Raw genomic sequence first — 115343 nt, 5'->3', positions numbered from 1 at the left:
GGCACGAAAATCAAACCACACCACATCCCCCGCGCGGCGCTTGGCAGTGATTTCGCGCGCTTCGATGTGGAGCACTGGGTCTTCGTCCGGGCCGGTGGCGAGGCGGTTGAAGGCGTCGTTCATCTCGGCATCGGCCTGCTCGCCCAAGGGCGAGTGGTACAGCTTGACCATCTCCAGCGTGCGGCGGCGGTAGTCGGTGCCGTTGTCCACATTCAAAACCTGCATGCGCTGGTTCAGCAAAGCAATCGCGGGCAAGATGCGGTCGCGGTGTAAGCCGTCGGGGTACAGGCCATCGGGTTCGAAGTTGGAGGTGGTGACAAAGCCCACGCCGTTGTCAAAGAGCGCTACCAGCAAGCGGTGCAAGATCATGGCGTCGGTGATGTCGGCCACATGAAACTCATCGAAGCAAATCAACTGGTAACGCTTGGCCATGCGTTTGCCCAATTCGTCCAATGGATTAACGGTGCCCTGGATCACGGTAAGTTCTCGGTGCACCTCGCGCATGAACTCGTGAAAGTGCAAACGGGTTTTGCGCTCAATCGGCACAGCCGCAAAAAAGCAGTCCATCAAAAAGCTCTTGCCGCGTCCCACCCCGCCAAACATGTAGACCCCCTTGGGGATCTCCGGGCGGCTCAGGAATTTACCCAACAGGCCCGAGCGCTTGGACTTGTAAGCCGCCCACTCGCTGGCGCAGCGCTCCAGCGCCTCAATCGCCCGCAATTGCGCGGGGTCGCTTTGATAGCCCCGTTTTTGGAGTTCTTCTTCGTAAACTGCACGAACGGACATGGGTGGCTTGCTCTTCAATTCAATAACAAAACCCGGGACCAGGCCCGGGTTTTCAGGGATGCGGAACTTTAACCCAACTCACCCGAAACCGCAGTTCCGGGGGTGTCAAAGACTCAGAAGTTCAGCGTGCGCTTGTCCACCGCCAAAGCAGCCTCTTTGGTCGACTCGCTCAAAGACGGGTGGGCGTGGCAGATGCGGGCAATGTCTTCTGCGCTGGCGCGGAATTCCATGGCCACCACAGCCTCGGCGATCAGCTCGGAAGCTTGTGGGCCCACGATGTGCACGCCCAAAATTTCGTCGGTGGTCGCATCGGCCAGCATTTTCACCATGCCGGTCGTGTCGCCCAAGGCGCGGGCACGGCCGTTGGCCAAGAACGGGAACGAGCCCGCCTTGTACGCCACGCCATCGGCTTTGAGCTGCTGCTCGGTGCGGCCCACCCACGCAATTTCGGGGCTGGTGTAGATGACCCAAGGGATGGTGTTGAAGTTGACATGACCGTGTTGGCCCGCAATGCGCTCGGCCACAGCAACGCCCTCTTCCTCGGCTTTGTGCGCCAGCATGGGGCCGCGCACCACGTCACCCACCGCCCACACGCCGGGCAGGTTGGTTTTGCAATCCGCGTCCACCACAATCGCGCCGCGCTCGTCCAACTGCAGGCCCACGGCTTCGGTGTTCAGACCGATGGTGTTGGGCACGCGGCCGATCGAGATGATCAGCTTGTCGGCGTCCAGCACCACGGCTTCGCCCTTGGCGTTGGTGTAGTTGACGGTGACGCCCTTCTTGCCGTTGACGATTTCGCCAACCTTCACGCCCAGCTCAATCTTCAGGCCTTGTTTGTCAAACGCCTTTTTGGCTTCCTTGGCGATTTGTTCGTCCACAGCCCCGAGGAATGTGGGCAGACCTTCGAGGATGGTCACGTCAGCGCCGAGACGACGCCAAACCGAGCCCATCTCCAAACCGATCACGCCAGATCCGATCAAGGCCAGCTTCTTGGGCACAGCACCCACGCGCAAAGCGCCATCGTTCGACAACACGTTGACTTCGTCAAACGGTGTGCCGGGCAACGCACGGGCGTTGGAGCCGGTGGCGATGATGATGTTTTTGCCGGTGATCACCTCTTCCGTCTTGCCTGCCACCTTGATCTCGTAGCCGCCTTCAGACTTGCTCGCAAAGCTGCCGCGACCGTGGAAGAACGTGACCTTGTTTTTCTTCAGCAGGTACAAGATGCCATCGTTGTTTTGCTTCACAACGTTGTCCTTGCGGGCAATCATCTTGGCCACGTCCATCTTCACGCCCGTGGCGCTGATGCCGTGCTCGGCAAAGTGGTGGTTGGCGTGGTCAAAATGCTCGCTGGACTGCAGCAAAGCTTTAGAGGGAATGCAACCCACGTTGGTACAGGTGCCGCCGGGGGCTGGGCCACCGGTTGCGTTTTTCCACTCGTCGATACAGGCGACTTGGAAACCGAGTTGGGCAGCGCGGATGGCTGCGATGTAGCCACCGGGGCCACCGCCGATGACAACGACGTCGAATTGTTTGCTCATGGGAAATGCCTTCTGGATGAAAAACGCCCCCTGGGCAGGGGGCATTCAAAACAAGGGGTTTTAGATGTCGAACAGGAGGCGTGCTGGGTCTTCCAGCGCTTCCTTCATGGCGACCAAGCCCAAGACAGCTTCGCGGCCGTCGATGATGCGGTGGTCGTAGGACATGGCGAAGTAGTTCATCGGGCGAACCACGACTTGGCCGTTTTCCACCATGGCGCGGTCTTTGGTCGCGTGCACGCCCAAAATGGCCGACTGGGGTGGGTTGATGATGGGTGTGGACATCATCGAGCCGAAGGTGCCGCCGTTGGAGATCGAGAAAGTGCCGCCGGTCATTTCTTCCAGGCCCAGCTTGCCGTCACGCGCTTTCACGCCAAACTCGGCAATTTTCTTTTCGATGTCGGCAAAGCTCATCTGGTCGGCGTTGCGCAGAATCGGCACCACCAAACCACGGGGCGAGCCCACCGCGATGCCGATGTCGAAGTAGCCGTGGTACACGATGTCGTTGCCGTCCACCGAGGCGTTGAGCACAGGGAACTTTTTCAGGGCGTGCACAGCGGCTTTGACAAAGAAGCTCATGAAGCCCAGCTTGCAGCCGTGCTCCTTCTCGAAGCGCTCTTGCATGCGCTTGCGCATCTCCATGACGGGGGCCATGTTGATTTCGTTGAACGTTGTCAGGATGGCGTTGGTCGACTGCGATTGCAGCAAACGCTCGGCCACGCGGGCACGCAGACGCGTCATGGGCACGCGCTGCTCTGGGCGCTCGCCCAAGTCTGGGGCAGCAGCTGCCACCTGGGGCAGAGACTTGGTGGGCACGCCGGTCGGGATCACGGCGGCGGTGGACTTGACACCACCGGCCACAGCCGCCAGCACATCACCTTTGGTGACGCGACCGTCTTTGCCCGTACCAGGCACCGAGCCAGAGGCCAGGCTGTTGTCGGCCATCAGCTTGGCTGCGGCGGGCATGGCCACACCGGCCATGCTGGTGCTGGCAGCAGCAGGCGCTGCGGCCGGAGCCGATGCTGCAGCTGGAGCAGCGGCAGCAGCAGCAGGTGCAGCGGCAGCAACTTTGCCGTCGGTGTCGATGCGGGCAATCAGCTGCTCGGCGGCCACGGTGGCGCCATCGCCCTGGATGATTTCAGACAAAACACCTGCCGAAGGTGCGGGCACTTCCAGCACGACTTTGTCGGTTTCGATCTCGATCAGGATTTCGTCAGCTGCAACGGTGTCGCCGACTTTCTTTTTCCACTGCAGCATGGTGGCTTCAGCCACGGACTCGGACAGTTGGGGAACTTTGACTTCTACGATAGCCATTTTGAATTCTCTTTAAGGTTGTAACGCGAGGTTGTTTGGGTCGATCACTTGGTCAGCACGAAGCCCTTGAGCTTCGCAAACGCCGCTTCGATCAGGGCTTTTTGCTGGTCCTGGTGCAGGTGGGAGTAACCCACCGCTGGCGACGCAGAGGCGGCGCGACCGGCATAACCGAGCTTTTGGCCATCCTGCATGTTTTCGTGGATGTTGTGCTGGATGAAGAACCAGGCACCCTGGTTCTGTGGCTCGTCCTGGCACCACACGATGTCGGTGGCATGGGGGTACTTCTTCAACTCGGCTGCAAAGGCCTTGTGTGGGAAGGGGTAGAGCTGTTCGACGCGGATGATGGCCACATCGTCGACACCCTTGGCCTCGCGGTGCTTGACCAGGTCGTAGTACACCTTGCCTGAGCAAGCCACCACGCGCTTGACCTTGTCGGCCTTGATGGCTTTGGTCTCACCGATCACGGTCTGGAAGCTGCCCTTGGTGAACTCGGACACGGGTGAAGTCGCATCCTTGTTGCGCAACAGCGACTTGGGTGTGAAGATGACCAGGGGTTTGCGCAGGTCACGCACCATTTGACGACGCAGCACATGGAAGATCTGGCTGGCCGTGGTGGGTTGCACCAGTTGCATGTTGGTGTCGGCTGCCAACTGCATGAAGCGCTCCACGCGGGCTGAACTGTGCTCAGGCCCTTGGCCTTCGTAGCCATGCGGCAGCATCAAAGTCAGGCCGTTCACACGACCCCATTTGACTTCACCCGAGGCAATGAACTGATCGATGACCACCTGAGCGCCGTTGGCGAAGTCGCCGAACTGCGCTTCCCAGATCACCAACGTATTGGGATCGTTCGAGGCGTAGCCGTACTCAAAACCGAGCACAGCCTCTTCGGACAGGATCGAATCGATGACGACAAACGGCGCCTGCTTGTCCGAGACGTTTTGCAAGGCCACATAGGTGCCGGTGTCCCACTTTTCGCGCTTTTGGTCATGGATGACCGCATGACGGTGTGTGAAGGTGCCACGGCCACTGTCTTCGCCCGACAAGCGCACAGGGTAACCACTGGCCACCAAAGAGGCAAAAGCCATGTGCTCGCCCATGCCCCAGTCCACCGGAATGTCGCCACGGCCCATGGCGGCGCGGTCGTCGTACACCTTTTTGACCAGCTGGTGCGGTGTGACCGACTCAGGGATGGTGGTGATCTTTTCGGCCAGACGCTTCCAGTCTGCCAAAGGAATCGAGGTGTCCCCCGCATCGGTCCACTTCTTGCCCATGAAGGGCGCCCAGTCCACGGTGAACTTGGTTTTGAAGTTGGTCAACACGGGTTCGGTCGTGTTTTTGCCAGCGTCCAAGGCAGCGCGGTAGGCCTTGGCCATGTCATCGCCCAAGGTATCACCCAAGCCCTGAGCGGCCAGCTTGTCGGCAAACAACTTGCGGGTGCCTGGGTGCGTGCCAATTTTCTTGTACATCAGTGGCTGGGTCAGCGCAGGGGTGTCTTGCTCGTTGTGTCCCAATTTACGGAAACAGACCACATCCAGCACCACGTCTTTTTGGAACGTCATGCGGTATTCCAAAGCCAGCTGGGTGGCCAACACCACCGCCTCTGGGTCATCTCCGTTGACGTGCAACACAGGGGCCTCGACCATTTTGACGATGTCGGTGCAGAACACGCTCGAGCGCATGTCGCGCGGGTCAGAGGTGGTGAAACCGATCTGGTTGTTGATGATGATGTGCACCGTGCCGCCAGTGGAGTAACCACGGGTTTGGGCCAAAGCAAAGGTTTCCTGGTTGACACCTTGACCGCCGAAAGCGGAGTCACCGTGCACCAGCACGGGCAAGACTTGCTTGCCCAGCGGATCGTCACGGCGGTCCATGCGGGCGCGCACAGAGCCCTCGACCACGGGGTTGACGATTTCCAGGTGCGAAGGGTTGAAGGCCAGCGACAGGTGGACGGGGCCACCAGCGGTGTTCACGTCCGAGCTGAAGCCTTGGTGGTATTTCACGTCACCAGCAGGCAGGTCTTCAGGGGCGGTGTGGTCGAACTCGGCAAACAGGTCCGCAGGCAGCTTGCCCATGGTGTTGACCAGCACGTTCAGACGGCCGCGGTGGGCCATGCCGATCACAACTTCCTGCACGCCTTGCGCACCGGCTTGCTGGATCAGCTCGTCCATCGCCGCGATGAAACTCTCGCCGCCTTCGAGCGAAAAACGCTTTTGGCCCACGTATTTGGTGTGGAGGTAGCGCTCCAGGCCTTCGGCCGCGGTCAGGCGGTCGAGGATCTGTTTTTTCTTCTCGGCCGTGAAATTGGGCTTGCTGCGGATGCTTTCGAGCTTTTGTTGCCACCAGCGCTTTTCAGCCTGCTCGGTGGTGTACATGTACTCAGCGCCCAGGGTGCCGCAATAGGTTTCGCGCAGCGCATTGAGCAGCTCGCGCAAGGACATGCGGTTCTTGCCGAAGAAGGTGTTGCTGGTGTCGAACACGATTTCGTGGTCGGCATCGGTGAAGCCAAAGAAAGCGGGGTCGAGGTCAGGAATATTGGGGCGCTCGGTGCGCTTGAGCGGGTCCAGATCGGCCCAACGCTGGCCCACGTTGCGGTAAGCGGCAATCAGCTGCTGAACGGCGGTGCGCTTGCGGCCCATTTCGGCATCGGCACTGGCCATGACGACTTTGGTGCCGCCGGACTTGGCGCGCTCGGCAAACGCATTGATGACGGGCAGATGCGGCACGTCTTTGGCATTGGTGCCATCAACGGCGGGGACGTGCTGGAGGGCGTCAAAGTAGTCGCGCCATGAATCGGGGACGCTGCCTGGATTGGCCAGGTAGTTTTCGTACATCTCTTCGACGTAGGGTGTATTGCCCCCGAAGAGATGGGTATTGCCTGAGTAGGCAGAGTAGACGGAATTTGTCTCGCTCATATTTCGCTGACCTCCGTTTCCCTCTGGGAAACATAAGTTGGTTGATTTTTACCTTCCGCGACACGGCTGAACCGGTTGGCGGATGCGACTGTGGCAGGGGAAGGGCCTGAGTACAGCGCGCATTGTGCCACGCCTTGTCCGATACCAAACTTACACCCGCACCAACAAGGTGTGCACGAGGTTTTTGGGGCAAAAAAAGACCCCGACAATGCGGGGTCCAGAATCGTCAGCCCTTGATCTGATCCACGATCTGCTGCAAAGCAGCCGGATCGTCCATGGTGGTCAGGTCGCCCGGATCGCGCCCTTCGGCCACAGCCTGAATCGCCCGGCGCAGCAACTTGCCGCTGCGCGTCTTGGGCAAGGCCGAGACAAAGAACACACGCGATGGACGGGCCACAGCGCCGAGTTGGCTGTCCACCACCTTCATGACTTCGCCTTCGAGCTTCAGGCGTGCCGCCGCATCGGTCAGGCCAGAAGTGTCTTTGGCGATGGCAAACGCCATGGCCACCTGCCCTTTGAGCTGGTCGGCCACACCGACCACCGCCACTTCGGCGATGTTGGGGTGGCTGGAGATGCTTTCTTCGATCTCGCGGGTGCCCAAACGGTGACCGGCGACGTTGATCACGTCGTCCGTACGGCCCAAAATGAAGTAGTACCCGTCTTCGTCGCGCACCGCCCAGTCGAAGGTGCTGTAGACCAGCTTGTTGGGCACGGTTTTCCAGTAAGTTTTGACGAAACGGTCGTCGTCGCCCCAGATGGTTTGCAGGTTGCCGGGGGGCAATGGGCCTTCAATGGTCAAAACGCCCTTCTGGTTGGCGCCGGTGAGTTCTTCACCGGTTTGATCGTCGACCAGCTTGACGTTGTAGCCGTAAATGGCTTTGCCAGGCGAGCCAAATTTGCTGGGCGCTTTTTCCACGCCGTTGCAGATGCTCAAAATCGGCCAGCCGGTCTCGGTCTGCCAGTAGTTGTCGATGATGGCTTTGCCGTTGAGGCCTTCAGAAATCCATTTGGCGGTGGGCTCGTCCAAGGGCTCACCCGCCAGGAACAGCGCCTGCAGGCTGGACAGATCGTATTTGGTGAGCAGTGCCGGGTCTTGCTTTTTGAGCACACGGATGGCCGTGGGCGCGCTGAACATGACCTGGACTTTGTACTTCTCGACCAGGCTCCACCAAATGCCGCCGTCGGGGCGAATCGGCAGACCTTCGTACAGGATGGTGGCCATGCCGCCGATCAGCGGGCCGTAGATGATGTAGCTGTGGCCCACCACCCAGCCGATGTCGCTGGTGCAGAAGAATGTGCCACCGGGCTTGCCCTCGAAAATATTGGGAATGCTGGCGGCCAGGGCCACGGTGTAGCCCCCGGTGTCGCGCTGCACGCCTTTGGGTTTGCCAGTGGTGCCCGAGGTGTAGAGGGTGTAGCTGGGATGGGTTGCATTGACCCACTCGCATGGCACCACCGCATCCATGTGTTTGGCGCGCTCGGTGGCGTAATCCACATCACGGCCAGCCACGGGGGTGAAGGCGGCAAGTTTTCGGTCCACCATGATGACGTTGGCGGGTTTGTGGGCCGACAACTCGATGGCTGCGTCCAAGAGCGGTTTGTAAGGCACGCCCTTGCCGCCACGCGAGCCCGCGTCGGCGCTGATGATGACTTTGGGCGAAGCGTCTTCGATGCGGGTGGCCAGTGAGTGAGAAGCAAAACCGCCAAACACCACCGAGTGGATGGCCCCAAGGCGCACGCAGGCGAGCATGGCAAACGCCGCTTCCGCGATCATGGGCATGTAAATCAGCACGCGGTCGCCTTTGACCACGCCCAGGTCTTGCAAGATGGCGGCCATGCGCTGCACTTCGGCGTGCAGCTCACGGTAGGTGTAGGTTTTTTCCTGATCGGTCTCGGTCGACACAAAAATCAGTGCAGGCTGATCGGCACGCTCGGCCAGGTGGCGGTCAACAGCGTTGTGGCAGAGGTTGGTTTGACCGCCCACGAACCACTTGGCAAAAGGCGGGTTGCTGTAGTCGCAGATTTGCTGGGGCTGGACTTTCCAGTCCACCAGTTTGGCCTGCTCAGCCCAGAATGCGTCGCGGTCATTGATCGAGCGCGCGTGAAAATCAGCAAATTTGCCCATGAAAAGTCTCCTGATGTCCCAACATGAAGAAAAAGCATTGGGGCACCCATCGGGTACCCGCCTCTTCTGAATTCATAATTATGAGCAAGGGACTTGCAACAAGCTGACTCTGTCGCACGCCGGACAGCACATCAACTTGTCCTTGGGTTTTGAAACCCGGGTGCAAGCTCCCGGGTCAGACGATCACTTGAACAAGCTTTGCATCAGCTTGAAATCGGGGTGCTCGGCCGTACGAATCCACTCAAACGCCACCATCTCGGCGGTCACCAGCTCGGCCCCTGCCCCGGCCAAGCGGTCGTAGGCCGCATCGCGGTTGCGCTCGGTGCGGGAACTGCAGGCATCGGTCACCACCCAGACCTCGAACTCGTCTTCCAGCAAATCGAGCGCGGTCTGCATCAGGCAAATGTGCGCCTCACACCCGGCCAACACGATGGTTTTGCGCTCTTCGGCACCAGGCTGGGGTTTTTGCAGGTGACGAGGCAGGCTGCGTGCGTTGCCTTTGGGGGCTTGGGGTGGTTCGGGTTGCAGCCATTCGCCCAGGCCCTCCTCCACGGCGCTGAACTGCATTTTGGCCAGCACCTGGCGGCAGTGACTGCGAATTTCCGGAGGCATTTCACCCAAGCGAGAAGGGTTTTGTTCGGTGCCCCAAGTGGGCACATTCAGGGCTTGGGCCAGCGTGGCCAAACGGGCGGCATTGGCCCACACCGCATCGGCGTCCAACATCACGGGCTTCAAGCGGGCCTGAAAATCCACCAACACCAGTTGGCTTTCGTCTGCATCGATCAACATAAGGGCTCCATTGAGAGTAGCCGCGATTGTCGCAGGCCAGCGTGGGTGCCAGCACGAAGGCATCCGTTATGCTCAGCGGCAATTGACTGACCTTGAAAAAAATGAAAACTCAAATTGACCACCTGGTGGTGATGGCTGCGTCTCTGGAAGCAGGCGTGCAGTGGTGCGAAGAGACCTTGGGCATCACCCCAGGCCCCGGCGGTGAACACGAAAAATACGGCACGCACAACCGCCTGTTCAAAATCGCCTCGCCCAAGTTTCCGCTGGCTTATTTTGAAATCATCGCCATCAACCCAGCGGCGGTGATCCCCAAACGCTCGCAAGTGCCCCGCTGGTTCGACATGGACAACAACACTTTGCAAAAAGCCATCGCCCAAGGCCCTCGGCTGATCCACTTTGTGACCAGCACCGACGATGTGAAAGCAGCGCGCCATGTGCTGCGCACGCAAGGCATTGAGCGCGGTCAAGTGGTGCATGCCAGCCGCAAGTCGGGCAAAGGCACCTTGAACTGGCAAATCACCGTTCGAGAAGACGGCGAACGGCTCTTCAATGGTTGCTTGCCCACCCTGATCCAGTGGGGCAAGCCCGACGCCACAGACCCGCTGCGCCTGCACCCTCGCAACAGCCTACCCCGCTCGGGCGTGACCCTGCAAAGTCTCACAGTGAGTCACCCCAGTGCGACCAAACTGCAAGCGGCCTACGAGTCCATTGGACTGGAAGGCATCGCCACTGATGCTGGCGAAGCCAATTTGGTGGCCACACTGCAAACCCCCAAAGGCCTGGTTCAATTGCAAAGCTTGGGAATCTGAGCCCGAACCCAGCATGGTGGCGCTGCTTTAGCGGCGTCCCGCGCCAGGCTTCGAAAAGTCGTTGTCGACCCAAGCCTGAGCCGTATGGCGGTTGAGCTTGAAGCCCGCCTCAACCTTCACCTCGGCCAGCGTTTCGTCAGCCTCATCCTGCGCGGTGAGCGTGGCGTAAGGGCTGTCCTCATCGGGCACGATGTCCAGCAGCACGGTCACCCGCCCGCTTGGGCCATTGACCACGACCGACTGGTGCAGCGTGGCGTGTAACTGCTGCTCACTGCGGCGCACAAACTCGCTGGCGGTTTTCACCAAAGTGATGAAGGCCGAGCCGTCCAACGGCTTGGGGTTCTTTTTGTCGCGCCCCATGGTCCACGGCCCCACCAACGCAGGCTCGCTCTCACCGTCTTTGTACATGGCCACGGCCCAACCGTCGTCGTCGTCGTTTTTGATGACCTGGGCAGTCCACTGCTCGTTTTGCCAGCGGCGGGGTTCTTGGACCAACGGCTGGTCTTGCGTGTCTGGGGTGTTGTCGTTCATCGTCTTCTTCAAATCAAGCGCTCATCATGCCTCATGGGCGCAGGTGCAAAGCCAGCAGCAGCACCTGGCTGGCGCCCTGCTCGCGCAAAAGGGCTGCCGCCACCGTGGCTGTCCAGCGACTGCGCACATCGGTGGTCACCAACAGCACCGGCCCGGCGGGCAAATCGGCATCGTGTGAAAAGCCAATGGCTGACTCCAGATGCGCCACCACAGGCGTAGAAGCCGCGTCGTCCGGCGCAGGCCCGCCCGTCCAGCTGAACACGTCGTGCAAAGGCAGACGGCCCTTTTGGGCCATGTGCTCGGCCAAGCGTCGGTTCGAAGCCATGTCGGGTGCAGGCATGGGCACCACACACACCGGGCGGGCGGACCAGCTTTTGGCCCAACGCCCGAGCAAGGCCAAGGCTCCCGCAAGGATTTCGGCAGGCACCACACCGGGCGCTGCGCTGCGCAGCGCCTGCAGCTCGGCCACCCAACCCGGGTCGTCGGCAAAAGCCACAGCGCGGCCCACATCAAAACCACGGATCGCGCCTTTGCGCCCCACACCTGAGGGCCAGCGCTTTCGCGGCTCGATGTCCACGTCCATGCCACGCAAGAAGTCACGCGCCGCGATCAGTTTGTCTTGGGAGGGGGCAAGGCCCGGAAACGGCAACTGCCCGGTGCACACCGAGCACCGGCCGCACGGCGCGGGCGATGGGTCATCCAAAGCGGTTTGCAAATACGCCATCAGGCAGCCCGCACCGTGCGCATACTGGCGCATGATGCCCGCCTCTTGCTGGCGCACTTGGGCCAGCGCCGACCATTTGGCCGTGTCGTGAACATAGGGCACGCCCGTAGCTCGCCAAGCGGTGCCGTCTTTGTCCACTACGCCCTCGACCGCCAAAATTTTGAGCAGCGCCTCCAGCCGCCCCCGGCGCACGCCGGTGTCGGCTTCGATCTCGATCAGGCTGCGAGCATCGCCACCCAAGCTTTGCAACACCTTGGCCGCCGTTTGCGGGTCAGGAATCGACGCCGTGGCAAAGTAATCCCAGATGCGCTCGTCTGCATCGGACGGCAGCAGCACCCCTTCGGCATGCGCCACCGCCCTGCCCGCCCGGCCCACCTGCTGGTAATAGGCCACCGGGGTTGAGGGCGAACCCACATGCACACAAAAACCCAAGTCGGGCTTGTCGTAACCCATGCCCAGAGCCGAGGTAGCCACCACCGCCTTGACCTGGTTGTGGCGCAAACGCTCTTCCACTTTGAGGCGCGTATCGGCGTCGGTCTGCCCGCTGTAGGCGTCCACCGCGTGGCCGCAGCTGCGCAAAAACGCCGTCAGCCGCTCGGCTTCTGCCACCGTCAGCACATACACGATGCCCGAGCCGGGCAACTGCTCCAGCGCATCGGCGATCCAGGCGTAGCGCTGCAAGGGAGACAAACCGGGCACCACCGACAGCGTGAGCGAGGTGCGGGCCAGCGTCCCGCGAAAGGTCACCGTGCCCGCGCCCAACTGCTTGCCAATGTCCAGTGTCACCCGCTCGTTGGCCGTGGCCGTGGTGGCCAGCACACTGGCCGTTGGCGTGGACAACAGCGCCCGCGCCAGCCGCTGGTAATCGGGCCTGAAATCAAAACCCCAATCGCTGATGCAATGCGCCTCGTCGATCACGATCAGGCCCACCCGAGCCAGCAACGCGCCCAGCCGCGCCGCAAAGCGTGGATTGCCCAACCGCTCGGGCGAAACCAGCAGCACATCGATGGCGTCGTCGTCCAGCCGCTGAAACACCTCGTCCCAATCGTCGAGGTTGGTCGAGTTGACCGTGGCGGCCTTGAGGCCCGCCCGCTCGGCCGCACTCACTTGGTCGCGCATGAGGGCCAAGAGCGGCGAGACCACCAGCGTGGGGCCAGCGCCGGTGCTGCGGATCGCGTGTGTGGCCGCCCAATACACCGCCGACTTGCCCCAACCGGTGGCCTGCACCACCAAAACACGCGATGCCGGCTGCAGCACAGCATGGACGGCATCGACCTGATCGGCGCGAGGCGAAGCACCTGACCCAGCCAGGCGGGCCAGGATGGTCTGCATGTGCTGTTCGGCGAAATTTCGATCTTGCCCCTGGGGGGTCTTGGGCATATTCATGGTTCCCTCCCTGTCGCCGTTAGAGGCTTTTTGAAAGACAAGTCCTTTTTGAGCCAATTGAACAAACAGCTTTTCGAACGATCCCCCATGCTGTTTGCGGATGATTTTTAGGACAGGATCACAAAAGATACGCTCATCAAATGCCCCGCCAGATTGGCGAACGCGAGGAGCTCACGCCTCGGACGGGTCCTGCGGCAAAGTGGCCAGCAAAGCCATGCCCAGCAGCATCACCCCAGCGGTCAACCACAGCGCACCCTTGAAGGTGCCAGTGGCCTGTGCCATGGCCCCTGCCACCACGGGCGCAATCACCTGCGCTGCGCCATAACTCAAGGTCAGGCGAGCCATGGCTTTGCCCGGATTTTGGGGTGCCCGTCGCCCGACCAGGGCCAGCGTCAGGCTCACAATGCCAATGAATGTGGCCCCATAACCCAAGGCACCTCCGAGCGCAGCCGCCAATGAGCCTGACAGTGCAGGCAAGATCACCGACACCGTTTGCAAGCCGAAGGCCAACAACAAGGCACGCGTGTCCCCCAAGCGGCGGGCCACCTTGTCCCAAAAAAACACAGCAGGCATGGCCGCCAAACCCACCAGGGCCCAGGCCAGAGCGCCCTGACCCGCCAAAGCCGGTTCGCGCTCAACAATGGCCACGGTGAAGGTGGCACTGATCACAAAGCCCCAGCCTGCGGCAAAGTAGCTGCCCGCCATGGTCAGCATCCAACGACGAGACACTGTGGGGGCGGCCTGTGTCGAAGCTGAAGCGGCTGGCGTGGGCGGCACCGGAGGCCGCCAAAGCCATGCGGGTATGAAAAACAGCAGGCCGATAGCGGCCATGGCCAACCACTGTGATGACCATTGCACCCAGACCTGCGTCACCCCCCAAGCACCCAGCGCCGACACCACAATGCCCAAGCCCAGGCCGATGAAATGCACGCCCAGCTCGGGTCGTCGGCCTTGCCGCATGAGCCAGCCCAACACGAGACCCGCCCCGAGCAGCATGCCTGTGGCGCCACACAAACCACCCAAAAAACGCCACAGCGCCCAGTTGGGCATCCAGGTTGACAGCGCCATACCCGCCACCGTCAAAAGCGAGAGCCACAGGCCCATGCTGTACAGCCGGTGACGCCACCGCACATCGTCAATCCAGGCGGCGGCCAAGGCCCCTGTGATGTAGCCCGCGTAATTGATGGCGGCCAATCCTCCGGCTGCGGCATCGGTCAAGCCGGTTTGCAACTGCAGTTGAGGCAACAAGGGGGTGAAGGCGAAGCGGGCCAATCCAATGGACAAGACAAGGCCGCAAATGCCACCCGTGATCACTTGCCAAGGGTTCAGGTGGGAAGTTGAAACTGAAGACATTGGCATTGACTGTAACTGCAAGCGTTTGACCGGACAGTCACCCTGGGGCCTGCCCACCCACAGGGCTCATTGACTCAATTTTGTCGATTATTTTCAAATTTTCAATAAATTCAATCAAAACATCCCCAATTGGGGATGTTCTGGGGAATTGTTTTTCTTGAAAATCAAACGATTTGCAAAGATTGATTTTGATACTTCAGAGCACCAATGCAGAACCTGGCCACACAGTAATTAAAGAAGTTGAAAAAATCACCAAGGCGAGCCCACGGCTTTGCCTGCGGGTCATCCACCGCAGACCGCCCGATACAACGAAGAAAGCCAACACACATGTCGACAGAAGCTGAAACACGCGAAACAGAGACCGCCGAGTTTTTGACCAGCTCACAGGCCGCCAAGCGTTTGGGTTTGTCGATGGCGACCATCCAGAAACTGGTCGACAACAATATCTTGCAAGCTTGGAAAACTTTTGGCGGACACCGACGCATTTCTCTGACCTCTGTGCTGAATTACCAGAGTGCGAACAACTTTTCGGAAGCTCCTCGGTTGCCCACCGACCGCCGCGCCAAGGTCATGATGGTGATCGACTCCCCAGAACTGACGAACCGTCTCAAAAAGGACGTGGCCCAGTGGCAACTGCCGCTTCAAATTTCGTTTCTGGAGTCCTTGACAGAAGCCTTGCTGGAGTTGTTGAACGAGAAGCATGATCTGCTGGTCATTCAAATGACCGAGACGCGCAAGCAACAAGAAAAGGCCTTGGACATTTTGCAAAAATTTGTGGGCTCCAGGCACACCGTGGGTCATACGCTGATCCTGACTGCGGAGGAGGATTTGCTGCCGCTTGCAAAGTCAAGCCACAACACGGTCAGTCTTCAGGTCCTCAACAAGGACTTGTCGCCCATGTGGCTGTCGGCCTATTTGTCAGGCTTTGTGGCGCAACGCCGCGCCTGACCTCAAAACACCCAAGCCATCGGGTAAGGCTCATGGTCGCAGCACCATGTGGTGCCCAACGGCTTGTGGCTGTTGTTGCAACGCCCGGTAGCCTCCTTGTGCCCACTGCAATGCCATGTCACGGCTGCGCGGATCAAAGGCATGGCCCGACTGGCCTGTCTGGTAAATGAAGACCGACTGAGCGGCCCCACTCATGTCGTACACCGCCCGCATAGAGGCCGCATGCCGGTTGGCAAATGGGGCTTGCTTGTCGTTGGCCCAATACTGGCCCACATTCACGGTGAACAAATCTCCCGCGCTCTCTACCCGCACATCGAACAAGGCATTCAGGTAAGGCACTTTGCCAAACGGCTTGTGGCTGCTGATGGCCGGATGCCATGCGCCCCAGCGCCAGAGCGAGACATCCCGCCCCTGGTTGACCGCGATGCGGTCGAGCGCACGCTCCAAGGCCGAGGTCACTTGCGCAGCGCAACCAGACGGGCCACACCAAAATGCGTCGGATCGGTCAAGGATGCCCTCCACGGCGGCCCTGAAATGGCGCTTGCCATACAGCGCTTGAAAACGCTCTGCCCCCAAATGCGGCGCCAACAAACCCCGTGTCAGTTCATCGGCCCAGACATTCAACACCAAAGCCGCTGCACTGTCGGTGCGCATCTGCCCATCAAAACCGGCCAACTGCTTCAATGCGGCAGGGGCCAATGGGTGTTGTGACGTGACCTGGCCCAGCTTGGCCAGCAAAGTCTTGCCCCCCAGAGACAGCACGTCGTTCTGGATGGCCTGCATGCTTTGAAGGCTGTGGCGGGGCGTTGCAGCCAGCAACTGCTCGATGCGCTCAAAGCGCTCGGGCGTGGTCCAGTCACCCCCTAAAAAATGGGCATACCCTGGTGGCAGGATGTTCTGGTTTGCGGTGGCGTGCCAGCCCTTTTTCTCAATCTGGGCAGCGTCCACAGCCGGGTTTTGTGCATAGGGCAACCAGCCGGTCCAGTCGTATTGCGCCAACCAGCCCGGTGATGGCGCCACGCCAAGGATGTCGTTTTGAGCCGAACGTGTGGGCACTTTGCCCACGGCTTTGTAGGCGACTTCACCCAACGTGTCGGCCATCACCACGCTTTGCATGGGGGCATGGTGCTCGGCAAAGGCTTCTTGCAGTTGCGGCACGGTTTGTGCCCAGTTGGCCTGCATGCCCGCTTCGATGGTTTTGTTGTCGGGCGCGAGCGCCGACCAGCGAAGGCTGACGGCATAACGGTTCGGGTCGATCAGGCCTTGGTATTGCGGCTGCACATCGCTGATGACTGGACCATGGCGAGTGCTGCGCACCTTGAGCGCGACATCCGGCTGACCTTTGACCCGGATGGTTTCGCTGCGCTCCGAGAAAGCGGCCCAACCATCGGGCGTGCGGTATTGACCGGGTCGGGCTGCGTCAAGCTGCTCCAGATACAAGTCCTGCACATCGGGCCCGGTGTTGGTGAAACCCCAGGCCACGCCCGTGGTGCGGCCCAGCACCACAAAGGGCAAGCCGGGCAAGGTGGCACCGATCACGTCGAGCGCGGGGTGTTTGTACCCGCCGGGCAACTCACCTGCCGGAGCTTTGAGGTGGGCGTAATACCAGATGGCTGGAGAACTCAGGGCCAGATGCGGGTCGTTGGCCAGCAGGGGCTTGCCCGACACGGTGCGGCTTCCGGGCACCACCCAGTTGTTGCTGCCTTTGCCTTCCAAAATGCCCATGTCGCGCACCCAGTCGGCCGACCATTGGGCCAATGGTGTCTGGACGGCAGACTCTGAGGCCGACTTGGCCGCCTTGGCCGAACCGGCAGCGTACACACCCAGTTGGGCATACAGAGCGGGCAGGTCCACTGCGGTGGCGGGTTTTTCGCCGGGGTAAGCGGGCAGCAGTTGCCACAGCTGTGCATGGTTCAAAACCTGACTGGCGGACAAACGGGCAAACTCCTGGCCCCAGTTGCCGCCCAAATCCAAGGCCATCATCAAAGCCCAACCCACGCTGTCCTCTGGCGACCAAACTTGGCCGCGGTTGTCCAGGACCGATGCGCCCAAAATTTTGAACTCGGGGGAAGGCTTGACCGCACCGCTTTGCCACGCGTTCTGAATGCCATCGCTGTAGGCTTGGAGTGCCGCTTGGGTGGCAGGCGACAAGCCTTGGAGTTGCTGCTTGGCCATGCCGATGATGCCCAGAGTGCGCATCAGCTTGTCGGTGTCTAAGGTGGCTTGGCCCAAAATTTCAGACAACTCACCGCGCATGACACGTCGGTTGAACGCCATTTGCCAGCCGCGCTCTTGGGCATGGACAAAGCCGATGGCTCGCCAAGCGTCCAAAGCGTTGCTGGCATTGATGTGGGTCACATCCGAAGCATCCCGGGTGATTTGAACCGCGCCGGACAAGCCTTGGAGTTGAGCCTCGCCATCGAGTTGCGGCATACCGCGCAACAATTGCACGCTGATGGCCCCACCTGCGGTCAAAAGAGCGGCCACAGCCGCCAACAGGATTCTTGCGATCCATTTCATGTTTGTCTCCATCTTCTTGAAAGCATCGGCTCTGCACGTCACTTCAGCGGCCCAAGGCCAGACAACACACTGGCCCGAACACGGCTGTTAAATATGACCCCAAACCATCAGCGCGTCACGCCCTTCGGTGACAAGGTCCACCTTGGCGCCTACGGGCAGCAGCACCTTGGTTTCGACATGCCCAAAAGGCAAGCCGGTGAGCACCGGGGACTTGATCTGGCCGCGCAGCCACTCAACCACCGTGGCCAACTTGAAGCCTTTGTCGTGGGCAGGCACCAACTTGTATTTGCTGAACTGGCCGATCAACACCGCTTTTTGCTGGGCCAAAACGCCAGCATGCAGCAGTTGCGTGAGCATGCGCTCAACCCGGTAAGGGTGCTCGCCCACGTCTTCGAGGAAAAGCACACCGCCCTTAATTTGCGGAAAGTACGGCGTGCCCAACAGCGAGGTCAGCACCGTGAGGTTGCCGCCCCACAGCGGCGCGTCTTTCACCAGCACGCGACGCTCGGCCTCGGCTTTGGGCGTTTGCCAGCCTGTACCCTCACCCTGCTCCAGCAACAGGTCGTCAAAGCAGGCTTGCATGATGTCGTCAGGCTCCTCTTCAGAGCCAAAGTCTTCACCCAGCGCCGGGCCTTGCCAGGAGATCCGGCCTGTCTTGGCGTAAACAGCTTGGCTGAAGGCCGTGAAATCGCTCAGACCCACAAACTGCATGCCGCCATCAATCGCTTTGGCGATCTGTTTGTAGGGCAGCGCGGGCAGGATGCGCGTGAGGCCGTAGCCACCGCGAGAGATGAGCGCCACGTTGGCCCCACTGGCTGCAGCGCGGGTGATGGCCGCAATGCGCGTGGCGTCGTCCCCAGCAAAGCGCATGTGGGTATCGAGGGCTGATTCGTCCACTTCCACCTCGTGGCCTTGGGCTTTGAGTCGTTTGATGCCACGGCGAAAAGCGGCTTTGTCGCGCACCGCGCTGGAAGGAGAAAAAATGTAGATGTGAGCCATGCGGGTGTTCTTAATCAGGGCTTGAAGTGTCGCACAGCGGCCTCGGCAATCGCCCTGCCCTGCTCCTGCACAAAATGGCCTGCATCGGACAGCAACATCGGCTCGGGGCAGCCCTTGATTTGACTTTGCAATTGGCGCATCACCGACTCGCCCAGCACCGGGTCTTGCTGGCCAATGGCCATGAAGCTCTGGCCTTGCCAGTCGTTGCGCCAAAAATCACACGCTTGCCGCGAGATGGCCGCACCGGGCGAATCGGAGAACTCCGGCACCATGGGCGGAAAGGCCCGAAGCGCGGCGCGAAAGCCTTTGTCCGGAAATGGCGCGTTGTAGGCCGCCGTCTCGGCAGGCGTCATGCCGGGGTTGCCGCGCTTGAACAACTTGCCCACATCGAACAGCGGCTGGCTTTGGCACCAGTCGCGCCAAGCCAAAAAGCCGTCGCTGAGCGGCTGCTCGCCCGTGGCCAAGGTGGTGTTCATGACGAGCAGGCCCTTGTATCGCTCGGACGCAGCCATAGGCAAAGTCAGCCCCAAAATGCCACCCCAGTCCTGCACCACCAGCACCACGCGCTGCAGATCGAGCCGCTCGATCAAATCCAGCAAAGACTGACGGTGCGTTTCAAACTGGTGAAACGAGTCCTTCTTGGGCTTGTCGCTCTTGCCAAAGCCGATCAAGTCGGGGGCCACCACCCGGTGCCCCGCTGCCAGCCAAACCGGGATCATCTTGCGGTACAGGTAACTCCAGGCCGGGTTGCCGTGCAGGCAAAGCCAGGTCAATGGGGCATTCGTGTCGCCCTCATCTAGGTAATGCATGCGCAGCCCGGCGATGCTGGGCAGGTCGTTCACGTAATGCGGCTGCCAGGGGTAGTCGGGCAAAGCTGCAAACGCGTCGTCGGGGGTGCGCAGGGCGTCTTCTCTGAGGGGCTGTGTGTTCATTCGCTTGGGCCTGAAAAAATCTTTGAGCAACTGGCCGCATTCTTCGGCCAGCACACCACCCGTGACTTGGGTTTGGTGGTTCAACTGCCTTTGGTCAAACAAGTTGAGCACCGAGCCCGCCACCCCGGTGCGTGGGTCGGTCGCACCAAACACCACGCGGTCCACCCGCGCATGCAGCATGGCCCCGCTGCACATGGCGCAGGGCTCCAGCGTCACATACAAGGTGCAGCCGTCGAGCCGGTAGTTTCCCGAGATGAGAGCGGCTTCGCGCAGTGCAACCACTTCGGCGTGCGCCGTCGGGTCGTGGCTGGCAATCGGGGCGTTGCGTCCTGTGGCAATCACCTGACCGTCTTTCACGACCACAGCACCCACAGGCACTTCGCCCGCTGCGGCGGCCTCTCGAGCCTGCTCCAGGGCCAAGCCCATCCAATGAGCGTCTTGGCTTGGTGTGTCCACGGTCACGCCACCATGCCCAGCCGCTGCATCCACTGCGCCAAGGCTTGCTCTTGTTCGCCGCCTTGGGCGTAGGCCGCGTGCATGGCCGCGTGCGATTCGGGGCGATGCTGGTTGATCTTGACCTTGGTTTTGAGGTCCAAAATCTTCAACTCAAACGCCACGATGCCGTTCAGCATGCCGTAGGCATAACTCTCTGGCAACGCACGCCACTGATCGGCATAAGCGGGCTCGTGGTCGGCAATCATCTGCTTGAGCATGGCGTCTTTCGCATCGTCGCCGTCCAACATGCGGGCCTCGACCCGGGCATGCACCGCCAGATAAGTCCAGGTCGGCACACGCAACAAATCGGGGTAAACGGCTGGCGACATGTAGGCCTGCGGCCCCATGAACGTGACCAGCGCCTGCGGCCGCACTTGCAAGAACCTGGCATGCGGATTGGCACGGGCACAGTGCCCGAGCAGCGCTACAGGCTCGCCGCCCTCCTCGATCAACTTGAGCGGCAAATGCGTGACAAACGGGAAACCATCACCATCGGTAGACACCAAGCTGGCGAACGGGTGCTCGCGCATGATGGCCGCAGCGTGTTTCGGGTGGTTGAATTGTTGGGGCAGGTACATGAAAAGACTGTACCAAAACAAAGGCACCCGAAGGTGCCTTGTCTGTCATTCCCACTCGATACATACACAGGTAAAAACATCAATAAAATCAATGGTTTGCAAGCATGAAAAGTGAGTGTGTAACATTTGTGTATATTTTGGTGACGTATGACAGTTCAGTAGTTCACAAAAAGATGTTCAAAAACATAGCGTAACAGGATTTGATGTTGCACGCTGTGCGACGAAACAAAGTTCTACTCAACATCAAGCTTGCGAACTCGTTTACGCAAAACACCGTCCAACTTTTCCAACTTTTCAGCAAGCCAATTGAACTTATTTTTCAATAGCAACAACCGTATTGAAAAGTCCGTAACGAGAAAGTCCTACGTGGCTATCTATTCCTGTATATCTTAAAGAAGCATCCTCATAACGCCTAAATGCAAACACAGCCTGGTTCATGTGCTCCGTATTGAAAACACGAAGTTGAACAAGGAGGTGAAAATCTTTTACAGTCAAACCTGTAACTGTTAGGAATAAATCTGGCTCTAACTTTGTAATGACGTCTTGCAAAGTATTCTCTCTAAAATCCGTCAAATACATGAATGCAGGAATACGAGTAGCAAATTTAATCAATTTTTCCTGTACGAGCTTTCGCTTAGATTTGTATTCTTTTTCTTCCTCAGTAAGCTCTCTCTTTTCCTTATCAGTCAAGTCACGACTCTTACCCTTCTCCTTAATCTCTTTAATCTTGTCGCTTTTATTGATGATAGTTTCAATAATGTTATCGCCTAATGCTCGCCAACCCTCAATTCGCTCAACCGCCGCCATTGCCTCAGGATTGTCCAAAACACGGCGTAGTGTCTCATTGTCCACGTTAACTAATAACGCACTTTCCCACTTACGAGCTAACAACGTAGCAGAGGTGCCAGCCATAGCTATATCAAGCACACCACCCGCATCAATCTGCGTCATGTTTGCACCATCGTAAGCTAACACTGGAAGAAACGATACAAGTTCTTCTACTGCCTTTTCAGGATTAGCTTCATTAGGCGACAAACCTATGCCGTACTCAGACAACTGCCTAAGAGCACGAGTTGGAGCAAAGTCAAAAACAAAACATACAGGCTTAAGGATTTCTTCTTGCTTGGGGTCATCACCATTAGGATTCTTAACAGACCATGGTGATTGCACACGAAAAGCTGATTGGAAGTAAGTTTCTGGTGACTTGAGATTCCTTAGCATCAGAATAGACGACCACTGCGCTACCGTTACACCTGTAGTTAATTTTCCACAAGAAAGTGTAATTGTCTTTGTATCAAATCCATTACCAATCGCATCACGTACAGGTGGCAAAGCTTCCAATCCAATGCCAGCTGATGTTCCAGCCGCGACTAGAACGTCATAGTCGTGCCAAAAAACATTTTGTCTTTCTGCTAGTAAGTTCGCCATAGCATGACAAGAACTTACGCTGTATAAGAACCAAAATGAATGCTGAAGATATGGCAACAACCTAACGTCAGAATAAGGAAACGGCGGACGTTTGCCTGTCTTTAGCATCTCAGCAGATTGAGGCAAGTAACCGCCACGTATGATATCCAACCACTTTTGAACGTCATTCTTGTGTTTAAACTTAGCAGACTTACCCTCGCCAGTAGCTTCAAAAAATGAGTTGAGGTCAAACTCATCAAACTCACCACCACTTGCTACAGCCAGTAATTCATCTGGCATTTGGTACGTAAGCAAACGCATTTGCGGCAATGCCGCATAGGGATTGCGTTCCTTAGGACGTTTGGTGGCGAAATGTTCTTTGGCTTTTTGTTCATCTGTGTATGTCCAATTGAAAATCTGTTCTTCAATGAATTCACCAGATGAAAGTGCCTTAAATGGTGTGCCAGATAGATACAAATAAGCCCTAGCTGTTATTGGCAAAAAATCACTTTCACTACCCAAAGGCTCACTTAAATCAGCAATTTTATCTTTGTAGTTTTTTGCATCTTCTTGTAGATTTTCTTCCTTCAGTATCCTATCTTCATCTGACGAGAAAAGTTCTTTAGCCGTTTCACGCCAAGCACCAAAGTGATACTCATCAAAAATTACCAAATCCCAATTGATGGTATGCAACCATTCGTTTTTTGCTTTGATGTTTCCGTTGGAATCCTTGCCAAGTAGGTCTTGTAACGAACCAAAATAAACCAAAGGAGTAGTACTCTTTACCTTTGTTGGATTACCTCCAGCGGCTCTAGACATGTACTGCCAACCATCAAAATCAACGTGGCTTTCTAAATCTGTTTGCCAAGCATCCTCAACAGCAGGTTTGAATGTAACTACTAAAACTCTCTTTGCGTTAAGCTTTTTAGCCAATTGATATGAACTAAACGTCTTACCAAAACGCATTTTGGCATTCCATAAAAATCTAGGTGCTGAGTTCTTGTTCTCTTTCCAAATTGATTGAAAATAGTCATACGTCTTATCTACAGCACTTGCTTGCTCATCGCGCATACCAAACTGTTCATATCTATCACCGCTAACCCTTTGTCCAGTCTGTAACTCAGTGATAACTGTTTTGACATCATTGACAGAACAACGCATCCACTCAAGCTCAGCTTTTTGAAACTTCTTTTGTAGAAGTCGCGCTCGTACTTCATGGTCACTAAAGAAAGAACCGTCATTCCTCACAGCATCACTTGAAAGCTCTATACGATAGTTCTTGATAGCCGCTGTCTTAAGCTGTTCTGCAACTCGTTGCTTAACATCACGTGTTGTTTGTCCTACTTTTAGAAGTCCTAAATGCGCCTTATCTTCAATGCTGTACGCATATATTTGTGGACGTAAATACGGTTTAGGTGAAAGGATTTCATCAATCGATTTTGTCATGATTACACCATTGCTTTAATGTTATTTTCAATTAAATCAATTTCCTCTTGTGTTAAACCATATTTCTTATACAGATCTGCATCAGTCCACGAGATTGAAAAATCCTGTATTGGAATTAATTCAAAAGTTGATTTTGAGAGATTTTTTTGAATTCTGTTATAAGATAATAAAGCTCTAAAAAATTTAGTCTTTATGTAACTAAGACAATTAAGTGCATCTTTTTCGGAGTCAAAATTACCAATCCGCAAGAAGGTTTCAGTACACACTTCATTAGGGGGGGCAACGATAATCTCAGGTGGAACAGTTGCTGTTGTTGTATATGCATAAGAGTGAAATAATTTCCACTTTGTTTCTGCATTTTTAATATCTTCAACTAATTTTTTATCAATATAACCAACAACACGTTTAGCACCTCCTTTGTTACCTTTAACACCATAAATTTTCATAGAGTTATTAAAGGGTTTCGTAGGAACGCTCTCATAACCATACTTTTTAGTGTCATTAAATAAATCTGTAGCAATCCCATAAGGCTTTCGAGATGACACAATGTCACTGAACTTATTTTCTTTTTTAAATGCAACTTTTTCAAGAATTGAAAGCTGCCGATAGTCACGAATAACTTTATCTGAAAATTCTGATTTTAAGAATCTTTGGGATTTGATTTCATCACCACTCATAGACTTATAAATGTAATTTACTTTACCTTTAAATTGCCTATTCCATAAAAAATAGCAAACTCCTCCATCTAAATTTATACCCTGAAAACATTCTTTAGCATTTTCATAGTCATATAGGATTTGTATTCTTGTATCACTCATCATGCTGTCTCTAAATTCGTCAAGTCCCTTTCCACCTTTGAGCCAACGAGAAGGAACTACCATAATAAGATAGTTAGGACTTAAGGAAATTGCTTGTTCAATAAAATGATGATAAATTGGCTTTGCACTATCACCCGTTCCACCTCCATCGCTGATTTGATAAGGTGGGTTTCCAATGATTACATCAAACTGCATTTTTTCTCCAAAATATTTTGATATTTCATTTTTTATATTTTCTGTATGTATAAAAGCATAAGCATGATTATCAAACTCATCTTTACGGTTAAATGATGACTTAGAAGCACCACAGTACTTGCATTTTTCACCTATCCAATTGTGACTAATATTTTCATACCAAATATTTCCATCTTTGCTTTTTAAGCTCTTAGCGATTGAATGTTCACCATCAGCACTCTTAGAACAATACACACTTCTACGAGCTAATAAGCTTGTTAGTTTGGTGATTCCAATACCATAGACTTGTTTACTTAAGATATGATCAACTCTTTCATCAAGATTAGGAATAATTTGTTCAAGTCCATGAGTTAATCTTGAAGTTATTTCTCTAAGAAAAACACCTGACTTAGTACATGGGTCAAGAAATTTAATATTCTTGTTTTCCCATATATTTTCACCATTGTGTTCATTAGCCCATGTCTCAGTAAGAATATCAAGCATCTTACTCGCTAATTCTGGCGGAGTAAAAACTTCATCATTAGATAGATTTGCAATACAAGTAAGTACATCAGGATTACGATTTCGCAAAGTAAAACTTGCTTGTTCATTCATAACTCTATCTCCTTAATTTCATTATATTGCTCTGCTAATTGAGAAATAGTTACCTGCTCATAGGTTTTAACAGGTTGAAAAATCTCATGTCTACCTAAATCAGCAAAAAGAGAACCCTCCGCAGTAAAAGCTGAAGAACCCGTCAAAACATCAAATCTAAAATCGCGCCGTTGAAACTTTCCTTTACCTAAGTAACCCCATTCTGCAAATGTGATAGGACTACCATTTATGTCACGCATGGTCAACGCATCTCCATGTATTATGTTTTGTGAAAGTACATAAACTGCCGAACAATAAAGTTCGTCTTCTATTTCTAGATTTAAGTATGAGATTAAAACCTCTAATACATTAGCTTGGCATTCTTCTATATTATCCTTAAGTATTTCAATACCGTAAATACACATCACACTTAATAATGCATAGTGTTTACGATCAAACTCAAATTTTCCATACCTTAATTCAACAGCCGCTAGCTTGCGTTTTAAAATTTTTGTTAGGAAATTCCCGCTTCCACAAGCAGGCTCTAAAAACCTAGAGTCAAGTCGTTCTGTCTCATCTTTAACCAAGTCAAGCATTGCTTCAACTAACCATTCTGGCGTGAAAACTTCACCATGATCTGCAACACGTTGTTTGGATTTTATTAGATTCATAAAGTTTTCAGGTTCAACATCAGGGTTTCTACTTGGTTTAGTCATGATAACTCAATGTCTTGTGTTGACACTCAACTATGCCGTTGGTACAGTTCGCTGTCAATCTCTACAACCCTTAGGAGCCAAACAATGACACGTGTAGACGAAATCAATGCACAAATCGCTAAGTTAGAAGCTGAGCGTACGTCTGCTATGAACGCAGAACGTGCCAACGTGCTTGCGAAGATGAAAGCTGACATCAAGCTCTATGGCTTCAAAACATCAGACTTCAAAGGCATCTTGCTGACTCGTAAGAAGCGTAGTACCAGTCCTGCCGCGAAGAGGTCAGTAGCAAAGAAAACTGCAAAATAACTCACACAGAAAACGTTATATGCCTAATGCTAAAAATCTGCCAAATGATTACGATGCGTTTGTCAAATTTGCAAAAATTAGTCATAAAAAATCTGCTGTTTCACTTCTAAATAAATTTTCATTTAGGTACAGATTAGCAGAAGATTTCGAAGGCATTGTTGCTCCAAACGTTGGACGAACTTTAGCTGGATATAACGTAATCACTAAAATTTTTCTTGCTTATACCGCATATGAAGCCGTCATAAAAGCGGCAAGATATCTTAGAGTTAGATCAGTTCAAGACATTGAAATGAACACTCGATTTGATCCTGATCTAGCAATAAAAATTCGTGAAAATGAGAAGCTCAAATCTTATCTTTTAGCCTATCCACATGAAGAAGTAGTTGCAATTAAAGTAAAACTTTTTTTCAACGGTACAACCAGTGACATCATTTGTATCGCATTTGCATTACGCAACATCTTTGCACATGGCGAATTAACTGCATCTGTAGTGGGAACTGAAACAATCGCCAAACGTAAAGTTTTTACTGACTTGGCAAACTCACTGCTTGATTATTGCGACGAAACATTCTCTCTTTGTATAAAAAAACTTTTTTGATACCTTAACAACAAAAGGCAAAATGATGGAATACGAAAAGTATGCTGAATTAAAAAAAGATGTTGAAATTTATTTTGCAAAAATTATCAAAAAAAGATTTCAAGAATTCATTGCAGAGAAATACGAATTGCATTTTGCTCCAGACTATGAGTCACATCGATTGATAAGTGACTTATTGCGTAAAGATGGATTAGAAGTTTACGGCATGAATGCCAACACGGATGGTTTTCAACTGTTGCTGGATTTCAAACACGACTATCTTGCAATTGATAATTTCCCATTCACTCGATTGAGTGTAGATTTCGAAAATGATGGAAATTACTCTGTCTACTTAGGCGAAGATAGCTTTGATGACGATTGGACTGTTCATTTAGAAGATGAATACAATCGCTATCGAATGCTCAAAGAAGAGGACTTCTTGTATACGCTCAATGAAATGAAAAATACACACTTAGTTTTTATATTAAAAAGCTAATCAGATTAGCTCAATCGCCTTGCGTTTCATGGCGTCATTGACGTCTATGTAAGCCTGTGTAGTTGAGATATTCGCGTGTCGTGCAATGCTTTGCAACACCCTAACGCTGACGCCTTTGTCTGCCAAATTGGTGATTAGCGTGCGTCTTGGGCTGTGACTGGAAGCACCTTCAATGCCTACGCTTTTAAACAAGTGATGGAAGAATTGGCAAAGCGTATTGCTGTTCCATCCCTCTTGTGGACGCTTCTGTGAATAGAACAGTTTGTCTGTGAGTGACTTGGGCGGCACTGATTTGACGTAAGCTTGAAGCTCTTTGCGTAGCTTGTCGCTGACAAATACAGTCCCTGCTTTGCTGCCCTTTGTCTGCTCTGGCGTTAAGCGGATTTCAGCTCTAATCTTGCCCTCCCCGTCAATTACGTCTTCATAACGCAAAGCCGCGCACTCCTTAACGCGAAGTCCTGCGTAGTACATCGTCAACAACATTGCACGATTACGCTCGCTGTGCTTGCGTGTTGCTACGTAGTCCAGCACACGACGGATTTCTTGTGCTGAAAGTGTTTTTGCTTGCTTGGACATGAGTGCTCTCCTAAATGTAAGCTTTTCAATGTCTAAAGCATAAATTCTTTGTTTCTTAATTCCTACCTCTTTTTGGCTTTGTTGGTTCAAGTTGTTTTCCTTAATGATTTCAATGACTTAGCGTATGAATGCGAAAAAACCAAAGCTAATAGCAAAAAGCTTTGGTTCTTTATTTATTGGTTTCAATGTGGGATTTTTGCGACTAAGCCTGCTTACGCTATACAAGCTCTACATGCTGTTTTTCACTGTGCCAGCTACCCTATGCTTCGCTCAGTGCTTTTGAGCGTTTGTAGCTTGTTTTAGCGTGTCTAGTCACTTTCAGTAATTTGAATTGCTGTTTCAAAATCATCAAAGTTGATTAATGAAATTTTTATTGAGTCAAAGTTAGTTTTGATTTTACTTCTCACCAACCATCCATCTAATCCTTCTTCTTCACCAATTTTATTGAGTTCCTTATCCTCTCCATAATCATAATGTTGAATCTCAAATATCCACTTTAGTTCATTGAGATTTCCTTCTAATGTGAAGATGGCATTCTTCTCCATGAATTCAGGTGATAAAACAAAATGGATATCACAATATCCATCTTCTTTGTCAAAATCAACTTCCCATATTTGTACGCAAGTTAATATTGGTCTAAAGTTAGCATGTTCAATCACTTCTTCAACAAGAATCGGATCTTGTGTATCACCAGAAAGCTCATGTATTGCTTTTATTGACATCCTAAATAAAGTTGACTCAAAATCTAGTGCATTCACATTAGTACCTCTCAATGTAGTTGAGAGAACTTTAAGCCAAGTGTCAACTTCTGTCAAAGCAATCAAATATGATGTGTAATGCTCATTGCTTGAGTGTTTAATCTAATACTTTAGTTAAGTTTCGTTGTTTGTGTGTTTGATTGCTAGTTTGATGTTTGTTTTAGACATAGCTACGCCATTAAGCACATTGCTGTGCTTTTCAACCATCAACCGCAAGCGTCACTGGGACAGGAATGCTTAACTACGGCAGGTAAAGATTTTTCATATCTTTACCGTCCAGTTTCTTTGTGATGTATGTGAGCCAACCCTCGTCAATCAAGTCGAGTTTGTATCTGTATTTTTCTACCAAAATATCTGCGTTTGCGTCATAGTTTGGATTTGTAATTTCAAAGTCGCCACTTAGCTCTAATGCTTTTTTAACAGCATTTTTAAACTCAATTAGTGACGTTGTTTCAGGTCTACGAATGGCAAAGTGAGCGTGTAAGTCAATCAATTCTTGCTCACCTTCCGTCACCATCACAATGTCCAAACGCTTGTTGAAGCGTTTGTATGCTTGCTTAAAAATGAGCCTGTTTAAAAGCTCAACAAATCTGTTGCTGGCGCTGACAAGCTCACTGCTGTTTAAGTGACGCAGGATTTGCTGGTTTTTCATCCCGTAGCGAGCTGATTTCTGCTTGTGATGCACCTTTTTGGGCATCAACGTCAAACCTATGTCAAAACGCTTCTCACAGCCCTTGCCAAGCCAATCAGCAAGCACCTGCCTGCGTGACAGCCTGTCATAGCCCTTTTGCTGGCATCTCTCCTGTAGTTCCTGTAATTTGCTCATGCGTTTATTTATGTAAATCAAAGAAAAGGAGATGGTTTTTTGAGGTTGTCCTATAGACATTTTGGTTATATAGTTTAGTTTTTAACAACCAAAGGGTGATATATGACAGTCATTGCAAAGCTTAAGCTGGTGTCCAGCAAAAAGGAACGTATCGTTAGCCCAATCGTTGCTCGCAGGAACAAGCTTGCTGGCAAAATTGATGAGCAATTACTGTTTGCAACTGCTCAGCGCGATGGACAGATTTATGCTCCAAAACGGCTTAAAAACGTCATTGATAAAGCCACTGGCGAGCGTAAAACAGTTGAAGCAACTAAGCGTATTAAGGAATGGTATTGGACGAATAGCGCAGGAAAAATTCATCTGTCAGTTCGCTACGGAAGCAAGACACTGGAACTGGCTAAAGGCAAGAACGCTATTGAATTAAACTCTGGCGATGAGTTGCTTGCAACATTGGTATCGCTGAAAGATGCTGTTATTGCTGGTGAATTAGATGATGCTATCGCTCAAGCAAGCGATAAACTGAAAGCGGGATTCACCAAATAAAGTTATTTTAAGATTCTAAATAGCTCCATTCGAGATTACTGATAAGTAATTTTGAATGGAGCTTTCTTATGACTATAAATGAACTTAAAGGTATTAAACCAGTTGGACCTATGACGCCTCAAAAGGCACGAATTGAAGCACTCAAAAGAACGAAGGATGCGGCAGCTAAAAACTTAAAGGCAGAGAGAGAACGACAAAAACTTGCAAAAGCGAGAGACACCGTTTCTGCTCTCGCTTTTAAGTCAATCAAGCTTTGATGTAGGCACCATACAAGCTGTCGTTTTCTTTTCCGTTTGCGACACGGTTTGTCTGCCTTTTTAAAAGCCGCTGTAGGGCTTTTTTGACGTGTTTATTGGTGCCATTAAGCATTTACTTAGGTATCAGCATCCCGTCTTTGTACTCGTAATCTGCCAAAGCGTTGCTAATCATCTTTGCTTCTGTGGTGTGGTAGTAAGTCTTTTCAATTTGCGTAATGCTCGTTCCGCACATTTCTGCTACTGCCGCAGGTGGCAAGTTACTGTTAACTCGTTTGGTAATGAAGTAATGCCTAAAGCTGTACGGAACTAAGTCTCTATTTTCTGTGTGTTTAATATCTGCCAGCTCAATAATTTTGTCAAAGTGGTAGCCAATTGAGCGTGGCGTTATACAGCTTTCACCATTCAGTCTAAATATTAGAGAGTTTGCAAATTTTGCTTTTTTATCCTCGCCTTCGTATTCATTTGCAAAGCGTTTGTATTGAAGCTTAAACAATCTATCAAAGTAATCCAAATCTTTAATTACAAATCTTCGTGTTTTCAGTACTTTGCTTGTTTCTGCTCTAACCGTTATTTTTACTAAATTAAAGTCGATTCCGTCTTTTCCACCAACGTTATGTTCGAATTCTGTAATATCTTTCCAGCGTAGTTGCAATTGCTCGCCTCTCCGTAATCCACTTAGCAAGCTAATCATCAAATAGTAGCCAGTAATCGCCTTTATTAGATTTCCGTTTTCATCGATTTGTTTCTCTGCTTCATCAATGTACTTGTCAAGCTCGTTGCTAATGTCTCGCACTTCATCGTCTGTAAATGTTGCACGACGATTCTCATCAAGTCCTTTATCGATACGCTTGAACTTCTTAAAGTCGAAGCCATCAATGTTTGTTTCTTTGTGCTTATAAAGCCAAGCAATCATTGCATTTATGGTACTTTGTTCATTCTCAACAGTAGTCTGACTAATCTTTATGTTTTTCTTTGTCTTTGTTCTTTTGTAGCCGTAATCTTCGCAATCCGTGCGCTCTAATTCCTTAAGCTTTACGTCTTTGCCAATAAAGTTAAGCCAATGATTTAGATGTGTGCTGATTGTTTTGTATCTGCCAGCGACAATGTGTGTGCCAATTTCTTTCTTTTTGTATTCCAAAAACATCTCAACACCCATCTTAGTGGTGATTGAAAAGTAGCTTTTGCCTTGCTTCTCCATCACCTTAAGCTCGTAGTAATGGCTCTCAGCTTTGTCGATGGCTGTGCTTTTGCTTCGTGTTTTTAGACTGAAACGGGCATATTTGTGTTCGTTGGGCAGCCACATACGCATCTGCCAAAACTCGCCACGTTTGTACAAAACGGCGTTGTCAAACAGCGGGATTTCGTCGTCGCTAAATTGCTTTTTTTTGAGCGTCATAAAGCTTTGGGTAACTACAGTTTTGAGTAGCCGCAACGCTGTGCGACTCTTTGTGCAACTGTAAACCCAAAAGCGTTTAAAAGCAACAACTTAGCGTGTCGCGTGAAACTTTTGTGTAAGTTGAAAACCTATGTAAATCAACAACTTACGTGCCAAAAGTCACTCCCATTCGATGGTCGCCGGTGGTTTTGAACTCACGTCGTATGTGACTCGGTTGATGCCGCGCACCTCGTTGATGATGCGGCCCGACACTTTCTTGAGCAGCGCATAAGGCAGCTCGGCCCAGTCGGCGGTCATGAAATCGCTGGTTTGTACGGCGCGAAGCGCCACCACATAGTCGTAAGTGCGGCCGTCGCCCATCACGCCCACGCTTTTCACGGGCAGGAACACGGTGAAGGCTTGGCTGGTCAGGTCGTACCAACTCTTGCCCGACTCGTCGGTGAAATTGCGCAGCTCTTCGATGAAGATCGCGTCCGCACGGCGCAGCAGGTCGGCGTATTCTTTTTTGACTTCGCCCAAAATGCGCACGCCCAAGCCGGGACCTGGGAAAGGGTGGCGGTAAACCATCTCGCGGGGCAGGCCCAACGCCACGCCCAGTTCGCGCACTTCGTCTTTGAACAGTTCGCGCAGGGGCTCCAGCAGTTTCAAGCCCAGTTGCTCGGGCAAGCCGCCCACGTTGTGGTGGCTCTTGATGGTGACGGCTTTTTTGCTCTTGGCGCCGCCCGACTCGATCACGTCGGGGTAAATAGTGCCTTGGGCCAAAAAGGTCGCGCCTTTGACGGCTGGTCGGCCGTCATTCCCATCTTTGCCGCCGTCACCGGCTTTCAATTTGGCGGCTTGTTCCTTGAACACATCCACAAACAAGCCACCAATGATCTTGCGCTTGGCTTCAGGCTCGCTCACACCTGCCAGTTTTCCAAGGAACAGGTCGCTGGCGTCCACTCGGATGACTTTCGCGTGCAGCTTGCCGACGAACATCTCCATGACCATGTCGCCTTCGTTCAGACGCAGCAGGCCGTGGTCCACAAACACGCAGGTCAACTTGTCGCCGATGGCGCGGTGGATCAGGGCTGCAGCCACCGACGAATCGACGCCGCCGGACAAGCCAAGGATGACTTCTTCGTCACCCACTTGCTCGCGGATTTTGGCCACAGCTTCTTCGATGTAGTCGCCCATGATCCAGTCAGGGCGGGCCTGGCAAATGTCGAGCACGAAGCGGTTGAGCAGCGCCTGGCCCTGCACGGTGTGTGTGACTTCGGGGTGGAACTGCACCGCGTAAAAGCGGCGGGCCTCGTCGGCCATGCCGGCAATCGCGCAAGCGGGGGTCGAGGCCATGACCTTGAAGCCCTCTGGCATCTGCGTGACCTTGTCGCCGTGGCTCATCCAAACCTTGAGCATGCCGTGGCCTTCGGCCGTGGCGAAGTCTTCAATGCCTTTGAGCAGTTCAGTGTGGCCGTGGGCGCGGACTTCGGCGTAGCCAAATTCGCGTGTGGTGCCAGCCTCCACCTTGCCGCCGAGTTGCTGCGCCATGGTCTGCATACCGTAGCAAATGCCCAAAACCGGCACGCCCAGCTCAAACACCGCATCGGGCGCTTTGTCGTCCACTTCGTATACGCTGGCATGGCTGCCCGACAGGATCACGCCTTTGAGGTTGCCGTCTTTGGCGTATTCACGCACCCAGTCGCTGCTGACGTCGCAAGGGTGCACTTCGCAAAACACATGCGCTTCGCGCACGCGGCGGGCGATGAGCTGGGTGACTTGCGAGCCGAAGTCGAGGATCAGGATTTTGGAGTGCTGCATGGCAGGCGTCGTTCTTTGAGAAATGAAAAGGCGTCTGGGGTGCAGACGCCTTGGTGATCAGGTACAGATTTTACTCAGCCCGGTAGTTGGGGGCTTCTTTGGTGATCTGCACATCGTGCACATGGCTTTCGCGGATGCCCGCAGCGGTGATTTCCACAAACTGCGATTCGTTGTGCATGGCCTCAATCGTGGCGCAACCACAGTAACCCATGCTGGCGCGCAAACCGCCGGCCATTTGGTAAATGATGGACACCACCGAGCCTTTGTAGGGCACGCGGCCTTCGATGCCTTCGGGCACCAGTTTGTCCGCATTGGGGTTACCGGTACTCGACTCCTGGAAGTAGCGGTCGGCACTGCCTTGCTGCATGGCGCCAATCGACCCCATGCCCCGGTAGCTCTTGTAGCTACGGCCCTGGAACAGGACGATTTCGCCGGGCGCTTCTTCGGTACCGGCAAACATGCCGCCCATCATCACGGTGCCCGCGCCTGCGGCAATGGCTTTGGCGATGTCGCCGCTGTAGCGGATGCCGCCGTCAGCGATCAGGGGCACGCCAGTGCCTTTGAGGGCTGTGGCCACGCTGTCTACCGCCATGATTTGCGGCACGCCCACACCCGCCACGATGCGGGTGGTGCAGATCGAGCCCGGGCCAATACCGACCTTGACGCCGTCCGCGCCCGCTTCGACCAAGGCCAAAGCGGCAGCGCCCGTGGCGATGTTGCCGCCAATGACTTCGATGTGCGGGTAGTTTTGTTTGACCCAGCGAACGCGGTCGAGCACACCTTTGCTGTGGCCGTGCGCGGTGTCCACCACGATGGCGTCCACACCAGCGCGGGACAAGGCCTCCACACGTTCTTCCGTGCCCTCACCCACGCCCACAGCAGCGCCCACGCGCAGTTTGCCTGCGCCGTCGCGGGCTGCGTTGGGAAAATTCAGCTGTTTGGTGATGTCCTTAACGGTGATCAGGCCCTTGAGTTCAAAGGCGTCGTTGATGACCAGCAAGCGCTCCAATTTGTGTTTGTTGAGCAGGTGTTTGGCTTGCTCAGGCGTGGTGCCTTCAGGCACGGTGACCAGGCGCTCACGCGGTGTCATGATCTCGCTGACTTTTTGGTCGTAGCGGGTCTCAAAACGCAGATCGCGGCCGGTGACGATGCCCACCACCTGGCGGCCATCACACACCGGAAAGCCGGACACGCCCAGCTCGTCACTCAAGGCCATGACTTGGCGCACGGTGGTGTCGGGGGTGATCACGACCGGGTCGCGCAACACGCCCGATTCGTAACGCTTGACCTTGGCCACTTGGGCGGCTTGTTCTTGCGCGGTGAGGTTTTTGTGCACGATGCCGATGCCGCCTTCTTGCGCGATGGCGATGGCCAAACGCGCTTCGGTCACAGTGTCCATGGCGGCAGACACCAGGGGCAGGTTCAGGCGGATGTTGCGGGTGAATTGCGTCGCAAGGGACGTGTCCTTGGGCAGGACTTGGGAGTAAGCGGGGACGAGGAGAACGTCGTCAAAAGTCAGGGCTTTACCGAGTAGGCGCATAAGCTAAGGCTCCAAAAAATGGATTGTACCCGTGCAAGCCTAGGGATTTCCCTGAAAGTTCACCAGAGAGGTGGTCTGAGATGTGGCAAAAATTCTAGGGCGCAAAGCGAGCGCCCCCCCCCATTTGGGCTGTGGCCCGATCGCTCAGGCGTTTTGGTAATGCAGGACCTTGAGCGATTTTTCAGGATCAATGTCCACAAAAGCCGCCGGATTGGCCAGCCTCTCGACAAATCTCAAACTGGGTGCCGCCTCGGCCACTTGGGTGTGTAAAAACTGCGTGTCCAGCTCTGGTGCATTCAAGCACAGCAACACATGACCTTGCGGCTCCAGCAAATCCGGCAAACGGCGGATCAGCTTGATGTAGTCCTTGGTGGCGATGAAGCTGCCTTTTTGGTAGCTCGGCGGGTCGATCACGATCACGCCGTAGGGCCCCATTTTGTTGATCTTGCCCCAAGTCTTGAAGATGTCGTGGCCCAAAAAACGGGCTTTGGGCGGCAAATCGTTGAGCCGGTGGTTTTGTTGACCGATGGCCAAAGCGCCCTGGCTCATGTCCAGGTTCACCACCTGCGCAGCACCACCTTGCAAGGCCACCACCGAAAACGCGCAGGTGTAGGCAAAAAGGTTCAGCACGTTTTCATGCTTGGCGTGATTTTTAAGCCACTCACGCCCGTGGGCCATGTCCAGAAACAGCCCATGGTTTTGCCCGCGTATCACATGCACGATGTAACGGGCCCCCTGCTCGCTCACCACATGCGGCTCGGGCACGCTACCGGCCATGAGGCGGGTTTCGGCTTCCGCAGTCACCCGGCTTTGGAATACCCAGTTGAGCGGCTGACCAGGGGCCAATGTTTGCCAGCGGGATTCCAGAGCGCTTTGGCACGCGGCCAATTCTTCGTCGGCCACCGGCTTGAAGCTGGTCAGCACCCAAACCGGGGCAAACCAGTCGAGCGACCACTGCTCACAGCCCGGGTACATGCCCCCACGCCCATGAAAAACACGTTGGGCGTCTTCGACCAGAGGCATTTGGGCGATGGCGTTCAAAAGGGCTTGCATGGCGGCTTTCAGTAACCTGCGGCCGAGCCACTCTTGCGGTTGGCGAACAGGCCGGTGCGTCCTTTGCCTTGGCGCTTGAAGCGCTGACGGCGCGCGACTTTAGGGTCGACTTTGAGGGCACGGTACAGCTCGATGCGGTCACCCATTTGAACGCCATGCGTCCAAGTCACCTTGCGACCCCAAATGCCAGGCTGTTGGAATTTGAGGGATGACAAAGACACATCGGAAGCGGTGCCCTGACTTTGCAGCCACAGGCCCAAGCCTTGATCCAGCACCGCTTGAACCGTACTGCCCTCAAGCACTTGCAAGCTTTGCTCTTGCACATGCCGAGGCCCCAGGCTCCAGCACAGCGTGACCTGAATCGTGTGCTCAGCCATAAACTGATTCGGCGCGCTTGACAAAAGCATCGACCAGACTGGCCGCGATCTTGTCGAACACCGGGCCGACGATCGCCGCCAGGGTTTTGCTGGAAAAGCCGTACTGCAGATCCAGCTCCACTTTGCAGGCGCGTTGGCTGCCATCACCCACAGGCGTGAAACGCCACATGCCGCTCAGGTTGGAAAACGGCCCTTTGACCAGGCTCATGCCCACCGAGCGGCCTTCTTCGTGTGTGTTGCGGGTGGTGAAGGTTTGCTGAATGCCCCCCAGGCTGATGCCGACTTCAGCCACCATGCCTTGCGCGTCGGTTTCGAGCACGCGCGCTTGGTCACACCAAGGCAAAAACTCAGGGTATCGGGCCACGTCGGTGACGAGGCGAAACATTTCCTCTGGTGAATACCAGATGAGAACGGACTTGTGGATATTCTTCATACAATGCTGCGATTGTAGTTTTTCATTTCTTCTCTGGGCTTGCAGCCACTTTGCACGCCCTTGTGAACGGCCAGCCCGTCCTCATTTGCTCACCATGGCCACTCCCAAGAAATCCACAGCACCCGTTTTTGCCAAGATCGCCGAAAACAAAAAGGCCGCTTTCGACTATTTTTTTGAAGAGCGCTACGAGGCAGGCATGGTGCTGGAAGGCTGGGAGGTCAAGGCCATCCGTGAAGGCAAGGTGCAACTCACCGACGGCTATGTGGTCATCCGCAACGGTGAGCTGTTCATCATTGGCTGCCTGATCAACCCGCTGAAAACCGCATCCACCCACATCAACCCCGAAGCCGCCCGCACGCGTAAGCTGCTGCTGAACAAAGAAGAGATCAAACGGTTGATCGGCAAGATCGAGCAAAAGGGCTACACCTTGGTGCCCATCAACCTGCATTGGAAAGCGGGCAAGGTCAAGTGCGACATCGCACTGGCCAAGGGCAAGGCCGAGCACGACAAACGCGACACCATCAAGGACCGCGAAGGCAAGCGCGAAGTGGAACGCGCCATGAAGAGCCGCCACCGCTGAATTTCTGTAGGAGCAAGCGCTTTGTCTTTGTGGGAGGCCGTCCCTGCGGCCGTACCTGCTAGCTCAGCGGCAGATCAGGCATTCGCGAGCGGGGGCTCGCTCCTAAGTTAAATCGCGCAACGGGTGGTGATCTGAAGGCCAGGGGCTCACAAAGAAACGAGCGGCCTCCGACAAGTCCACGTCTTCCAATCGCGCAGGCTTCCAATTGGGCGTATGGTCTTTGTCCACCGCCAGGGCTCGAATACCCTCCACGGTTTCGCTGTCTGCCACAGAACGCAAGTGGAAGCAGTGGTGCACCATGTCACGCTCCATGCGCAGGTCATCACCCAGGCTCAGTTGACGGGCACGTCGTATTTGCTCCAACACCACATGCAGCATCAAAGGCGAGCGGTGACGCAAGGCGTGTGCAGTTTTCTGACTCCACTCATCGGTGGAGGACTCCAGCTTGTCCAGCATATCGGCCATGGTGGGCAGGCCAAAGACATCATCGATCTGGGGCTGGGGCGTCAGCTTTTCGGGCGTGATCGCACCTGCTTGGGCCAAGACCCAACGCTCCACCGATTCGGCGTTTTCAAAAGGACTGCTGATCAATGTTTGCCAAATGGGCTCCAACATGCCACTGGGCAGCGCAATGTCGGCCAGCTTGGCCGCCACAGCTTGGGGACCAGAAAGCATGTGGCCGGTGAGGCCCAGGTACTCGCCCAATCGACCGGGACAACGGCTCAGAAAATAGCCACCGCCCACGTCAGGGAACAGGCCAATGTTGGTTTCCGGCATGGCCATTTTGGTGCGTTCGGTCACCACACGCACGCTTGCGCCCTGGCTGATGCCCATGCCGCCGCCCATGACAATGCCATCCATGAAGGCAATATAGGGCTTGCTGTACGTGTGGATCAGGTGGTTCAGGCGGTACTCTTCGGTGAAAAAATCCCCCAACGATGTATCGCCTGCATGTGCAGCTTGATGGAAGAAGCGAATGTCTCCGCCTGCACAAAAAGCGCCGAAAGGCCCCTCTTTGCCCGTACCGCGAATGGCCACAGCCAACACCTGAGGGTTGTCCTGCCATGCGACCAGCGCCTGGGTCAAGGAACGAACCATGTCGAGCGACAAGGCGTTCAAAGCCTTCGGTCGGTTCAGGGTGATGCAGCCGATGCGGCCTTCAATTTGCGCGATGACATCAGACATTGTTTTGTCTCCAGCCTAACCATTCATTGAGAAGCAAGGCACCCAAAACCAAGGCACCCCCAAAAAGCACGCTCAGTTGCGGCGCTTCGTTTGCGCCCCACCAAGCCAAAGCGATGCCAAAAACGATTTCAAGCAATGCCAGCAGCGCCACCTCGGGGGCTTTGAGCACCCTTGCGCACACCACCGACAAGGCACACGGAATGGCCAGCTGAAACAAACCCAGCAACGCCAGCAAACCCACATCATGCGCCGAAGCCTGAAACGGCATGGACAAAGGCAAAGTCAGCAAGGTCGACATGAGCGCGCCCAGCATCACGCTGGGCACCAGGTCGAGGTTTTGCCCCTCGCTTTGGCTTTTTTGGGCCAGCGTCCACTGCACGGAGCCTGCAATGGGCACGCACAAAGCGACCAAAGAACCGATCAAGAAATTGGGATCACCCAAGCTCAGTTGTGAGCCGTACATCCAGGCAATGCCCACACCCGCCAGCACGATGGCCACCCAAGTGCGGGCAGGCAAACGGTGCCCCAAAAACACCCGAGTGATCAATGCGGTGAGCAAAGGGCCCACCGCCATGGTGATCAACACGTTGGCCACCGCGGTCAGCGTGAGCGCCACCATGAAGGCTGTGAACATGACACTCCAGCAAATGCCGGAGTACCAAAAGTAACGGCTGCGCAAAGGCAACCGTGACCAAACACTTCGGCCCTGCCACAAGGGCAGGATGATGAGCAAGGAGACGACAGTGAAGAAGCTGCGCCAGAAGGTGACTTCAAAGCTGCGCGCTTCCTCCAGATGCCGTGTCACCACCCCGGCCATGGACCAGAGGGCGGTGCAGCCCACCATGGTCCAGACGGCCATGCCGTGCGTTAAACGCATGATCGTCAACCGATCACTTGTTGCGCTTGCGATCGCTTTCCTTCAGGAAACGCTTGCGCAGACGCACGCTCTTGGGTGTGATTTCGACCAATTCGTCGTCCTCGATGAACTCGACGCCGTATTCCAGTGTCAGGTCAATCGGAGGTGTGATCTTGATCGCGTCTTCCTTGCCGGACACGCGGAAGTTGGTCAGCTGCTTGGTGCGCGTGGCGTTGACCACCAAGTCGTTGTCACGGCTGTGGATACCCACAATCATGCCTTCGTACACCGGATCGTTCGCCTTGACGAACATGCGACCACGGTCGTCCAGCTTGCCCAAGGCGTAGGTGAAGATTTCACCATCGTCCATGGAGATGAGCACACCATTTTTACGGCCGCCAATGTCACCCTTGTGCAGCTCGTAGCTGTCAAAGATGTTGGAAATCAGGCCGGAACCACGGGTCAAGTTCAGGAATTCGTTGGTGAAACCAATCAGGCCACGGGCTGGAATGCGGTATTCCAAACGGACACGACCACGGCCATCGGGTTCCATGTTGACCAGCTCGCCTTTGCGCTCACCCAAGGCTTGCATCACGCCGCCTTGGTGGGTTTCTTCGATGTCAGCTGTCACCAACTCGATGGGCTCATGGCGCTCGCCATTCACGTCACGGAACACCACGCGTGGCTTGGAAACCGCCATCTCGTAGCCTTCACGGCGCATGTTTTCCAGCAAGATAGTCAGGTGCAATTCACCACGGCCCATGACTTCAAAGATGCCTTCTTCGTCGGTTTCCTTAACGCGCAGCGCCACGTTGTGTTGCAGTTCTTTTTGAAGGCGGTCCCAAATCTGACGGCTGGTCACATACTTGCCTTCACGACCAGCCAAGGGGCTGGTGTTCACGCAGAAGTTCATGGTCAGCGTCGGCTCGTCCACCTTCAGCATGGGCAGCGGTGCCGGGTTGGCCACGTCGGTCACGGTCACGCCAATGTTCAGGTCGGCAATGCCGTTGATCAAAACGATGTCGCCAGGACCGGCTTCGGTGACTTGCACGCGGTCCAAACCTTGGAATTTCAGGACTTGGTTGACACGGCCTTTGATGGCTTTGCCGTCTGGGCCTTCCATCACGACCACATCCATTTGGGGCTTGATGGTGCCTTGGCTGATGCGGCCCACGCCGATACGACCCACGAACGTGGAAAAGTCGAGCGCAGAAATTTGCAATTGCAAAGGTGCAGCAGGGTCACCTTGTTGGGGTGGCACGTGCTTCAACACGGTGTTGAACAGAGCCGACATGTCAGGGCCCCACTGCTCACCAGGCGCGCCCTCTTCCAACGATGTCCAGCCGTTGATACCGGAGGCATAAACCACGGGGAAGTCCAACTGCTCGTCGTTCGCACCGAGTTTGTCGAACAGGTCAAAAGCGGCGTTCACCACTTTGTCAGGGTTCGCACCGGGCTTGTCGACCTTGTTCACCACGACGATGGGCTTGAGGCCCAAGGCCAAAGCTTTCTTGGTCACGAAACGGGTTTGAGGCATGGGGCCTTCTTGCGCATCGATCAACAACACCACACCATCGACCATGGACAAAGCGCGTTCCACTTCACCACCGAAGTCCGCGTGGCCGGGGGTGTCCACGATGTTGATGTGGGTGCCTTCCCAGCTCACAGCGCAGTTTTTGGCCAAAATGGTGATGCCGCGCTCACGTTCGATGGCGTTGTTGTCCATCACGGTGTCCACGATTTTCTCGTGGTCAGCGAAGGTGCCCGACTGGCGCAGCAGCTGGTCCACCATGGTGGTTTTGCCGTGGTCAACGTGCGCGATGATGGCGATGTTGCGAATTTGCTTGCTCATGCTTTCTCTTCCTTTAAACCTGCTCGGCCAGCAATGGCTCGGGTGCAGGTGATTTTTCCAAAATCTGTTGAATTTCGATCGGGCTCAACAATCGACCCGGAATCAATTCGCCGCCATGCACATGTGCTGTTCCCAGCAAGGCACGAGGATGTTCTCCATACACCACGACTTGATCACAATCAACCCAAGGGCCGCGTCTGCGCACCCCACTTAAAAAACGCCCAGCGTTGTCGCTGTCCAGGCTCACCTCGGTGTAGCCCGGCAACAAAACATCGACGGACAGCAAAGCGCCCAGACGCTTGGCTTCATCCATCGCTTCCAAATCCTGCAGCGTCACACACTGTGACGCATCAAAAGGACCCGTCTCCACCCGGCGCAAAGCGCTCAAATGGCCACCACATCCCAAGGCCTCGGCAATGTCTTCGCCCAGTGTTCGGATGTAAGTCCCTTTGCTGCAGCGCACACGCAAACGCAAAAATGGCACATCGCCTTGCAGTTGCATGTCCAACAGATCCAGATCATGAATCACCACGTTGCGCGCTTCGCGCTCAACGGTTTCGCCCTCGCGGGCATATTCGTACAAGGCCTTGCCGTCCTTTTTCAATGCACTGTGCATGGGCGGTACCTGACTGATCGCTCCCATGAACCGGTCCAGCACCTCGACCACCATACCTGCGGAACATGACACTTCTCGGACAGAGATCACCTCGCCTTCGGCGTCAGCCGTGCTGGTTTTTATGCCGAGCCGAACCGTGGTCTCGTAAGTCTTGTCGGCATCCAGATGCTGCTGACTGAATTTGGTGGCCGCACCAAAACACAAGGGCAACACACCAGTGGCCAAAGGATCGAGCGTGCCGGTGTGACCCGCTTTTTCGGCCCGCAGCAACCATTTGGCTTTTTGCAAAGCCTGGTTGCTGGAAAGACCCAGTGGTTTGTCGAGCAGAAGCACCCCGTGCACAGGGCGCCGCTGCACCCTGGTGCGTGGCGCGTTCATGCTCAGTCCTCCTGGGCGCGAGACGACACGGCCTTGGCGATCAATGCATTCATGTCAGACGCACGCTCGGTGGTGCGGTCAAACAAAAAGTGCAATGTCGGCACGGTGTGGATGTGCAAACGCTTGAACAGACCATTGCGCAGGAAACCTGCGGCGGCATTCAAGCCTTCTGTCGCCTCATCGGGGTTACCCGTCAAAACACTGAAATAGACCTTGGCGTGGGCGTAGTCGGGCGTGACCTCGATCGCATTGATCGTGACCATGCCCACACGCGGATCTTTCAACTCGCGCGCAATCAACTCCGCCAGATCCCGCTGGATCTGGTCGGCCACGCGGAAACCGCGGTTGGGCACAGAGGACTGCTTGCGACGCACCATTTACAGCGTTCTCGCAATTTCCTTGACGTCGAAGAATTCGAGGTAATCGCCTTCTTTGATGTCGTTGTAATTTTTGAGCTTGATACCGCACTCGAAGCCTTCTTTGACTTCGCGCACGTCGTCCTTGAGGCGCTTGAGCGAGTCGAGTTCGCCGGTGTAAATGACCACGTTGTCGCGCAGCAGACGGAATTTGGCGCTGCGGGTGACTTGACCCGAAGTGACCATACAACCCGCAACCGTACCGATCTTGGAAGCCACGAACACGGTCCGGATTTCGGCCATGCCCATGATTTCTTCGCGCTGCTCAGGTGCCAACATGCCAGACATGGCGGCCTTGAGCTCATCCACAGCGTCATAAATGATGTTGTAGTAGTGAAGGTCAACACCATTGCCTTCGGCCAACTTGCGGGCGCCGGCATCGGCTCGCACGTTGAAACCGATGACGATGGCCTTGGAGGCGATCGCGAGGTTGATGTCCGATTCGCTGATGCCGCCCACACCGGAGTAAACCAGCTGAACTTTGACTTCTTCGTTGGACAACTTGAGCAAGGATGCGCCCAAGGCTTCTTGCGAACCCTGCACGTCGGCCTTGATGATGATCGGCAGCATCTTGACTTCGCCGGCCGACATGTCGGTGAACATGTTCTCGAGCTTGGCGGCTTGTTGCTTGGCCAGCTTGGTGTTGCGGAACTTGCCTGCACGGTAGGTGGCGATCTCGCGGGCACGGCGCTCATCGCCCATAACCATGAACTCGTCGCCAGCTTGCGGCACTTCGGTCAGACCCTGAATCTCGACGGGAATCGATGGGCCCGCTGACTTGATGGTCGCGCCGTTTTCGTCCAGCATGGCGCGCACGCGGCCAAAAGTCTGGCCTGCCAGCACCACGTCGCCGGTGTTCAAAGTACCGGACTGCACCAGGATGGTGGCCACAGGACCACGACCTTTGTCCAGACGCGCTTCGATGACCAAGCCCTTGGCTGCGGCTTGCACCGGGGCCTTGAGTTCCAGCACTTCGGCTTGCAAGAGCACTTGCTCCAACAAATCATCAATGCCCATGCCGGTTTTGGCAGACACGGAGACAAAAGGCGCTTCACCACCGAACTCTTCGGGCACAACCTCTTCAGAGATCAACTCGGCACGCACGCGCTCAATGTTCGAATCGGGCTTGTCCATCTTGTTGATGGCCACCACGATGGGCACACCGGCTGCTTTGGCGTGTTTGATGGCTTCCTTGGTCTGCGGCATCACGCCGTCGTCACCGGCCACCACAAGGATGACGATGTCGGTGGCTTGTGCACCACGGGCACGCATGGCCGTGAAGGCCTCGTGACCGGGGGTGTCCAGGAAAGAAATCATGCCGCGAGGCGTTTCGACGTGGTAAGCACCAATGTGCTGTGTGATGCCACCGGCTTCGCCAGAAGCGACTTTGGCTCGGCGAATGTAGTCCAGCAGCGAGGTCTTGCCGTGGTCCACGTGACCCATGACGGTCACCACAGGCGCACGTGGCAACAACTCGGCATGTTGGTCCGACACTTCGTCGTCAGTAAAGGCCTCTGGATCGTCCAGTGCAGCCACCACCGCTTTGTGACCCATTTCTTCCACCACGATCATGGCGGTATCTTGGTCCAAAGGCTGGTTCATGGTGGCCATCTGGCCCAGCTTCATCAGGTGCTTGATGACCTCAGAGGCCTTGATGGCCATCTTGTGGGCCAACTCGGCCACGGTGATGGTCTCGGGCACATGGACTTCCAACACGCGCACTTCGGCTGGTGCCTGCTGGCTTTGACCATCATCACGGTCACGGTCATTACCGCGTCGGCCACGTGGGCCTGTGCGCCAGTTGTTACGGCCAACACCGCCACTGGTGTCACCACGCGTGGGAATCGCCTTTTTCTTGGCAGGATCACCCGCCCAACTGGACGACAGTTTGGCCGACTTGACTTCTTTGTTTGCGCCAGGAGCCGAGGGCGCTGCAGCTTGCGCTGCAGCTGCACGTGTTCCGGGTGCGGGCGTGCCTGCAGGTTTGTGCAAAGTGCCTTTGACAGCTGCTTTGGCTTCCACTTTGGGCTCATCTTTTTTGGCCACCAACACCTTTTTAGGGGCGTTCATCATGGTCCGTATGGCTTCGGCTTCGGCCAGTGCCTTGCGCCGACGTGAATCCAAATCGGCCGCGCGGGCTGTTTCCTCATCGGCTTTGGCCTTCGAATCGGCTGCAGCTTTCAAGGTCGCAGCTTCGCGTGCAGACTGTTCTGTCTGGGCTTTGGCGGCTGCGGCTTCAGCCAGCTCGGCCGCCTTGGCTGCAGCTTGGCTTTCGGCAGAAACAACGGGCGCGGGCTTGGCCTGAGATGCGGCATTGATGCTGGCCGCTTCTGCGCGAGCAAGTTGCTCACGGTCTTCACGGCTCATCTGGGGCTTGGCAGGTGCAAGCTGTCCAGCGGCCAAGGCCGCAGCTTCGGCCAGCGCCTGAACATCAGCACGGGCCTTGGCCTCTTGGGCTGCCAATTCAGTGCGCTCTTGCGCTTCCTGCGCTTCACGCAGGCGGCGTTTCTCGGCGAGCTCCTGCTCTTGACGACTGATCAACTCAGCCTGGTGACGGGCTTCTTCTTCACGACGTGCCAGATCCGCATGGTCGATCATGGGTTCTTCAGGCTGTGCGACAGGTTCATCATCACGCTTGATCAGCGTGCGCTTCTTGCGCACTTCCACCTGGATCGTGCGGGCTCGGCCTGAGGCGTCGGCCTGCTTGATCTCGCTGGTGGACTTCTTCACCAAGGTGATCTTCTTGCGATCACCGGCCACGGTGCCGTGGCTGGCTTGCAAATAACTCAGCAGTTTTTGCTTATCGGTATCGGTCAGCGTGTCGCTGTCCGAAGTTTTGGCAACGCCAGCAGATCGCAATTGATCCAACAAGACATCGGCAGATTTTTTGAGTTCATTGGCGAACTCGGCAACAGTGGTACTGGACATAATTTTGTTCAAGCCTCCATCAGACTTCAGGCCTGGCCAGCGAACCAATGTTCGCGGGCTTTCATGATCAGGGCGGTCGCCTCTTCAGCTGTCTGAGCAGTGATGTCAGTCAGTTCGTCGGTGGCCAGGTCAGCCAAATCGTCGCGGGTATGAATACCTGCTTCAACCAACTTGGAAAGCAGCTCAGGTGTCAAGCCTGGCAGGTCACGCAAATCCTGAGACACGTCTTCGACGCTCTCTTCGCGTGCAATCTCAAGGGTCAACAACGCGTCTTTCGCACGGGTGCGCAACTCGTTGATCGTGTCTTCGTCGAAGCTTTCGATCTCTTGCATTTCCTGGATCGGCACATAAGCGACTTCTTCCAGGCTGGTGAAACCTTCGCCAATCAGGATGTCAGCGATCTCTTGGTCCACGTCCAGCTTTTCCATGAACAACTGGCGGATGCCCGTGGTCTCTTCGGCCTGCTTTTGGGCAGACTCGGCCGCGTCCATGATGTTGATTTTCCAACCCGTCAGGTCAGAAGCCAGACGCACGTTCTGGCCACCGCGACCGATCGCGATCGCCAGGTTTTCTTCGTCCACCACCACATCCATGGCGTGCTTTTCTTCGTCCACCACGATGGACTGCACATTGGCAGGAGCCAGAGCACCGATCACGAACTGGGCGGGGTCTTCGCTCCACAAAACGATGTCCACACGCTCGCCAGCCAATTCATTGGTGACGGCGTTGACGCGGGTGCCGCGCACACCGACACAGGTGCCAATGGGGTCGACGCGCTTGTCGTGTGACAAAACGGCGATCTTGGCGCGAGAACCGGGGTCACGTGCGCAGGTTTTGATCTCCAGCAGGCCTTGCTCGATCTCAGGCACTTCTTGGCGGAAGAGTTCGATCATGAATTCGGGGGCCGAACGCGACAACAAAATGGGCGCGCCGCGCAGCGTCAAGTCCACTTCCATGATCATGGCGCGCACACGGTCGCCACTGCGCAGGTTTTCCTTGGGGATCATTTCGCTGCGGCGCAGGCGACCTTCGATGCGGCCAGCCTCGCAAATGATGTCGCCCTTGTCCATGCGCTTGACGGTACCGACAAAAATCTTCTCACCACGCGACATGAAGTCGTTGAGGAGCATTTCACGCTCGGCGTCACGGATTTTTTGCAGAATGACCTGCTTGGCAGCCATGGCTCCAATGCGGCCAATGGGCAGTGATTCGATGGGCTCTTCGATGTACTCGTCGACTTCAATGTCGGGAATCTGCTCTTTGGCTTCGAACAACAAAATTTCCTGTTCAGGCAATTGCAGACCCGCCTCATCGGGCACCACGTGCCAGCGGCGGAAAGTATCGTAATTGCCATTGTCACGGTCTACCGCTACGCGGATGTCCACCTCACCGGCGTACAGTTTTTTGGTGGCTTGGGCCAAGGCAGCTTCCACGGCACCAAACACCACGTCGCGCTCAACGTTCTTTTCACGTGAGATGGCTTCGACCAACATCAACATTTCGCGATTCATGACTTGACTCTCCTGTTCCACTGGGTCTTCGGTTCAGACCCGATAAAAATGCTCAAAACCCGACACCCGGTCAGGCTTCAACCTTTGGCTTGCGCCCTTTGAAATCCACCACGGGGGCCAAACGGGCCTCACGCAATTCGTCCAATGTGAACCCCAATGCATGCACAGGCAAAGGGGCTCGCTTTTTACTGACTTTTTGACCAGGCTTGACGGCAGGCGCATCGCTCCAGACGATTTGCCAGCCTTGGCCGGTGGCGTCACGCTCAAGCGTGCCGCGAAATTTTTTACGGGTCGGATTGACCATGCCAGCAGCGCTCTCACCCATGGGAGCCTTGAGGGTGAGATCGATCAACTCACCGACGAAACGCTCAAAGTCCTGCTCATTGCGCAATGGGCGGTCAATTCCGGGAGAGGACACCTCCAACCGGTTGTAAGTCACTCCGTCGACTTCCAGCGCAAACTGCAGTTGCCGATTGACTTTTTCACAATCTTCAACGTTGATGAAAAGCTCAGAGCCTGGCTGCCAAGGCCAGTCGATGGTGATGCGCAACAAACCGCCCGCTGTGCGGTCAATCTCAACCAGGTCATAGCCCAGGCCGGTCACGGTTTCTTGAACAATTTGCTGCAATGCCACAGAGCTTCGGAATGTCAACGTTAAAAAAGAAAGACCCAAAAAAAACGGGCGGTGAAAACCCGCCCGTTTGGTCGTGAAGCCAGTATTCTAGCTGAAAAACGCGCTAAGTGCGTGATTTTTAAGGAAAACGAGACCCGAATTGTCGCGGATTGGCTCACGCATCCGGAAAGGCGGCCAGCAAACGGCGGGTGTATTCATGACCGGGATGCTGTAACACCTGCTCGGCAGGACCCGCCTCCACAATTTGCCCTGCTTGCAACACCATCACATGATGGGCCATGGCCCGCAAAACATCCATGTCGTGGGTAATCAATAAATATGCCATGTTCCTGCTTTTTTGGAGCGCTTGAAGTAACTTCAGGATTTGCTTTTGCACGGTGACATCCAGCGCACTGGTCGGTTCATCCAGAACCAGCAACTGCGGCTCCATGACCAATGCCCGGGCCAGCGCGATGCGCTGCCTCTGCCCGCCTGAAAAAGCATGAGGGTAGCGATTGAGCAAGTCCGGATAGTCGCTCGAGGCCAGACCCACTTCGGCCAAGGTCGCCAAAACGCGGCCTTCAATTTCAGTATCGGACACATGCGGCTGGTGTAGCCGCAAGCCTTCCGAGACGATTTCACCCACCGTCATGCGGGGCGACAAGCTGCCGTAAGGGTCCTGAAAAACGACCTGTACCCGCTGGCGCAAGGCCTTGTCCAACTCGGGCGCACCTTGCCATGTGTGTGACCCGAAAGACAGCTCGCCTTCAAAGGGGATCAGGCCCAGCACGGCCTGTGCCAGACTGGATTTGCCAGAACCCGACTCCCCCATCACCCCCAAAGTGGTGCCGGGTGAAATATTGAAGTCTGCACCTTGCAATGCAGTGAAGTGGTGTTTGCGAAACCAGTTGCGAAAGCCGGACAGGGCCATCGGGTAACGCACCTGCAAGCCCACAGCCTGCAACAAGGGGCTCGCGGAGCTTGGGAGCTCGACCAAACCATCCCGGCTAGGCCTGCTGTCCAGCAGCTTTTGGGTATAGGGGTGCTTCGGATGCGAAAAAACCTCATCCAAAAGGCCCTGCTCAACCAGATGGCCTTTTTCCATCACCGCCACCCGGTGAGCAAAGTGCCGCACCAAGGCCAGATCGTGCGTGATCAACAACACCGCCATGCCGGTTTTTTGCTGCAAATCGGCCAGCAGCTGCAGCATTTGCAATCGCAAACTGGCGTCCAGCGCGGTGGTGGGCTCGTCGGCCAACAGCAGCTTGGGCTCGGACGCCAGGGCCATGGCCATCATGGCGCGTTGGCGTTGGCCGCCCGACAACTGGTGCGGGTAAGCCCCAAAACGACGCTCGGGGTCATCGATGCCGGTTTCGGCGAGCAATTGAACGGCCCGCGCATCGGCCTCACGCCGAGGCAAGAGTTTTTTGAGTTGCAACACTTCCGAGATTTGCTGGCCCACCGTCATCAAGGGGTTGAGCGCCGTCATCGGCTCCTGAAAAATCATGGCGATCTCGTCGCCGCGGATGCGCTGCATCTCAGCGGGCGTTTGCTTCAGCAAGTCCTGGCCTTGCCACAGCACCTGACCACCGAGCTGCGCCGATTCCAGCAAACGAAGCACCGACAAGGCCGTGACCGACTTGCCCGAGCCAGACTCCCCCACCAAGGCCACGCGCTCACCCGACTGAATGCTCAGGTTCACGCCATGCACCACGGCCTGATCGCCAAAGGCGATGCGCAAGTCTATGAGTTCCAGCAAAGCTTGAGGCCTGCTCATGCGTCCAACTTTCGTGGATCGAGCGCATCGCGCAAGGCATCGCCCATGAAGGTCAACAGCAGCAAAGTCACCACCAGCACCACAAAGGTGGACAGAGAGATCCACCAGGCGTCGATGTTGTTTTTGCCCTGGGCCAAGAGTTCGCCTAACGAGGGCGTGCCCGGTGGCACGCCCAGTCCCAGAAAGTCCAGAGAGGTCAAGGCCAGAATGGCGCCGCTCATGCGAAACGGCAAGAAGGTCACCACCGGGGTCATGCTGTTGGGCAGTACATGCCGCCACATGATTTGCCAATGTCCCAAGCCCAGCGCCCGCGCCGATTTGACGTAATCGAGTTGGCGGTTGCGCAAAAACTCGGCCCGCACATAGTCGGACAAACCCATCCAGCCAAACAGGCCCAGCAGCAGCAGCAGCAGCCCCACACTGGGCTCGAAAACGGCCGAAAAGATGATCAGCAAATACAGCTCGGGCATGGCACTCCAGACTTCTATGAAGCGCTGAAACACCAAATCGGTCTTGCCCACAAAAAAGCCCTGTACCGCGCCGGTCAACACCCCCAACACAACGCCGAACAACGTCAGAGCCAAAGCAAACAACACAGACACCCTGAAGCCGTACAACAAACGCGCCAAGACATCGCGCCCCCTGTCGTCAGTGCCTAAAAAGTTATGACTCGTGGGGGGCGCAGGGTTGGGCAAGGGGGCGAAATAATCGAGCGTGCTGTGGTGGTATGGGTTGGGCGCTTGCAGGGCCCAGTTGCTGCCCTTGTTCAATTGTTGCTGGATGAAAGGGTCCAGGTAATCCGCAGGCGTCTCGAAATCTCCGCCAAAGACTTTTTCAGGCAAGGTCTGCACCACCGGGAAATACCACTGCCCTTCAAAGCGCACCACCAGGGGTTTGTCGTTGGACAAAAACTCGGCTCCCAAGCTCAGGATGAACAGCGTCACAAAAATGATCAGGCTGCCAAAGCCCAGGCGGTTGCGCCGAAAGCGCTGCCAAGCACGCGCCGAAGGCGAGGTTTGCGCGGGCGAAAAGGATGCGGTGGAGGTGCTCATTTGTCGAACTTCACTCGCGGGTCCACCCACAGGTAACACAGGTCACTGATCAGCTTGGTCACCAGCCCAATCAGGGTGAACAAATACAAGGTGCCCAGCACCACCGGGTAGTCGCGACGGATCACCGCCTCGTAACTCAGCAAGCCGAGACCATCGAGCGAGAACAGGGTTTCTATCAACAAAGACCCGGTGAAAAACGCACCGATGAAGGCTGCAGGAAAACCCGTGACCAGCGGGATCAGCGCATTGCGCATGACATGGCGGTACAGGACACGGTTTTCGCTCAAGCCCTTGGCGCGGGCCGTCAACACGTACTGTTTGCGGATTTCTTCTAAAAACGCGTTCTTGGTCAGCATGGTGATGACGGCAAACGAGCCGAGCACACTGGCCGTGACCGGCAAGGCGATGTGCCACAAATAGTCCACCACTTTGGCGCCCCAACTGAGCTGCTCCCAGTTGGACGAAGTCAGGCCGCGCAACGGGAACCACTGCAGCTGCCCGCCAAAGATCACCAGCAAAGCCACGCCCAGCACAAAGCCCGGAATCGCGTAACCCACCAGCACCAGCAAGCTGGTGAGCGTGTCAAAGCGTGTGCCTGCCCTCACGGCCTTGGCGATGCCCAAGGGCACCGACACCATGTAACTCAGGAAAAACGTCCACAAGCCCAAGCTGATGGACACCGGCAGCTTCTCCTTGATCAAGCCCCAGACGTCTTTGGGGTAGAAAAAGCTCTTGCCCAGATCGAACTGCGCAAATTGCTGGAGCATCATCCAAAAACGCTCGGTGGGCGGCTTGTCAAAGCCGTAAAGGGTTTTGATCTCTTCAATGCGCGCGGCATCCACGCCCTGTCTGCCTCGGTAACCGCTGCCTGCGGCCGCTGCGCCCTCCCCGCCCGTGTCACGGCCTTGCAGCTGGGCCACCATTTGCTCCACCGGGCCGCCGGGCACAAACTGGATCACCACAAAGGTCATCAGCAAGACCCCGAACAAGGTCGGGACCATCAAAAGCAGGCGTTTGACAATATAGGCCAGCATGGGTCAGGGGGCCTTGGGGGCTGATTTGGGAGTGGGTGTGGCAGACGCGTCGGGTGACCACCACACGGTGGTGACCAGTTTTTCTGGCTGGTAAAAACGGGGCAAGTCGGCGGGGCGCGCAAACGCCTTGGCGCGCCAAGAGACCCGGTGCACGGCGCCATACCAATGCGGCACCACGTAATGGCCATGGCGCAGCACCCGGTCGAGTGCACGCAGGCTGGTCACCAGTTCAGGCCTTGAGGTGGCACTCACCACCTTGTCCAGCAGCGCGTCGACGGCAGAGTCTTTCAGGCCAATCACATTGCCTGAACCCTCCACATCGGCCGATCGGCTGCCGTAGCGCTCGAGCAACTCGGTGCCGGGCGCTTCGCTGCCCACGGTGCGGTTGCTGATGATGTCAAAGTCGAACACGTCCATGCGTTTTTGCAGCAGCGCAAAGTCAATGACTTTGTATTGAACTTGGATGCCCAGTTTTTCCAGATTCTTGGCAAAGGGTGTGACCACGCGGCCCATCGAGCCCGAACTGTCCAAAAATTCGATGCTGAAAGCTTGCCCCTTGGCGTTGCGCAAAGCGCCATCTCGGTAGGTCCATCCGGCTTCTTGGAGCAAATCACGCGCTTGGCGCAAATGGTCACGCAGGGTGTGGCCCGAAGTGATGTCCAGCGCAGTTTGCGGCGGTTGCGGCACGTCTTGGTCAAAGACAGCGGCGGGCAGTTTGGCCCGCAAAGGCGAAAGCAAAGCCAACTCGTCGGGGCCGGGACGCCCCTTGGCCTCGAAATCACTGGCCACAAAATAGCCGCGCACACGGCTGTAAGCGTTGTAAAACAGTTGCCGGTTCAGCCATTCAAAGTCCATGGCCAGCGCAATGGCTTGGCGCACCCGCACGTCCTGGAACTTGTCGCGGCGCGTGTTGAACAAAAAGCCCTGAAAGTCACCCGCGTTGCCATGTGTCAATTCGGCCTTGATCAGATCACCCCGGTCGAACGCACGGCCCGTGAAGGCCCTGGCCCACTCACGCGCAATGAAAGACTGCATGTAATCGAACTCGCCAGCCTTGAAGGCTTCAAGCTGGGCGGTGCTGTCTTTGTAGATTTTGTAGGTGATGCGGTCGAAATTGAACTGGCCTTTGCGCACATTCAAGTCGCGGGCCCAATAAGCCGCGTCGCGTTCGTAGGTGATGTCCTTGCCAAACTGCACACGGCCAATGCGGTAAGGGCCAGACGCAATCGGAATGTCCATCACCATCTGGTCCAAAGGCTTGTGGGTATTGCCCTGCAGCCCCCACTTTTGGCTGAACACCGGCAAGCTGCCCACGATCAAGGGCATTTCGCTGTTGGGCCGCACAAAATCAAAGCGAATGCTGCGCTCAGCCAGGACGCTCACACCTTTGACCTCGCCGAAATAAGTACGGTACTGGGGGGCGGCTTGATTGCTGGTCAGGCGCTCAAAAGAATGCCGAACATCCGACGCCAGCACCGGGTCGCCATTGTGAAAACGCGCTTGCGGATGGATCTGGAAAGTGACCGACATGCGGTCGCTGGCCACGGCCACATCGGAAGCCAGCAAGCCATAGGCCGTGGTTGGCTCGTCCATGTTGCCCACCAGCAAGGTGTCAAACAGCATGCCCAGCATGGACGGGGGTGCGCTGCCCTTCAAAGTGAAGGGGTTGTACTTGTCGAAGTTGGACTGCCGGGTGGGCGGCACCAGCATGACCTCGCCACCTTTGGGCGCGGCAGGGTTGACGTACGAAAAATGGGTGAACCCGGCCGGGTAGCGGATGTCCCCGAATTGGGCATAAGCGTGGGCGGCCCAAGCGTTGCCCATGAGCCCAAGCCCGAGGGCCAAGCAGCAGTGTGTCCAGAAACGGGCCAAGGGTCTTCGCATGCGACAATTCTGCACACATTTTTCAGGAGTTGTAGGCATGACCACAAAAACAGGATTTCTGTCGGGCAAAAAGTTGTTGATCACCGGCGTTTTGTCCAACCGCTCGATCGCCTACGGCATTGCCAAGGCTTGCCACGCACAAGGCGCCGAGTTGGCCTTCAGCTACGTGGGCGAGCGTTTCAAGGACCGCATCACCGAGTTTGCGGCCGATTTCGACTCCAAGTTGATTTTTGATTGCGATGTGGGCAGCGACGAGCAGATTGAAAAACTCTTCACCGACCTGTCGGCCACCTGGCCCAAGTTCGACGGTTTTGTGCATGCCATCGGTTACGCCCCGCGTGAAGCGATTGCCGGTGACTTTCTGGACGGTTTGTCGCGCGAAGGCTTCAAGATCGCACACGACATCAGTGCCTACAGCTTCCCCGCCATGGCCAAAGCGGCCCTGCCCTACCTGAACGACAAGTCGGCCGTGCTGACCCTGACTTACCTCGGCGCAATCCGCACCGTGCCCAACTACAATACCATGGGCCTCGCCAAAGCCAGCTTGGAAGCCTCTGTGCGTTACCTGGCCGAATCGCTGGGCAGCCAAAACCGTGGCCTGCGCGCCAACGGCATTTCTGCTGGCCCCATCAAGACGCTGGCGGCCAGCGGCATCAAGGGTTTTGGCAAGATTTTGTCGGTGGTGGCCGAGGCCTCGCCCATTCGCCGCAATGTGACCATTGAAGATGTGGGCAATGTGGCAGCCTTCTTGCTCAGCGACTTGTCAGCGGGCGTGACGGCTGAGATCACTTATGTGGACGGGGGTTTCAGTCAGGTGGTGGGCGGCATTGCGGAGCCAGCGGCTTCGGCTTGATCCGTATTTCGGTTCACCAAGTGACTTGTCGGCATAGGGTGATCGCCATCGCAAATACCGCCTGAGGCAAGGCGAGCGCTGCCCGGGCTCATAACTCGCTTCGCTCGCCAAATCGCCCGGTTCAGCGCCCACCTTGCCTCAGGCTGAGTGGATGTTCGTGTGACCATGGGCCATGGTTAACGCGGCAATTCGTAGGTCGGTGCCTTTAGGTCCGACATGCGGCCTGTGCACCACAAACGTTTGAAAATGTCGCGTCGCTATAGGCCTAAGTGTCGGACCATAAAGGCCCGACCTACAAGGGGCTATGCGCGTGCATGACTGAAGGGTCGAAAAGTCTACTTGACTGACCAAGAACGCTCCGGATTTCGGAATTGAAAAAAGCGGCGAAAGCCGCTTTTTTCAATTCTCTCCCGCAGGTGAGCTGGGGCCCTGTGCGGGGGCTCAGAGGCGCTTCGCTTTGCCACATCGCCCCCGCACAAGGCCCCAGCTCACCTGCCCTCACCAAGGACTCAAATACACCAGAGCCCCTCACCGAAAGCAAGGGTCAGGCCTTCACGCAATCCGCAAAGTAACGTTTCTTGCCATCGTCGTCCTTGAGTTCCACCAAGCCGTGGATGTCGGTTTCAAAACCGGGGCACTTCTCGTTGAACTCGCGGGCGAACTTGAGGTAATCGACGATCTTCTTATTGAAGACTTCGCCGGGGATCAACAAGGGAATGCCCGGCGGGTAAGGCGTGACCAAGCCCACCGTGATGCGGCCTTCCAAGTGGTCGATCTCTACCCGCTCGGTCTTGCGCTGGGCAATGTGGGCGTATGCGTCTGAAGGGCGCATGGCCGGGGCCAGATCGGACAAATACATGTCGGTGGTCAGGCGGGCGATGTCGTACTTGGCATACATCTCGTGCACGTGCTGACACAAATCACGCAAGCCCATGCGTTCGTAACGCGGGTGCTTTTGGCAGAACTCCGGCATGATTTTCCACATCGGCTGGTTCTTGGCGTATTCGTCCTTGAACTGCTGCAAAGCGGTGAGCAAGGTGTTCCAGCGGCCCTTGGTGATACCGATGGTGAACATGATGAAGAAGCTGTACAGGCCGGTTTTCTCTACCACCACGCCGTGCTCCGTCAGGAACTTGCTGACGATAGATGCCGGGATGCCAGTCTTGTCGAACTTGCCATCCAGGTTCAAGCCAGGGGTCACGATGGTGGACTTGATGGGGTCCAACATGTTGAACCCGTCGGCCAGCTGTTGGCCAAAACCGTGCCACTTGCTGGCTTTTTTACGCGGGTCGTTGCGCAAGATCCAGTCATCCGCACGACCAATGCCCTCTTCGGCAAACTTCTCGGGTCCCCAGACCTTGAACCACCAGTCTTTGCCGTAATCGTCATCGACCTTGCGCATCGCGCGGCGGAAATCCAGGGCTTCGGCAATGCTCTCTTCCACCAGAGCGGTGCCACCGGGCGGCTCCATCATGGCTGCGGCCACATCGCAGCTGGCAATGATGCTGTACTGCGGCGAAGTGGAGGTGTGCATCAAATACGCCTCGTTGAACAGCGGACGGTCGAGCTTGGTGTTTTGCGCATCTTGCACCAGCACATGGCTGGCCTGGCTGATACCGGCCAACAGTTTGTGGATGGACTGCGTGGCGTACACCATCGACTCTTTCGGACGTGCGCGTTTTTTCCCCATGGCGTGGTACGGGCCATAAAACGGATGGAAGGCCGCGTGCGGCAACCAAGCCTCGTCAAAGTGAAGGTTTTCCACATAACCATCGAGCATGCTCTTGATGGTTTCGGTGTTGTACAACACGCCGTCGTAAGTGGACTGCGTGAGCGTCATCACGCGGGGCTTGACTTTTTTCGGGTCCACGCCCTTGAGCAAGGGGTTGGCCTTGATCTTGGCCATGATGGCCGCAGGCTCGAATTCGCTTTTGGGAATGGGGCCAATGATGCCGAAATGGTTGCGCGTGGGCTTCATGAACACGGGCACCGCGCCGGTCATGATGATGGCGTGCAGGATGGATTTGTGGCAGTTGCGGTCCACCACCACCACGTCGCCCGGAGCCACCGTGTGGTGCCAGACGATCTTGTTGGAAGTGCTGGTGCCGTTGGTCACAAAGAAACAATGGTCGGCATTGAAGATGCGGGCGGCATTGCGCTCGCTTTCGCCAATGGCGCCGTTGTGGTCGAGCAGCTGACCCAGCTCTTCCACCGCGTTGCACACGTCGGCGCGCAGCATGTTTTCGCCATAGAACTGGTGGTACATCTGGCCCACAGGGCTCTTCAAAAAGGCCACGCCACCCGAGTGACCCGGGCAATGCCAAGAGTAAGAACCATCTTCGGCGTAATCCAGCAAGGCTTTGAAGAATGGCGGCTGCACGCCCTCCAAGTAGCTCTTGGCCTCGCGGATGATGTGACGCGCTACGAACTCGGGCGTGTCTTCAAACATGTGGATGAAGCCGTGCAACTCGCGCAGGATGTCGTTGGGCAAATGGCGGGATGTCTTGGTCTCGCCATAAATGTAGATGGGCACATCGGCGTTCTTGCGGCGCACTTCGTCAATGAAGGCGCGCAAGTTGATGACGGCAGGGTCCAGGTCGGGACCAGGTGAAAACTCTTCGTCATCGATCGACAAAATGAACGCACTGGCGCGGCTTTGCTGCTGCGCGAACTGCGACAAATCGCCGTAGCTGGTCACACCCAGAACTTCAAAGCCCTCAGCCACAATGGCGTCAGCCAAAGCGCGTATACCCAGGCCCGAAGTATTTTCAGAGCGGTAATCTTCGTCAATGATGACGATGGGGAAGCGAAATTTCATGGGCTGAAGGGGCTGTGCGCCAAAGAAAGGACAAAGGGATTGAAACAGTGGCGAAGTTTAAGGACAAAAAGGTCCCACAGATCGACACAGATCACAAATTGGCAAAAAACCTTGCCTACGACGGTTTGTGCTCGCGGCACAAGAATTGTTTATGGCATCCGAAATCCCGTTTTTCCACTGCTACAATCACACCCCACGGAGCGGTGGATGAGTGGTTTAAGTCGCACGCCTGGAAAGCGTGTGTGGGTTAATAGCCCACCGCGGGTTCGAATCCCGCCTGCTCCGCCAAAACAAAAAAGCCTGCACAGTGTGCAGGCTTTTTTTCGTCTATCTCTTTCCAGCGCAGCAATATGCCGTGCTGGAAATAAGGCCCTCCAAAAGGAGGGCCAGAAGATCAGCGAACCACAGCGATCTGTGAACGCTCACCACCTTTGTAGGTGAACAAGGTCAAGGCACCATTTTTGATGTCGCCTTTTTCGTCAAACGCGATGTTGCCTGTCACACCTTTGTAGTTGATTGCCTTCAGGGCTGGCAAGTACTTGGCTGGGTCAGCAGAGCCGGCTGTGACCATGGCAGTGGCCATGACTTTCACAGCGTCATACACGTAGGGTGCATAGACCTGCACGTCAGCGTTGAACTTGGCTTTGAAGTCTGCACGGAACTTGTCCATGCCGGCTTTCTGCTCGCCTTCCACGCCACCGGCTTCAGCACAAATCACGCCTTCGTCCTTCATTGCGTCACCGGCCAACTTGGCCAATTCGGCTGTGCAGATACCGTCACCGCCCATGAACTTGGCATTGATGCCCAAGGATTTCATCTGGCGCAGCATAGGACCAGCCACAGCGTCCATGCCGCCAAAGAACACGACGTCAGGCTTTTTGGCCTTCAAAGTGGTCAAGATGGCGTTGAAATCGGAGGCTTTGTCGGTGGTGAACTCATGGCCCACAACGTTACCACCCGCAGCGGCCACGGCTTTCTTGAACTCTTCAGCCACGCCTTGACCGTAAGCAGTACGGTCGTCGATCACGGCGATGCTCTTGCCCTTGAGGGTCTCCACAGCGTATTTGCCGAGGGTGCCGCCCAGGTGCACGTCGTCAGCCACCACGCGGAAAGCGCCAGCGTAACCTTGACGTGTGTACTTGGGGTTGGTGGCCGATGGAGAAATCTGGGGAATGCCAGCGGTGTTGTAGAGCTGTGAAGCAGGGATGGTGGTGCCAGAGTTCAGGTGACCAATCACGCCGTTGACTTTGGCGTCGACCAGTTTCTGGGCTGCTGCAGTGCCCTGCTTGGGGTCGGCGGCATCGTCCTCTGCCAGCAACTCGAACTTGACAGCTTTGTCACCGATCTTGAGTGCTGCGGCATTGAGTTCTTCGATGGCCATACGGGCACCGTTTTCGTTGTCTTTGCCCAAGTGAGCGATAGCACCACTGACAGGACCCACGTGACCGATTTTGATCACTTGAACATCAGAAGCGGCTTCTTTTTTGCCGCAAGCTGCCAAAACCACTGCAGCCACAGCCACAGACACCAGGGTCAAAGTACGCGTACCAGAAAATTTCATGGAAACTCCGAAGAATAAAATTGCTTCAATCAAGCAAGCCGCAAAGATACTGCAAAACGAGGTCTTTGTGGCTTAGGGAAAACCAAAATTCTCGCAAAACATCAGGGAATACCTGTTCCAAGGACTCGGTGACCTGTTTGGTGCCTCAATCGCCAGGCTTGGTTAAGGCTATTTCGCACCAGATCGCAGGCCATCCGCTCGATTTCTGGGCGCAAAACATCAAGCATCTCGCCTGACAAGTTCATGAATGCCAATTTTTCATGGTCCAGGGCATCGAGCGCAGCCCGCAAGGCCTCAGAAATCTCAGATTCCGGCAACACCGCGCTCAAAACGGGCAAGACTGAATCAGGTGCGCCGGATGCGTAAGCCGAGTTGGAAAAACTCATGACGCCACCACCTTGGATAAGTCGTGCTGCACCAAGGCGTAGCCTAGCGCGGTGTAATGTCGCCAGCGCTGTCGTGCCGTCATTCGGCCATGGTCATCGGTCGCCACGATCTCGATCAGGCGATTGAACGACTCAAACCCAACAGGGACGTCATCGCCCAGGTTCACCAACACATCCAGCCCGCTCAGCTGCAAAGGGTCAAGGTGCAAGCGGATCGGAGATGCAGCCTGGATCTCCGGGGCATCGGCTGCGGTGCTGTGCGGCAGAAAATCGACCTCCGAGAGCGCCCACAAAGCAGCGTCCAGTTGGCGCAAACTGGCTTCGGAGCCGATCACACCCACCCGCAAGGACCGGCCATGGGCCTTGCGCAGCAACCTGCAAGCGTATTGCAAACGCTCCGTGGTGTTGAAGTGGAATTCGATTTGGGTCATCGCCCACCTGTCAGCGGCGACGGCTTGGAGCAGTTTTGGCCGCAACTGGATTCGCCTGGGCCAGCAGATAGGACAGCAACAAACCCACAGGCCTACCGGTCGCACCCTTGGCAGCGCCACTGCGCCACGCAGTCCCTGCGATGTCCAGGTGCGCCCAAGGGTGACGCGATGCGAACCGCTGCAAAAATTTGGCAGCGGTGACCGCGCCCGCCTGACGACCAGCCACGTTGGCCACATCGGCATAGCGTGACTTCAGGCCATCGGCATACTCATCGTCCAAAGGCATGCGCCAGCAAGCATCGCCAGAGGCATCCCCCGCCAACTGCAGGGCATGCGCCAAAGCATCGTCGCTGGAAAAAAGGCCTGACCTGACCCCACCCAGTGCGATGACGCACGCGCCCGTTAAAGTGGCGATGTCAATCACTGCTTGAGGCTTGAAGCGCTCGGCATAGGTCAAGGCATCGCACAACACCAGACGCCCTTCAGCGTCCGTGTTCAAAATTTCAATGGTCTGACCACTCATGCTGGTGACCACATCCCCCGGCTTGACCGCCAGGCCATCGGGCATATTCTCCGTGGCGGGAATCAAGCCGACCACGTTGATGGCTGGCTTGAGCTCACCCAAAGCCTTAAAAACGCCCAGGACACTGGCCGCGCCGCACATGTCGTACTTCATCTCGTCCATTTCAGCGGCCGGTTTGATGGAAATACCCCCGGTGTCAAAAGTTATGCCTTTACCCACCAGCACAACAGGGGCCTGCGCAGCTGGTGCACCGCTATAGCGCATCACAATGAAGCGCAACGGCTCTGCAGCTCCGCGCGCCACGGCCAAAAAGGCCCCCATACCCAATTGGGTGACCTCTTTGGGACCCATCACCTCACACTTGAAGCCTGGGCCTTTGGCGATCGCCTTGGCCGCGCCAGCCAGCAATGTGGGGGTGGCATGGTTGGCGGGCCTGTTGGCCCACTCTTTGGCCACCTCAATGCCGGCAACCAAAGCCTGTGCATGGCGCAACGCCTCTCGCAGCTCGGCGCTGACCGTTTCGGCGCTGAACATCACCTGCTTCAGCGTTCTGGGTTTGGGCTTGCTGAGGGTGCTGGTGTAACTGTAGCTGGCGTCCGCCAGCGCAGAAAAGGCCATTTGCAGGGTTTGGCCTGAGATCAAGGTAGCGGCATGCAAGCCGATACGCTTGATCTTGGCGGATTTGAGTGCGCCCCAGGCCGCATTCACGGCACTGCGCACCTGAGAGACGGTGCCCTCACCGATGCAGGCGACCACCACGTAGCGGGCTTTGATACCAGGCTGAGCATACAAAGACAACACGGCACCCGGTTTGTGCTCAAAATCACCGTGTGCAGCGGCGCTTCGCACCAGGGTCGAAATGGGGTCTTTATCGGACTCCTCCGCCTTACCCTGTGCAGGCCACAAGACAATCAAAGCGTCCAGATCATCACGAATCACACTGGACAGGGCGCGCTTTTGGATTTCGAAGTTCATAATTCAGCTTTTCCTTCGCACCGATGTTATTCCATTCTTCTTTACGCAAAGACCTTGCCCGTAATTTCGGGGCCACCTTGGTGGTTTTGGTCACCATTGTGATCACCATCATTCTGATCAGGACACTGGGCCAGGCCAGCCGAGGCAGCGTCAATCCGTCTGAGGTTTTGCTGGTCATGGGGTTCAGTGTCTTAAGCCAGCTCACCACGATCATCACCCTCAGCTTGTTCATCGCTGTGGTGGCCACCCTCTCGCGCATGTACGGCGACAGCGAAATGGTGATCTGGTTTTCGAGCGGGCAAGGGCTGGGCCAATTTATAAGGCCACTGTTCCGATTTTCATGGCCCATTTTGCTCATCGTGACTTTATTGGCACTTTTTGCTTGGCCATGGAGCAACCAGCAAATCCAGGACCTTAAGCAACGATTTGAAAAGCGAAACGACATCGAGCGAGTGGCCCCTGGCCAGTTCCAAGAATCATCGGGTGGGCAGCGGGTATTCTTCATTGACAAAGACACGCCTGACAACCGTTTCGGCCGCCATGTCTTCATCTCCGGTGTGGACGGTCAGAAAGAAACGGTGACCACGGCACAACAGGGGCGCATCGAATTGACAGGCCATGACCGCTTTCTGATTTTGGACAAAGGCCAGCAATGGCTGACCGACCGGGAAACTGGAGAAACCCGTCTGACCCAGTTTGAGCATTACGAACTCTTGATCGACGACGACGTCAATCTGCCCTCTTCGGCCATCAACAGTCGCTACACCACCACATGGGATTTGCTGAAACAACCCAATCGGGAAAACTGGGGCGAACTCTCGTGGCGTTTGGGCCTGGGCCTTGCGGGCATGAATTTACTGCTGATCGCCTTGGCCGTCTCAGCGGTTAACCCCAGAGCGGGCCGAAGTTACCACCTGGGTCTGGCTTTGTTCGTTTTCATTGCTTACTACAACATGCTCAATGTAGGCCAGAGCTGGATCAGTACAGGACGCTTTGACTTCTTGCCGTTCATGGTGGTGCTGCATGGCGGCGTCTTTTTGCTGGCCATGCTGTGGCTATCGATTCGGCATTACAACTGGTCCTGGCGATTCCTGTGGCAGATACAGGCACCTCTAGACAAAGGCGCTGCATGAAAACCGTTCGCAGTTTGCTGCATGGCGAAATCATCCGGGCCGTCGGCTTTGTTCTGATTGGATTTTTGGCTCTTTTTCTGTTTTTCGACCTGGTCGACGAACTGCAGAACCTGAGCCGTTTGGCCAGCCAAGGCTATCAATTGCACCATGCCTTGGTCTATGTCGCCCTCAAAACGCCTTCGCATATTTATGAATTGCTGCCCATTTCCGTCCTGATCGGCTGCATTTTTGTGATGGCGCGGCTGGCGCAAAGTTCCGAGTTCACCATTTTGCGCACGGGTGGACTGGCCCCCTTGAAAGCCCTCTACACCTTGTTGCAACTGGGTTTGGTTTTTGTGACCGTGACTTTTTTGATTGGTGATTACGCTGCACCTTGGGCTGATCGTCAAGGCGTGTTGATCAAGGCCCGCTTTCAAGGGGATCTGACGGTAGGACAGACCGGGGCTTGGCTCAAAGAACGCCAAGCGCAGAGGCATTTTGCGGTGAATGTGCGCAGCTTCGACGGCATCGGCCAAATGCAAAATATCCGGATTCACGAATTCAACGAAGCAGGAGAGCTGTTGGCCATCACCAGCGCGCCCAAAGCCGAAATTGGAGACGGCGTCTGGCTTTTACAGCAGGCACAAGAAAAGTCCATTCAAACTTCGGATTCAGGCCAAACCTTGCAATACCGATCAGACCAACATACCAGCCTTTCTTGGCCCACAGGCATCAGCGCCGACATGGTGGCCGCTGCCGTGCTCAGCCCGGACCGCATGAGAACTTGGGAACTGTTCAATTACATGCGCCACCTGAGCAGCAACAACCAAAATGCGCAGCGCTATGAAATTGAGTTTTGGCGCAAGGTGTTCTACCCCTTGAGTTGCCTCGTGATGTTGGTCATGGCGCTGCCATTTGCCTACCTGCACTTTCGCTCGGGGCAAATTGCCGGTCATGTGTTTGGCGGCGTCCTGGCGGGTATCAGTTTTTCTTTGCTCAACAACCTGTTCAGCTTTGCAGGTAATTTACAAAACTGGCAACCGTGGCTCACAGCAGCAGCCCCGGCTCTGATTTACAGCGCTGTTTCTTTGATCGGCTTTTGGTGGATGGTGTTACGACGATGACCTCTGACTTGAATGCTCAAACAGGGGTGATTTTATTTGCCCATGGCTCGCGTGACCCACTTTGGCGTTTGCCCATCGATGCCGTGGCCGAGAACATGACCCAGCGATGGCCTGAGATGTCAGTGGCCTGTGCTTTTCTGGAGCTGACCACACCCGATCTGGCCACCACCGTCGAGTCTTTGATGATGCAGGGCAAAACCCATTTGCGCATCGTGCCCATGTTTCTCGGGGTGGGACGTCATGCACGGGAAGATTTGCCGCAGCTTGTCTCGGAGCTGACCGAGGCCTATCCCCAAGTGCGCTTTGAATTGGTCCCCTCCATCGGAGAACACCCTGCCATGACCCAGCTCATGGCCGACATTGCGGCCAACCAGACCACCGATTCATAGACCAGTTAAAGCATAATGATGTAAGTCAATATGACATTTAACGTATGAATCTGCACCAATTCCGCTTTGTCCAAGAAGCTGCCCGCCGCAACCTGAACCTGACCGAAACGGCCAAGGCCCTGCACACCTCGCAGCCCGGAGTGTCCAAAGCCATCATCGAGCTGGAAGAAGAACTGGGGATCGAAATCTTTGCCCGACACGGCAAACGCCTCAAGCGCATCACCGAGCCTGGTCAACACGTGCTGCAAAGCATCGAAATCATCCTGCGCGAAGTAGGCAACCTGCGCAAAATTGGCGACCAATACAGCGCGCAAGACAGCGGCACCTTGTCCATCGCCACCACCCACACGCAGGCCCGCTATGTGCTGCCCATGCCCGTGGCCAAGCTGCGCGAAAAATACCCCAAGGTCAACATCAGCCTGCACCAAGGCGCGCCCGACCAAGTGGCCAAGATGCTGCTCGATGACACCGCCGAAATCGGCATCGCCACCGAATCCCTGTCAGCCTACGAGGAACTGGTTACCCTGCCCTGCTATGAATGGCAGCACGTCCTGGTGCTCCCACTTGATCACCCACTAGCCCAAAAAGAGCACCTGTCTCTCGAAGACATTGCCAATGAGCCGATCATCACTTACCACCCGTCCTTCACGGGCCGGGGCCGGATTGACCATGCATTTGCTGCCAAAAAACTGCACCCACGCATCGCACTGGAAGCCATCGATTCGGACGTGATCAAAACCTACGTTCGCTTGGGCTTGGGCATTGGCATCGTGGCTGAAATGGCCGTCAAGGACGACCCGGTCAAAGATCTGGCGGTTCGACCTCTGGGCGCGCTGCTGGGCATGAACGTGGCCCGTGTGGCCTTCAAGCGCGGGGCTTACCTGCGCCACTTTGTCTACCATTTTGCCGAATTGCTCAGCGATCGCCTGACCGCCCCCCTGATCACCAAAGCCATGACCGGACAGGTCAACGACTACGAACTTTAAGCCTTGAACTTTGAGCCTGGAAATTTGAACGCCATGAACGCACGCACCCCCAACCTCACCTCCAAAGCGCCCCACATGGGCACCACCATCTTCACCGTCATGTCGGCACTGGCCACCGAAAAAAATGCGGTCAACCTGGGCCAGGGCTTCCCGGACTTTCCGTGCGACCCCAAGCTGCTGGATCTGGTGAACGATGCGATGCGCGAAGGACTCAACCAATACCCACCCATGACCGGCGTGGCCCCGCTGCGCGAAGCCGTCTCGAAGAAAATCGAAACCCTTTACGGCCGACATTACGATCCGGCCAGCGAAATCACCGTCACCGCAGGCGCTACCCAAGCCATCCTGACCATCATCTTGGCCATCGTGCATCCGGGTGACGAAGTCATCGTTCTGGAGCCTTGCTACGACAGCTATGTGCCCAACATCGAGTTGGCCGGTGGTGTGGTCGTGCGCGTGCCCCTCAAGCCAGGCACCTTCCGTCCTGACTTCGACAAAATTCGCGCAGCGATCACGCCCCAAACCCGGGCTATCCTGATCAACTCGCCGCACAACCCCAGCGGCATGATCTGGTCCAAACAAGACATGCTCACGCTGCAAGAGATTCTGGAGCCCACCAACATCGTGCTCATCAGCGACGAGGTTTACGAGCACATGGTTTACGCCCCCAACCAGCACTGGAGCGCAGCACACTTCGACGGCTTGGCCGCCCGCGCCTTCATCGTGTCCAGCTTTGGTAAAACTTACCATGTGACCGGCTGGAAGATTGGCACCGTGGCAGCGCCTGCGGCCTATACCGCCGAATTTCGCAAAGTGCACCAGTTCAACGTGTTCACGGTCAACACCCCCATGCAGCATGCACTGACACGCTACATGGCCGACCCCGCCCCCTATCTGGATTTGCCCGCGTTTTACCAGCGCAAACGCGACCTGTTTCGGCAAGGTCTGGCGCAAACCCAATTCAAGCTGCTGCCCGGTGAGGGGACCTACTTCCAGTGCGTGGACATTTCCAACCTGAAAGTGCCCGAGAAAAACCTCAGCGAAGCCGATTTCTGCAAATGGCTCACCACCGACATCGGGGTTGCGGCCATTCCACTGTCAGCGTTCTACGGCAATGGCTTTGACCAAAAAGTCATCCGCTTTTGCTTTGCCAAAAAAGATGAAACGCTGAACCTGGCTCTGGAACGACTCGCCAAACTCTGAACGTCAGTCGTCTTCCGCCGCACTGATGTCTGGAAACAGGATGTCTGTGTAACCAAATCGGCTGAAATCGCGAACACGCATCGGGTAAAGCTTGCCGATCAGGTGGTCGCATTCGTGTTGCACCACGCGGGCATGGAATCCTCCGACGGTGCGGTCGATGGGTTGACCTTTTTCATCCAAACCGGTGTACCGAATGCGCGACCAGCGTGGCACCACGCCACGCAAGCCGGGCACAGACAGGCAGCCTTCCCAATCCTCTTCTTCTGATGAGCCCAAAGGGGTGATGACGGGGTTGATCAGCACGGTAGGCGGCACCACCGGTCGGTCCGGGTAACGCGGATTGCGTGCGGTGCTGCCAAAAATCACCAGCTGCAGGTTGACCCCAATTTGCGGCGCGGCCAGGCCTGCGCCATTGACAGCGGCCATGGTCTCGCGCATATCGGCGATCAGGGCGTGCAGCTCAGGGGTGTCAAAAGACTGCACAGGTTCGGCCACACGCAGCAGGCGGGCGTCGCCCATTTTGAGTATTTCATGCACGCTCATGGTTTTTCTCCTGTCAACAACACCGCCAGCCCTGTGTCGTCCAGCACGGGCACACCCAGTGCTTGTGCTTTCTCGAGCTTGCTGCCCGCTTCGGCACCGGCCACCACGTAGTGGGTTTTCTTGCTGACCGAACCCGCCACTTTGGCTCCCAGCGCTTCGAGTTTCTCTTTGGCTTCGTCACGGCCCATGCTTTGCAGGGTGCCCGTGAGCACCACGGTGATGCCCGCCAGCGGCATTTCGGTGGGGGCCAGCGCGTCGCCTTCGGGCCAGCTCACGCCCGCATCGCGCAGGGCTTGCACCACTTCGAGGTTGTGCGGCTGGTCAAAAAAGGTGCGGATGCTGTGCGCCACCACTGGGCCCACATCGGCCACTTGCAGCAGCGCGTCTTCGCTGGCGGCCATGACAGCGTCGAGCTGGCCGAAGTGCCGGGCCAACTCTTTGGCCGTGGCCTCGCCCACATGGCGGATGCCCAGACTGAACAAAAACCGACCGAGCGTGGTGTTTTTGGATTTTTCCAGCGCTTCGAGCAGGTTGACGGCCGATTTTTCAGCCATGCGGTCCATGTTGGCCAGGGTATCGAGCTTGAGGTGGTACAGGTCGGCCAGGGTTTTGACCTGGTCTGAATCGACCAACTGATCCACCAGTTTGTCGCCCAGGCCGTCCACATCCATGGCGCGGCGGTGGGCAAAGTGCCAAATGGCTTGCTTGCGCTGGGCGCTGCAAAACAGGCCTCCCGTGCAGCGGTGGTCGGCTTCGCCGTCTTCGCGCTCAGCCAAGCTGCCACACACCGGGCAGTGGGTCAGCATGGTGAACAGCGGTGCGCCAGCCGGACGGCGGTCCAGCACCACCGACACCACCTCGGGGATCACGTCGCCCGCACGGCGCACGATCACCGTATCGCCCACCCGCACGTCTTTGCGGCGGGCTTCGAGTTCGTTGTGCAGTGTGGCATTGGTCACTGTGACACCCCCCACAAACACCGGCGCCAGCTTGGCCACGGGCGTGAGCTTGCCGGTGCGGCCCACCTGCACGTCGATGGCCTGCACGGTGGTCATTTCTTCTTGCGCCGGGTATTTGTGGGCCACGGCCCAACGCGGCTCGCGGGTCACAAAACCCAGACGCTGCTGCTGCGCCAGATCATTGACTTTGTAGACCACACCATCGATGTCGTACGGCAAGGCGTCGCGTTCGGCCGCGATGCGCTGGTGAAACGCCACCAGCCCGGCAGCACCCTGCACGCAAGACGTCTGTTCGGCCACCGGGAAGCCCCAGGACTTGAGCTGCTGGAGCATGTCAAAGTGGTTTAGCCACTGCGGACCGCCTTCGGCAAGCGGCGTGATGTCGCCCAGCCCATAGGCAAAAAAGCTCAAGGGGCGTTCGGCGGCGATCCCTGAATCCAGTTGACGCACAGCGCCAGCAGCGGCATTGCGCGGATTGACGAAGGTTTTTTCGCCCTTCATACCGGCCGCGATGCGTTCGCGCTGGCGTTCGTTCAGGCGCTCAAAATCGTCCCGGCGCATGTAGACCTCGCCGCGCACTTCCAGCACCGGCGGTGCATCGACCGGCAGGCGCAGCGGGATCTGACCGATGGTGCGAATGTTGGCTGTGACCTCCTCGCCGGTTTCGCCATCACCCCGGGTGGCCGCTTGAACCAGCACGCCGCCCTCGTAGCGCAGGCTCATGGCCAAGCCGTCGAACTTGAGTTCGCCCACGTAGTCCACCGCCGGGTCGGCATCGGTCAAGCCCAGCTCTTTGCGGATGCGGGTGTCAAAGGCCTCGGCACCACTGGCTTCGGTGTCGGTTTCGGTGCGGATGCTGAGCATGGGCACACGGTGGGTGACCTGCGCAAAGGCGTCCAGCACCTGCCCGCCCACACGCTGGGTGGGCGAATCGGGCGTGATCAGTTCAGGGTGGGCCACTTCGAGCGCTTGCAGCTCGCGAAAAAGCCGGTCGTATTCGGCGTCAGGGATTTCGGGCGCATCGAGCGTGTAGTAGGCGTGCCCGTGGTGGTGCAACAGCGCACGCAGTTTCGCAGCGGTCTGGGCGGGAGATGGGGTCTGGCTGTCTATCCGGGGGGGAGACGGAGTATCGACCTGGCCCGAAGACGGAAGGCCAAACAAGTCCGGCTGGGACATGGCGTGCTGCGGCTGGATCAAGAAAACAGGCGACGCGCCTGAGGGCTGCCTGCCGACAGTTCACGCCCCGAGAGGGCATCGTAGAGTTGCTGCAGATCGTTGGCGATCTGATCCAGCACGTCATCACCCAAAATCTGGCCATTGCCGTCGGTGACCACGCCATCCATGTTTTCGGCGAGCAACCGAGCCGCCTCTCGAAGACGCTCAAAGGGCTCTTCTTCACGGGCGATTTGCGGCACATCCAGACTGAGTGAAAACTCGCGAATGGCCGACAACGCCGGATCTTCGGCCATGGCGGCCTGGGTGTCGAAAGTCAGGGAAAAAATGGGGGGCAAACCCACCACAGCGGCAGGCAGCACCATGCGTCCCGGAATCACCCCTGCCACAAAGCCCAAACGCGCCGCATGCTGCTGGATGTAACCAGGGCTCCAGGCGGAAGCACGCGCGCACACGGTGAAGCTCAGCTGGGCATCGTGGGCGCTGGCAAATTGGTCCAGCTCTCGGGCACGCGCCACTTCTTCGATCATGTCGCTGAAATTCGCACTTCCCCCCACGGCATCGGCAAAGGCTTGGGTTTTCACCACAAACTCAGAAAACTCGATGTTGTTCAGTGCACCCACCCGATTGGCCAGTTGCACCCCCGCTTGGAAGGCCGAGTAACGGCGACCTGCCGCCAAAACCTCCCATTCACCGCTCTGATCACTGCAACCCTCCACATGAAAAGGCTTGGTGCCGACACGGCGCGTCACGGGCAAAGCCGCCAAAGCGGCGTCCCCGGAGACCGGATGGTCCACCTCGATGGTGGCAATCACATCGATCAATGCGTCCAGCTGGGGCTTGCGCTCGGGCTGGGGCAGACTGGCGAAATCGTCGGTCAGGACCGGTTCACGGGATTCGGACAGCTCAGGGGACATGTCTGGCATGGCCAGTTCGGGTTCTGACTGGGGCTCGGCCTGGCGCGGCGCATTTTTGCGCGAAGTCCAATAGTTGTAGACCACCACGGCCCCGACGGTGAGCGCCCCGATGGCGGCCAAACTCAACTGCAATGAGCTCATCGATTCCAAGATAACTTCCTCAGGCCACGTCGGCCAATGAGACTGCGGACTCCATGTCCACAGCCACGATGCGTGAAACGCCCTGCTCCTGCATGGTCACGCCGATCAACTGTTCGGCCATTTCCATGGCGATCTTGTTGTGGCTGATGAACAGGAACTGGGTCTCTTTGCCCATGCCCGCCACCAGCTTGGCATAGCGCTCGGTGTTGGCGTCGTCCAGCGGCGCGTCCACCTCGTCGAGCAAGCAAAACGGGGCCGGGTTGAGCTGAAAAATCGCAAACACCAGCGCAATCGCCGTCAGGGCCTTTTCGCCACCCGACAACAAGTGGATGGTCTGGTTCTTCTTGCCGGGCGGCTGCGCCAGCACCTGCACGCCTGCATCCAAAATTTCGTCGCCGGTCATGACCAAGCGGGCATTGCCGCCGCCAAACAACTCGGGGAACATGCGGCTGAAGTGCTCGTTGACGATCTTGAAGGTGCCGCCCAGCAACTCGCGGGTTTCGGCGTCGATCTTGCGTATGGCGTCTTCCAGCGTGTTCATCGCGTCGGTCAGGTCGGCGCACTGGGAGTCGAGGAACACCTTGCGCTCTCGCGAGGTGGTCAGCTCTTCCAAAGCGGCCAAGTTGACCGGGCCCAGCGCGGTGATTTCGCGGTGGATGCGGTCGATCTCGCCTTGCAGACCCGTCACACGCACCTGGCCTGCCTCGATCGAAGCGGCCACGGCGTCCAAGTCGGCTTGCGCATCGGCCAGCAGCTGGGTGTATTGCTCAAGACCCAAGCGGGCGGCTTGTTCCTTGAGCTGCAAATCGGTGATGCGTTGGCGCAGCGGGTCGAGTTCTCGCTCGAAGCTCACGCGGCGCTCGTCGCTAGCGCGCAGCTTGGCGGTCAGGTCGTCGTAGGCGCTGCGGCAAGCGCCCAGCGCTTGCTCGCGCTCCAGTTTGACGGCCAGCACGTTTTGCAGACCGGCTTGCGCAGCAGCATCGGTCAGGCGGCTGAGCTCGTCGCGGGCCCGCTGCATTTCGGCGTCGATGCTGGTCACCTGCTGCTGCGCCGTCTCTATCGTGCGGTTCAGCTCGGCGCGGCGGGCGTCCAAGCTGCGCTGAGAGAACTGGGCTTCTTGCGCACGGCGCTCCAAGCTGCGCTGTTGTTCACGGCATTCGGACAGCTTGCGCTCGGCCTCGATCACGCGCTCGTCCAGCTGGGCGTGGCGCTCTTGCGTGTCGGCCAGCTGCATGTCCAACTCTTCAAAGCGGGCTTCGGCGGTGACGCGGCGCTCTTGCAGCTCATCGAGCAGGGCCTCGACTTCGGCCAAGTCGTTGTTGATCTGCTCGCTGCGGGCACGGGTTTGCGCCACCAACTGCGACAGGCGCAAGGTCTCGACCTGCAGCTCGTGGGTGCGGGACTGGCTTTCGCTGGCTTCGCGGCGAACGGTGATCAGGCGCTGCGAGGCATCGGCATAGGCCGCTTCGGCCCGCACCAAAGCGCTGCGGCTTTCTTCAGAAATCAGGGTCTGAGCGCGCAGCTGCTTTTCCAGGTTCTCAATTTCCTGTGCGCGGCCCAGCAAACCGGCTTGTTCGGAGTCTTGCGCGTAAAACACCACGCTGTTCAGGTCGACCGCATGGCCAGCCTGCACCAACAGGGTTTCACCCGCTTGCAATTGACTGCGCCAAGCCAGCGCGTCTTCCAAATTGGGAGCGGTGTAGCAGCCTTGCAGCCAGTCGGCAAGCAATGCCGACAAACCGGCATCGTGCACACGCAGCAACTCGGACAGAGGCTTGCAGCCTGCGGGCATGCCACTGCGCGGCGCGGCTTTGGCAGCCATTGGGGGACTGAAAAAGCTCAGCTTGGCAGGCGGTGCGTCATTGGCAAACGCACGCACCATGTCCAGACGAGAGACTTCCAGGGCCGACAGGCGCTCACGCAGGGCCGATTCAAGGGCGTTTTCCCAGCCGGGTTCAATGTGGATGCGGCTCCACAGACCTTCCAGCCCGTCCATGCCGTGCTTGGCCAGCCAGGGCTTGAGTTTGCCATCGGTACGGACCTTCTCCTGCAGGGCCTTGAGCGCCTCGATCCGGGCACTCAGATCGGCCAGGCGGGCCGACTCATCGTTGACCGCTTTTTGCCGGCTGCGACGGTCTTCGTCCAGCGCGGGCACCTGTTCTTGCAGGTCTTGCAAGCGGGCTTCGGATTCGGCCGACAGCGCCTCGGCCTCGGACAGTTGTTCTTGCAATTGGCTCAGCCGAGCCTCGTCGGGCGCGGCCAGGGCGTTGCGGTCGGTCAGCAGACGTTCGCGGCGGGTGTCGAGTTGGCGTGATTGCTCTTCAACGTTGCGCTGGTCTGCGGCCAGAACCCCAATTTGCTGCTGCACCTGCACCACCGTGGCGCGCTGGGCTGTCGCGTCGTTTTGGGCTTTGCGCAGGGCTTCTTCCAGGTCGGGCAAGGCCATGGCCTGGTCTTCGACTTGGGCAGCCAGGGTCATGCTCTGGTCTTCGGCCATGGCCGCTTGCTCGGACAGCGTTTCCAGCTCGGCTTGAGCGTCTTGGCTGCGGGTGCCCCATTGAGCCGTTTGCTCCACCAACTGTTGCAGACGCTGCTCGGCACGCTGGCGGCCTTCGACCACAAAGCGGATTTCAGCCTCCAAACGGCCCACTTCGGCGCTGGCCTCGTACAAAGCGCCTTGCGCCTGGTTAACCTGGTCGCCCGCGGCGTAATGCGCTTGGCGAATGGTCTCCAGATCGGCCTCCACATGCCTCAGATCGGCCATGCGCGATTCCAGCGCGTTGACGGCTTGGTCCACGTCGGACTTCATGCGGCCCTGATCGGCCTCGGCGTCACGGCGTTTCAAGAACCACAGCTGGTGCTGTTTGAGCGTGCTGTCAGCCTGCAGCGTGTTGTAGCGCTGAGCCACTTCGGCCTGTTTTTCCAGCTTTTCGAGGTTGGCGTTCAACTCCCGCAGGATGTCGTCGACCCGGGTCAAGTTCTCGCGGGTGTCGGACAGGCGGTTTTCGGTCTCGCGGCGGCGTTCTTTGTATTTAGAGACGCCTGCGGCCTCTTCCAGAAACAAGCGCAGTTCTTCGGGGCGCGACTCGATGATGCGGCTAATCGTCCCTTGGCCGATGATGGCGTAAGCACGTGGACCCAGGCCCGTGCCCAAAAACACGTCCTGCACGTCTCGGCGGCGCACCGGCTGGTTGTTGATGAAGTAACTGCTGTTGCCGTCGCGGGTCAGCACGCGCTTGACCGCGATCTCGGCAAATTGACCCCACTGGCCACCGGCGCGGTGGTCTTCGTTGCTGAACACCAGCTCCACACTGGCGCGGCTGGCCGGTTTGCGGGTGGTGGTGCCGTTGAAAATCACGTCCTGCATGGACTCGCCACGCAATTCAGACGCCTTCGACTCGCCCAGCACCCAACGCACCGCATCCATGATGTTGGATTTGCCGCAACCGTTGGGGCCGACCACGCCCACCAACTGCCCAGGCAGCAGGAAGTTGGTTGGCTCGGCAAACGATTTGAAGCCTGAAAGCTTGATGGAATTGAGGCGCACGGCGGTCAGGACAATCTAAAAAGGGAATACAAAATGACGACAGCTGGGTGTCATCACCCCGACCGAAAAGCCTGAATCCAGGCCATTCGAACAGTCTTCAATATTAACCCAGCAGACCTGCTCGGATGATCCCGGATAATCAAGGGATGAATCCCCTTCTCGCCAAGCTGCAGCCCTATCCTTTTGAGCGGCTGAAAAACCTGTTTTCAGGCCTCACGCCCAACCCCGCACTCAAGCCGATCAGCTTGGGCATTGGTGAGCCCAAGCACGCCACACCGGCGTTCATTCAGGAAGCGCTCAAGTCGGCTGTGACCACGGGTCTTTCAGCCTACCCCGCTACAGCGGGTGAGCCCGCCTTGCGCCAAGCCTGCACAGCTTGGCTCCAAACCCGTTACAAACTGACGCTGGACCCAGCCACCCAAGTGCTGCCGGTCAATGGCTCGCGTGAGGCCTTGTTTGCCCTGACGCAGACCGTGATCGACCCGACCCGCCCCGGTGCCACCGTGGTCAGCCCCAACCCTTTCTATCAAATCTACGAAGGCGCGGCCTTGTTGTCCGGGGCTGAACCCTATTACGTGCCCAGCGACCCGGCGCGCAACTTTGCCAACGACTGGGACAGCGTGCCCGCCGAGGTCTGGGCCCGTACACAGCTTTTGTTCGTTTGCTCGCCCGGCAACCCCACGGGCGCGGTCATGCCCCTGTCGGAATGGCAAAAGCTGTTTGCCCTGTCGGACCAGCACGGGTTTATCATTGCGTCTGACGAGTGCTACAGCGAGATTTACTTCCGCGAAGAAGCGCCTTTGGGGGGTCTCGAAGCCGCCCACCAGCTGGGCCGCACCGACTTCAAACGCCTGATCGCCTTCACCAGCTTGAGCAAACGCAGCAATGTGCCGGGCCTGCGCAGCGGCTTTGTGGCGGGTGACGCCAACATCATCAAACAGTTCTTGCTCTACCGCACTTACCACGGCAGCGCCATGAGCCCGGTGGTGCAATCGGCCAGCGTGGCCGCCTGGGGCGACGAAGCCCATGTGGTGGACAACCGCAACCAGTACCGCACCAAGTTTGCGCAGGTCACGCCCCTGCTGGCACAAGTGCTGGACGTGAAACTGCCCGACGCCAGCTTTTACCTGTGGGCCGGTGTGCCTGCGGGCTGGCAAGGCGATGACGCCGCATTTGCCAAGGCGCTGTTCGAGGCCGAAAGCGTAACGGTGTTGCCCGGCAGCTACCTGGCGCGGGATTTCAACGGCAGCAACCCAGGTCAAGGACGCATCCGCATGGCGCTGGTGGCTGAGACGGCCGAGTGCCTGGAAGCGGCCGAGCGCATCGCCCGTTTTGTGCGCGCACATCCCAGCAAGACTTGAACCATGAACACAGTCACCACCTGCCACGACACCCTGCGCCTGGCCGAACAACTGATCTCCAAACCCTCCGTCACACCCAAAGATGAGGGCTGCCTGGACCTGATTGCCGACGCCCTGAAGCCGCTGGGCTTTGTCTGCGAATTCATGGATTCCGGCCCAGAGACCTTCCGCGTGCGCAACCTCTGGGCCAAGCGCGCAGGCACTTCGGGCCAGACCTTGGCCTTTGCGGGCCACACCGACGTGGTGCCCACCGGGCCGCTCACGCAATGGGACAGCGACCCCTTCACGCCCACCCACCGCGATGGCAAGTTGTTTGGCCGGGGCGCAAGTGACATGAAAACCTCACTGGCTGCCATGGTGGTGGCCGTGCAGGAGTTTCTGGCTGCCAACCCCGATCCGAAGCTGGGCATCGCCTTTTTGCTGACCAGCGACGAAGAAGGCCCGGCGCTCGACGGCACGGTGGTGGTCTGCAAAGCGCTTCAAGAGCGTGGCGACGCACCGCAGTTTTGCATCGTGGGTGAACCCACTTCGGTGCAACAAACCGGCGACATGATCAAAAACGGCCGACGCGGCACCATGAGCGGCAAGTTGACCGTCAAGGGCGTTCAAGGCCACATCGCTTACCCGCACCTGGCCGACAACCCGATCCACCGCCTGGCCCCCGCGCTGGCCGATTTGGTGGCGATCCGTTGGGACGAAGGCAATGCCTTCTTCCCACCTACCAGCTGGCAGGTGAGCAACATCCACGCAGGCACCGGCGCGAGCAACGTGATCCCTGGCGACTGCGTGGTCGACTTCAACTTCCGCTTTTGCACCGAATCCACCCCCGAGAGCCTGCAGCAGCGCCTCACGGCCGTGCTGGACCGCCATGGTTTGAAATACGAGCTGAACTGGACGATTGGCGGTCTGCCATTTTTGACCACACCCGGCACTTTGGTGGCGGCTGTGCAAAAAGCGATTGCCGACGAGACCGGTCTGACCACGGAGCTCTCCACCACCGGTGGCACCAGCGACGGCCGCTTCATCGCGCAAATCTGCCCGCAAGTGATCGAATTCGGCCCGCCCAACGCGACGATTCACAAGGTCAACGAGCATGTGGCGCTGAGTGACATTGCGCCGCTCAAGGGCGTCTACCGCCGCACGCTGGAACAACTCAACGCGGGCCTGTCCGCATGAGCGCCTTGACCCTTTCGGGTTTGATCGCGGTATCGGCCGAGCGCCTCTCGCAAACCGGCGTGGCGTTTGGCCATGGCACCCTCAACGCCTTTGACGAAGCCGTCTGGCTGGTGCTCTGGCGCATGGACCTGCCGCTCGACACCGACTTGGACGAAGTGGCCGAGCAAACCGTGACGACCGAGCAGCAATCGGCTTGCGCCGCACTGATCGAAGAGCGCATCTCTACCCGCAAACCCGCTGCCTATCTGACGCAAGAAGCCTGGCTGCAGGGCGTGTCGTTTTACATCGACGAGCGCGCCATCGTGCCGCGCAGCCTGATCGCCGAGGTGCTGGCCGACGGCACGATCGACGCATGGTTGTCTGACCAGACCACCCGCGTGCTGGACCTGTGCACCGGCAACGGCAGCCTGGCCGTGCTGGCAGCGTTGGCCTGGCCCGAGGTGAAGGTGACGGGGGCTGATATTTCGGATGACGCTCTGGCCGTGGCCGCCATCAATGTGGAGCGCCACGACCTGCACGAGCGCGTGAAGCTGGTGCACAGCGATGGCCTGTCGGCTATGCCAGGCCCGTTTGACCTGATCTTGTGCAACCCGCCTTATGTGTGTCAGGCCAGCATGGACGCCCTGCCTGCCGAGTACCGCGCCGAGCCCGAACTGGCGCTGGCCGGGGGCGCGGACGGCATGGACTTTGTGCGCCAGCTTTTCAAAGAGGCGCCTTCGCGAATGAGCGAACAAGCGGTGCTGGTGCTGGAGATCGGCAACGAGGTCGAGCACTTCATCGCGGCTTTTCCCGAGCTGGAAGTGGCCTGGCTGGACACCAGCTCGGGCGACGATCAGGTTTTGCTGATCACGCGACAAAGCCTGCTTGCGCTGTGAATGTCATCCTCGCGAACGCGAGGATCCATGGCTTTACTGAGCTCAGCAGCCCAGTCAAACATGGACTCCCGCCTGCGCAGGAATGACACCCCCTTGCATCCACCCTCTTGCAGGTAGCCACATCGGCGAAAATAGCGGGTTATCAAGTTTTCAAAGCCAGCGTTGACGCTGGCCATGCCCCATCACCCGGATCGGTTCCGGACATTCGCTTTTCATGATCAACCTCAAAAACGTCACCCTTCGTCGCGGCACCAAAGTGCTGCTTGACCAAGCCTCAGTCACCCTCAACCCGGGGGAAAAAGTCGGCTTGGTCGGGCGCAACGGCGCGGGCAAGTCCACCTTGTTTGCGCTGTTCAACGGCACACTGCACGAAGACGGGGGCGACTTCGACATGCCCAAAGCCTGGCGCATGGCGCAAGTCGCGCAAAACATGCCCGAAACCGACCAACCTGCCGCCGACTTTGTGTTGGAAGGTGACACGCGCCTGGCCGAATTGCGCCAGCGTTTGGTCGCGGCCGAAGAAAGTGGCGATGGCATGGAAATGGCCCACGTCTACACCGACTTGGCCGATGCGGGCGACCACGACGCCCTGCCCCGTGCCGAGGCCCTGATTTTGGGCCTGGGCTTTCGGGTGGACGAGTTGAACAACCCGGTCAACAGCTTTTCGGGCGGCTGGCGCATGCGCTTGCAGCTGGCCCGCGCCCTGATGTGTCCGTCCGACATCCTGATCCTGGACGAACCGACCAACCACTTGGACTTGGACGCGCTGGTTTGGCTCGAAGCCTGGCTGCAGCGTTATGCGGGCACCATGATCGTGATCAGCCACGACCGCGAGTTTTTGGATGCGGTGACCAACGTCACGCTGCACATCGACCACGCCAAGCTCACGCGCTACGGCAGCAACTACAGCGGCTTTGAAATCTTGCGTGCCCAGCAAATGGAGCTGCAACAGGCCTCGTTTGCCAAGCAGCAGGACAAAATCGCCCACCTGCAAAAGTTCATCAACCGCTTCAAGGCGCAAGCCAGCAAGGCCAAGCAGGCGCAAAGCCGGGTCAAGGCACTCGAGCGCATGGAGAAAGTGGCCCCGTTGCTGGCCGATGCCGAATTCACCTTCGGCTTCAAGGAACCCAACAACCTGCCCAACCCGATGCTGGCCATCAGCGAGGCGAGTTTTGGCTACATGGTCAATGGTGAGCCCAAGACCATCGTGCAAGGCGTCAGCAAATCGGTGCTGGCAGGCCAGCGGATCGGTATTTTGGGGGCCAACGGCCAGGGCAAATCGACCCTGGTCAAGACGATTGCCCGCACCATGCCGCTGCTGGCGGGCACGCTGACCGAGGGCAAGGGCCTGAACATTGGCTACTTTGCGCAGCAAGAACTCGATGTGCTGCACCCGAACGACAACCCGCTGGAGCACATGATCCGCCTGGCCAAAGAGCTGGGCCCGGGCAGTGGTGAACCCAGCCGCGAGCAGGATCTGCGCAACTACCTGGGCACCTTCAACTTCTCAGGCGACATGGTCAAACAGGCCGTGGGCTCCATGAGCGGTGGCGAAAAAGCCCGATTGGTGCTGGCCATGATCGTGTGGCAACGCCCCAACCTGCTGCTGCTGGACGAACCCACCAACCACCTGGACTTGGCCACCCGTGAAGCGCTGTCGATGGCGCTCAACGAGTTTGAAGGCACGGTCATGCTGGTCAGCCACGACCGCGCCTTGCTGCGCGCCGTGTGCGACGAGTTCTGGATGGTGGGTCGCGGCAAGGTCGAACCGTTTGATGGCGACTTGGACGACTACCAGAAGTACCTGCTGGAAGAGTCCAAACGCCTGCGAGAAGAGGCTAAGAATGCCGCTCGTGATCCCGCCGTTTCGGTGCCGACACCCGCAGCTGAAATTCCTGCGCCTGTTGTCGCTGCCGTGGCAGCCCCCTTGGCGGCCACCAGCACACCGGGCATCAGCAGCGCCGAACAACGCAAACTCGATGCCCAAAAGCGCCAGCAACTGGCCGCGCAAACACGCCCCTTGAAGCGCGAGCTGGAGCAAAACGAACAACGCATGGCCAGCATCGAGGCGGAGAAAACCCAGCTCGAACAACAACTGAGTTCGCCCCTGCCACCCGCAGAAATCGCAGAAGCAGGTCGCCGCCTGAAAGCCCTGTCGGACGAGGTGAGCTCCTTGGAAGAGCGTTGGCTTGAACTGACACATCTGCTCGAAGAAACGGCTTGAGCTCCATCAGCCCATCCAAAAACAAAGGGGGCCCATGAGAATGGCCCCCTTTTTTTGGCATTAAGACCGCTGTGCTGCGGTCCGTGAAAAAGGCTTTATCCGCCCACCACAGACCAGCCTGCGTGCTGATCGGATTTGTTGTTCTCGTATTCCCACGCCGTGCCGCAGCGGTCGCAGCGGTAAGAGGTAATGGTCGCTTGACCTGACTCACGCTGCTCCTTGCGGTTGGCACCTTGCACCAACTCTGCATGACCAGGGGCACGACGCCAATGGCGCTGGATGCCCGAACAAGGCTCGCACAACGCCATCTTTTTCAATTCGCTTGGGCTGTTCAATTCGGAGGTCATGGGATGCTCTTTCGATGGGGGTCCGGGTTCACAACACGTGCGCCCAAGAAAAAAGCACTTTGTACCGAGATACAAAGTGCTTTTTAGTTTTTTGGTGGGACCAGCGGGGGTCGAACCCACGACAAACGGATTAAAAGTCCGCTGCTCTACCAACTGAGCTATGGTCCCTTTGCTACAGTGTTTGAGCACTGCAGCAAGACTCAAATTATAGCGTTATTTTTTAGCCTTCTGAAAGCCAGCGGCCAAAAAATTCAAAATTTCTGAGGCGGCACACATGCCGAACGTGGCCGTCACGCTGACCACCGAGCCATAGCCGTGGCAGTTGAGCGAGCCATCGCCTTCCACAGCACACGAGGCATCGGGCGGTGCAACGGCTTCGCGGCTAAACACCCCCTGAATCCCGATCCGCTTGTTGCCCTTGGCTGCACCGTGGTGTTTACGCAAGCGGTAGCGCACCTGGGCCAACAAAGGGTCATGGGTGATTTGAGACAAATCATCCACATCGACTTTGTGCGCCATGCGCTTGCCGCCAGCGGCCCCGACCGTGATGAAGCCCTTCTGGCTCTGCAACGCCCATTGGGCCATGGCCACTTTGGCTTTGACCTGGTCACACGCGTCGACCACTGCGTCAGGTTGACCAGGCAGCACAGCAGGCCAGTTTTCGGGACCGACAAATTCATCGATGGCATCGACTTGGCAAGCCGGATGGATCAATTCAATGCGCTCGCGCATGGCTTGCACCTTGGCTTGCCCTGTAGTGCTGATCAAGGCATGAATCTGGCGATTGATGTTGGACTCGGCAATGTGGTCCATATCGATCAAGCTGAGCCGGGCGACACCGCTGCGCGCGAGTGCCTCGGCCACCCAGGAGCCCACGCCGCCAATGCCTACAACGACGACATGCGCGCGGCGGATGTTCTGTGCGCCTTGCACACCGTATAAGCGTTGCAAGCCTCCGAAACGACGCGCATCTTCGTCGGTTACCTGCAGCAGAGAATTCATGCCTCAGCCTCGGCTCGGCGCAACTGCCACTGCAAGGTGAGCACAGCACCCAACAAGATACCCAGCACCGCAAGGAAACTGCCCAAGCTCAGGGTCGACAGACCCGACAACCCCTGACCGATGGTGCAGCCCATGGCCATGACACCGCCCACGCCCATCAAGGCGCCCCCTAACAAATGCCGAGCCAAATCAGGTGTCTGCGAGAAACCTTCCCACCGGAATGTGCCCTGCAGAAGGGAACTGACAAAAGCGCCCATCAACAAGCCCAAAGCCGTGGCCATGCCCAAGGTGATGCGTTTGCTGCCATCGCTGAAGTACATGAAGGCGTCCAACCAATACGCCACCGGGGCGGTCAAACTCATGGACTCCATCCGTGCGCTGGCTGTGGTCAAGAACATGGCCTCAAGGGTTTCGGGGTGCTCGGGCACAAACCCCATCACCCCACTGATCCACCAAAGCGCCAACACCACCACACCGACACCCGCACCGGACAGGTATGCCGATTTCGGCACAGACTGTGAATCCTTGAAAATCCAAAGCAACAACAGGCCAGAAAACACGCACGCACTCACCCACCCAGCCAACGGTTGCGACCAACCCGTAGCGCTGACCAGCCATTGCCCGACAAATGGTCCCGGCCCTGTGGTCACCTGTAACTGATCCAGGGTTTGGACCCGCCAAACTGCCGTCAAACCCCGCAAAGTGGCCAAAGCCGCAATGCCCATGGCCATCAAAACCACCAGCGATTTCAGATTGCCCGCTCCCAAGCGGATCAATGACTTGCTGGCACAGCCAGACCCCAACACCATGCCCACGCCGAAAAGCACCCCACCCAGCAACAGAGAGAGCCAAGGCAGTTGTGTGTTGGCATAAATGGTGTTGAGTGGGCTCACCCAACCCATCCAAGACATCAAGCCGAAACCGAAAATGGCCACTGCGATGGCCAAGGCCCACTGCTTGGCCCTGCCACTGTCACCCATGATGACCCAGTCGCTGATGGCGCCCATGGTGCAGAAATGGCTGCGGTGAAACAGCCACCCGGCCAGGCTGGCCACCAGAAAGGTCAAACCCAGGACAGAATCGCTCAGGAAGTGGAGCTGCTCAAGCGAGATCAATGCAGTCCCTCAGCGTTCAGCGCAAACGCGCCAAGCGCTCGCGGGCTGTGGCTGCTGTTTCAGAAGCCGGGTATGCCTTGATCAACTCGTCCATGGTTTTTCGGGCTCCCCTCAGGTCCTTCAATTCGATCTGGACATTGGAGATCGCCAGCATCGCTTCAGGGGCACGCGGATGGGTGGGCGCGGATTTCAGCATTTGCTGAAAATTCGCCATCGACTCCTTGTAATCCTTGACAGCGTATTGGGCATTGCCCAGCCAGAACATGGCCGAAGGGGTGTAACCACTTTTGCGGTGACGCTGAACAAATTGACTCAGAGCCGACTGGGCTGCCGCAAAGTCACCCTTGCGGAAAGTCTCCATGGCCGCGTCGTAGTCGCGTTTTTCGGAGGGCTCAGCCATGAACTCCTGGCCGTCGAGTGTGACCTTCAAAGGCTCGAACCGGCGCAAGCGCTCGTCCATGCCGGTGACCACATCTTTTTGACGCATTTGAACTTCCGACAACTCTCGGGCCAGTTGTTCCTGAGCCCCGCGGCCTTGCGACAGTTCAGCCTTGAGCCCTTCAATTTGCCCCTGCAAATCGAGCAATGCACGGCGCAGCTGGCCGTTTTCATCGGCAAGACCCTTGATGGCCGCATTCGACTCTTTGATCACCGCATTCGACTGCTCGACGCGCTGGCGCAGGTCCAAAATGGCCCTGCGGGCTTCGTCATCTTCAAAAAGACCCGCATGGGCTGTGCCCAAAAAACCGGACAGGGTCCACACCCAAACCCATCGGGACAAGGGCAGGCATGACATCGCGCGCGTGCTCATGGTGCTCAGTACCGGATTTCAACGCGGCGGTTTTTAGCCAAATCGGCTTCGGCAGCACCTTGCGCAGCAGGTTTTTCCTTGCCGTAGCTGACCGCTTCCAACTGGCTTTCAGGCACGCCCAACAGACTCAAGGCCTGTCGGACGGCTTCAGCACGTTTTTGGCCCAGTGCCAAGTTGTATTCACGGCCACCGCGCTCGTCGGTATGGCCTTCCAAATTGGCCTTGCGTTGTTTGTTCGCTTGCAGGAAGCGTGCATGGCTCTCTATCACGGGGCGGGCTTCAGCACGCACCACAAAGCTGTCGTAATCAAAAAAGACCACGTGCGCCACACCGGCAGGCCCGATGCCAGAACCCGATTTATCGACCACCACGCCGGCTACGCCCGTTTGGGCGGCACTTTGGTTGTTGCCAATGCCCTGCGAGGAGACACCAGACGATGTGGCCGACTTGTCTTCCACAGGCACATCGTCCAACTTCACACCAGATGCGCAACCTGCCAAAAGAGCCACCAACAATGTGCTGGCCAAAAATTGAGTTTTCATGATTTACCTCGTTAATTAAAAAAGCGAATATTCAAAAAATCATTTGCGTACCGGGCCCCAATGGGGTTCCCGGATGTCGCCGCCCTGCCCCGCCAAGCGCGCCTTGACACGACCGTCAAGCGTGGTGGTCATCAAGGATTCACGACCTTGAAAAACCGTGGCGTAGACCAGCATGCGGCTGTTGGGTGCGAAACTGGGGCGTTCGTCGGCAGATGTGTCGGTCAAAGCGGTGACTTGACCCGAGGACAACTCCATCAGATGCAAGCGAAATGCACCGCCCAAGCGTGACACGTAAGCCAACCAACGGCCATCAGGACTGACGGCAGGCGAAATATTGTAGGTGCCCGAAAAGGTCACCCTCTCGGCCGGGCCACCCTGGGCCGGCATGCGGTAAATCTGGGGGCTACCGCCCCGGTCACTGACAAAAAACAGCGCACTGCCGTCCGGCGAAAAAGCAGGCTCGGTGTTGATGCTGCCCGATGAGGACAAGCGGCGAGGCTCCCCCCCATTCAGATCAATGCGGAAAAGCTGAGAGCCACCATCGCGGCTGAGCGTGGCAGCCAAGGACTTGCCATCAGCACTCCAGGCGGGCGCGCTGTTAGAGCCTTTGAAATTGGCTACGGGACGGCGCTGCCCTGTGGCCAGTTCGTGCACATACACCACAGGTTTGCGCTGCTCAAAAGACACATAGGCCAAATGGGTGCCGCTGGGTGACCAGGACGGCGAAATGATGGGCTCGGGGCTGCTCAGGGCCGAGACTGCGTTTTCGCCATCCGAGTCTGCAATCCACAAGGCATAGCGTCCACCCGACTTGGTCACGTAACTGATCCGCGAGGCGAAAGCGCCCTGCGTACCCGTGAGCTGCAGGTAAACCCAATCGGCTACACGGTGTGCAGACAATCGCAGTTCTGCGGCGCTCACGGTGTCCTTGAAATCGCCTTTATCCTGGCCTTTGACCACATCCCACAATCGGGCACGCACGTCGTAACGCCCGTCGGCCAAGCGAGTGACCGAGCCTGCCAACAAGGCTTCGGCCGACAACTGACGCCAAGGGGTCCAGTCGGGCCGGCTGTTCTCATCCATCAAGGCACTGCCAGCGGCCAGACCCTTGAACTGACCACTGCGCTCGAGATCGGCTTGAACAATACCGGCCAATTTTTGCGGCGCCGTGGCTTCCCCCTTGAAAGGCACTATCACCACGGGCAACTGGGTCATGCCCACCCCCGTCACTTCGACCCTGAACTGGGCCCATGCGGGCGAGACCAAAGCACTCAGAACCAACAGCTTCAACAGCCAAGGCCAGCAGCCCATGCGGAAAAAAAGAAGATTCATGTGAACAGATGGATCATTCAAAACAGAAAGTCGTGATCGTACACCGTTGAAACAGCTTTCTGCGCCTCATTGGACGCTGGTTAGCCAACTGACCACGCTGCCATCCTTACAATCGAGGCCATGAGTCAGCCCCCCCTCCCTTCCACGCCCCCATCCAGCATCCGGGCCCGGCTGCAACGACTGGTCCCCTACTTCGGAAGCCAGAAGGGCATATGGGCAGTGGCGATTGCGGGGACCTTGATGGCCGCCTTGACAGAACCGATGATTCCGGCGCTGTTTCAACCCCTTTTGGACAAGGGATTTGCCGAAAACAAACTGCCACTGTGGGCCATTCCTGCCGCAGTGGTTGGTCTGTTCACCGTGCGCGGTATCGCCAACTTCATTTCCCAGTACGCGCTGTCCAGGCTGACCAACGATGGCATGGAAAAACTCCGGTCGCAGTTGTTTGCCCAACTGATGAAGGCCGATTTGTCCTTGTTTTCGAGGCAATCGGCCAGCACCCTGTCCAACACCATTGTTTATGAAGTCCAAAACGGTGCTTCGCAATTGGTGTCCGCCGTCATCGCTTTGGCACGTGATGGTTTCACGCTGATCGCCTTGCTGAGTTACCTGATGTGGCTCAACTGGAAACTGACCCTGGTGGTTTTTACTGTGGCCCCTGGTTTGAGCTGGATCATCAAGGCCCTCACCCGTCGTCTTTACAAACTGACCAAGGAAAGTCAAACCGCGACCGACAACCTGGCTTACGTGGTCGAGGAAAACGTGCTGGCGCACCGAGTGGTTCGTCTGCAAGGCGGGCAGACGCATCAGATGGCTCGTTTTGGACAACTGGCCAAGGTGCTGCGCCGACTGGCACTCAAAACCACGGTGGCGTCAGCGGCCATGACCCCCCTGACCCAAATCATGGCGGCTTTGTCCTTGTCCATGGTGCTGGTGATTGCGCTGTACCAAAGCCAAAATGGCGCATCAGGTGCCACCGTGGGCGGGTTTGTCGCATTCATCACCGCCATGCTGATGCTGGTCGCGCCCATCAAGCGCTTGGCTGAAATCTCCAGCCCCATCACCCGTGGCTTGGCAGCGCTCGAAAGGGGCCTGGCCCTGTTGCATGAGGCCAAGGAGGAAACCCAAGGCACCTTCAGCACCGTCCGCGCCCAAGGGGCCATCGAGTGGCGCAATGTCCATTTGCAGTTCACCCCCGAAGGGCAACCTGCCTTGTCGGCTATCGACCTGAAGGTCCAACCGGGGGAAACCGTGGCCCTGGTAGGCACATCGGGTGCGGGCAAAACCACCCTGATCCAATTGTTGCCTCGATTTGTGCAGCCCAGCGCGGGAGAAGTCCTCCTCGATGGCGTGCCCATCCAGGACTGGGCCTTGCACAGTTTGCGCCGTCAGATCGCCATGGTCAGCCAAGACGTGGTCATGCTCAACGACACCGTGGCGGCCAATGTCTGTCTGGGACACGATGCCGACCCTTTGCGCATTCAGGCCAGCCTCGAAGCCGCCAATCTGTGGGGCCATGTGTCGCAAATGCCGCAAGGCATGGACACGCTGCTGGGCCACAACGCCAACCAACTCTCGGGTGGCCAGCGCCAGCGCTTGGCGATCGCCCGCGCTTTGTACAAAGATGCGCCGATCCTGATCCTGGACGAAGCCACCTCGGCACTGGACAACGAATCCGAGCGCCTGGTCCAGGACGCTTTGCAAAAACTCATGCAAGGCCGCACCACCTTGATCGTGGCGCACCGCCTGTCCACCATCGAGCACGCCGACCGGGTCATTGTGATGGAGCGCGGCCGCATCGTGGAGCAAGGCGCTCCCGCTGAGTTGCTGGCGCGTGGCGGCGCTTATGCGCGGCTGCACCACCGCGGCGAATGGGCCAGTGAAGGCACTGCCGAGGCTGGCCCGTCGATCTGAGTCGCCTCAGAGCAGCACGATGTCGTACTGCTCAGGCCCCAAGGACGCCTCGACCTGCAGCGAAATCGGCTTGGCGATGAAGTCCGACAAACCTGCCAAGTGTTGGCTTTCCTCGTCCAGCAGCAAATCAATGACCGCCGAGGTGGCCACAATGCGGAACTCACGTGGGTTGAATTGACGCGCTTCGCGCAGGATCTCGCGCAGGATGTCGTACACCACCGATCGGGGCGTCTTGACGATGCCCTTGCCCTGGCAACTCGGGCAGGGCTCGCACAGCATGTGCGCCAGCGACTCTCGGGTGCGCTTGCGCGTCATTTCAAGCAAACCCAAAGACGAAAACCCACCCGCCATGGTCTTGACGCGGTCACGTGCGAGTTGTTTGCGGAACTCGGCCAGCACGGCATCTTGGTGCTCAGGGCGGGCCATGTCAATGAAGTCGGCGATGACGATACCACCCAGATTGCGAAGGCGCAGTTGCCGCGCAATGGCTTGGGCAGCTTCCAGGTTGGTCTTGAAAATCGTGTCCTCGAAATTGCGCGCACCGACATAACCGCCCGTGTTCACGTCCACCGTGGTCAGCGCCTCGGTCTGATCAATGATCAGGTAACCGCCCGATTTGAGCTCGACCCGCCGGCCCAGCGCCTTGGCGATCTCCTCGTCGATGGCATACAGGTCAAAAATCGGTCGCTCACCTTTGTACAGCTGCAGCCGTTCAGCCGCTTTGGGCATGAACTCCTGGCCAAAGGCCAGCAGCTTGCCAAATTGCTCTTGTGAGTCAATGCGGATGCTCTGCGTGGCCTCACCCACCAGATCGCGCAACACGCGCTGCAAGAGCGTCAGGTCCTGGTGCAACAAAGAAGCCGGCGGCAAGCGCATAGAGGCATCCTTGATGCGCGCCCAAGTCTTGCGCAAGTAAGCGATGTCGTCTTGCAACTCTTCGTCGCTGGAATCTTCGGCATTGGTGCGCAAAATGAAGCCGCCCCCGGCAGGCCCCACCAAAGCCTGCACCCTTTGGCGCAACGCATCGCGCTGGTCGGCGGGGATTTTTTGGGAAACACCGATGTGGTCGTCTTGCGGTAAAAACACCAGATGGCGGCCCGCGATGCTGATTTGCGTGGACAGGCGCGCGCCCTTGGTGCCCATGGGGTCCTTGATGACCTGCACCATGATCGCTCGGCCTTCAAACACCTGCTTTTCAATCGGCACCAGCGGCTGGCCCGTGCGGGCGGCAGCGGCTTCGCCTTCGGCATGCTTTTGCCAGACATCCGCCACATGCAAAAAAGCCGCTTTGTCCAAGCCGATGTCGATGAAGGCCGATTGCATGCCGGGCAAAACACGGGCGACTTTGCCCAGGTACACATTACCCACCAAGCCGCGTTCCAGCGTGCGTTCAACATGCAACTCCTGCACCGCGCCGAACTCCACCACCGCGACCCGGGTTTCCTGGGGCGACCAATTGACCAAAATATCTTGTTGCATGGTGGGCATCAGATGGGGAAAAGAGAAAACAAATAGGGCTAGGAATTAGCACCGTCAGCGCCTAGACATGGAAGAACGCTCAACAGCGCACGCCCAAGGACCGCAGCAGTGCTGCGGTCTCGAACAGCGGCAAACCCATGATGCCTGAATAACTGCCTCGGATCTGTTCAATATGGGCAGCCGCCCTGCCCTGCACCCCATAAGCCCCGGCTTTGCCCATGGGTTCGCCTGTGGCCACGTAGGCCTTGATTTGCGCGGACGACATAGATGCAAAGCGCACCCAGGACTCGGACACCGTCGACACCCGCTTGGCACCCTTTTGCACCGCCACGGCCGTCAACACGCGGTTGCTCTGACCTGCCAGACGCTGGAGCATGCGCACCGCATCGGCCTCGTTCGCGGGTTTGCCCAAAATCTCACGGCCCAGACACACGGTGGTGTCGGCGCACAGCACCGGCGCTGCAGTCAAGCCTTGGCGCTTCAAGCGCTGAACCGCCGCATCGAGTTTGAGCCCGGTCACCCGAGCCACATAGCGTGCGGGCGCTTCCGCGCCACGCACCTCTTCCAGAGACTCGGCGTCCTCTTCGGGCGAGGCCAGCAACAGCTTGTGGGCCACACCGATTTGCTCAAGGAGCTGGCTGCGCCGAGGGCTTTGGGATGCGAGGTAGATGAAGTCGCTCATTCGCGGTGGTAGGGGTGGTTGGCGTTGATGGACCAGGCGCGGTAGAGCTGCTCGATCAACAGCACGCGGGCCATGGCGTGGGGCAAGGTCATGTCGGACAAGCGGATGCGCTCGTGCGCAGCTTGCCTGAATTCTGGTTCGAGTCCGTCGGGGCCGCCAATGACCAATGCCACGTCGTCCCCGCCGAGCTGCCAACTGGTCAAGCGCGTGGCCAAGGCCTGCGTGGTGAGGTTGGTGCCGCGCTCGTCGAGCACCACGATGCGGGTGCCACGCGGAATGGCCGCTTCGATGCGCTGGCGCTCGGCCGCGTAAAGGTTGGGCAGGGTTTTGGAGCCCCGGGGCTCGGTTTTCACGGCCTTGAGCTCGACCTTGAGCTCAGGCGGAAAGCGTTTGGCATAGTCGTCCCAAGCGGTCTGCGCCCAATCCGGCACACGCAGGCCGACCGCAACGATCAGCAGCTTCATGCAAGATCAGTCGGCTTTGCGGCGGGTGGTCGCTTGCACGGCCTTGCGCGCTGGGGCTTTTTTGGCTGCCGGTTTGGCTGCTGCTTTGGCAGCAGGCTTGGCCGTGGGTTTACCCACCGTCTTCACCGTGGGCTTGCTGGTGGGGCTGCTGGCTTTCGGGGCCGATTTGGCCGCAGTCTTAGTGGCCGTTTTGGCTGGTGCCTTCAGAGCGGGTTTGGCCTTGGCGGCAGATTTGGCTGCGGGTTTGGCGGCCGACTTCTTGGCAGCGGGTGTTTTGGCCGCAGTGGATTTGGCCGCAGCTTTGCCCGTGGCTTTTTTCGCGACCGAGTTCTGAATGTGGCCTTTGACCTCTGCTGTGGCTACAGGCTTGGGCGCGCCGAACTTCAGGCGCACGGGTGTGCCGCCCCAGATTTCTTCCAAGTTGTAATAGGTGCGGATGGTTGGCTGCATGACGTGCACCACGGCCTGGCCGCAGTCGACAATGATCCATTCGCCGTTGTCTTCGCCTTCAATGCGGGGCTTGCCAAAACCGGCGTTGCGGACTTTGTCGCGCACACTGGCGGCAAGCGCTTTGGTTTGACGGTTCGAGGTGCCCGAAGCGATGATGACCCGCTCAAACAACGAGGACAGGTGTTCGGTGTCAAACACTTGGATTTCTTGGGCCTTGACGTCCTCCAGTGCGTCCACAATGGCCCGCTGGAGTTTCTGGATGTCTTTTTTGGCGGCGTTTTCGGTCATCAATGGGGCCTGTAAAGGTGGTGTTCGTGAATATAGCGCTCAACAGCGGGGGATACCAAGCCCGTCAGGGCCTGCTCTGTGGCCGCCAGCACACGGATGTCCGTGGCACTGTGGGGCATCAGCGGCATGTCCAGAGTGCGAATGCGCGCTTGCAGCGTGTCGGGAAGGGTTGGACTTGTGGTTGGCGTGCTTGATTCTTCGTTCCAGGCACGCACGGCTGTATCTCGGCCTGCGGCGCAGATTATAGCGATGCGGCCAATTTCACCGATCTGATGCCATGAAGGCAAGGCGCGGCGCTGGTCGTCACCGAGGAGCAAATACAACTGAGCCTGCGGGTATTCGGCCTGCAACTCGTGCAAGGTGTCCACCGTGTAGCTGGGGCCTCTGCGCAGGATTTCCCGCTCGTCCACCACCACTTGCGTCAAATGCGCAAAGGCCAGACGCGTCATGGCCAGTCGGTGCGCCGCCTCGCTCAGTTGGCGTGGTTTGTGCCAAGCTTGGCCCGTGGGCAGCACGCAAACTTGGTCAAGCTGCAACTGGGAGATGGCCGCTTCGACCAAGGCCACATGGGCCAGGTGCGGTGGGTCGAACGCGCCACCAAAAACCCCCAAGCGTTGCACAGAGGTTCGGGTGTTCGGCGTTGCTAAAGACAGACTCAAACCCAGTCCTTGGGCACCAGAAAGTGGCTGAGCAGTCGCTCCTCCGGCGAGCCTGCCTCGTCTTTGCGCTGGTAAGACCAGCGCACCTCAGGCGGCATGGACAGCAGGATCGACTCGGTGCGGCCACCGGACTGCAGTCCAAAATGCGTGCCTCGGTCCCAGACCAGGTTGAACTCGACATAGCGGCCACGGCGGTAGAGCTGAAAGTCTCGTTCGCGCTCGCCATAAGGCGTGTCCTTGCGGCGCATCACGATGGGCATGTAAGCCGTGAGCAATGAATCCCCCACGCTTTGCATCATGGCAAAGCTCTGGTCCATGCCCAGCTCGGAAAAATCGTCGAAGAAAATGCCGCCCACGCCGCGCTGCTCATGGCGATGCTTGTTGCAAAAGTAATCGTCGCACCAAGTTTTAAAGCGCGGGTGCAGTGCCTCGCCAAAAGGGGCCAAGGCGTCTTTGCAGGACTGGTGAAAATGCACCGCGTCTTCGTCAAAACCGTAATAAGGCGTCAGGTCCATGCCCCCACCAAACCAGGCCACAGGCGCCCTGCCCTCGGGTTTGGCCGCGATCATGCGCACGTTCATGTGCACCGTGGGTACATAGGGGTTGCGCGGGTGAAACACCAGCGACACACCCATCGCCTCAAAGGCCGATCCGGCCAACTCGGGTCGGTGCTGTGTGGCCGATGGCGGCAACTGCGGCCCGGTGACATGTGAAAAACCGCAACCGGCCCGCTCAAAAATCGGTCCACCTTCCAGAATCTGGGTGATGCCGTTGCCCTGGAGTTTTTCGCCCGGGTCTTTTTGCCAAGCGTCGGTCAGAAAAGGGGTGCCATCCAGGTCGGTCAAAGCCCCGGTGATGCGGGACTGCAAGCCCACCAGGTAATTTTTGACGGTGCCGAGTTCAAAAGTGGTGCTCATGGTGGGTAGTAACGTTGAATGATTTCAGGAAACGGTCGTGGTGTCTGAAGGTGAAGATGGCTTGGCCTGAGCAGGGCTCCAGGGAAGGATCGGACCCATCTGGTGTTCGTGGAAGCCTTTGACACCCTGAAAAACTTGGGCCATGTGGGCGTAATCGCGCTCGACATCGCCAGTCAGATCGTAAAAATCGACCACACTGAAGCGGCGCTGCCCCCAGTCGAGTTTGACCAGCGCCAGCGGCACCTGCGCCCCCAAGGCCAATTGGTAAAAGCCGCTGCGCCATCCTGGTGTGAGGCTGCGTGTGCCCTCTGGGGCCAGGCCCAGCCAGAGCAACTGGTCATTTTGCTTGTGCTGCTCGAACACATGCACCATCTGACCGACGACGCCGCGAGAGGAGCTGCGGTCAATCGGGATGCCGCCCACCCAGCGCATCCAGGCGCCGACCACAGGAAACTTGAACAGCGAATCCTTGCCCCAAAAGTGGGCCGGAATGCCCAGCGCCCATTTGGCCAGCATGCCGATGGGGAAATCCCAGTTGCTGGTGTGCGGATACACAATGGCCACACCCTGACGGGCAGGAAAGCCCTCAAAGTCCAAGCGCCAACCCAGCATTTTCAAAATCCAACGGGCCAGACGGGAGCCCTTGAAGGTGACGGGATGGCGAATCAAGGAACTCATGAGGGAGGTGGTACTTCAGTTTTTGATCGCGCGGTAACCAATGTCCTGGCGCATCTGCATGCCGTCAAAGGCGATGGGACTGGCGGTTTGGTAGGCTTTGTGTTGCGCCTGCTTGACCGAGTCGGCCAGCGCTGTAACACAAAGGACACGCCCACCCGAAGTCAGGATTTGGCCGTCTTTTTCGGTGGTGCCCGCATGGAACACCATGGCATCTTTTTGGTCCATGGGCAGGCCAGTGATCATGTCGCCCTTGCGCGGGTTGAGTGGGTAACCGGCTGCGGCCATGACCACGCCCAGCGCCACGCGGCGGTCCCATTCCATCTCCAATTGGTCCAGGCCTTGAGCGGTCGCAGCCAACAGCACATCCAGCAAATCCGACTTCAAGCGCATCAAAATAGGTTGGGTTTCGGGGTCGCCCATGCGGCAATTGAACTCCAGGGTCTTGATGCGCCCTTGCGGGTCAATCATCAAGCCTGCGTACAAAAATCCGGTGTAATTGATGCCGTCTTTGTCCATACCCCGGATGGTGGGCAAGATGACCTCGCGCATGGCGCGGGCGTGCACCTCGGCCGTGACCACGGGCGCAGGCGAATAAGCGCCCATCCCCCCGGTATTGGGGCCTTCATCGCCGTCCTGCAGCCGCTTGTGGTCCTGGCTGGTGGCCAAAGCCGCCACATTCTTGCCATCGCACAGCACCATGAAACTGGCTTCTTCGCCTTGCAAGAACTCTTCGATCACCACGCGCGGCACTGCCAGCCCGTCCGCGCCTGCGTTGTGCGTCACACCCAGGGTGTTGTCCAGCAGCATGAAATCAATCGCCTCATGGGCCTCGGCCAGCGTCATGGCCACCACCACACCTTTGCCAGCCGCCAAGCCATCGGCCTTGACCACGATGGGTGCGCCTTGGCGGTCCACGTAGGCATGGGCCTGGGCCGCATCGGTGAAGGTCTCAAATTCGGCCGTAGGGATGCCATGGCGCTGCATGAAAGCCTTGGAAAAAGCCTTGGAGCTTTCCAACTGGGCGGCCGCCTGCGTGGGGCCAAAAATCCGCAGACCATGCGATCGAAAATCGTCCACGATGCCCGCCGCCAAGGGGGCTTCGGGGCCCACCAAGGTCAGGCCGATGCCGTTGTCCAAGGCCCACTGGCGCAGCACAGCCAAGTCGGTGATGGGCACATTGACCAGGTTTTTGTCTTTGGCCGTGCCGCCATTACCGGGTGCCACATAAACCTGCTGCACTTTGGGCGACTGCGCCAATTTCCACGCCATGGCATGCTCGCGGCCACCACTGCCGACTACCAATACTTTCATCCAACTTCCTTAATCTTCTAATTCGGCATTGTGGAAAACATTTTGCACATCGTCCAAGTCTTCCAATATATCCAATAATTTTTGCATTTTGGCCGCTTCATCACCGGACAAAGACACTGAATTTTCGGCTCGCCAAGTGACTTCGGCCATCTCGGCCACCAGTCCAGCGGCCTCCAGCGCATTTTTCACGGTCTCCAAATCAGCAGCTGGGGTCAAAACTTCGATGGCGCCCTCCTCGTCAGTGAGCACGTCTTCGGCGCCAGCTTCCAGAGCCACCTCCATGACACGGTCCTCCGAAGTACCAGGGGCGAAAATCAGTTGACCACAGTGCTTGAACTGAAACGCCACCGAACCTTCGGTGCCCAGGTTGCCGCCGTGCTTGCTCAGGGCATGGCGCATTTCAGCCACGGTGCGCACCCGGTTGTCGGTCATGGTGTCCACAATGATGGCCGCACCGCCAATGCCGTAACCCTCGTAACGGATTTCTTCATAACTCACGCCTTCCAGGTTGCCCGTGGCCTTGTCCACATTGCGCTTGATGGTGTCAGCAGGCATATTGGCCGCTTTGGCCTTTTCGATCGCCAAGCGCAGACGCGGATTGGCAGTGACATCACCGCCACCCGTACGGGCCGCCACCATGATTTCGCGCACCACGCGGGTCCAGATCCGTTGGCGTTTTTCGTCTTGACGCCCCTTGCGGTGCTGAATATTTGCCCATTTACTGTGGCCAGCCATCTGGAATTCCTTGAATGTTGATTTAACCTAGAGACTGGATTTTACTTTTCACTCCGGGGAGGAGATTTTCGATGGCTGATCCGATGTTGATTGCTCAAAATACCCAGGCACAATGTCACCTTTTGCCGGGCCTGGCCAACCGCCACGGCCTGATCACTGGGGCCACCGGCACAGGCAAAACCGTGACCTTGCAAACCCTGGCCGAAAGCTTTTCACGCATGGGAGTTCCGGTCTTCATGGCCGACGTCAAAGGTGACCTGACTGGGGTCAGCCAAGCGGGCAAGATTGGCGACAAACTGGCCACTGTTTTGAAAGACCGGGGGCTCTCTCTGCCCGAGCCCTTGGCCTGCCCCACCACCGTGTGGGACGTGTTTGGCGAGCAAGGGCACCCCGTGCGTACCACCATCTCTGACATGGGTCCTTTGCTGCTCACGCGCATGCTGGGTCTGAACGACACCCAAGCTGGGGTGCTGAACCTGGTCTTCAAAATTGCCGACGACAACGGTTTGCTGCTGCTGGACATGAAAGACCTGCGGGCCATGCTGCAGTACGTGGGGGACAACGCCAAACAGTTCACCACCGAATACGGCAACATCAGCGCCGCCAGCATTGGGGCCATCCAGCGCGGCTTGGTGCAAATCGAGACCCAAGGAGGTGACCAGTTCTTTGGCGAGCCGATGCTCAACATCGAAGACTTCCTGCAAACCGATGCGCACGGCCTGGGGGTGGTGAACATCCTGGCGGCCGACAAGCTGATGAACTCGCCGCGCCTGTACGCCACCTTCTTGCTGTGGATGTTGTCAGAGTTGTTCGAGGTGCTGCCCGAGATCGGCGATCCGGAAAAACCCAAGCTGGTGTTCTTTTTTGACGAGGCGCATTTGCTCTTCAAGGACGCGCCAGCGGTCCTGGTCGAGCGGATCGAGCTGGTGGTGCGCCTGGTGCGCTCCAAGGGTGTGGGGGTGTACTTCGTCACGCAAAACCCGCTGGACATCCCCGACAGCGTGCTGGGCCAGTTGGGCAACCGGGTGCAGCACGCTCTGCGCGCTTACACCCCGCGCGATCAAAAGGCCGTGAAATCCACCGCGCAGACCATGCGCCCCAAGGCGGGTTTGGACATCGAAGCGGCCATCACCGAGCTGGCCGTAGGCGAGGCACTGGTGAGCTTTCTGGATGCCAAGGGTCGCCCCTGCGAGACCGAGCGGGTGTTTGTGCTGCCACCGGGCAGCCAGCTAGGGCCCATCACCACCGCCCAACGCCAGGCGCTGGTTCAGGGGTCTTTGGTAGCAGGGGTGTATGAACAAGCGCTGGACCGCGAGTCGGCTTATGAACGCATCAAGGGACAGACCACGGCGTCCGGCCAAGCCAGCGCAGCCAACCCCTTACCGGGCCAGGCACCAACTGAGGCCGAAACTGCCAGCGGCAGCCTGATGGGCGGCTTGTCTGACCTGCTGTTTGGCAGCACGGGGCCTCGCGGCGGTCAACGTGATGGCGTGGCACAGATGGTGGTCAAAAGTGCCGTTCGCACCGTAGGCTCGGCCATTGGTCGGGAAATCGTGCGTGGTGTGCTGGGCGGATTGCTGGGTTCGAGCCGCCGCCGCTGATCGCTACCGCTGATGTCGGGCGAAAAAAAACCGCCGGGTGATGCCCGGCGGTTTTTGAAGAGGATCTGATAACGATCAGGCAGTTTCGCCCAACACGGTCACCGTCACGTCCACCACCACATCGGTGTGCAGTGCCACTGCAACAGTGGATTCGCTCACAACCTTGATGGGGCCGTGGGGCATGCGGATCTGGGACTTGACCAGCTTGTAGCCTTGCTTGTTCAGCTCTTCGGCGATGTCGTGGTTGGTCACAGAACCAAACAAACGACCATCGACGCCAGCTTTTTGCGACAACTTGACCACCAGACCCGACAGCTTCTCGCCTTGGGCTTGGGCTTCGGCCAATTTGGCAGCAGCGGCTTTTTCGAGCTCAACGCGGCGGGCTTCAAACTCAGCCTTGTTGGCTTCGGTGGCGCGACGTGCACGGCCTTGAGGGATCAGGAAGTTGCGAGCGTAACCGTCCTTGACTTTGACGATATCGCCCAGATTACCCAGGTTCACAACCTTTTCGAGCAGGATGATTTGCATGGTTGGACTCCTTAGACTTTGTGCTGGTCGGTGTAGGGCAACATGGCCAAAAAGCGTGCGCGCTTGATGGCTGTGTTGAGCTGACGCTGGAAGATGGCACGGGTGCCAGTCAGGCGTGCTGGGATGATCTTGCCGTTTTCGGCGATGAAGTCACGCAGGGTGTCCACATCTTTGTAGTCGATTTCTTCGACGCCGGTGACTGTGAAGCGGCAGAAACGCTTGCGCTTGAACAGCAGTGACTGGGTGTTGCGCTTGGGGCGCTTGTCTTTGTTGAATTTTTTGAACGTGGCCATGGGGCCTCCTGAAATTAATCTTGCTGAAACTCTTGAATGTGCAACACGACACTTTTGCCTTGTCGAGGGGTGGCCAAAAAGCCTTTGAACGTCCAGACACTGCCAACCGCTTGTTTGACCAGCGTTTCAGCCTGAGACCCGAAGGCCAAGGCACGAAGCTTGAGCTGGACTTTTCGGTTTTGTCCTGCCTCTGTTATTTCAGAGGCGTGCTCCAAAATCAAATCCAGAGCGGGCAAACCAGCGGGTGTGTATCGCAAAGCGGCTTGCTCGGCAATACAGGCGGTCAGTTCGGTTCGGTTCACTCCTCAACAGGCACGTGTCAAGCGGCGAATTCGGCTTGTTGTGACTTGCGGGCTTCTTCGCGCTCAACGGTCTTCATCATGGAAGAAGGACCGGTGTCGGCTTTTTTCTTGAGCACAGTCAGGTGACGCAAAACAGCATCGTTGAACTTGAAGGCGTGCTCCAGTTCAGCCATGACAGCTTGGTCGGCTTCAATGTTCACACACAGGTAGTGGGCTTTGCCCAGCTTGTTGATCTGATAAGCCAGCTGACGGCGGCCCCAGTCTTCAACACGGTGGATGTTGCCACCGCCGGCAGTGATCATGCCTTTGTAACGCTCCAGCATGGCTGGAACTTGTTCAGACTGATCGGGGTGGATCAGCAAAATGATTTCGTAATGACGCATTGAGACTCCTTGCGGTTAACCCAAAAGGTTGGAAAAGCCGCCCCCAGCGTCTGTCGGGGTGCGGCAAGGCGAAGCCTGCGATTATAGCTTGAAATCAAAGGCCCGGATAGTCTCTCGAAGCGACCACAGAAGGAGGCGCCACAGGCTCACGGGGCCGCACCCAGCGCTCGGGCAACAACAAGGTCAGCAATACCATCACCCCCAAACCGGCGGGCACACCAAAAACGCCCGCCGACAAGGGCTGAATGCCAAACCACAAGCCAGCGCTCGGGTCCAAACCCCAAAAGTGCCGAACGCCGGGCGCGTTCACCACCATGTAATAAAGCGTCACCCCCAAGCCCGACAACATGCCCGCCACTGCAGCGGGTCGGTGAACTTTGGGCCAAGCCATTCCCAGAACCATGCCCGGAAAAAAAGCGGCCGCTGCCAGCGAAAAAGAAGTCGAGACCAAAGCCAGGATTTCGGCCGGCTTGAACGCAGCCACCACGGCAGCCAGCATGGCCACCGCCAACAAAGCGAACTTGGACAGGATCACACGCCCTTCTGCTGATTTGGGTTTGCGCTCACGCCCAGGACCGATGTCGTGCACCAAAGCATTGCTGATGGTCAAAAGCAAACCATCAGCCGTCGACAAAGCCGCAGCCAAACCACCTGCGGCCACCAGACCCGACACCACAAAGGGCATGCCGCCCATCTCCGGAGTGGCCAGCATGATCATGTTAGCCCCCAACTTCAGCTCCCCTAATTGCAGCACACGATCCCCGTTGACATCAGAGAACTCCAGCAAACCAGAATCCAGCCTTGCCCACTGGGCCATCCAGCTGGGCAAATCCTCAAAACTGCTACCGACCAAATTGTTCATGACCTCAAACTTGACCAGCACAGCCAAGGCCGGCACGCTCAAATAAAGCAAACCGATGAAAAAGAGTGACCAGGCCACGGAACTGCGCGCCTGTGCTACCGAGGGAACGGTATAAAAACGCGTCAGCAAATGCGGCAAACCCGCCGTACCGACCATCAGGCAAAACACCAAGGCCAGAAAATTGAGGCGCGACTCGCCAAACACCTTCACCTCTTCGGTGCTGCCTTGTGGGTTGCCAGCAAAAGCCTGTGCATGTGGCGGCATCCCCCCCAAAGGTTTGGCCCGCTCCCGGTTCTCATGCATGGCCCGGGTCCATTGCTCACGGGCTGAAGCGGCATCACGAGGCACTGCCAACAGCTCACGCCGGGCTTGAGTGATGGCTGTGTAATCAGCCGATTGGTCCTTCAGCAGCCGGATTTTTTCTTCCAATTCCTGACGCAACACCACCAAAGCGTTTTCAACATTTTGCAAGCGGGCCTCGTAAACCTGGGCGCGGCGGGCAAACTCTTGGCGCACTTCGATTTCACCGGGGTCGTTGATCAACTTTTTCTCAATGGCCTCGATTTCAGCCAACTGCTGCCCGTACACAAGGGGTGCAAAAGGGCTTCCAAGTTGCTTATAAGCCAACCAGGAAACAGGGATCATGAAAGCCAGAAGCAACATGATGTACTGGGCCACCTGGGTCCAAGTGATGGCGCGCATACCACCCAAAAAAGAACACAACAAAACACCGCCCAGCCCGAGCAAGATCCCAATTTCGAACTGAACGCCCGTCAAGCGTGAAGCGATCAACCCAATGCCATAGATCTGTGCCACGACGTAAGTGAAAGAGCACAACACAGAAGCGAGTGCAGCAATGATGCGCGGCCAACGCCCACCGTAACGGTGGTGAAAATAATCGGGCAAGGTGTAGAGCTTCATCGCTCGCAACTGGGGTGCGATCAGCAAGGCCACCAGACAAAAACCACCCGTCCACCCCATGACGTACGCCAGACCACCTGGCTGCTGGCCACTGCCGGAGAAGCCCTGCAGGTAAAGCGCTCCCGCCAGACTGATGAAAGATGCTGCGCTCATCCAGTCAGCCGCCGTGGCCATGCCGTTGTACATCGCCGGTATGCGCCGCCCAGCCACGTAATACTCATCTTCGTCGGTGGTTCGGCTGGAAATGCCAATCAAGGCATAAATCATCACCGTGCTGAACAAAAAGATGGGGCCAATCAGGTTGCGGGACAAACCCCATTGTTCTGCCCAGGCCATTGCGCCAATCAGAGCACCCAGGATGACCACATAAATCAGAACATTGCGATGAAGCCGCCAGTGGTAGGCGGCAGTGGAGCGGTCTGCCATGGCTGAGTTCATCGCAAGGTCTGAAGCACCGGCATCAACGACCCAGATTGGTCCAAGTCTCGATGACGGTGTCCGGGTTCAGCGAGATGGAGCTGATGCCCTGGTCCATCAACCAATGCGCGAAATCCGGATGGTCCGAGGGGCCCTGACCACAAATGCCAATGTACTTGCCCTGCGCCAAGCAAGCTTGAATGGCTTGCGAGATCAAGGCCGTGACCGCTGGATCGCGTTCGTCAAAATCAGCGGCCAGCAACTCCATGCCCGAGTCGCGGTCCAGGCCCAAAGTCAGCTGCGTCAGGTCGTTCGAGCCAATCGAGAAGCCATCGAAGAACTCGAGGAACTGCTCAGCCAGAATGGCGTTGCTGGGCACCTCACACATCATGATGACTTTGAGGCCCTCTTCGCCACGGCGCAAGCCTTGGCTGGCCAGCAACTGAGTGACCTTTTCGGCTTGCCCCAAAGTGCGCACAAAAGGCACCATGATCTGCACGTTGGTCAGGCCCATCTCGCCGCGCACCCGTTTGAGGGCTTCGCACTCCATGGCAAAAGCTTCGCCAAAATCACGGCTGATGTAGCGTGCAGCACCACGGAAACCCAGCATCGGGTTTTCTTCTTCGGGCTCGTAGCGGCTGCCGCCAATGAGCTTGCGGTATTCGTTGCTCTTGAAGTCCGACAAACGCACGATGACCGGCTTGGGCCAGAAGGCGGCCGCGATGCTGGCCACGCCTTCGGTGACTTTGTCCACATAAAAAGCACGCGGGGACGCGTGGCCACGGGCCACGGATTCCACGGCTTTTTTCAGGTCAGCATCAATGGAGGGGTAATCCAGGATGGCCTTGGGGTGCACACCAATGTTGTTGTTGATGATGAACTCCAGACGGGCCAGACCAACGCCAGCGTTGGGCAGCTGGGCAAAATCAAAAGCTAACTGGGGGTTGCCCACGTTCATCATGATCTTGGTCTTGATCTCGGGCAGCACGCCGCGCTGGATCTCACTGATCTCGGTCTCGAGCAAACCGTCGTAGATGTAGCCGGTATCACCCTCGGCACAGCTGACGGTGACCAACGTGCCTTGTGTCAATTGCTCGGTGGCGTTGCCGCAACCCACCACCGCCGGAATGCCCAATTCACGGGCAATGATGGCAGCATGGCAGGTGCGTCCGCCCCGGTTGGTGACGATGGCGCTGGCGCGCTTCATCACCGGCTCCCAGTTCGGGTCGGTCATGTCGGTCACCAACACATCACCGGGCTGGACTTGGTCCATCTCGCTGATGTGGTGCACCAGACGCACCGGGCCCGTGCCAATTTTTTGGCCAATCGCCCTGCCCTCGGCCAGGATGGCACTTTTACCTTTGAGCTTGTAACGCAGCTCTGGGGTGCCTTTGGCCTGGCTTTTCACGGTTTCGGGACGGGCTTGCAAGATATAGAGCAAGCCGTCGGTGCCGTCTTTGCCCCACTCGATGTCCATGGGGCGGCCGTAATGCTGCTCGATCACGACCGCATACCGGGCCAATTGCTCGACCTCGTCGTCGGTCAGGCTGTAGCGGTTGCGAAGCTCTGTGGGCACGTCGGTGGTTTTAACCAGCTTGCCCGAAGCTGCTTTTTCTTCGGGTGTGGCAAATACCATTTCGATGAGTTTGGAGCCCAGGTTGCGGCGAATCACACAGCGCTTGCCTGCAGCCAGCATCGGTTTGTGGACATAAAACTCATCCGGGTTCACGGCGCCTTGAACCACCGTTTCACCCAAGCCGTAGCTGGAGGTGATGAAGACCACATCTTCAAAGCCCGACTCGGTGTCGATGGTGAACATCACACCTGCAGCCCCCAGATCGGAGCGCACCATGCGCTGCACACCCGCTGACAAAGCCACATCGGCGTGGGCAAAACCCTTGTGCACGCGGTAGCTGATGGCGCGGTCGTTGTACAAAGAGGCAAACACCTCTTTCATCTTGTGCAGCACGTCCTCGATGCCGACCACGTTCAAGAAAGTTTCTTGCTGTCCCGCAAACGAGGCGTCTGGCAGATCTTCAGCAGTGGCCGAAGAGCGCACCGCAAACGAAGCCTCTGGGTTGCTGCCCTGCAAGCGCACGAACTCTTCGCGGATGGCTTGTTCCAGATCCGCCGGAAAAGGCTGGGCTTCGACCATGGCGCGGATTTCGGCACCGGCTGCTGCCAAAGCACGCACGTCTTCAGTGTCCAGTGCATCGAGTCGGGCATTGATGCGATCGGTCAAGCCGCCAAACGCCAAAAACTGGCGGAAGGCATGGGCCGTGGTGGCAAAGCCTGTGGGCACACGCACGCCCGATGGCAGCTGAGAAATCATCTCCCCCAGGCTGGCGTTTTTGCCGCCGACCGACTCGACGTCGGTCATTCGCAACAACTCGAAGGGAACGACCAGGGCGGTCTCACTGAAAAGAACAGACATGCTAAAGCTCCAAAGTTAAAACCGGGCTTCCAGGCGCTGTTCGGGATTTTTGCTTGTTCTTGTGATGGAACCCCGAGCCGACCGTGGTAGATAATCGACTGATTTTAGGGGTCTTGTTGACCTCGGCATTTGAAATTTTTGCAAGCATGTCAAAACGCACTGTTTTTTTCGTGTCTGACGGCACCGGCATCACCGCCGAGACTTTTGGCAACGCCATCTTGGCCCAGTTCGACATGAAAACGCGGCATGTGCGACTGCCCTTCACCGACACCATCGACAAGGCGCACCAGGCGGTGAGGCAAATCAACCACACCGCCGAGACCGAAGGGACCAAACCGATTGTGTTCACAACCTTAGTGAACATGGATGTCCTGAAGGTACTGCAAGAGAATTGCCAGGGCATGCTGCTCGATATGTTCGGCACCTTTGTCAACCCGTTGGAGGCGGAACTCGGTATCAAGTCACACCACCGGGTGGGGCGCTTTTCGGATGTGAGCAAAAGCAAGGAATACCACGACCGGATCGAAGCCATCAACTTCTCGCTGGCACACGACGATGGGCAATCCAACCGCGACTTGGAGTCGGCCGATGTGATTTTGGTGGGCGTGAGCCGCAGCGGCAAAACCCCAACCAGCCTTTACCTGGCCATGCAGCACGGCCTCAAAGCGGCCAATTACCCCCTGATTCCGGAAGATTTTGACCGCCGGCAATTGCCCCCAGCCTTGGTGCCGCACCGCCAAAAAATCTTCGGCCTGAGCATCCACCCGGACCGCTTGGCCGAGATCCGCGCCGAACGCAGGCCCAATTCGCGTTACGCCAGCCTTGAAAACTGCCGCATGGAAGTCTCGGAAGCCGAAGCCATGATGCGCCGCTCGGGTATACGTTGGCTGTCCACCACCACCAAGTCGATCGAAGAGATCGCCACCACCATCTTGCAGGAAATCAAGCCAGAGCGCTTGATTTACTGAGCGTCTGCATCAAGCCAGGGTGGCAGCAATGCGCTCAGCGCATTGTCTTGCCTGATCGGCATCCCTTGCCTCAACCATGACACGCACCAAGGGCTCCGTTCCACTGGCCCGGATCAACACCCGACCCGAGTCGGCCAACTCGGCCTCTGCTGCATGCGTGGCGTCCCACAATGGCTGATGTCCTTGCCAGTCAAAACCGGGCTTCAAACGCACATTGATCAGGGTCTGTGGAAAAAGCGTGATGCCGTCCAGCAATTGCGCCATGGTCTTTCCACTGCCCACGCAGGCTTGCAGCACCTGCAAAGCGCTGACCAGACCATCCCCTGTGGTGTGCTTGTCCAAGGCCAGCAAATGGCCTGAGCCTTCACCGCCCAGCAACCACCCCTTGGCGTGCAAGACTTCCAGCACATACCGGTCCCCCACTTTGGCCCGAACAAATTGCACACCACGCTGCTTGAGGGCCACTTCCACTGCCAAATTGGTCATCAAAGTACCCACAGCACCCGGTACAGCTTCGTCTCGGGCCAGTCGGTCTACGACCATCAGATACAAGAGCTCATCGCCGTTGAAGAGGCGACCGTTGGCATCCACAAATTGAAGGCGATCGGCATCGCCATCGAGTGCAATGCCGTAATCGGCCCCATGGTCCTTGACCGCCTGCACCAGCGCTTGCGGGTGGGTCGCACCCACACCTTTGTTGATGTTCAAACCGTCGGGTGCACAGCCGATAGCCACCACTTCAGCGCCCAATTCATGGAACACCTTGGGGGCGATTTGGTAAGCGGCCCCATGGGCTGCATCCACCACAATCTTCAGGCCCTTGAGCGTCAAATCGTTCGAAAAAGTACTCTTGCAAAACTCGATGTACCGACCCGCGGCATCGTCCAGACGCCGGGTTTTTCCCAAAGCGGCGGAATCCACCCAAACCGGGTCCTCCAGCAAAGTCGCCTCCACCGTTTCCTCCCAGGCATCCGACAACTTCTGCCCTTGGGCATTGAAAAACTTGATGCCGTTGTCAGCAAACGGGTTGTGGCTGGCGCTGATCACGACCCCCAATGAGGCGCGCTGTGCACGCGTCAAATAGGCTACCGCAGGTGTGGGTACTGGCCCCAGCAGAACCACATCAACCCCCGCCGAGTTGAAGCCCGACTCCAAGGCACTTTCAAGCATGTAACCTGAAATCCTGGTGTCTTTGCCGATCAGCACCGTGGGATGCGCTTCCTCAGACCTCAAGACACGGCCCACGGCATGCGCCAAACGCAAAATGAAATCGGGCGTGATCGGGCTTTTCCCCACCGTGCCGCGAATGCCGTCTGTCCCGAAATATTGCCGTGCCATGGATGCTTCCTGTTTTTTTAATAAGAGAAAGAATTTTAGCTGGCGCAGCACGCCCCAAAACTGACACGCAAGCTGACTCAGCGCATCAACACACGCCTGCATTCAAGCGCATCGCATGCCAGATCTTGAGTGCATCCACCGTATCCTTGACGTCGTGCACACGGACCACGGATGCGCCCCGCTCCACCGCGAGCAAGGCGGCCGCCACACTGGCCACCTGCCTTTGGGCAGGTTCGGGCACTTGCCCATTCTGGGCAAGAGCCGCACCCAGTGCGGACTTACGGGACCAACCAGCCAACACAGGTCGCCCCAAACACAACAAATCAGCTTGGCGGGCCAGCAATTGGAAATTTTGCGCCACCGTTTTGCCAAAACCGATGCCAGGGTCGAGCACCAGCCTGGATGCTGACACCCCCGTTTGCAAAAGAGTTGCCACACGCTCTTTCAAAAAAAATTGGACTTCCTCCGGCACATCACCCGTCATGGGTTCGACCTGCATGGTTTGAGGATCCCGGTGCATGTGCATCAAACAGACGCCACAACTGGGGTGCGTCGCGACGACTTGCACAGCACCCGGCTGTCGCAAAGCCCAAATGTCGTTGATGATGTCGACACCCCAATCGAGCACGGTCTGCATCACCTCGGGTTTGCAAGTGTCCACAGAAATAGGGACTTGCCAGCGAACGGCCTCGCGCACGAATGGCTCAAGACGTGCCAATTCCTGCGCCAAAGGCACCACTGCAGCGCCCGGACGGGTGGACTCGGCACCGATGTCCAAAATGTCTGCGCCTTGTGCCAGCAGTTGCTCTGCATGGCGCAAAGCTTGGGAAACGTCGGCATGCTGACCACCGTCTGAAAACGAGTCGGGCGTGAGGTTGACAATGCCCATGACCTTGGGCTGCGACAAGTCCAGATCAAAGCGTGTGGTTTGCCATCGCATGGCTGCACTGGATCGGGTGTTGGAAGTGACCATCAGTTGGTTCCATGAAAAACGGGGCCCGAAGGCCCCGATCTTGCTGCGCGGTTTTTGATAAATCAAGCCGCCGTGGTGGCTGGCTCAGGCTGAACCGAGGGGGTTCCACCGCCGTTGCCACCACCAGATGGCGGCGTGCGGGGCGTCCAATCCTTGGGAGGCAAAGGATCACGGCCCGCCATGATGTCGGCAATCTGCTCTTTGTCGATGGTTTCCCATTCGAGCAAGGCCTTGGCCATGGCGTGCATTTGGGCGCTGTGCTCCTCAATCAAACGGCGCGCGAGGCTGTACTGCTCGTCGATGATGCGGCGTACCTCCAAGTCCACTTTTTGCATGGTGGACTCGCTCATGTTGGTGGTCTTGGTGACCGAGCGGCCCAGGAACACCTCGCCTTCATTTTCGGCATACACCATCGGGCCCAGGGCATCGGTCATGCCATAACGCATGACCATGTCACGGGCAATGGAGGTGGCCCGCTCGAAGTCGTTGCTGGCACCGGTGGTCATCTGGTTCATGAAGACCTCTTCAGCAATGCGACCACCAAACAGCATGCTGATCTGGTTCAACATGAACTCTTTGTCGTAGCTGTAGCGGTCCTTCTCGGGCAAGCTCATGGTCACGCCCAGGGCTCGGCCACGGGGAATGATGGTGACCTTGTGCACCGGATCGCACTTGGGCAGCAAATTGCCGATGAGGGCATGCCCTGCTTCGTGGTAGGCCGTGTTGCGGCGCTCTTCCTCGGGCATGACCATGCTCTTGCGCTCGGGACCCATCAGGATCTTGTCCTTGGCTTTTTCGAAGTCGACCATCTCCACCACGCGGGCGTTGCGACGTGCCGCCATCAAGGCCGCTTCGTTGCACAGGTTGGCCAGATCGGCACCGCTCATGCCGGGCGTGCCACGGGCGATCACAGCCGCGTTCACGTCCTGACCGATCGGGACTTTGCGCATGTGCACATTCAGGATTTGCTCGCGGCCACGGATGTCGGGCAAGGTCACATAGACCTGACGGTCAAAACGGCCAGGACGCAGCAAGGCAGCATCCAGAATGTCTGGGCGGTTGGTGGCAGCCACCACAATCACGCCCAAATTGGTTTCAAAGCCATCCATCTCGACCAGCATCTGGTTGAGGGTTTGCTCGCGCTCGTCGTTGCCGCCGCCCAAGCCTGCGCCACGTTGGCGTCCGACCGCATCGATTTCGTCAATGAAAATGATGCACGGTGCGTTCTTTTTGGCGTTTTCAAACATGTCGCGAACACGGGAAGCACCCACACCCACAAACATCTCCACAAAATCAGAACCCGAGATGCTGAAAAACGGCACCTTGGCTTCACCGGCGATGCTTTTGGCCAGCAATGTCTTACCGGTTCCGGGGGGCCCCACCAACAGCAAACCACGGGGAATGCGACCACCCAACTTTTGAAAGCGCTGAGGATCCTTGAGAAAGTCCACCACCTCTTTGACTTCTTCTTTGGCTTCGTCACAACCGGCCACATCCGCAAAGGTGGTGTTGTTGTTGTTCTCGTCCATCATGCGGGCCTTGGACTTGCCAAAGCTGAAAGCACCACCTTTGCCACCGCCTTGCATCTGGCGCATGAAATAGACCCAAACACCAATCAGCAAGAGCATGGGGCCCCAGCTGACCAGCAAGGTCATGAGCAAGGAGCCTTCCTCGCGGGGCTTGACATCGAACTTCACGCCACTGCTGATCAGGTCGCCCACCAAACCGCGGTCGAGGTAAGTTGCTGTCGTTTTAATGCGGCGGTCGTCGTTCGTGATGGCCAGAATCTCGGTGCCACCAGGGCTCTCGGAAATGGTGGCGCTCTTGATCCGGTTACTGCGAACCTCTTCGAGGAAATCTGAATAGCCAATGGCATTCGCGCCTGCGACACCACGGTTGTCAAATTGCTTGAACAAGGTGAACAGCACCATGGCAATCACCATCCAGACGGCAATTTTGGAAAACCAGGGGTTATTCAAGAGAGACTCCAATCGAAAAAAGTGACTGTCACCATTCTAGGCCTGCCAGAAGCCTTGGCGACACTTTCAAGGGGTTTTGGCCCTCTAAAAGCTGGGAATTAAGGCATCAAACCCCGTGAATCAGGCCCATGCCCACCAAAAAAGTCTCCGAAGATTTGTCCCTTGAGGATTTCGGCTTGATCGGTTTGACCACCTTGAAGGTTTCCTTGAACATCTTGACGATCTGGCTATAACCACTGCCGTGGAAGACTTTCACCACCAAAGCACCCTGCGGCTTCATGTGATGTTGGGCAAACTCCACGGCCAGTTCGATCAAATGCTGGACCCGCGCCGCATCCGAAGACTCGATACCCGACAAATTGGGCGCCATGTCGGACACCACCACGTCGGCCTGCCGCCCTTGCAAGGCGGACTCCAGCAAGGCGGCCACCTCGTTTTCTCGAAAATCCCCCTGGATGAACTGCACCCCCTCTACAGGCTCCATGGGCAAAATATCCAGAGCAATGATGCTGCCATTGAGCTCGCCCACGGCCGCACCATCGGGTGACAAGCGGCGGCGCAGGTACTGACTCCATGCCCCGGGGGCAGAGCCAAGATCCACCACCAAATGACCGGGACGGATCAAGCCCAGGGTCTCGTCGATTTCCTTGAGTTTATAAGCCGCCCGCGCCCGGTAACCCTCTTTCAGGGCCAGTTTCACGTAAGTGTCATTCACATGGTCGTTCAACCACGCTTTGTTGACCTTTTTACTTTTGGTTTTGACTTTCATTCTTTCGCGTCCTTGCGGGGATAATACGGGGATGCCCCAAATACAACTCACACCTGCCGAGCGCAAAGTTTTTCGCGCCGATGCCCACCATCTTGATCCGGTCGTCATGATCGGGGGCGATGGCCTGACCCCCGCCGTGATCAAAGAAACCGAAGCGGCACTGAACGCCCACGGCCTGATCAAGATCCGCGTGCTGGGCGATGACCGCGCTGCACGCGAAGCCATATTCGCCCAATTGGCCGATCAACTCAGCGCGGCGCCGATCCAGCACATTGGCAAACTGCTGATCCTTTGGCGCCCACAGCCCGAGAAACTCAAAGAGCACGACGAAGACCGCAAAGCCGGTCCACGCGACTTCAAAATCCTGAAATACAGCTCACGCGGCGGTCAACGCCCTGAAGTCAAGACCGTTCGTGTGCTGGGCAACCAGCGCCTGGCCGCGGGCGGCCAAATCAAGCGAGCCAAGCCCAAACAAAAATCGGTCAAAAAAGGCCGCCACGACTGATCGTTGAACGGCCCACATCGGGCTGGCAATACCTACAAAGGCCGCTGAACAGCGGCATTTGTTTTGTGCATCAAACGTAGGATACGCCCACGATCTCGTAGCGGCGCACGCCGCCCGGAGCCTGCACTTCGGCCACATCGCCCTCTTCCTTGCCGATCAAGGCGCGCGCAATGGGGCTGCTGATGTTGATCAAACCGAGTTTCAAGTCGGCTTCGTCCTCGCCCACGATCTGGTAGGTCACGGCCTCACCCGAGCTCTCATCTTCCAACTCGACGGTGGTGCCAAACACCACACGCCCGCCTGCATCCACAGATGCGGGGTCGATGATTTGTGCGGCGGAGAGTTTGCCTTCGATTTCCTGAATACGGCCTTCAATGAAGCCCTGACGGTCTTTGGCCGCATCGTATTCAGCGTTCTCGCTCAGGTCGCCTTGGGCACGCGCTTCGGCAATGGCCTGGATCACGCCGGGGCGGTCCACCGTTTTGAGGCGGTGCAACTCGTCCTTGAGTTTTTCGGCACCACGTTTGGTGATCGGGATGGTTGACATGTTCGGTTCTCCAAAAGCAAACCGCCGAGTTTTGAAACTCGGCGGTCGTTGACAGCATTATGCCTTGCACCCCGTCTTGGGCGCAGAGACAACGGCCAGGGTTCAGGCTGCCAGTTGCGCGTGCATTTCCTGGATGGAAATCACGTCCAGCTGGTCCATGTATTTCATGCCCTCCACAGCCGCTTCTGCGCCTGCGATGGTTGTGAAGGTCGTGACGCGGTTGAGCAAGGCCGAGGTGCGGATGTGGCGCGAGTCGGCGATGGCATTGCGGCGCTCTTCGACCGTGTTGATGACCAGCACAACTTCGTTGTTTTTGATCATGTCCACGATGTGTGGGCGGCCTTCGGTCACTTTGTTCACTGTGGCACAGGCCACACCGGCAGCCTCAATGGCAGCGGCTGTGCCCTTGGTCGCCACCAGCTCAAAGCCTTGGGCCACCAACTGGCGAGCCACTTCGATAGCACGCGCCTTGTCGTTGTTTTTCACCGAAATGAAGACCTTGCCTGAAGGCGTGCCGTCGGCTTTGGTGGGGCGTGGCAGCTTGGTGCCTGCACCCATTTGGCTCTTCACAAAGGCTTCGCCAAAGGTTTTGCCCACGCCCATGACTTCACCTGTGGATTTCATCTCAGGGCCGAGAATGGTGTCCACACCTGGGAACTTCACAAACGGGAACACCGCTTCTTTCACGCTGAAATAAGGCGGGGTGACTTCTTTGGTGATGCCTTGAGATGCCAAGGTTTGGCCAGCCATGCAGCGCGCAGCCACCTTGGCCAACTGAATGCCCGTGGCTTTAGACACGTAAGGCACGGTGCGTGAGGCGCGGGGGTTCACTTCGAGCACATAGATGACGTCTTTGCCATCGATGTTTTGAATCGCGAACTGAACGTTCATCAAACCGACCACGTTCAAAGCACCGGCCATGGCGGCCGATTGGCGCTTGAGCTCGTCCACCGTGGCAGACGACAGCGAGTAAGGCGGCAAGGAGCAAGCCGAATCACCGCTGTGCACGCCCGCTTGTTCGATGTGTTCCATCACGCCACCGATGAAGGTCTTGCCTTCGGGGTCACGCAGGCAGTCCACATCGCATTCGATCGCGTCGTTCAGGAATCGGTCCAACAGCACGGGAGAGTCGTGCGACACCTTGACCGCTTCGCGCATGTAGCGCTCGAGGTCGCGTTGCTCGTGCACGATTTCCATGGCGCGGCCACCCAACACATAGCTGGGGCGCACCACCAAGGGGTAACCCAAGGCTGCGGCCTTTTCCAAGGCTTCTGGCTCGGTGCGTGCTGTGGCGTTCGGGGGTTGGCGCAGACCGAGGTCTTGCAGCAATTTCTGGAAACGCTCGCGGTCTTCGGCCGCGTCGATCATGTCCGGGCTGGTGCCGATGATGGGAACGCCTGCGGCTTCCAAGTCCAGCGCCAATTTCAAAGGCGTTTGACCGCCGTATTGCACGATGACGCCGGTCGGCTTTTCTTTGTCGACGATTTCGAGCACGTCTTCGAGCGTGACCGGTTCGAAATACAAACGGTCCGAGGTGTCGTAGTCGGTCGACACGGTCTCGGGGTTGCAGTTGACCATGATGGTCTCGTAACCATCTTCGCGCATGGCCAAGGCAGCGTGCACGCAGCAATAGTCGAACTCAATGCCCTGACCAATGCGGTTCGGGCCACCACCCAAGACCATGATTTTCTTGTTGGTCGTGGGTTCGGCTTCGCACTCACCGTCGCCCACGCCGAAGGTGTTGCCATTACCTTCGTAGCAGGAATACATGTAGGCGGTATCGGTCGAGAACTCTGCAGCACACGTGTCCACGCGCTTGTACACCGGACGAATGTTCAGGGCATGGCGACGGGCACGCACCACATGCTCGGTGGTTTTGAGCAACTTGGCCAAGCGACGGTCCGAGAAGCCTTTCTTCTTGAGCGCACGCAACTCTTCGGCCGTGACGGCTTCAAGCGTCGTGGTTTCGAGCTCCAACTCGATCTTCACGATCTCTTCGATCTGCACCAAGAACCAAGGGTCGATCTTGGTCAAGGCAAACACCTCGTCCACGCTCAGGCCCATGGCAAAGGCATCGCCCACGTACCAGATGCGCTCAGGACCAGGCTCGCCCAGTTCTTTTTCGAGCACTTCGCGGTCTTGGGTTTTCTCGTTCATGCCGTCCACGCCGACTTCCAGACCGCGCAGGGCTTTCTGGAAGGACTCTTGGAAAGTACGACCCATGGCCATCACCTCGCCCACAGATTTCATCTGGGTGGTCAAACGGCTGTCGGCGGTTGGGAACTTCTCAAACGCAAAACGCGGGATCTTGGTGACCACGTAATCGATCGATGGCTCGAACGAGGCTGGCGTGGCACCGCCCGTGATGTCGTTGCGCAACTCGTCGAGGGTGTAACCCACAGCCAGCTTGGCTGCGACTTTGGCAATCGGGAAACCCGTTGCTTTGGACGCCAAGGCCGACGAACGCGACACGCGGGGATTCATCTCAATGACAACCATGCGGCCGTCTTTGGGGTTGATCGAAAACTGGACGTTGGAACCGCCCGTGTCCACACCGATTTCGCGCAAAACGGCCAAAGAGGCGTTGCGCAAAATCTGGTATTCCTTGTCGGTCAGCGTCTGCGCAGGGGCCACGGTGATCGAGTCACCGGTGTGCACGCCCATGGGGTCCAGGTTTTCGATCGAGCACACGATGATGCAGTTGTCCGCTTTGTCGCGCACCACTTCCATCTCGTACTCTTTCCAACCGAGCAAGGATTCTTCAATCAAAAGCTCGGTGGTGGGCGAGGCTTCCAAGCCACGCTTGCAGATGACTTCGAATTCTTCGGGGTTGTAGGCAATGCCGCCGCCCGTGCCGCCCAGCGTGAAGCTGGGGCGAATGACGGTGGGGAAACCCAAAGTCTTTTGCACGTCCCAAGCTTCTTCCATGCTGTGGGCGATGCCGGAGCGCGCGGAACCCAGACCAATTTTGGTCATGGCGTCTTTGAACTTCAGGCGGTCTTCGGCTTTGTCGATGGCTTCGGGTGTCGCGCCAATCAGCTCGACTTTGTACTTTTCGAGCACGCCGTTGTGCCACAAATCCAAAGCGCAGTTCAGCGCGGTCTGGCCACCCATGGTCGGCAAGATCGCATCGGGACGCTCTTTGGCGATGATCTTCTCGACCGTTTGCCAAGTGATGGGCTCGATGTAGGTGACGTCGGCCGTGGCCGGGTCGGTCATGATCGTCGCAGGGTTGCTGTTGATCAGGATGACTTTGTAGCCCTCTTCACGCAAGGCTTTGCAAGCCTGCACGCCGGAGTAGTCGAACTCGCAGGCCTGACCAATGATGATCGGGCCGGCGCCAATGATGAGGATGCTTTTGAGGTCGGTGCGCTTAGGCATTATTTTGTCTCCATCAGGTTGATGAAGCGGTCAAAGAGGTAAGCAATGTCGTGGGGGCCAGGCGATGCTTCGGGGTGACCCTGGAAGCAAAACGCGGGCTTGTCGGTGCGGGCCAAGCCCTGCAAGGTACCGTCAAACAAAGACACGTGTGTGGCACGCAGGTTGGCGGGCAAGGATTTCTCATCCACTGCAAAACCGTGGTTCTGGCTGGTGATGGACACACGGCCGGAATCCAGGTCTTTCACAGGGTGGTTCGCACCATGATGGCCGAACTTCATCTTGAAAGTTTTTGCGCCACTGGCCAAAGCCATGATTTGGTGGCCCAAGCAAATGCCAAAAGTAGGAATGCCGGTCTCGATCAACTCGGCAGCTGCAGCAATCGCGTAGTCACAAGGCTGCGGGTCGCCAGGGCCATTGGACAAGAAGATGCCGTCCGGCTTGTGCTTGAGCACTTCGGCAGCGGGGGTCTTCGCAGGCACCACGGTCACTTTGCAGCCGCGCTCAGCCAACATGCGCAAGATGTTTTTCTTCACGCCAAAGTCATAGGCCACCACATGGAACTTGGGGGCGGTTTGGGTGCCATAACCAGCACCCAGTTGCCACTCGGACTGGGTCCAGTCGTAAGACTGGGCCACGGTGACTTTTTGCGCCAAATCAAGACCCGCCATGTTGGGGGCGGCCTGGGCTGCAGCAATCGCCTGGTCAATCACCGCTTGGGTGACCGCTTGGCCTTTGGCCAGGCCCACGATGGCACCGTTTTGGGCACCCTTGGTGCGCAAGATGCGGGTCAGTTGACGTGTGTCGATGTTGGCAATGGCCACTGTGCCAGCATCCACAAGGTAGGACGACAAGGTTTGGCTGGAGCGGAAGTTGCTGGCCACCAAAGGCAGGTCTTTGATGATCAGACCAGCGGCATGGACTTTGTCGGATTCGATGTCCTCCACGTTGACGCCGTAATTGCCGATGTGCGGGTACGTCAGGGTGACGATCTGCTGGCAGTAGCTGGGGTCGGTGAGGATTTCTTGGTAGCCGGTGAGCGAGGTGTTGAACACCACTTCGCCGACGGTGGAGCCGGTGGCTCCAATCGAATTGCCGATAAAGACCGTGCCGTCTGCAAGCGCCAAGATGGCGGGCGGGAAGGTTCCCTGAAGAGACAAAAGCACTGGGTTCTCCGGAATAGTTCGGGTACGCCTCAGCACTCACCAGAGATGGCTCTCTTTTTGGCTGCTTGTTCGAGGATTGGGCCTAGGATGGACTGTGGCGTACAGGTTGATGCGGGAAAGCCTCTCATTATAGCTGAGGACCGCTAGTAAACCCTGACAAATCACGCAGTTTGACCCTGCGACCGAACCACAAATGCCTCAGGGACCTGCCGTGGCGCTGGCGTGCAGGCAAATGGCCGCTGCCGTGGCCACATTGAGCGATTCTTCCCCGCCAGGCTGGGCAATGCGAACCTGGTGCCGGGCCTGGGCCATCAGGCTGGCGCTGACGCCCTGCCCTTCGTGACCAAAGACCCATGCACACTTTTGGGGCAAATCACCGGCTTTTAGCAAGGCGTGCAAAAAAGGCCCCTCGTGAGAGCTGGTGGTGAGCAAGGGCACCTGCAAAGCCGCCACATCGGCCTCGCTGAGCGCCTCGACCAAGCGCAGGCCAAAATGCGCCCCCATGCCAGAGCGCAGCACCTTGGGTGACCACAAGGCCGCCGTGCCCTTGATGGCCAGCACCTGGCGGTAACCAAAAGCCGAGGCACAGCGCAAAATGGCCCCCACATTGCCTGCGTCCTGCAAACGGTCCAGCACCACGGTGGCGGCATCTGGCAACACCTCATGAGCTGCTTGCCACGCCACCACAAAGCCCATGCGGGCCGGTGACTCCAAGCCACTCAGGCTGGCAAACAAGGCATCGGGCACCACAAAGGTCTGATCGGTCAGCCCCAGCCATTCGTCGCCCTGCTCGGCTTGAAACGACTCGGTCAGCACCACCTGCAGCGGACGCACACCGCGCTGCAAGGCGGCGCGGCACAGGTGATCGCCTTCCAGCCAGAACTGCCCCGCTTTGCGGTAAGCCGTGCTGTCTTGGGCCAAACGCCGCCAAGCTTTGAGGTGTGGGTTGTCACGCGAACTGATGGGTTTCATCTCACACTCCTGGCCACCGGGGCAAATGTCATGCGGTGGCAGTCGGCCGGGCCATGCGCTTGCAAGGCGTCCAAATGCTGCGCCGTGCCATAACCCTTGTGCTGGTCAAAACCATACAAGGGGTACTGCTGGTGCATCGCGACGCACAAACGGTCGCGGTGCACCTTGGCCAAAATGGAAGCGGCCGAGATGGCAGGCACCAGCGCGTCGCCTTGGACGATGGCCTCGGCACGAATGGACAAGGTGGGCAAGCGGTTGCCATCGACCAGCACCAATTTGGGCGGCAAACGCAAAGCCTCTACGGCTCGCTTCATGGCCAGCAAGGTGGCTTGCAAGATGTTGATTTGGTCAATTTCCTGCACACTGGCCTCGGCAATCGCGAAACACAAGGCACGCGCCCGGATCTCGTCAAACAGGGCTTCGCGGCGCTTGGCTGTGAGTTTTTTCGAGTCATTCAGTCCGTGGATCGGATTGAGATCGTCGAGGATCACGGCCGCTGCCACCACCGGGCCGGCCAAAGGGCCACGCCCGGCCTCGTCCACCCCGGCCACCAGACCATGGGTCTCCCAGTTCAATGTTTTTTGCTCAAGCTGCAAGGACTTTTTGGATCGCATGACTGGCCAGCGTCGGCATGTCCTGACGCAATTGAAGGTGCAGGTCGGCAAAACGCTGCTGGATTTTGGACACTGCCGCTGGATCGTCCAGCCAACGCAAAACAGCTTGGGCCAATGCTTGGGGCTGGACCTGCTCTTGCAGGAACTCGGGCACCAAGGCTTCGTTGCACAAAATATTGGGCAATCCAATCCAGGGTAACAAGCGCTTGCGGTTGGCAATTTGCCAGGACAGCCATTGCATTTTGTAGGCAATGACCATGGGGCGTTTGTGCAAAGCGGTCTCCAGTGTGGCGGTGCCACTGGCCACCAAAGCCACATCACAAGCGGCCTGCACAGCATGCGAACGGCCCATCACCAAGCGGACATGCGCCTGCATGCCGGCATGTGCGATGGCCGCCTCGACCATGGGCTTCAGAGGGCCGTGGGTAGGCAGCACAAACTGCAAATCGGGTCTTTGCGCGCGCATGAGCCGAGCTGCTTCCAGAAAGGGCAATGCCAGACTCTTCACCTCTGAAGGTCTGCTGCCCGGGAGCAAGGCCACGATGGTGGCATCTGCAGTCAAACCCAAGGCTTGACGCGCTTGCACGCGGTCGGGCTCCAGCGCAATCACATCGGCCACCGGGTGACCGACGAAGGTGCCCTCAATCCCATGTTGAGCCAACAACTCCGGCTCGAAAGGGTAAATGCACAAGACATGGTCCACGCTGTCGCGGATTTTTTGCACCCGCTCTGGCCGCCAGGCCCAGATGGAGGGACACACCAACTGAACCGTGGGCACGCCTTTTTGCCGCAACAAGCGCTCCACGGGCAAATTGAAATCGGACGCATCCACGCCCACATACAGGTCTGGAGGCGAAGCCAGTAAATCCTGAATCA

General features: G+C 57.3%; 99 protein-coding genes and 2 tRNA genes (2 of these 101 only partly in view). 23 read left to right on the top strand and 78 right to left on the bottom strand.

Annotated elements, in window-relative coordinates; genetic code table 11:
- From zapE to ACZ5SR_RS08310, 6 genes are all read right to left on the bottom strand, one after another.
- A protein-coding gene (zapE, locus tag ACZ5SR_RS08335) for a cell division protein ZapE (protein ID WP_464448297.1) crosses the window boundary here: on the bottom strand, positions 1-786 show its 5' portion. 312 nt of this gene lie to the left of the window's left edge; only the first 786 of its 1098 coding nucleotides appear in the window; the start codon lies at positions 784-786; the stop codon falls past the left edge of the window.
- Positions 787-899: 113 nt separating this feature from the next.
- Complete coding sequence (lpdA, locus tag ACZ5SR_RS08330) at positions 900-2327, bottom strand: dihydrolipoyl dehydrogenase (RefSeq protein WP_464448296.1); 1428 nt, start codon at positions 2325-2327, stop codon at positions 900-902.
- Positions 2328-2387: 60 nt separating this feature from the next.
- Entirely contained in the window at positions 2388-3638 is a 1251-nt protein-coding gene (gene odhB, locus ACZ5SR_RS08325) for a 2-oxoglutarate dehydrogenase complex dihydrolipoyllysine-residue succinyltransferase (RefSeq protein ID WP_464448295.1), read from the bottom strand.
- A gap of 44 nt (positions 3639-3682) precedes the next feature.
- Entirely contained in the window at positions 3683-6550 is a 2868-nt protein-coding gene (locus tag ACZ5SR_RS08320) for a 2-oxoglutarate dehydrogenase E1 component (protein ID WP_464448294.1), read from the bottom strand.
- A 226-nt stretch (positions 6551-6776) separates the two neighbouring features.
- Complete coding sequence (locus tag ACZ5SR_RS08315) at positions 6777-8675, bottom strand: propionate--CoA ligase (protein WP_464448293.1); 1899 nt, start codon at positions 8673-8675, stop codon at positions 6777-6779.
- Between the two features lie 183 nt (positions 8676-8858).
- On the bottom strand, positions 8859-9464 hold the full coding sequence (locus ACZ5SR_RS08310) for an isochorismatase family protein (protein WP_464448292.1): 606 nt from the start codon (positions 9462-9464) through the stop codon (positions 8859-8861).
- Between the two features lie 101 nt (positions 9465-9565).
- Between ACZ5SR_RS08310 and ACZ5SR_RS08305 the strand changes: the two genes are divergently transcribed.
- The gene (locus ACZ5SR_RS08305) at positions 9566-10273 is read left to right on the top strand and encodes a VOC family protein (protein ID WP_464448291.1); all 708 of its coding nucleotides are present in this window, start codon (positions 9566-9568) and stop codon (positions 10271-10273) included.
- Between the two features lie 27 nt (positions 10274-10300).
- On the opposite strand, the gene ACZ5SR_RS08300 is transcribed toward ACZ5SR_RS08305, so the two are convergent.
- The 3 genes from ACZ5SR_RS08300 to ACZ5SR_RS08290 form a co-directional block, all read right to left on the bottom strand.
- Positions 10301-10804: a hypothetical protein gene (locus tag ACZ5SR_RS08300; protein WP_464448290.1), complete on the bottom strand. Its 504-nt coding sequence runs from the start codon at positions 10802-10804 to the stop codon at positions 10301-10303.
- A gap of 31 nt (positions 10805-10835) precedes the next feature.
- Positions 10836-12860: a RecQ family ATP-dependent DNA helicase gene (locus ACZ5SR_RS08295; RefSeq protein ID WP_464451113.1), complete on the bottom strand. Its 2025-nt coding sequence runs from the start codon at positions 12858-12860 to the stop codon at positions 10836-10838.
- 225 nt (positions 12861-13085) lie between these two features.
- Positions 13086-14267, bottom strand: coding sequence for a YbfB/YjiJ family MFS transporter (locus tag ACZ5SR_RS08290; protein WP_464448288.1), 1182 nt, complete (start codon positions 14265-14267; stop codon positions 13086-13088).
- Between the two features lie 327 nt (positions 14268-14594).
- Here ACZ5SR_RS08290 and ACZ5SR_RS08285 point away from each other — a divergent pair, with 327 nt between their 5' ends.
- Complete coding sequence (locus ACZ5SR_RS08285; protein ID WP_464448287.1) at positions 14595-15215, top strand: excisionase family DNA-binding protein; 621 nt, start codon at positions 14595-14597, stop codon at positions 15213-15215.
- Between the two features lie 30 nt (positions 15216-15245).
- Here ACZ5SR_RS08285 and ACZ5SR_RS08280 read toward each other — a convergent pair whose 3' ends face one another.
- From ACZ5SR_RS08280 to ACZ5SR_RS08250, 7 genes are all read right to left on the bottom strand, one after another.
- The gene (locus ACZ5SR_RS08280) at positions 15246-17735 is read right to left on the bottom strand and encodes a penicillin acylase family protein (protein WP_464448286.1); all 2490 of its coding nucleotides are present in this window, start codon (positions 17733-17735) and stop codon (positions 15246-15248) included.
- A gap of 87 nt (positions 17736-17822) precedes the next feature.
- Positions 17823-18734 (bottom strand): LD-carboxypeptidase, encoded by a 912-nt coding sequence (locus tag ACZ5SR_RS08275; RefSeq protein ID WP_464448285.1) that lies wholly within the window; start codon positions 18732-18734, stop codon positions 17823-17825.
- 14 nt (positions 18735-18748) lie between these two features.
- Positions 18749-20122, bottom strand: a complete 1374-nt coding sequence (gene tadA, locus ACZ5SR_RS08270; RefSeq protein WP_464448284.1) for a tRNA adenosine(34) deaminase TadA — start codon at positions 20120-20122, stop codon at positions 18749-18751.
- Between the two features lie 2 nt (positions 20123-20124).
- The gene (locus ACZ5SR_RS08265; RefSeq protein ID WP_464448283.1) at positions 20125-20739 is read right to left on the bottom strand and encodes an FMN-binding negative transcriptional regulator; all 615 of its coding nucleotides are present in this window, start codon (positions 20737-20739) and stop codon (positions 20125-20127) included.
- 312 nt (positions 20740-21051) lie between these two features.
- Positions 21052-23592 (bottom strand): GIY-YIG nuclease family protein, encoded by a 2541-nt coding sequence (locus ACZ5SR_RS08260; RefSeq protein ID WP_464451112.1) that lies wholly within the window; start codon positions 23590-23592, stop codon positions 21052-21054.
- Positions 23593-23594: 2 nt separating this feature from the next.
- The gene (locus ACZ5SR_RS08255) at positions 23595-25199 is read right to left on the bottom strand and encodes an Eco57I restriction-modification methylase domain-containing protein (protein WP_464451111.1); all 1605 of its coding nucleotides are present in this window, start codon (positions 25197-25199) and stop codon (positions 23595-23597) included.
- Positions 25196-25894, bottom strand: coding sequence for an N-6 DNA methylase (locus tag ACZ5SR_RS08250; RefSeq protein ID WP_464451110.1), 699 nt, complete (start codon positions 25892-25894; stop codon positions 25196-25198). The genes ACZ5SR_RS08255 and ACZ5SR_RS08250 overlap by 4 nt, the downstream gene beginning before the upstream one ends.
- An 84-nt stretch (positions 25895-25978) precedes the next feature.
- Here ACZ5SR_RS08250 and ACZ5SR_RS08245 point away from each other — a divergent pair, with 84 nt between their 5' ends.
- Genes ACZ5SR_RS08245 through ACZ5SR_RS08235 form a run of 3 tightly spaced genes read left to right on the top strand, consistent with a single transcriptional unit; the run spans position 25979 to position 27273 of the window.
- Entirely contained in the window at positions 25979-26200 is a 222-nt protein-coding gene (locus ACZ5SR_RS08245) for a hypothetical protein (RefSeq protein ID WP_464451109.1), read from the top strand.
- 19 nt (positions 26201-26219) lie between these two features.
- Complete coding sequence (locus ACZ5SR_RS08240; RefSeq protein WP_464451108.1) at positions 26220-26798, top strand: hypothetical protein; 579 nt, start codon at positions 26220-26222, stop codon at positions 26796-26798.
- 25 nt (positions 26799-26823) lie between these two features.
- Complete coding sequence (locus tag ACZ5SR_RS08235) at positions 26824-27273, top strand: hypothetical protein (protein ID WP_464451107.1); 450 nt, start codon at positions 26824-26826, stop codon at positions 27271-27273.
- Here the strand turns inward: ACZ5SR_RS08235 and ACZ5SR_RS08230 are convergent, their stop codons facing one another.
- The 3 genes from ACZ5SR_RS08230 to ACZ5SR_RS08220 form a co-directional block, all read right to left on the bottom strand.
- On the bottom strand, positions 27274-27849 hold the full coding sequence (locus ACZ5SR_RS08230; protein ID WP_464451153.1) for a tyrosine-type recombinase/integrase: 576 nt from the start codon (positions 27847-27849) through the stop codon (positions 27274-27276). It lies immediately after the preceding gene.
- A gap of 308 nt (positions 27850-28157) precedes the next feature.
- Entirely contained in the window at positions 28158-28673 is a 516-nt protein-coding gene (locus tag ACZ5SR_RS08225) for a hypothetical protein (protein ID WP_464451106.1), read from the bottom strand.
- Positions 28674-28848: 175 nt separating this feature from the next.
- On the bottom strand, positions 28849-29433 hold the full coding sequence (locus tag ACZ5SR_RS08220; protein WP_464451105.1) for a hypothetical protein: 585 nt from the start codon (positions 29431-29433) through the stop codon (positions 28849-28851).
- A 102-nt stretch (positions 29434-29535) separates the two neighbouring features.
- Here ACZ5SR_RS08220 and ACZ5SR_RS08215 point away from each other — a divergent pair, with 102 nt between their 5' ends.
- Together ACZ5SR_RS08215 and ACZ5SR_RS08210 are read left to right on the top strand one after the other, a co-directional pair.
- Entirely contained in the window at positions 29536-29976 is a 441-nt protein-coding gene (locus tag ACZ5SR_RS08215; RefSeq protein ID WP_464451104.1) for a DUF6641 family protein, read from the top strand.
- Positions 29977-30044: 68 nt separating this feature from the next.
- On the top strand, positions 30045-30233 hold the full coding sequence (locus tag ACZ5SR_RS08210; protein ID WP_464451103.1) for a hypothetical protein: 189 nt from the start codon (positions 30045-30047) through the stop codon (positions 30231-30233).
- Positions 30234-30345: 112 nt separating this feature from the next.
- On the opposite strand, the gene ACZ5SR_RS08205 is transcribed toward ACZ5SR_RS08210, so the two are convergent.
- The 6 genes from ACZ5SR_RS08205 to ACZ5SR_RS08180 form a co-directional block, all read right to left on the bottom strand.
- Positions 30346-31629 carry a tyrosine-type recombinase/integrase gene (locus tag ACZ5SR_RS08205; protein WP_464451102.1) on the bottom strand — a complete coding sequence of 428 codons (1284 nt, stop codon included), beginning with the start codon at positions 31627-31629 and terminating at the stop codon, positions 30346-30348.
- A gap of 159 nt (positions 31630-31788) precedes the next feature.
- Positions 31789-33429 carry a glutamine-hydrolyzing GMP synthase gene (gene guaA / locus ACZ5SR_RS08200; protein ID WP_464448282.1) on the bottom strand — a complete coding sequence of 547 codons (1641 nt, stop codon included), beginning with the start codon at positions 33427-33429 and terminating at the stop codon, positions 31789-31791.
- A gap of 70 nt (positions 33430-33499) precedes the next feature.
- The gene (guaB, locus tag ACZ5SR_RS08195; protein WP_464448281.1) at positions 33500-34969 is read right to left on the bottom strand and encodes an IMP dehydrogenase; all 1470 of its coding nucleotides are present in this window, start codon (positions 34967-34969) and stop codon (positions 33500-33502) included.
- Between the two features lie 144 nt (positions 34970-35113).
- Positions 35114-36022, bottom strand: a complete 909-nt coding sequence (locus ACZ5SR_RS08190; protein WP_464451101.1) for a class I SAM-dependent methyltransferase — start codon at positions 36020-36022, stop codon at positions 35114-35116.
- Positions 36023-36030: 8 nt separating this feature from the next.
- The gene (locus ACZ5SR_RS08185) at positions 36031-36399 is read right to left on the bottom strand and encodes an RnfH family protein (RefSeq protein ID WP_464448279.1); all 369 of its coding nucleotides are present in this window, start codon (positions 36397-36399) and stop codon (positions 36031-36033) included.
- On the bottom strand, positions 36392-36832 hold the full coding sequence (locus tag ACZ5SR_RS08180) for a type II toxin-antitoxin system RatA family toxin (protein WP_464448278.1): 441 nt from the start codon (positions 36830-36832) through the stop codon (positions 36392-36394). The genes ACZ5SR_RS08185 and ACZ5SR_RS08180 overlap by 8 nt, the downstream gene beginning before the upstream one ends.
- Before the next feature lie 94 nt (positions 36833-36926).
- Between ACZ5SR_RS08180 and smpB the strand changes: the two genes are divergently transcribed.
- A complete protein-coding gene (smpB, locus tag ACZ5SR_RS08175; protein WP_464448277.1) occupies positions 36927-37412 on the top strand; it encodes an SsrA-binding protein SmpB in 486 nt (161 codons plus the stop codon).
- A 102-nt stretch (positions 37413-37514) separates the two neighbouring features.
- On the opposite strand, the gene ACZ5SR_RS08170 is transcribed toward smpB, so the two are convergent.
- From ACZ5SR_RS08170 to ACZ5SR_RS08115, 12 genes are all read right to left on the bottom strand, one after another.
- Entirely contained in the window at positions 37515-38597 is a 1083-nt protein-coding gene (locus tag ACZ5SR_RS08170; RefSeq protein WP_464448276.1) for an enoyl-CoA hydratase/isomerase family protein, read from the bottom strand.
- Complete coding sequence (locus ACZ5SR_RS08165; protein ID WP_464448275.1) at positions 38590-39474, bottom strand: DMT family transporter; 885 nt, start codon at positions 39472-39474, stop codon at positions 38590-38592. Before ACZ5SR_RS08165 ends, ACZ5SR_RS08170 begins: the two co-directional genes overlap by 8 nt.
- Before the next feature lie 13 nt (positions 39475-39487).
- Complete coding sequence (gene typA, locus ACZ5SR_RS08160; protein WP_464448274.1) at positions 39488-41305, bottom strand: translational GTPase TypA; 1818 nt, start codon at positions 41303-41305, stop codon at positions 39488-39490.
- Positions 41306-41318: 13 nt separating this feature from the next.
- On the bottom strand, positions 41319-42299 hold the full coding sequence (truB, locus tag ACZ5SR_RS08155) for a tRNA pseudouridine(55) synthase TruB (RefSeq protein ID WP_464448273.1): 981 nt from the start codon (positions 42297-42299) through the stop codon (positions 41319-41321).
- A gap of 2 nt (positions 42300-42301) precedes the next feature.
- The gene (gene rbfA / locus ACZ5SR_RS08150) at positions 42302-42676 is read right to left on the bottom strand and encodes a 30S ribosome-binding factor RbfA (protein ID WP_464448272.1); all 375 of its coding nucleotides are present in this window, start codon (positions 42674-42676) and stop codon (positions 42302-42304) included.
- Positions 42677-45643 (bottom strand): translation initiation factor IF-2, encoded by a 2967-nt coding sequence (gene infB, locus ACZ5SR_RS08145; protein WP_464448271.1) that lies wholly within the window; start codon positions 45641-45643, stop codon positions 42677-42679.
- A 26-nt stretch (positions 45644-45669) separates the two neighbouring features.
- A complete protein-coding gene (gene nusA, locus ACZ5SR_RS08140) occupies positions 45670-47154 on the bottom strand; it encodes a transcription termination factor NusA (protein WP_464448270.1) in 1485 nt (494 codons plus the stop codon).
- 70 nt (positions 47155-47224) lie between these two features.
- The gene (gene rimP, locus ACZ5SR_RS08135; protein ID WP_464448269.1) at positions 47225-47788 is read right to left on the bottom strand and encodes a ribosome maturation factor RimP; all 564 of its coding nucleotides are present in this window, start codon (positions 47786-47788) and stop codon (positions 47225-47227) included.
- A gap of 154 nt (positions 47789-47942) precedes the next feature.
- A complete protein-coding gene (locus ACZ5SR_RS08130) occupies positions 47943-49544 on the bottom strand; it encodes an ABC transporter ATP-binding protein (protein ID WP_464448268.1) in 1602 nt (533 codons plus the stop codon).
- A complete protein-coding gene (locus ACZ5SR_RS08125; RefSeq protein ID WP_464448267.1) occupies positions 49541-50596 on the bottom strand; it encodes an ABC transporter permease in 1056 nt (351 codons plus the stop codon). Before ACZ5SR_RS08125 ends, ACZ5SR_RS08130 begins: the two co-directional genes overlap by 4 nt.
- Positions 50593-51630, bottom strand: a complete 1038-nt coding sequence (locus ACZ5SR_RS08120) for a microcin C ABC transporter permease YejB (protein ID WP_464448266.1) — start codon at positions 51628-51630, stop codon at positions 50593-50595. Before ACZ5SR_RS08120 ends, ACZ5SR_RS08125 begins: the two co-directional genes overlap by 4 nt.
- Before the next feature lie 3 nt (positions 51631-51633).
- Positions 51634-53514 carry an extracellular solute-binding protein gene (locus tag ACZ5SR_RS08115; protein WP_464448265.1) on the bottom strand — a complete coding sequence of 627 codons (1881 nt, stop codon included), beginning with the start codon at positions 53512-53514 and terminating at the stop codon, positions 51634-51636.
- Between the two features lie 37 nt (positions 53515-53551).
- Here ACZ5SR_RS08115 and fabI point away from each other — a divergent pair, with 37 nt between their 5' ends.
- Positions 53552-54367: an enoyl-ACP reductase FabI gene (fabI, locus tag ACZ5SR_RS08110; protein ID WP_464448264.1), complete on the top strand. Its 816-nt coding sequence runs from the start codon at positions 53552-53554 to the stop codon at positions 54365-54367.
- Between the two features lie 544 nt (positions 54368-54911).
- Here fabI and ACZ5SR_RS08105 read toward each other — a convergent pair.
- Positions 54912-57185: an Orn/Lys/Arg family decarboxylase gene (locus ACZ5SR_RS08105; RefSeq protein WP_464448263.1), complete on the bottom strand. Its 2274-nt coding sequence runs from the start codon at positions 57183-57185 to the stop codon at positions 54912-54914.
- Positions 57186-57382: 197 nt separating this feature from the next.
- On the opposite strand from ACZ5SR_RS08105, the gene ACZ5SR_RS08100 reads away from it, so the two are divergent.
- A tRNA-Ser gene (locus ACZ5SR_RS08100) sits at positions 57383-57473 on the top strand.
- Between the two features lie 106 nt (positions 57474-57579).
- Here ACZ5SR_RS08100 and ACZ5SR_RS08095 read toward each other — a convergent pair.
- The 4 genes from ACZ5SR_RS08095 to ACZ5SR_RS08080 form a co-directional block, all read right to left on the bottom strand.
- Complete coding sequence (locus ACZ5SR_RS08095) at positions 57580-58746, bottom strand: branched-chain amino acid ABC transporter substrate-binding protein (RefSeq protein ID WP_464448262.1); 1167 nt, start codon at positions 58744-58746, stop codon at positions 57580-57582.
- A 101-nt stretch (positions 58747-58847) separates the two neighbouring features.
- On the bottom strand, positions 58848-59132 hold the full coding sequence (locus ACZ5SR_RS08090) for a hypothetical protein (protein WP_464448261.1): 285 nt from the start codon (positions 59130-59132) through the stop codon (positions 58848-58850).
- Entirely contained in the window at positions 59129-59563 is a 435-nt protein-coding gene (locus tag ACZ5SR_RS08085; protein ID WP_464448260.1) for a DNA polymerase III subunit chi, read from the bottom strand. The genes ACZ5SR_RS08090 and ACZ5SR_RS08085 overlap by 4 nt, the downstream gene beginning before the upstream one ends.
- Positions 59564-59573: 10 nt before the next feature.
- Positions 59574-61061 carry a leucyl aminopeptidase gene (locus ACZ5SR_RS08080; protein WP_464448259.1) on the bottom strand — a complete coding sequence of 496 codons (1488 nt, stop codon included), beginning with the start codon at positions 61059-61061 and terminating at the stop codon, positions 59574-59576.
- Positions 61062-61084: 23 nt separating this feature from the next.
- On the opposite strand from ACZ5SR_RS08080, the gene lptF reads away from it, so the two are divergent.
- Genes lptF through ACZ5SR_RS08055 form a run of 5 tightly spaced genes read left to right on the top strand, consistent with a single transcriptional unit; the run spans position 61085 to position 65875 of the window.
- A complete protein-coding gene (gene lptF / locus ACZ5SR_RS08075) occupies positions 61085-62194 on the top strand; it encodes an LPS export ABC transporter permease LptF (RefSeq protein ID WP_464448258.1) in 1110 nt (369 codons plus the stop codon).
- Positions 62191-63297: an LPS export ABC transporter permease LptG gene (lptG, locus tag ACZ5SR_RS08070; RefSeq protein WP_464448257.1), complete on the top strand. Its 1107-nt coding sequence runs from the start codon at positions 62191-62193 to the stop codon at positions 63295-63297. Before lptF ends, lptG begins: the two co-directional genes overlap by 4 nt.
- Positions 63294-63686 (top strand): sirohydrochlorin chelatase, encoded by a 393-nt coding sequence (locus tag ACZ5SR_RS08065; protein WP_464448256.1) that lies wholly within the window; start codon positions 63294-63296, stop codon positions 63684-63686. The genes lptG and ACZ5SR_RS08065 overlap by 4 nt, the downstream gene beginning before the upstream one ends.
- Positions 63687-63730: 44 nt before the next feature.
- Positions 63731-64672 (top strand): CysB family HTH-type transcriptional regulator, encoded by a 942-nt coding sequence (locus tag ACZ5SR_RS08060; protein WP_464448255.1) that lies wholly within the window; start codon positions 63731-63733, stop codon positions 64670-64672.
- 33 nt (positions 64673-64705) lie between these two features.
- Complete coding sequence (locus ACZ5SR_RS08055) at positions 64706-65875, top strand: pyridoxal phosphate-dependent aminotransferase (RefSeq protein WP_464448254.1); 1170 nt, start codon at positions 64706-64708, stop codon at positions 65873-65875.
- Positions 65876-65878: 3 nt separating this feature from the next.
- On the opposite strand, the gene def is transcribed toward ACZ5SR_RS08055, so the two are convergent.
- The 4 genes from def to smc are packed head-to-tail and all read right to left on the bottom strand — an operon-like array spanning position 65879 to position 73155.
- A complete protein-coding gene (def, locus tag ACZ5SR_RS08050) occupies positions 65879-66418 on the bottom strand; it encodes a peptide deformylase (protein WP_464448253.1) in 540 nt (179 codons plus the stop codon).
- Positions 66415-68553: an NAD-dependent DNA ligase LigA gene (gene ligA, locus ACZ5SR_RS08045; RefSeq protein ID WP_464448252.1), complete on the bottom strand. Its 2139-nt coding sequence runs from the start codon at positions 68551-68553 to the stop codon at positions 66415-66417. Before ligA ends, def begins: the two co-directional genes overlap by 4 nt.
- Positions 68554-68570: 17 nt before the next feature.
- Positions 68571-69608 (bottom strand): cell division protein ZipA C-terminal FtsZ-binding domain-containing protein, encoded by a 1038-nt coding sequence (locus tag ACZ5SR_RS08040; protein ID WP_464448251.1) that lies wholly within the window; start codon positions 69606-69608, stop codon positions 68571-68573.
- A 19-nt stretch (positions 69609-69627) separates the two neighbouring features.
- Positions 69628-73155, bottom strand: coding sequence for a chromosome segregation protein SMC (smc, locus tag ACZ5SR_RS08035; protein WP_464448250.1), 3528 nt, complete (start codon positions 73153-73155; stop codon positions 69628-69630).
- Between the two features lie 146 nt (positions 73156-73301).
- Between smc and dapC the strand changes: the two genes are divergently transcribed.
- The 4 genes from dapC (at position 73302) to ACZ5SR_RS08015 (ending at position 78791) form a co-directional block, all read left to right on the top strand.
- Positions 73302-74516 (top strand): succinyldiaminopimelate transaminase, encoded by a 1215-nt coding sequence (gene dapC, locus ACZ5SR_RS08030; RefSeq protein ID WP_464448249.1) that lies wholly within the window; start codon positions 73302-73304, stop codon positions 74514-74516.
- A 3-nt stretch (positions 74517-74519) separates the two neighbouring features.
- Complete coding sequence (dapE, locus tag ACZ5SR_RS08025; protein ID WP_464448248.1) at positions 74520-75692, top strand: succinyl-diaminopimelate desuccinylase; 1173 nt, start codon at positions 74520-74522, stop codon at positions 75690-75692.
- Positions 75689-76567: a 50S ribosomal protein L3 N(5)-glutamine methyltransferase gene (prmB, locus tag ACZ5SR_RS08020; protein ID WP_464448247.1), complete on the top strand. Its 879-nt coding sequence runs from the start codon at positions 75689-75691 to the stop codon at positions 76565-76567. The genes dapE and prmB overlap by 4 nt, the downstream gene beginning before the upstream one ends.
- Positions 76568-76781: 214 nt before the next feature.
- On the top strand, positions 76782-78791 hold the full coding sequence (locus tag ACZ5SR_RS08015) for an ATP-binding cassette domain-containing protein (RefSeq protein ID WP_464448246.1): 2010 nt from the start codon (positions 76782-76784) through the stop codon (positions 78789-78791).
- Between the two features lie 95 nt (positions 78792-78886).
- Here ACZ5SR_RS08015 and ACZ5SR_RS08010 read toward each other — a convergent pair whose 3' ends face one another.
- The 7 genes from ACZ5SR_RS08010 to tolB form a co-directional block, all read right to left on the bottom strand.
- Positions 78887-79138, bottom strand: a complete 252-nt coding sequence (locus ACZ5SR_RS08010; protein WP_464448245.1) for a hypothetical protein — start codon at positions 79136-79138, stop codon at positions 78887-78889.
- A 92-nt stretch (positions 79139-79230) separates the two neighbouring features.
- A tRNA-Lys gene (locus ACZ5SR_RS08005) sits at positions 79231-79306 on the bottom strand.
- 45 nt (positions 79307-79351) lie between these two features.
- Positions 79352-80140, bottom strand: a complete 789-nt coding sequence (locus ACZ5SR_RS08000) for a tRNA threonylcarbamoyladenosine dehydratase (RefSeq protein ID WP_464448244.1) — start codon at positions 80138-80140, stop codon at positions 79352-79354.
- Positions 80137-81255 carry a YeeE/YedE family protein gene (locus ACZ5SR_RS07995; protein WP_464448243.1) on the bottom strand — a complete coding sequence of 373 codons (1119 nt, stop codon included), beginning with the start codon at positions 81253-81255 and terminating at the stop codon, positions 80137-80139. Before ACZ5SR_RS07995 ends, ACZ5SR_RS08000 begins: the two co-directional genes overlap by 4 nt.
- Before the next feature lie 16 nt (positions 81256-81271).
- Positions 81272-82066, bottom strand: coding sequence for a tol-pal system protein YbgF (gene ybgF / locus ACZ5SR_RS07990; protein ID WP_464448242.1), 795 nt, complete (start codon positions 82064-82066; stop codon positions 81272-81274).
- A gap of 5 nt (positions 82067-82071) precedes the next feature.
- Positions 82072-82608: a peptidoglycan-associated lipoprotein Pal gene (gene pal / locus ACZ5SR_RS07985; protein WP_464448241.1), complete on the bottom strand. Its 537-nt coding sequence runs from the start codon at positions 82606-82608 to the stop codon at positions 82072-82074.
- A 39-nt stretch (positions 82609-82647) separates the two neighbouring features.
- Positions 82648-83919: a Tol-Pal system beta propeller repeat protein TolB gene (gene tolB, locus ACZ5SR_RS07980; protein ID WP_464451033.1), complete on the bottom strand. Its 1272-nt coding sequence runs from the start codon at positions 83917-83919 to the stop codon at positions 82648-82650.
- Between the two features lie 141 nt (positions 83920-84060).
- On the opposite strand from tolB, the gene msbA reads away from it, so the two are divergent.
- Positions 84061-85854 (top strand): lipid A export permease/ATP-binding protein MsbA, encoded by a 1794-nt coding sequence (gene msbA, locus ACZ5SR_RS07975; RefSeq protein WP_464448240.1) that lies wholly within the window; start codon positions 84061-84063, stop codon positions 85852-85854.
- Between the two features lie 6 nt (positions 85855-85860).
- Here the strand turns inward: msbA and rng are convergent, their stop codons facing one another.
- From rng to ACZ5SR_RS07930, 9 genes are all read right to left on the bottom strand, one after another.
- Positions 85861-87333 carry a ribonuclease G gene (rng, locus tag ACZ5SR_RS07970; RefSeq protein ID WP_464448239.1) on the bottom strand — a complete coding sequence of 491 codons (1473 nt, stop codon included), beginning with the start codon at positions 87331-87333 and terminating at the stop codon, positions 85861-85863.
- Positions 87334-87412: 79 nt separating this feature from the next.
- The gene (locus tag ACZ5SR_RS07965; protein ID WP_464448238.1) at positions 87413-88015 is read right to left on the bottom strand and encodes a Maf family protein; all 603 of its coding nucleotides are present in this window, start codon (positions 88013-88015) and stop codon (positions 87413-87415) included.
- On the bottom strand, positions 88012-88479 hold the full coding sequence (gene rlmH / locus ACZ5SR_RS07960; protein WP_108362865.1) for a 23S rRNA (pseudouridine(1915)-N(3))-methyltransferase RlmH: 468 nt from the start codon (positions 88477-88479) through the stop codon (positions 88012-88014). The genes ACZ5SR_RS07965 and rlmH overlap by 4 nt, the downstream gene beginning before the upstream one ends.
- Positions 88480-88485: 6 nt before the next feature.
- The gene (gene rsfS / locus ACZ5SR_RS07955; protein ID WP_464448237.1) at positions 88486-89217 is read right to left on the bottom strand and encodes a ribosome silencing factor; all 732 of its coding nucleotides are present in this window, start codon (positions 89215-89217) and stop codon (positions 88486-88488) included.
- The gene (nadD, locus tag ACZ5SR_RS07950; protein WP_464451032.1) at positions 89217-89882 is read right to left on the bottom strand and encodes a nicotinate (nicotinamide) nucleotide adenylyltransferase; all 666 of its coding nucleotides are present in this window, start codon (positions 89880-89882) and stop codon (positions 89217-89219) included. Before nadD ends, rsfS begins: the two co-directional genes overlap by 1 nt.
- A complete protein-coding gene (gene hemF / locus ACZ5SR_RS07945) occupies positions 89873-90793 on the bottom strand; it encodes an oxygen-dependent coproporphyrinogen oxidase (RefSeq protein ID WP_464448236.1) in 921 nt (306 codons plus the stop codon). Before hemF ends, nadD begins: the two co-directional genes overlap by 10 nt.
- A gap of 24 nt (positions 90794-90817) precedes the next feature.
- Entirely contained in the window at positions 90818-91471 is a 654-nt protein-coding gene (locus ACZ5SR_RS07940) for a 1-acyl-sn-glycerol-3-phosphate acyltransferase (RefSeq protein ID WP_464448235.1), read from the bottom strand.
- 15 nt (positions 91472-91486) lie between these two features.
- Positions 91487-92782: a phosphoribosylamine--glycine ligase gene (gene purD / locus ACZ5SR_RS07935; protein ID WP_464448234.1), complete on the bottom strand. Its 1296-nt coding sequence runs from the start codon at positions 92780-92782 to the stop codon at positions 91487-91489.
- Between the two features lie 9 nt (positions 92783-92791).
- Entirely contained in the window at positions 92792-93517 is a 726-nt protein-coding gene (locus tag ACZ5SR_RS07930) for a YebC/PmpR family DNA-binding transcriptional regulator (protein WP_464448233.1), read from the bottom strand.
- A 71-nt stretch (positions 93518-93588) separates the two neighbouring features.
- On the opposite strand from ACZ5SR_RS07930, the gene ACZ5SR_RS07925 reads away from it, so the two are divergent.
- Positions 93589-95118: a helicase HerA-like C-terminal domain-containing protein gene (locus tag ACZ5SR_RS07925; protein ID WP_464448232.1), complete on the top strand. Its 1530-nt coding sequence runs from the start codon at positions 93589-93591 to the stop codon at positions 95116-95118.
- A 75-nt stretch (positions 95119-95193) separates the two neighbouring features.
- Here ACZ5SR_RS07925 and rplI read toward each other — a convergent pair whose 3' ends face one another.
- The 6 genes from rplI to ppsA all read right to left on the bottom strand — a co-directional run bounded on the left by rplI (position 95194) and on the right by ppsA (position 101258).
- The gene (gene rplI, locus ACZ5SR_RS07920) at positions 95194-95646 is read right to left on the bottom strand and encodes a 50S ribosomal protein L9 (protein ID WP_464448231.1); all 453 of its coding nucleotides are present in this window, start codon (positions 95644-95646) and stop codon (positions 95194-95196) included.
- Positions 95647-95657: 11 nt separating this feature from the next.
- Positions 95658-95939 (bottom strand): 30S ribosomal protein S18, encoded by a 282-nt coding sequence (rpsR, locus tag ACZ5SR_RS07915; RefSeq protein WP_019427495.1) that lies wholly within the window; start codon positions 95937-95939, stop codon positions 95658-95660.
- A 14-nt stretch (positions 95940-95953) separates the two neighbouring features.
- On the bottom strand, positions 95954-96241 hold the full coding sequence (gene priB, locus ACZ5SR_RS07910; RefSeq protein WP_464448230.1) for a primosomal replication protein N: 288 nt from the start codon (positions 96239-96241) through the stop codon (positions 95954-95956).
- 17 nt (positions 96242-96258) lie between these two features.
- Positions 96259-96624, bottom strand: a complete 366-nt coding sequence (rpsF, locus tag ACZ5SR_RS07905) for a 30S ribosomal protein S6 (RefSeq protein ID WP_464448229.1) — start codon at positions 96622-96624, stop codon at positions 96259-96261.
- A gap of 94 nt (positions 96625-96718) precedes the next feature.
- Positions 96719-98833: a VC_2705 family sodium/solute symporter gene (locus tag ACZ5SR_RS07900; protein ID WP_464448228.1), complete on the bottom strand. Its 2115-nt coding sequence runs from the start codon at positions 98831-98833 to the stop codon at positions 96719-96721.
- 34 nt (positions 98834-98867) lie between these two features.
- Positions 98868-101258 (bottom strand): phosphoenolpyruvate synthase, encoded by a 2391-nt coding sequence (gene ppsA, locus ACZ5SR_RS07895; protein WP_464448227.1) that lies wholly within the window; start codon positions 101256-101258, stop codon positions 98868-98870.
- A 146-nt stretch (positions 101259-101404) separates the two neighbouring features.
- Here ppsA and ppsR point away from each other — a divergent pair, with 146 nt between their 5' ends.
- Positions 101405-102226, top strand: coding sequence for a posphoenolpyruvate synthetase regulatory kinase/phosphorylase PpsR (gene ppsR / locus ACZ5SR_RS07890; protein WP_464448226.1), 822 nt, complete (start codon positions 101405-101407; stop codon positions 102224-102226).
- A 9-nt stretch (positions 102227-102235) separates the two neighbouring features.
- On the opposite strand, the gene glmM is transcribed toward ppsR, so the two are convergent.
- The 4 genes from glmM to ACZ5SR_RS07870 all read right to left on the bottom strand — a co-directional run bounded on the left by glmM (position 102236) and on the right by ACZ5SR_RS07870 (position 107285).
- Complete coding sequence (gene glmM / locus ACZ5SR_RS07885) at positions 102236-103564, bottom strand: phosphoglucosamine mutase (protein ID WP_464450995.1); 1329 nt, start codon at positions 103562-103564, stop codon at positions 102236-102238.
- A gap of 85 nt (positions 103565-103649) precedes the next feature.
- Positions 103650-104504, bottom strand: a complete 855-nt coding sequence (gene folP / locus ACZ5SR_RS07880) for a dihydropteroate synthase (protein WP_464451031.1) — start codon at positions 104502-104504, stop codon at positions 103650-103652.
- Positions 104505-104599: 95 nt separating this feature from the next.
- Complete coding sequence (gene ftsH, locus ACZ5SR_RS07875; RefSeq protein ID WP_464450994.1) at positions 104600-106516, bottom strand: ATP-dependent zinc metalloprotease FtsH; 1917 nt, start codon at positions 106514-106516, stop codon at positions 104600-104602.
- A 106-nt stretch (positions 106517-106622) separates the two neighbouring features.
- The gene (locus ACZ5SR_RS07870; RefSeq protein WP_464450993.1) at positions 106623-107285 is read right to left on the bottom strand and encodes an RlmE family RNA methyltransferase; all 663 of its coding nucleotides are present in this window, start codon (positions 107283-107285) and stop codon (positions 106623-106625) included.
- 31 nt (positions 107286-107316) lie between these two features.
- On the opposite strand from ACZ5SR_RS07870, the gene ACZ5SR_RS07865 reads away from it, so the two are divergent.
- Complete coding sequence (locus tag ACZ5SR_RS07865) at positions 107317-107790, top strand: YhbY family RNA-binding protein (protein WP_464450992.1); 474 nt, start codon at positions 107317-107319, stop codon at positions 107788-107790.
- Positions 107791-107860: 70 nt separating this feature from the next.
- Here the strand turns inward: ACZ5SR_RS07865 and greA are convergent, their stop codons facing one another.
- From greA to lpxB, 6 genes are all read right to left on the bottom strand, one after another.
- Positions 107861-108337 (bottom strand): transcription elongation factor GreA, encoded by a 477-nt coding sequence (greA, locus tag ACZ5SR_RS07860; RefSeq protein ID WP_053176598.1) that lies wholly within the window; start codon positions 108335-108337, stop codon positions 107861-107863.
- A gap of 102 nt (positions 108338-108439) precedes the next feature.
- Complete coding sequence (gene carB / locus ACZ5SR_RS07855; protein ID WP_464450991.1) at positions 108440-111718, bottom strand: carbamoyl-phosphate synthase large subunit; 3279 nt, start codon at positions 111716-111718, stop codon at positions 108440-108442.
- Positions 111718-112881, bottom strand: a complete 1164-nt coding sequence (gene carA / locus ACZ5SR_RS07850) for a glutamine-hydrolyzing carbamoyl-phosphate synthase small subunit (RefSeq protein ID WP_464450990.1) — start codon at positions 112879-112881, stop codon at positions 111718-111720. The genes carB and carA overlap by 1 nt, the downstream gene beginning before the upstream one ends.
- A 198-nt stretch (positions 112882-113079) precedes the next feature.
- A complete protein-coding gene (locus tag ACZ5SR_RS07845; RefSeq protein WP_464450989.1) occupies positions 113080-113853 on the bottom strand; it encodes a TrmH family RNA methyltransferase in 774 nt (257 codons plus the stop codon).
- Complete coding sequence (rnhB, locus tag ACZ5SR_RS07840) at positions 113850-114467, bottom strand: ribonuclease HII (RefSeq protein ID WP_464450988.1); 618 nt, start codon at positions 114465-114467, stop codon at positions 113850-113852. The genes ACZ5SR_RS07845 and rnhB overlap by 4 nt, the downstream gene beginning before the upstream one ends.
- Positions 114439-115343: the 3' portion of a lipid-A-disaccharide synthase gene (lpxB, locus tag ACZ5SR_RS07835; protein WP_464450987.1), read on the bottom strand. Its footprint extends 268 nt past the window's final position; 905 of the gene's 1173 nt are visible here — the last part of the coding sequence; the start codon falls outside the window, past its right edge — the gene reads right to left on this strand; its stop codon occupies positions 114439-114441. Before lpxB ends, rnhB begins: the two co-directional genes overlap by 29 nt.

It is taken from the genome of Limnohabitans sp. TEGF002, from assembly GCF_055395845.1.
The sequence above is the reverse complement of the archived record's forward strand: the minus strand, read 5'-3'. Positions and strand labels throughout refer to the sequence as shown.

Bases quoted from the DNA above. Each gene is read 5' to 3' on its own strand.
- lpdA (WP_464448296.1), bottom strand. From the start codon at position 2,327: ATGAGCAAACAATTCGACGTCGTTGTCATCGGCGGTGGCCCCGGTGGC.
- odhB (WP_464448295.1), bottom strand. From the start codon at position 3,638: ATGGCTATCGTAGAAGTCAAAGTTCCCCAACTGTCCGAGTCCGTGGCT.
- ACZ5SR_RS08320 (WP_464448294.1), bottom strand. From the start codon at position 6,550: ATGAGCGAGACAAATTCCGTCTACTCTGCCTACTCAGGCAATACCCAT.
- ACZ5SR_RS08315 (WP_464448293.1), bottom strand. From the start codon at position 8,675: ATGGGCAAATTTGCTGATTTTCACGCGCGCTCGATCAATGACCGCGAC.
- ACZ5SR_RS08310 (WP_464448292.1), bottom strand. From the start codon at position 9,464: ATGTTGATCGATGCAGACGAAAGCCAACTGGTGTTGGTGGATTTTCAG.
- ACZ5SR_RS08305 (WP_464448291.1), top strand. From the start codon at position 9,566: ATGAAAACTCAAATTGACCACCTGGTGGTGATGGCTGCGTCTCTGGAA.
- ACZ5SR_RS08300 (WP_464448290.1), bottom strand. From the start codon at position 10,804: ATGAACGACAACACCCCAGACACGCAAGACCAGCCGTTGGTCCAAGAA.
- ACZ5SR_RS08295 (WP_464451113.1), bottom strand. From the start codon at position 12,860: ATGCAGACCATCCTGGCCCGCCTGGCTGGGTCAGGTGCTTCGCCTCGC.
- ACZ5SR_RS08290 (WP_464448288.1), bottom strand. From the start codon at position 14,267: ATGTCTTCAGTTTCAACTTCCCACCTGAACCCTTGGCAAGTGATCACG.
- ACZ5SR_RS08285 (WP_464448287.1), top strand. From the start codon at position 14,595: ATGTCGACAGAAGCTGAAACACGCGAAACAGAGACCGCCGAGTTTTTG.
- ACZ5SR_RS08280 (WP_464448286.1), bottom strand. From the start codon at position 17,735: ATGAAATGGATCGCAAGAATCCTGTTGGCGGCTGTGGCCGCTCTTTTG.
- ACZ5SR_RS08275 (WP_464448285.1), bottom strand. From the start codon at position 18,734: ATGGCTCACATCTACATTTTTTCTCCTTCCAGCGCGGTGCGCGACAAA.
- ACZ5SR_RS08265 (WP_464448283.1), bottom strand. From the start codon at position 20,739: ATGTACCTGCCCCAACAATTCAACCACCCGAAACACGCTGCGGCCATC.
- ACZ5SR_RS08260 (WP_464451112.1), bottom strand. From the start codon at position 23,592: ATGACAAAATCGATTGATGAAATCCTTTCACCTAAACCGTATTTACGT.
- ACZ5SR_RS08255 (WP_464451111.1), bottom strand. From the start codon at position 25,199: ATGAATGAACAAGCAAGTTTTACTTTGCGAAATCGTAATCCTGATGTA.
- ACZ5SR_RS08250 (WP_464451110.1), bottom strand. From the start codon at position 25,894: ATGACTAAACCAAGTAGAAACCCTGATGTTGAACCTGAAAACTTTATG.
- ACZ5SR_RS08245 (WP_464451109.1), top strand. From the start codon at position 25,979: ATGACACGTGTAGACGAAATCAATGCACAAATCGCTAAGTTAGAAGCT.
- ACZ5SR_RS08240 (WP_464451108.1), top strand. From the start codon at position 26,220: ATGCCTAATGCTAAAAATCTGCCAAATGATTACGATGCGTTTGTCAAA.
- ACZ5SR_RS08235 (WP_464451107.1), top strand. From the start codon at position 26,824: ATGGAATACGAAAAGTATGCTGAATTAAAAAAAGATGTTGAAATTTAT.
- ACZ5SR_RS08230 (WP_464451153.1), bottom strand. From the start codon at position 27,849: ATGTCCAAGCAAGCAAAAACACTTTCAGCACAAGAAATCCGTCGTGTG.
- ACZ5SR_RS08220 (WP_464451105.1), bottom strand. From the start codon at position 29,433: ATGAGCAAATTACAGGAACTACAGGAGAGATGCCAGCAAAAGGGCTAT.
- ACZ5SR_RS08215 (WP_464451104.1), top strand. From the start codon at position 29,536: ATGACAGTCATTGCAAAGCTTAAGCTGGTGTCCAGCAAAAAGGAACGT.
- ACZ5SR_RS08210 (WP_464451103.1), top strand. From the start codon at position 30,045: ATGACTATAAATGAACTTAAAGGTATTAAACCAGTTGGACCTATGACG.
- ACZ5SR_RS08205 (WP_464451102.1), bottom strand. From the start codon at position 31,629: ATGACGCTCAAAAAAAAGCAATTTAGCGACGACGAAATCCCGCTGTTT.
- guaA (WP_464448282.1), bottom strand. From the start codon at position 33,429: ATGCAGCACTCCAAAATCCTGATCCTCGACTTCGGCTCGCAAGTCACC.
- guaB (WP_464448281.1), bottom strand. From the start codon at position 34,969: ATGCGCCTACTCGGTAAAGCCCTGACTTTTGACGACGTTCTCCTCGTC.
- ACZ5SR_RS08190 (WP_464451101.1), bottom strand. From the start codon at position 36,022: ATGCAAGCCCTTTTGAACGCCATCGCCCAAATGCCTCTGGTCGAAGAC.
- ACZ5SR_RS08185 (WP_464448279.1), bottom strand. From the start codon at position 36,399: ATGGCTGAGCACACGATTCAGGTCACGCTGTGCTGGAGCCTGGGGCCT.
- ACZ5SR_RS08180 (WP_464448278.1), bottom strand. From the start codon at position 36,832: ATGAAGAATATCCACAAGTCCGTTCTCATCTGGTATTCACCAGAGGAA.
- smpB (WP_464448277.1), top strand. From the start codon at position 36,927: ATGGCCACTCCCAAGAAATCCACAGCACCCGTTTTTGCCAAGATCGCC.
- ACZ5SR_RS08170 (WP_464448276.1), bottom strand. From the start codon at position 38,597: ATGTCTGATGTCATCGCGCAAATTGAAGGCCGCATCGGCTGCATCACC.
- ACZ5SR_RS08165 (WP_464448275.1), bottom strand. From the start codon at position 39,474: ATGCGTTTAACGCACGGCATGGCCGTCTGGACCATGGTGGGCTGCACC.
- typA (WP_464448274.1), bottom strand. From the start codon at position 41,305: ATGAGCAAGCAAATTCGCAACATCGCCATCATCGCGCACGTTGACCAC.
- truB (WP_464448273.1), bottom strand. From the start codon at position 42,299: ATGAACGCGCCACGCACCAGGGTGCAGCGGCGCCCTGTGCACGGGGTG.
- rbfA (WP_464448272.1), bottom strand. From the start codon at position 42,676: ATGGTGCGTCGCAAGCAGTCCTCTGTGCCCAACCGCGGTTTCCGCGTG.
- infB (WP_464448271.1), bottom strand. From the start codon at position 45,643: ATGTCCAGTACCACTGTTGCCGAGTTCGCCAATGAACTCAAAAAATCT.
- nusA (WP_464448270.1), bottom strand. From the start codon at position 47,154: ATGAATCGCGAAATGTTGATGTTGGTCGAAGCCATCTCACGTGAAAAG.
- ACZ5SR_RS08130 (WP_464448268.1), bottom strand. From the start codon at position 49,544: ATGAGCAGGCCTCAAGCTTTGCTGGAACTCATAGACTTGCGCATCGCC.
- ACZ5SR_RS08125 (WP_464448267.1), bottom strand. From the start codon at position 50,596: ATGAGCACCTCCACCGCATCCTTTTCGCCCGCGCAAACCTCGCCTTCG.
- ACZ5SR_RS08120 (WP_464448266.1), bottom strand. From the start codon at position 51,630: ATGCTGGCCTATATTGTCAAACGCCTGCTTTTGATGGTCCCGACCTTG.
- ACZ5SR_RS08115 (WP_464448265.1), bottom strand. From the start codon at position 53,514: ATGCGAAGACCCTTGGCCCGTTTCTGGACACACTGCTGCTTGGCCCTC.
- fabI (WP_464448264.1), top strand. From the start codon at position 53,552: ATGACCACAAAAACAGGATTTCTGTCGGGCAAAAAGTTGTTGATCACC.
- ACZ5SR_RS08105 (WP_464448263.1), bottom strand. From the start codon at position 57,185: ATGAAATTTCGCTTCCCCATCGTCATCATTGACGAAGATTACCGCTCT.
- ACZ5SR_RS08095 (WP_464448262.1), bottom strand. From the start codon at position 58,746: ATGAAATTTTCTGGTACGCGTACTTTGACCCTGGTGTCTGTGGCTGTG.
- ACZ5SR_RS08090 (WP_464448261.1), bottom strand. From the start codon at position 59,132: ATGAGTTTTTCCAACTCGGCTTACGCATCCGGCGCACCTGATTCAGTC.
- ACZ5SR_RS08085 (WP_464448260.1), bottom strand. From the start codon at position 59,563: ATGACCCAAATCGAATTCCACTTCAACACCACGGAGCGTTTGCAATAC.
- ACZ5SR_RS08080 (WP_464448259.1), bottom strand. From the start codon at position 61,061: ATGAACTTCGAAATCCAAAAGCGCGCCCTGTCCAGTGTGATTCGTGAT.
- lptF (WP_464448258.1), top strand. From the start codon at position 61,085: ATGTTATTCCATTCTTCTTTACGCAAAGACCTTGCCCGTAATTTCGGG.
- lptG (WP_464448257.1), top strand. From the start codon at position 62,191: ATGAAAACCGTTCGCAGTTTGCTGCATGGCGAAATCATCCGGGCCGTC.
- ACZ5SR_RS08065 (WP_464448256.1), top strand. From the start codon at position 63,294: ATGACCTCTGACTTGAATGCTCAAACAGGGGTGATTTTATTTGCCCAT.
- ACZ5SR_RS08060 (WP_464448255.1), top strand. From the start codon at position 63,731: ATGAATCTGCACCAATTCCGCTTTGTCCAAGAAGCTGCCCGCCGCAAC.
- ACZ5SR_RS08055 (WP_464448254.1), top strand. From the start codon at position 64,706: ATGAACGCACGCACCCCCAACCTCACCTCCAAAGCGCCCCACATGGGC.
- def (WP_464448253.1), bottom strand. From the start codon at position 66,418: ATGAGCGTGCATGAAATACTCAAAATGGGCGACGCCCGCCTGCTGCGT.
- ligA (WP_464448252.1), bottom strand. From the start codon at position 68,553: ATGTCCCAGCCGGACTTGTTTGGCCTTCCGTCTTCGGGCCAGGTCGAT.
- ACZ5SR_RS08040 (WP_464448251.1), bottom strand. From the start codon at position 69,608: ATGAGCTCATTGCAGTTGAGTTTGGCCGCCATCGGGGCGCTCACCGTC.
- dapC (WP_464448249.1), top strand. From the start codon at position 73,302: ATGAATCCCCTTCTCGCCAAGCTGCAGCCCTATCCTTTTGAGCGGCTG.
- dapE (WP_464448248.1), top strand. From the start codon at position 74,520: ATGAACACAGTCACCACCTGCCACGACACCCTGCGCCTGGCCGAACAA.
- prmB (WP_464448247.1), top strand. From the start codon at position 75,689: ATGAGCGCCTTGACCCTTTCGGGTTTGATCGCGGTATCGGCCGAGCGC.
- ACZ5SR_RS08015 (WP_464448246.1), top strand. From the start codon at position 76,782: ATGATCAACCTCAAAAACGTCACCCTTCGTCGCGGCACCAAAGTGCTG.
- ACZ5SR_RS08010 (WP_464448245.1), bottom strand. From the start codon at position 79,138: ATGACCTCCGAATTGAACAGCCCAAGCGAATTGAAAAAGATGGCGTTG.
- ACZ5SR_RS08000 (WP_464448244.1), bottom strand. From the start codon at position 80,140: ATGAATTCTCTGCTGCAGGTAACCGACGAAGATGCGCGTCGTTTCGGA.
- ybgF (WP_464448242.1), bottom strand. From the start codon at position 82,066: ATGAGCACGCGCGCGATGTCATGCCTGCCCTTGTCCCGATGGGTTTGG.
- pal (WP_464448241.1), bottom strand. From the start codon at position 82,608: ATGAAAACTCAATTTTTGGCCAGCACATTGTTGGTGGCTCTTTTGGCA.
- tolB (WP_464451033.1), bottom strand. From the start codon at position 83,919: ATGGGCTGCTGGCCTTGGCTGTTGAAGCTGTTGGTTCTGAGTGCTTTG.
- msbA (WP_464448240.1), top strand. From the start codon at position 84,061: ATGAGTCAGCCCCCCCTCCCTTCCACGCCCCCATCCAGCATCCGGGCC.
- rng (WP_464448239.1), bottom strand. From the start codon at position 87,333: ATGCAACAAGATATTTTGGTCAATTGGTCGCCCCAGGAAACCCGGGTC.
- ACZ5SR_RS07965 (WP_464448238.1), bottom strand. From the start codon at position 88,015: ATGAGCGACTTCATCTACCTCGCATCCCAAAGCCCTCGGCGCAGCCAG.
- rlmH (WP_108362865.1), bottom strand. From the start codon at position 88,479: ATGAAGCTGCTGATCGTTGCGGTCGGCCTGCGTGTGCCGGATTGGGCG.
- rsfS (WP_464448237.1), bottom strand. From the start codon at position 89,217: ATGACCGAAAACGCCGCCAAAAAAGACATCCAGAAACTCCAGCGGGCC.
- hemF (WP_464448236.1), bottom strand. From the start codon at position 90,793: ATGAGCACCACTTTTGAACTCGGCACCGTCAAAAATTACCTGGTGGGC.
- ACZ5SR_RS07940 (WP_464448235.1), bottom strand. From the start codon at position 91,471: ATGAGTTCCTTGATTCGCCATCCCGTCACCTTCAAGGGCTCCCGTCTG.
- purD (WP_464448234.1), bottom strand. From the start codon at position 92,782: ATGAAAGTATTGGTAGTCGGCAGTGGTGGCCGCGAGCATGCCATGGCG.
- ACZ5SR_RS07930 (WP_464448233.1), bottom strand. From the start codon at position 93,517: ATGGCTGGCCACAGTAAATGGGCAAATATTCAGCACCGCAAGGGGCGT.
- ACZ5SR_RS07925 (WP_464448232.1), top strand. From the start codon at position 93,589: ATGGCTGATCCGATGTTGATTGCTCAAAATACCCAGGCACAATGTCAC.
- rplI (WP_464448231.1), bottom strand. From the start codon at position 95,646: ATGCAAATCATCCTGCTCGAAAAGGTTGTGAACCTGGGTAATCTGGGC.
- rpsR (WP_019427495.1), bottom strand. From the start codon at position 95,939: ATGGCCACGTTCAAAAAATTCAACAAAGACAAGCGCCCCAAGCGCAAC.
- rpsF (WP_464448229.1), bottom strand. From the start codon at position 96,624: ATGCGTCATTACGAAATCATTTTGCTGATCCACCCCGATCAGTCTGAA.
- ACZ5SR_RS07900 (WP_464448228.1), bottom strand. From the start codon at position 98,833: ATGGCAGACCGCTCCACTGCCGCCTACCACTGGCGGCTTCATCGCAAT.
- ppsA (WP_464448227.1), bottom strand. From the start codon at position 101,258: ATGTCTGTTCTTTTCAGTGAGACCGCCCTGGTCGTTCCCTTCGAGTTG.
- ppsR (WP_464448226.1), top strand. From the start codon at position 101,405: ATGTCAAAACGCACTGTTTTTTTCGTGTCTGACGGCACCGGCATCACC.
- glmM (WP_464450995.1), bottom strand. From the start codon at position 103,564: ATGGCACGGCAATATTTCGGGACAGACGGCATTCGCGGCACGGTGGGG.
- folP (WP_464451031.1), bottom strand. From the start codon at position 104,504: ATGCGATGGCAAACCACACGCTTTGATCTGGACTTGTCGCAGCCCAAG.
- ACZ5SR_RS07870 (WP_464450993.1), bottom strand. From the start codon at position 107,285: ATGAAAGTCAAAACCAAAAGTAAAAAGGTCAACAAAGCGTGGTTGAAC.
- ACZ5SR_RS07865 (WP_464450992.1), top strand. From the start codon at position 107,317: ATGCCCCAAATACAACTCACACCTGCCGAGCGCAAAGTTTTTCGCGCC.
- greA (WP_053176598.1), bottom strand. From the start codon at position 108,337: ATGTCAACCATCCCGATCACCAAACGTGGTGCCGAAAAACTCAAGGAC.
- carB (WP_464450991.1), bottom strand. From the start codon at position 111,718: ATGCCTAAGCGCACCGACCTCAAAAGCATCCTCATCATTGGCGCCGGC.
- ACZ5SR_RS07845 (WP_464450989.1), bottom strand. From the start codon at position 113,853: ATGAAACCCATCAGTTCGCGTGACAACCCACACCTCAAAGCTTGGCGG.
- rnhB (WP_464450988.1), bottom strand. From the start codon at position 114,467: ATGCGATCCAAAAAGTCCTTGCAGCTTGAGCAAAAAACATTGAACTGG.